The organism is Thalassotalea sp. PS06, from assembly GCF_007197775.1.
Classification (GTDB): domain Bacteria; phylum Pseudomonadota; class Gammaproteobacteria; order Enterobacterales; family Alteromonadaceae; genus Thalassotalea_A.
This window is the reverse complement of sequence record NZ_CP041638.1, coordinates 1,730,142-1,845,484: the sequence shown is the minus strand read 5'-3', so window position 1 is coordinate 1,845,484 and position 115,343 is coordinate 1,730,142. Positions and strand designations below refer to the sequence as shown.

Sequence of the window (115,343 nt, the reverse complement as noted above, 5' to 3'; positions counted from 1 at the left end):
TTAACGGAAGACGCCAACCCCCTGCACCTTCAACCAGGATCACATCATTATTTCTATTTACAATGGGCTTATATGCACATCTAACATCAGCAACAGTTAGTGTTAGACCCTGCTCCGCAGCAGCAATATGCGGTGCTATTGGTGGTTCAAAAGCAATCGGATTAATTTCCGATAAGGGTTGTTCAGTATTTGCCGCAGCTTGTAAACAAAGTGCGTCCTGGTTTTGTAACTCGCCGTGTTGCCACTCACACCCAGCCGACACTGGCTTAAATGCACTTATTTTTAACCCTGATGCCGTTAACAACTGGATCAGTTTTTCACTGACATAGGTTTTGCCGGCGTCGGTATCGGTGGCCGTGATAAAAATAGATGTAACTTTATTATTCATTTACTTAAATTTTCGGTTTTTGAATACACAAGGTGTAAAGTTGGTAGGTTGCATTTATGTGATCGGGTAACAAAACCTTTTCCGTGTTTTGCGCTAAAACCTGTTGGTAGGCAAGCGTCATTTTTTGCCACTTGTCTTTACCCATAAGGCCTTTACACTTTTTGTCTTTTACCAGGCTAGCGCCCAGGTGTTTTAGCTCTCGCGCTAAGTGACTAACATTTTTATAGGGTAATTCGACAGGTTCTGCGTGGGTATCGATCGATTTAAATCCCGCAGATTTCCAAGCTGCATCTACTTCTTCCCTACTAAGATAGTCAATCACATGTTTATCATCATCAACTTTTGCCCATGCCTGTTTGAGCTCGGTTAATGTGCCATCTACCAAGGTTGAAAACACCATATAACCGCCTGGTTTTAATATTCGATACGCTTCCGAGAGAGCCAGGGTCAGAGGCTGTGTCCATTGCAACACAAGGTTTGAATAAATGATGTCATTTGAGTCTTTCAACAGTGGCAGAGCATGAGCATCACCAAGCACCCAGTTTAGTTGACCCTGTTTGTAGTCTCGTTGCTTAGCAAAGCTGATCATCTCTTCAGACAAATCCAACGCGGTGATTTGTTCAAAACCCTGTTCATTTAGGATTTGGGTAAAATATCCCGTGCCACAGCCCAGATCTAACAAGTTAGCTTTGCTGATTTTTCGTTGCTGTGACAGTTGTTGTAAATATTGACACAACAAGGTTCCAGAAAATCGCTGTAACCTGGCGTTATCATCATAACTTTGGCAGGATTGGCCAAACGTTTTAGCAATTTTTTCGCGAGTAAGTGCGCTTAACATACTTGCTGCTCCATAACTGCCACTTCGTTAATGGCATTCGCTAACCCTATGACTTCATTAGGGTTGTGACTAGATGACAAGGTAACGCGTAACCTGCATCGACCCGATTCCACCGTCGGAGGGCGTATTGCCGATACCAGAAAGCCATGCTCTTTAAGCCTTGCTGCAATTGTTAACGTCCTTTCTTCATCGTTGGTGATGACACCAATAATAGGCGTTTCTGACTCGGTTATTTCGAGCTCTGAAGCCAGGTTTTCTTTAAACAAATGCTGTAACTCATTTAATTTTTCGCGACGCCAGTTCTCGTTCTGACAAATCTCGATACTTTTCGACGTTGCCACAGCATTTGCAGCAGACATCGCCGTACTGAAAATATACTCACTACAGTAATTAGTCATAAACTCGATCAACTCTTCACTGCCGATAATCGCCGCGCCTTGTGTGGCCAAAGCTTTGCCAAAGGTAACCATATGGGTTACATCATCCGGCAATTGCTTAAATTGACTCAGTAAACTGCCCTGTCCTTGCTCTCCCAACACACCAATACCATGGGCGTCATCGACATAAAGGGCGGCTTGATGCGCGCTAGCCTGATGATAAATATCGGCTACTGCACCTTTATCGCCATCCATGCTGTACACCCCTTCTATGGCTACAATCGAACTTAGTTCTGAAGGTTTATTCAGGCGTTTAGCCAAATCTGCGCTGTTATTGTGTTTAAACCTAGAACAAAGCTTTGGGTAATGAAACATATTACTCAGCATTGATGCATGGGACAGGCGATCAAAGAGAACCTGGGATTGACCGGTTTTTAATAAGGTATTAAAGAAACCGGAATTGGCACTGTAACCACTGGAAAACAACAGACAACGCTCTCCACCTAACCAATCACAAAGTTGTGATTCAAGATAACGATGCGCAGGCGTATAACCACTAATAAGTGACGCCGAACAACTGCCGGTTCCATATTCCGTTAGCGCCTGTTGAAACGCGCTAACAATTTCTGGGTGGCGGTTAAGCCCCAGATAATCGTTACTGGCAAAGTTAACTAAACCCTCTGCAGGAATAGCAACTTTACGATACTGACCTTTTAACCGTTTTGCCGTCAGTTGTTGTTCGAGAAACTTAAATTTCATTTACGATATATTCGATTCTGTTCAAGCCTTTATTAAAAGAGGCTTGGGGCATTAAGACTGAGTAGCGTCGTAGAACAGATCAGCATTTTCCTGGTTTACAATCGCCGTTTGTAAAGATTGTTGTTGCTGATATTGCTCTTCTTCCGTTTCCGCACGCCCGCGTTCAGTATTGATCCCTAATTTTGCAAACAACTGCATATCAGCATCGGCTTCCGGATTAGCGGTAGTTAACAATTTGCAACCATAGAAAATCGAATTAGCGCCAGCCATAAAACATAACGCCTGCATTTGTTCATTCATGGCTTCACGGCCAGCAGATAAACGCACGTGGGATTTTGGCATCATAATACGTGCAACCGCGATACAACGAATAAATTCGAAAGGGTCCAGATCATCAACATCCCCTAGAGGTGTCCCTTCTATTTTTACCAACATATTGATAGGCACGCTTTCCGGGTGTTGCGGTAAGTTAGCCAATTGCATCAATAAACCAGCTCTGTCATTGGCTTGTTCACCAAGTCCAACGATACCGCCACTACACACTTTCATACCGGCATCACGCACATTAGAAAGTGTATCTAAACGGTCCTGATAGGTTCTGGTAGTAATAATCTGGTTGTAATGCTCTTTTGAGGTATCAAGGTTGTGATTGTAATAATCCAGACCGGCATCTTTAAGCGTTTGCGCTTGATCGGAACTTAACATACCTAAGGTCATACAGGTTTCAAGGCCCATTTCCCTTACACCTTGAACCATTTTCACGATATGCGGCATATCCCTGTCTTTTGGATTACGCCAGCCTGCGCCCATACAAAATCGGGTGGAACCCTGAGACTTGGCAATTTGTGCTGCTTCCAGGACCTTTTCCACTTCCATAAGCTTTTCTTTTTCAACGTCAGTAGAATAACGAGCGCTTTGCGAACAATACTTACAGTCTTCCGGGCAGGCTCCTGTTTTAATCGACAACAAAGTGCTCACCTGCACTTCATTTGCATCGAAGTTCTGGCGATGAATGGTTTGCGCTTGAAACAATAAATCATTAAAAGGCATTTCGAACAAACTGTTTACTTCGTCTAAAGACCAGTTGTGGCGGATGTTTGACTGATTAACTTGTACTTCCATGAAATTCTCAATTGTTTTCGATTGCGTAATTGCATAAGGGAATAATTATCGGTAGTCTAGCCAGCGGCCCTGACCTGTCAACATCTGAAAATCCCATTGGTTTACGAATGATTAAAAAGCATACAGACGATATCCAGTTTGACCAGCAACATATTTGGCACCCGTACACGTCAATGACAACACCACTGCCTGCTTATAAAGTAGTAAAAGCCAAAGGTGTGCACATAGAGCTGGATTCTGGTGAGAAACTGGTCGATGGGATGGCGTCATGGTGGTCTGTCGTTCATGGTTACAACCACCCTGTAATCAATCAGGCTATGCATCAACAAATCGATGACTTTTCCCATGTCATGTTTGGCGGTCTTACCCATCAACCCGCCATCGATTTATGCCGACGATTAATAAAGATGACACCTGAAGGTCTGGATAAAGTATTCCTTGCCGATAGTGGCTCAGTGTCCGTAGAAGTCGCGATCAAAATGGCGATCCAGTACTGGCACAGCAAAAAACAACAGAAAAAGACACGATTGATGACAGTCCTCGGTGGCTATCACGGCGATACTTTCGCCGCTATGTCGGTATGTGACCCGGTTAATGGTATGCACCAATTATTCCAGGGGTTTATGGCTAATGGTGTGTTTGCACCAAGACCCGGTATCAATTTCGATGAAAGCTGGGATGACAGTGCAGTAACCGAGTTGCAGAACCTGTTTGCGGCCCATCATCAGGAACTTGCCGCGTTTATTATTGAACCGATTGTTCAGGGTGCCGGCGGTATGCGCTTTTATCACCCGGAATACTTAAAGCAGGTTCGGGAATTATGTGACCAATATAATGTGTTGCTAATTGCCGATGAAATAGCAACAGGTTTTGGCCGCACCGGTAAATTGTTTGCCTGCGAACACGCGAACATCAGTCCCGATATATTGTGTTTAGGCAAAGCTCTCACCGGGGGCTATTTAACCCTGGCAGCAACCTTGTGTACAACCGAAATTGCCGAAACCATCAGTAGCGGCGAAGCAGGTGTATTTATGCATGGCCCTACTTTTATGGGTAACCCATTAGCATGCAGTGCGGCCAATGCTTCTTTGGCGTTGCTTGAACAGAACCACTGGCAATCTCAAATTGAATCCATTGAAACATCGTTACAGGCTCTTGCGGATCTGCAGTCACACCCTCAAGTTGAGAATGTTCGGGTATTAGGCGGCATCGGCGTTGTTGAAACAGTACGACCGGTTAATACCGCGAAAATTCAGGCTCACTTTATTAAACATGGCGTGTGGATCAGACCATTCGGAAAACTGGTGTATGTTATGCCACCCTATGTCATCAGTAACGACGAATTACAAACACTCATCGAAGCCATCATCAATGTGATTCCTAATGAGGATATTTGGGGCTAGTGCGATTATTGTTGTTACTAAAACCAGTAATTATGAAAATTTGTTAACTTTTACCAAGATTTAGCAAAGTTTTACTTGTGTCTCGATTTCTCACAGGTAACATAGCCCATCCAAGGAATTATCAGCTACACCATAACGGTTGAGCGGGTCAAAACGTTCAATGTTTGAAAAATTCATTTTTTGACCCAATATGTCCTAAAGATAAAAACGTATTTTGTGTTAATTAAGAGGTTAATAATGTCAGTTCCTGCGATTACTGATGTACTAACGGGTAAACACCCAGTTGGTGAACCAATCACAGTTCAAGGTTGGATCAGAACTCGTCGAGATTCCAAAGCCGGTATCTCATTTCTCGCTATTCATGATGGATCTTGTTTCGATCCTATTCAGGCAGTTGTGCCTAATGACCTTGAAAATTACCAGAATGACGTTTTAAAGCTTACCACCGGTAGTTCCGTTAAAGTTACTGGTACCTTGGTAGAATCCCAGGGTAAAGGTCAGTCATTTGAAATTCAGGCTACCGCTGTTGAAGTATTAGGTCTTGTGGAAGATCCGGATACCTATCCAATGGCGGCAAAGCGTCACAGTATCGAATACTTGCGCGAGCAAGCTCACCTTCGTCCTCGTACCAATATTGGTGGCGCGGTAACTCGTGTACGTAACACCCTGGCTCAGGCCATCCATCGCTTTATGCATGAGAAAGGCTATTACTGGATCAGCACCCCGTTAATTACTGGTAGTGACTGTGAAGGTGCCGGTGAGATGTTCCGTGTAAGTACATTGGATTTGGAAAACTTACCACGTGATGACAAAGGTGCCATTGATTACAACCAGGATTTCTTCGGCAAAGAGACATTCCTAACGGTATCCGGTCAGCTAAACGTAGAAACCTATTGTTGTGCCCTTTCTAAGGTATACACCTTTGGTCCGACATTCCGCGCCGAAAATTCAAACACGTCTCGTCACTTGGCAGAGTTTTGGATGGTTGAGCCAGAAATCGCGTTTGCAGATTTAGGTGATGCGGCAACATTAGCCGAAGAGATGCTTCGTTATGTATTCAAAGCGGTTCTTGAAGAGCGGGCCGATGACATGGCGTTTTTCCAACAACGCGTTGATAAAACCGTTATTGAGCGTCTTGAATCTGTAGTTCACAGTGAATTCGTGCGCATGGATTACACTGACGCCATCGAGATCCTACAAAACTGTGGTAAGAAATTCGAAAACCCAGTTTCCTGGGGTGTTGATTTAAACTCTGAACATGAACGTTACCTTGCTGAAGAGCATGTTGGAGGCCCTGTTGTTCTGCAGAATTACCCGAAAGACATTAAGTCTTTCTATATGCGTCTAAACGACGACGGTAAAACTGTAGCGGCTATGGATATCCTGGCACCAGGTATCGGTGAAATAATCGGTGGTAGTCAACGTGAAGAACGACTAGACGTGCTTGATCAACGTCTGGAAGAGATGGGCTTAGAGAAAGAAGATTACAGCTGGTATCGTGATTTACGTCGCTACGGCACGGTTCCTCACTCTGGATTTGGTCTAGGTTTTGAACGTTTAGTTGCATACGCAACGGGTATCGCCAACGTTCGAGATGTAATCCCATTCCCAAGAACACCAAAGAGTGCGGCGTTTTAAGTTAAACACCGCAGGTTTGAAAAAGGCGCTTGAACAGCGCCTTTTTTGTATCTGATAATTTGCTAGTAACACTATTCCCAGTAAGTTACTTTGTGACTGTAATCTTTTCTGCGTTTTTCAGGAATTTCACGGGCACTGCTGCCTACATAAAGAAATCCAACGATTTCATCTTTGTCACTAACGCCTAAAATATCTTTAACAATCTTATTTGCACCGAGATCGCCGGTGCGCCACATTCCCTGATAACCTTGGGCAACGCAGGCCATTTGCATGGCTTGTACCGCGCAACCCGCAGTGATTAGCTGTTCGTGTTCAGGTACTTTAGGGTGATGTTGATAACAGGTCGATACCACAATTATCATCGGCGCGCGAAATGCCTTTTTCGCGGCTTTTTCGATTTTAAAGGTTTCATCAGTAACCGATTTGGTCGCTTCGACAAAAGCCTCAGTTAATTTTTGCAAACCATCGCCACGAATTACTTTAATCTCAAAAGGCTGTAATCCGCCGTGATCAGGCACTGACATGGCCGCACTGAGGATATTTTCAAGAACGAGTCCACTAGGTGCCGGTTCGGTAAGATTAGGATTTGAAAAACGTTTAAGTAGCAGTTCCAGTGCTGTCATTGTCGTTGATTTTGGTTATGAGTCATAGTTGCTAGCTAAGATAGCATAAATCCCATGTAGCGATAACCTGAAAATACAAGGTTAATTACTACAGCAGTCAAATTATTATCGTCTATGCTTATCCTATTGGTTAGATTTCGCATTGCAGTATCAGCGCCTCGCTTTTGCTTTTGGATGCCCGCCGTTAACCACAGGATTGTGAAACTTATTTGCAGGTATGAATTATGATGAGATCAATTTTCATCGGAGCCGCTCTGTTTGTTACCTATTGTTCAGTTGCTTTATCAGCCTCTGAGCATGATCTAAAGCCCTCTAAGTTAGTCATGTTACCTAATGGAGAAGTTAAAGCTTTAGTATCCGGGGATTTGGCGTCTTCAAAAAATGTAGAAAATAAACTTAAGCAACAAGATCAGGTTAAACCCAGTTTGTCCAAAAAAGAAATGGACGACATGATGGATAAACTTGAGAGCGACGTGATCTTATTACTCGAACAGTCAAAACTTTAAGGACAAATCCTGCAAATTTTTATCACAGCGTCAATGTGCCCTGCAAAAATGGCGCTGCGTGCCCTGCCACCTTAACTTTGTCATCAATCACGTTGCAATAAAGCAGACCTTCTCTGCCCGATACCTGTCTTGCGACTAACTGCTCTTTACCCAATCGTTTTGACCAGTATGGCGCCAATGCCGAATGAATCGACCCGGTTACCGGATCTTCGTCGCCCCCATTCGCAGGCCAAAAATATCGGGAAACAAAATCTACATGGTCACCGGGAGCAGTTACACAGACATCATAAGGTGCTAACCGTTTTAATGATTGGCAATCATAGGTTAATGTTCTGACCGTGGACTCTGAATCAAACACAGCGATATATGCCTGGCGATTACGATATACACGTTCAGGCTTTGCAGATAAACCGCATAACAAAGCCTGGGGAACATTCATGACTTCATTTGCTATTTGCTGCTCGAACGTCATCTCAATTAACCCATTGTCTTTTTGGGCGACAATGAATTTTCCTACCGCATCAGCGTAAAAACTAACATCCTGGTTTACGCCGAGGTAGTTAAACAACATAAACGCTGATGCAAGGCTTGCATGGCCGCAAAAATCGATTTCTGTTAAAGGAGAAAACCAACGAATGTGATAATCCTGAGGGCCTGTTTGTTTGACGAACGCAGTTTCCGATAAATTGTTCTGGCTGGCTATCTGTTGCATTTGCGTCTCTTCGAGCCACTCATCAAGTGGAACCACGGCGGCAGGGTTACCGGAAAACGGCTTGTCGGTAAAAGCATTAATAATATAAATAGGCAATTGCATCGTCGTTACTTGGTCCAGTCGGAATTGCAACTTAGGTTATCTCGATATCGGCGAGCGTGCCAGATAAATTGATAGCTTGATCGTTGGTATCTTCTCTGTAGAGTCGATATGCGCTTTTACATGTGCAAACCCTCTCTTGCTACCATCCATGTGCAAACCCTCCCTTGCTACCATCCCTGGTACGAGAGGAAAGATACATGGACGTATTGAATGTCGAGATATCATGGATGACAATATCTCGACTAAGCACGTCCCTGTGCAAACCCTCTCTTGCTACCATCCATGGTACGAGAGGATAAGCACGTCCCTGTGCAAAAAAAATCCCGGCAGAGCCGGGATTGGAAAGTGCCTCAAAGAGGCTGGAGTTACTACATACTTTACGAGCTAATTTTGTTACCTGTTCTGAGGTTCGGCTGCGGGTTTAGGATCGTATATCCAGTAATCCAGACTAAACCACCTGCCCGGTCCAATAAAAAATAGTGCCAGTAACATCAGAAAGTACGTAGCCGCAAATTCAATACCATTATTCAGTATGGCGATATTGCCCTTGCCATATAACCATTGAGTATTTCCATTCTCTTCTAAAATAGATTTCATTCTCTCTAGCCGCACAGCGGCTTCTTTACTGTTTTCCAGACTTTCCTCGGCGTCATCAAAACCAAACCAATCTAAAACTTTCGCGGCACTGGTGTCCGGATTGGTTGGTGTTATCGCAAACCAACCATTTTCAACATGCACCGCAGTTGCAGCAACAAACATAGTGACCATCAAAGGTATTGATATCAGCCTTACGGCAAGGCCTACAATCAGTAACCAGCCTCCAAAAAATTCGGTCCAGGCTGCAAGGTTTGCCAGAAGTTCAGGAAAAGGCAATCCCAGTCCCCATTCGGAATTTCCAAACCAGGCCACCACGTTTGGATCTGCCATAAACTGTTCACCGATAGATAGTTCACTATTACTCAGTTGTAACTTGTTATAACCAGCCATAATGAAGACTGGCGCAAGAAACAAACGAATCAAAACCGATGGAATAAAATCGAGTTTAAGGACAAAGTTGACCAAGGTTTCGTATAATTTAACCATGCTGCTATCCCTACTCTCCGTTAATCATTGAGTTATAAGAACATTTTAGTTCATAAAACCTTTCACAAGTGGTTTAATTAGATAAAATCAAGTGATTATTTACGTTCGGTTAGCCATTGGCGACGATTGGTATTTCCTGCCTTGGCGTCGATTTCGCATTTAAATAAAAAAATTGTAAATTATTTCAATTGTAACCAATCATAAATAGGCTGAGTTGGGTGCAGAATTTTAATTTAAGCCGTTGTATTATTAACTTTGAGTAAACTACAAGACGTGAGGATATATGTCTGACAAACCTGGCATTTTAAAAAGGATATTTTCCAGCCTTTGGAAAATAATAAACACTTCCCGGATTATATTTCTGAATCTGGTATTTTTTATTTTCGTGATCATCTTCTTCTCAGCTGTATTTGATGACTCCGATAAAGTATCAGTTCCAGAAACTGCAGCGCTGGTGCTAAACCTTAAGGGTGATATTGTTGAACAAAAACGCTATGTCGACCCAATGGACAAGTTACTTGCTGAATCTATGGGGCAGGAAGAAGATCGTCCTGAGATTCTGATCACCGATATTATCAACGTAATCGAAACCGCTAAAACGGATGATCGTATCCAGACTTTGGTTATCTATCCGCAAAATCTGATGCGTGCGGGTCTGCATCACCTGCAAATGATTGGCGCTGCGATCACAGACTTTAAAGAGTCAGGAAAAGAAGTTGTTGCTTTTGGTGACTACTATAGCCAGAACCAATACTACCTTGCCGCCAGTGCTGACAAAGTATGGATGAACCCTCAGGGTATGATGGTACTGGAAGGCTTTGGGCGCTATCGTGTCTACTTCAAAGAAGCATTAGATAAACTCAAAATTACCCAACACGTTTTTAAAGTCGGAACCTATAAATCTGCGGTGGAGCCGTACATCCGTGATGATATGTCCGATGAAGCGAAAGAAGCAAACAAAGCATGGTTAGATCAACTTTGGGCTAATTATAAAAGAGACATCGCACAATTTCGTGGATTGAATCCAACGGACTTTGATGAAAAAGCGGAACAGCTACTTGCCAAGCTTCAACAGGCTGATGGCAGCTTCGCTGAATACGCGCTGCGCGCCGGTTTAGTGGATGAATTGCGAACCCGAGAAGAAATTCGTAAAGATATGATTGAAAAAGTAGGCAAGAGTGACGCCCACGCTTCGTTTAGCCAGATCAGCTTTAAAGATTACCTAATCGCTACTAAGAACCCTTTCCCAGTGGAAAATCCGACTTCCGATAAAGTCGCCATTGTTGTCGCTAAAGGCACGATTTTAAACGGCAATCAAAAGCCTGGAAACATTGGTGGAGACAGCACCGCTAAACTGCTTCGTAAAGCCCGTTTGGATAAACAGGTTAAAGCGGTTGTTTTACGTGTCGACAGCCCGGGCGGAAGTGCTTTTGCTTCCGAACTGATTCGTCAGGAAGTTGAACTTCTTAAAGCCGCAGGCAAGCCAGTAGTGGCATCAATGGCAAACTATGCCGCATCAGGTGGTTATTGGATTTCTGCGTCTGCCAATGAAATCTGGGCATCAGAAAACACCATTACCGGCTCTATTGGTATCTTCGGTATGTTCATGACGTTTGAGAAATCCATGGATGAATTGGGGCTAAATACCGATGGTATCGGCACCACAGATTTTGCTGGAATGGGACCTACTCAGGAACTGAACCCGCAAATCGGCGCTATTATTCAAACCAGTATTGAACGTGGATATAAAGACTTCCTGACCCTGGTCGCTGAAAATCGTGATATGACCACGGACGAAGTCGATGCGATAGCTCAGGGCCGTGTATGGACCGGCGCAAAAGCACAAGAGCTTGGTTTGGTTGATAAGTTAGGTGACCTTGATGATGCCGTTGATGCCGCTGCAAAACTTGCCAGCTTAAAGCAGTATGATACTAAGTTAATTGAGCGCGAGTTATCTCCTAAAGATTTATTCTTACAGAATCTGTTGGATAATGCCCAGACGTTCTTACCCGAGGCATCTGAAGATAGCTTTGAAGGCAATAAAACTCTGCAGGATATGATTAGTCAGCTGATGATGGAATTTGAACGGGTCAACCAATTAAATGATCCAAAAGGAATTTACTCATTTTGTTTGACTTGCGAAATTAATTAATTATCTTATGCCCCGGTTATCCGGGGCTTTTTTTTATGATGCAAACAAAACAACAACCTATGAATCGAAAACGCATTTATATCGCATATACTGGCGGTACCATTGGTATGAAGGCCAGTGACAGTGGATATATTCCAGTAAAGAAACATTTGACGGAATCTATCGCTAAAATGCCGGAGTTTTACCGTGATGAGATGCCTTTGTTTACTATCAACGAATATGACCCCTTGATTGACTCTTCCGACATGACCCCAGGGGATTGGCAACGAATTGCCGATGATATACAACGCAATTATGCCGACTATGATGGTTTTGTGGTTTTGCATGGTACCGACACCATGGCCTACACCAGCTCTGCTCTGTCATTTATGTTTGAAGATCTGAGCAAACCTGTCATCGTCACCGGCTCACAAATACCATTAACGGAATTGCGCTCTGATGGTCAGGAAAACCTGTTAAACGCTTTATACATTGCTGCAAATTACCCAATTAATGAAGTAGGTCTGTTCTTTTCAAATCGCCTTTATCGCGGTAATCGCAGCTTTAAAGCATATGCCGACGGTTTCGATGCATTCGATTCTCCCAATATGCCGCCACTGTTAGAGGCTGGTATCAACATCAACGTTATCGCCGGCAAAGTCAGTGACAGCGGGGAAACATCGCTAACGGTTAGTAAAATAACCGAACAGCCAGTAGGTGTCGTCCATCTATATCCAGGGATCTCCGCAAAACTGGTTGAAAATGTGTTGCAGCAACCGGTTAAAGCGTTAATTTTGCTTAGCTATGGTGTTGGCAACGCCCCTCAGGATCCCGACCTGTTGAAACAATTTTCTCAGGCTAAAGAAAAAGGCATTGTGATAGTAAATTGCAGTCAGTGTATTAAAGGCAAGGTTAATATGGGCGGCTATGCAACGGGTAACGCATTAAATCAATGTGGGGTAATTAGTGGTGCTGATATGACCTTGGAAGCGGCACTTACCAAATTGCATTACTTGTTAAGTAAAAATTTACCGGTAGAAGAATTACGCCTGAAAATTACCGAAAACTTACGGGGCGAGTTAACGTCCTGAAAATCAGCAGGTTAAGTCTCCTGTTGATAATAGATGTCCGTTAGACTCTGGGGAACATACTCCCCGGATAATAACCTTTCAATGCGTTTGACTCGTTGTTCATTTTGTTCTGGGTTGGTTTTAATGTTAAAACCATTAGGAGCTACGAGCATAGCAACGAGCGACAGGTACTGCTGTTCTGATAGCTCCGCGAAAGAGCTATCAAAGTAGGCATTTGCAGCATGTTCGAAACCATAAACCGGTTTACCATTAACATGTCCAAGATATGCGGTATTCAGAAATATATTTAACTGCTCTTCCTTAGAAAAGTTCTTATCAAGCACGAAGTACGTAATTAATGACTGCTCAATCTTGGCAAAACCGGGTTCAAAGTTATCAAAATACATGGATTTACAAATGGCTTGACTGATCGTCGTGTAACCCTGCCCGGGTGTTTCTAAGTCTACGCCCTGATGTTCAAAGAACCCAGGATCTTCAACGATTAGCAGCATATTAATCCATTCAGCCGGAAGATCCTGAAATTTTAGGGTAATGAGTGTGCTGTTTAAGTAATGCCGCTTAATATCCTTTGTCTTTTGCACCGCTTTAAAAACCATCGCACCTTCGTAAGCTACGAATAAGACGATAGATAAGGTTAATGTAATAAAAAGATATTTGATCAATTGCATATATTAACGTTTCACTGGTGGTTTACGAACCGGCGTTATTGACCGGGCCTGCAGCTTCCAGCTTCCCTGTTCCCTGATAAAAACACTTAGATACCGAAATGATTTAGGTAAAGGATGGCCCATAATGGTGCCCGTTGGGCTGATAGTGCCGGTTAATATCGCTGTTTCGCCTTTGATTATTACGTTGTCATTATGAAACACGACATCCGTTACATTCAGGTTATTTACGGTTTGTAGGACTTGTTGTTTACTTTCCAACAATCCGATTCCAGCAATTAGAAAATAATCATCCTCGGTACTTTGGTTTAAAGGTTCGACATCGCCTTCAACCATATACGCACGGGTAATATCATCGTGCAGTTTTACCAAACTTAATTCTTCACTATTTGTATCCGCTTGTGTGAATGCCGAATACGACATTAATAAAATATAAGTTAGTAGCTGTTTCATTGGTTTGCCTTATTTTTATTGTTAATTTCCTGTAGCCGGCCATCAATTACGCTTCTCTCTAGCCATTGGCCTCTTGTCATCACGCCGGCAATGGCGCGAGTGTTACCAATATCGGCTAAAGGATCTTTCTCTAATAATACGAAATCAGCACTAAAGCCTTTGCTAATCTGACCAAATTCATTGTCTTTGCCAAAGTATTTTGCCGGGCCTAAACTTGCCGAGTACAAAACCTGCAACGGGGTTAAACCCACTTGTTTCATCAGTTGCATTTCTTCATGCAAAGAATCCCCTGGAACATTGAATACCTGAGGAGCATCAGAGCCAAGCAACATAACGCCATTGTTATTTATGAATTCATTGAGAAACTTGCGCCTGATCATTAGCAGTTTCTGTACGTTTTCAGGCGAGTACCAATCTGCGTTCTGCATTGCTTGACGGCTTCTTTTCCAACCGTCAACAATATCCTGAGGCATTAGCTGAGCGACATTTTTTTGTGCTGAAGCATCGGCGCTTTGCCAGGACAAAAAGCCATACATCAATGTTTCCGTCGGGACAATTGCAACGCCAGAGGCCGCAATTTGCTGCGCTAATGGTGCAATTTGTTTTTCATCGATAGCATTTACCAGAGCCGAACCAAAAAAACCGGTATCTGTTTGAGGTTGTGCCCCCGATCGTTTGGCAAGCTCTTCCAACACACCATCGATATGGTCAATGCTCGCCTGTCCCGCCTCTATCGACTTTATTACTCCCACGCTTGCGGTAACATGACCTGCAAAAGGCAACCTATAGCCATTTGCCTGTGTCGCCATCGCATTGAATGCTTCTGCGCTTAATCCTGGATGAATTTTGATAAAGTCGTAGCCCATTTCAAACTGTTGCTTTACGACCTCTTTAGCCTGCTCTGCTGAAGTAATACTATTGCCGTGAAATGATGGGCCTGAGGTAATTAACCTTGGTCCTTTTGCCTGGTTGGACTGCAATTGTTTGCGCAATATCAGATGAGACGGGTGTCCCAACATTCCCCGTACCGTAGTGATCCCGTAGGCACTGTAAAGAAACAGTAGATCTTCTACATCCGCTGCCTTCACGTTTTGGGGAGGAATATGGGCATGCATCTCGGTAAAACCGGGGACGAGGTATTTGTGGCTGCCATCGATTACCAAAGCAGTTTTGGATTCAATCGTATCCTCTATGGCAACAATTTTACCGTTTGCTACGGCTACATCCATGGGTGGCAGGAATTTTTGTTGGGTAAACGACAGGACCTGAACATTTTTGATAATGTACTCATCGTTTGCCAACACCCCCGGACTAATCACAAATACGATTAAGGTACTTAGTGTGATGACGATGCGGTTAAAGGTAATGGCCATAACATATCATTTTGTGTATTCAGAATTATTACAGAATACGCTAAGTGACGATATTTCGCACAGATTAATCACCAAAACCAATGCCTTACCTGTAATTTTCGACGCTTTTGGTTGAATAATTAGCGGGCTACTTAGTGCTAAAGACCGCTCACACCGGTAATAAAATCATGGTACGTAGACCATTGAGGATCTTTTTGGATCTCAATTTCAATCGGGTAAATCTGGTGTGAGGATAACAGCTGGTTGAATTTCGACATCCATATTGCAGGGTCTTTGACATACCAAACCCATTCTTTCCGGCCATTACCTGTTATCACTAGCATAAGGTGAGAAATGCCCGTGCTATCTAACGATGAGATAGCATCTTCAAAAGCGATTTGCTTATCGTTAGTCTCGCTATCGGGCATACCATTATTTTCGCTATTATCGTATCCCCAATATATGTTGACCAATGTTGGATAATCGGATTCCCGTGCACCCTCGGGTACATCTTGCATGCTGCGATAAATCACCGGCTGACCACCCTGCTCTCCCTGAGCGGTAAAATACAGGTTTTCTGCCAGTGCATTGGACTGTATCGCTATTAAGATAAGGATTATCCTGAACAGGAACATGGTATTATTCGTTGTCCCTAGGCTTTCTTCACAAACTTAGCGGTAACCATCATTTCACCAACGCCATCTACCTTGCAGTCCAGCTCATGATCCTTTTTATCCAAAACCCGTCTGACTAGCGCCTTAGTGCCAATCTTAATCACTTGCGAACTTCCTTTTATTTTCAGATCTTTGACAACCGTAACTTTATCACCATCAGATAATAAGCTGCCATTCGCGTCTTTAACCTTGATGGTTTCTTCTTCAGCTAACTCTTTTGGATTCCATTCATGGCCGCATTCAGGACAAACAAGTTGGTCTTGATCAGGATAAACGAATTCTGATTGACATCGTGGACAGGGAGGAAAGGACATAATTAACTTCTTGCTAACGTTAAATGCCTTATATGTTAATGGCTTTCCCCGCTCTATGCGAGAATAAATACTTAAATGACGGGTTTGTTGTGAATAAATTAATCAGATCACACCTGTTGCAGGTAATTGCGGACACCTTCAATAATGCCGACAATCAACATAATAATGCCAATTACCAGCACCGCAGTATTGGTGTCTTTGCCTTCGGTGCCTTTATTAAAAAGTTTCCCCGATGCGTACAAGAGGATAAGTACCGCACAAATAATTAGGGTGATGCTATCGGTAAAATCACTTAGGTTCATATTCTTCCTCTACACCTCATTCAGAATTACTTTTTATTTTCTTCCAACACTTCTTCACGACGACGCTCGTATTCATCATAAGGCATATTTACATCCTCAAGACATTCTTGAGCTTGTTCATAAGGATACAAATAACAATGATTAACATGGCTTGCCTGTACACCTTTGTAAACTTGTTGAGCACTGCAGCTACTCAGAGTAATGATAAACAAAGTCAGAATCACAATGCATTGAACATCTCTTACATGCAAATTAGTCATAATAGAACACGCTATTTTTGGATTAGTTAACAGCTTTGTCGGCTTTTTGAAGTAACGCAATATATGCTGCTGGCCAAATTAATATCAGTAACATATACACTAATGTACTCCAATTTACAGAATTTGCCGCAAGTGGTTCGAAGAACGTGAATAGGCCATTCAGATCCCAGAGATCGGAACGACGATTTCCTACAAAGTGGATGGCGAATAATATGCTCAGGCCACTAACCAACCATTTTTGTGATCGAGCATATAAAAATGCGCAACTAAACGGGATCAATGCTGCGACAATCACACCAAAAAACAAGTTCCAGGGAATTTCCTGTTGATTCATTTGACCTGCGAACCAATGTTCAACCTGCTTAACTACCGGTAATTCAAAGGCCATAACCAAATTGGCGTAACAATAACCAATACACAAACTCAAGAGCAATATACGAACAATTTTCATTTTATTTTTCTAGATAAATTCAATATTAAAAAGTTTTTAACATAAAAAACCGGGTTACCCAATATTTTATGAATAAGCCGGCAAAATAAATGTCCATTGTTAACGTCACGAACGGATCTTAAGAAGACTAAAACATATGTTGGTAGCCAAGAGTAACCATGTAATCCATCTCCATTTGCACACCATTAACGTCGGTATCTAATGGGATCTCCCATTCCAATGCGAACCTATGGCCGTGCCCAAGCACAGTATTAGCGCCCAGGCCGATATCAATACGTTCAAAGCCATAATTGTTTGGATTTGCCGTGGTAACAGGCGCCATAATCATTGTATCCATACCGTCGATATTTTCCTGGTGGTGGTAAGAAACTCTGATAGACGTGCTTACTTTATCTAAAACACGATAAGCGTACCAGGCTGTCACCCTAAACATGTCGCCATTGCGATAACCTTCATCGTTATCGTCTAATACGCTGTTATAAAGCCCCTGTGCTCCCCAACTCATCCGAGGCGCTTTACCGTTGTACGTCAATCCATATTGCAGTTGATTACTGCCCGTGCCTATTTGCATGCCATAGGGTAATCTCATTGTCATGCGCATGTTCATCGGTGTAAGCACATCATCTTCTTCATCAATGCTACCTATGGGTATGAGCCAGTTTAAATTGGCATGAAGTTTATGGTTGTCGCTGTCATACAGACGGTACATGCCGCCAACGCTACTGTCTGTCAGGCCGCTACTTGCCGTTGAAAATTCACCGAGGCGAGTGTCCCCCATACCTGCAGCAAAGGTTATTAAATCCATCGACTTATCCAGATAGTTCAGCATTGCCATCAAGGTAAGGTTATTGGTTGGTGCGTACATTAACCCGACCATATGCATTTGCGTGGTCATCTCATCAGGAACTACACGTACAGTAGGTGGAGACATTGGTGGATTGGCAAAGGGATTGGCAAAGGGATTGGCAACCTGGGTTGCGATTTCTTCCGGGCTGATACTATCACTACCCTGTAACATGCCAGACATTTCCTTATGCATGAATCGATAGGAAACCATCCACTTCCCCTTTTTATGCATATGCGCCCCCATCACCGCGATTGGCGCTTTACTCTGGGGAGCCATCATTTCTGCCATATTCGCGTGCGCACTGCCATTGGCGAAAAGAGACACAACACAAACCGCCAGTGCGTTATTGTTAATTTTCATCTTACTTCCTTAATAAAACTTAAAAATTTGGTCTGAATTTAAGTGAAGGAAGGTGGCGCCCGACTAAAATATGAGGGAAATTTATTTATTCGACGATGTGCGTCGAGTAACGTTAAAACCGCTGTGTTCGATTCAACAGCTGGTAAAAACAAAGATTGGAGAGCGTCAGTGTCGTCATCAACATTCGAATACGATAGACAGACCGGACAGTGATATTGCTCAGTTTGTTGTTCAGTATCTGCATCAACAAACTCAAGTTCGCCGGTAAGATAGTAGTGTTCCAGATCAATGTAAGTTACGCCTTGCCCCGTACAGATGATCATAACCGCATTACCATCTGCGGTTAATAACAGGTTCTGATTACCGCTAAATGCACTACTCACTCCACTGAGCAAGTGAATGATTAGCAGTAAGATGGACAATGGATAACGTAATTGCTTCATCAAAGGTTTATTGTTGTTATTGATAACATGACACAAGGCACACCGAGCAGTTGTTCAGACAATTTAAACTACTTAGCTGCCACGTAACTAACTGTTCTTCATCATGTTTAAATAATGAATTTCTACCTTAAATCAATATCTGACAAAAATCATCCGTTAATTTTCTTAACAACACTTTATTGATATTGTGGCAGTTGGCAATTGTTGGGAAGCACCCGACTTAACTGGGTTAACTGAAATTGAATCGGATCCACCTGGACAAGTTGCCCTGTGACTTCAACATCCGGTAGCTGAATCGTAAACTGATCTGCGTTTTGGTCAAACTGATGCTTTATATCGACTCGGTAACCAACATCAACGTCACGTATTTCTTGGAAGACCTTTATTGGAATGGTTCGTCCCGGAAGAAGCCCGTCGGCAGTCTGTCGTTCTACATGCTGCGTTCCCATAAACCGAAAAACCTGATCGAATGGGAAGCTTTGAGTCTGGCCGTCCTCTGAAGAATATCTAACCACCTTGTTAGCAAATTTAAGGGTGCTTTCCTGGGGTACATAATATGCGATTTGAACGGTGAAATTGCCCTGTTCGCTTAAGGTATAAAACGCAGTGACTTCTACATAAACCTTATCATCCAGCTTTATTCGGATATGATCCTCGGGCCCTTTACCGCTGCAACTATTAGTAAACGTCTGAGACGCACCATAAGCTGGCTGGTAATAATCTATTTGGCTTTTGCTACACCCACCTAATACGAGTAGCGCCAGAGACGAAAGAATTGCAGATACACGCACATTATCACCTTTTTAATTAATACCAATCACATTAAATTATTGCTCACTCAGTGAGAATTTAAAGGCTTTTAGACAAGGCTTTGATTGCAGAGAATGGTTATTCCGCTCTTAAAATGAGCCAAAATCAGTAACGTAGTCCAAACGCCTTTAAAACTCACCCGTAGGGAGTTAGTGAGAGGCCCATTTACTGCCCTATATTTCATTAATATAGAATGACTATATCAATAAAATCTATGTTGCAACTGAACCTCGGCCCTAACTCTGAGTTGTGCACAAACTTAGTGTGATTGGTATAGCCCATTGATAGTTTTGTACTTTAACGTACAACAACACACAGCTATCTCTCCATTAGGTTAAGTCTAGGCAAAACAACATAAATGTCATCATTGACGAAGGGAAAACGATATTTACTACCTGGAGGGTATTATTTGAGTAAGGCCTGCATTGATGGTGGGGTCTGGCCGGCATCATCGGTTTGCTTGATTAAAATTCCCTGGCTGTTGATTAGCAGCCACGGAGATTGTAATTGCTTGTCCTCGCGAACCAGAATATGACCGTTTTCTACAAAACCGGCCTGATTAAACTTAGCCGGGACAACCCATTCACCAGAGCGGTCGATAACACCATAACGATCGCGCATTTTCACACGGGTAATTTTCGAAGAAAAGCTTTGAATCTCCTCAAATTTTGGAGGTATTACGATGTTAAAACTGGTATCCATGGCCCCATACAAACCATTGCTACTGCGGAATATAATCCGTTCGTTATGGAAACCACCTTTAAAGCCAGTGATGTCTGGCAATGTCTTAACGGTATTAAATCCATTGGTAATCACCTGCCATTCATTATCAGCACCTTGTACCGCAGCTAATCCTATATTAGAAAATCCTGATGTATCTAGGTAACTTGCCTGACTGACCGCCGAACCATCTTTTAAAGAAACGAACTGCATCAGTGGGTTCTTACAATAAGCTGATTCAGATATATCATCAAAAGCTAAAACGTCAGTGTTTTGAACAGCGCAATGTTCGGTTCTTACAAACCCATAATCAGGTACTTTGTTATGGCATTTTTCGACCAGCTTGAACATCGACGTACCGCTGAACCAACTACCAACTACCTGCTGCAAACTTGCTGAACTGGCACAGGTTCGGTTTAGATAACCTTGCCTGTTCTCAAGCTTACTTTCCAGAGGCCCGACAGTGAATTGTTGTTCAATTTTTTCGGTACCTTCATTTACTCGCTTTTGCTCATATAAACTGCGAATAAACAGATCAAACTGGATATCATCAAATCCCGTTTCTTTATCATAAGCAAGGTTCGCGTCACTAGCGTTAAGCAGTTCATAGGAGCCAGATTGCAGTAACTTGTGTTGCGCCTGTTCCGCGAGCCAGATTTTCAGAGCAGACAAATCGAGATCTAAATCAATAATTTGTGGTTTATACTGGGCAATTTTAGCCGTAGTATCTTTGCGTAAAGTACCGACAAAACCATAGACGACGTCTTTCGCTAACGTAGCATTAACGTACTGCTCATCAACACCATTAATGACAAATTTTTCCCAGTCGGCAATAACCGGCATATTGTTGCTTACCGAAGAATTGTTTGACGGTGAAAACTTCCCTAACAGGCAATCCAGGCGATAGTTGTTCTGCTTATCAAGGGCCAATAGAACTTCGGCTTGTTGCAAAGCAAGCTTATCCACCACTTGTGCTGGTAGTTCACTGATTTTTAGCTCTGTTGGTACGCCAGCCAGGCTGGCATCAATTTCGGGAATAGAGACCGTTTGCAGGCGCCAGGTTCCGGAGCAAAGATAAAATGGATCGTTTTTGATAATACCAAGGCTTAGGTTACTACTGATTTCTAAACCCACTTCAAAGCCTGATTCTTCATCTTTGCCTTGCCAGAACGCCTCATCGTAACGAAGTTCTTTTGGCGCTAGGGTTTTCTTCACAAAGGCTAATGCTGGGTTTGCCATAGCAATCATCAGCATGGCGATCAGAGTCAGGAATAGAGTCGTTGAACCACTATACAAATACAAAGCAAGACGATTAATTAAAGTACCAGGGAATTGCATTACAACATCGCCCTCGCCTGATGTTTATACTGTAATACATCGTCCGATAACAGATACTTTTTGGCGTAACTTCGGGCGCTAACCTGATCGCCAGTCATTAAATACATTGATGCTATATGGTAATAAAATGTAGCGGGGAGTCGCATACCACTCTCTTCTATTATTTTCATCTGCGCAATCGCACAATCAATGTCACCGTTTGGCAGGCATTGCTTGAGTTGCAACAGATTTTTTTCGATATCAACTGTAGGTTTAGACCAGATATCGAAAGAGAGTTCCATTAACTTAAACATATAATCATCAAAAACCACTTTATGGCTGTAATTTTGATGTTCATTGGCAAAGTCAATCTTGAGAATCGCCTTTTGAGGAGCAACAGGCGATTGTTCTAGAGCAGTTTTTAGATCGACAAAAATTTTCTCATTGCGAATATCCCAGTTTACAGGGATCGATAAGACCGTTTGTCCTTGTTTGACCTGCAATTTCGCGCTTAGCTGCCCCATTTCACTGTGATAAGGAATAGCGACTTGTTTTATTTTATCGCTATATCCGATGAATTTTTTATTACCAGGCTTTTCCTTCCAGGACACAGTGTCAGCAGAGCATTCGGTATTGCCAAGGGTGCACTGGGTTTTATTAATCAGGGTATTGAGCGTTACAGGCTTGTCAGTACCAAAATATTCAATCTGCTGTTGATAACGCTTTTGCTTAAGTTCTATTACTTGAAACAGGTCTATTACCCAGCGATTTTCAACCAATCGACCATCACGAAAATCAATACCGGATACAGAAGTAGGAGATGTTTCCGACACATCCTGCCAGCTAACGCTTTCTTTTAGCTCAGTTTTGTAATGATCAGGTGCTTCTGTGGATGCACAAGCCCACAAAAGTTGAGACATTATAAAAATGGTAAGTAATTGAAATGGTTTAACCATGCCCTGGCAATGCGTTCGAAATTATTGTTAATCTGACTGCACAGCCTATCACAGCTGAATTTAAGCGCCAGAGTTATCTGCGAAGAAAACGAAAAATCAACGTTTCGTTAACTTTACATATACAAGTGCGATATTTGTGCAAAATCAGGTTAAAGAATAATGTGCCAGTAACCTACGTCATGCCATTTCCCAAACTTCAGGCCAACTTCGGGAAAAACAGCGACTTTTTTCATTCCGAGCTTTTCGTGAAGACGAACACTCGCTTCGTTAGGTAAGGTGATAACCGCCAAAGCACAATGAATGTTTAACTGCTTCAAGCGCAGGAATAATTCATCATATAATTTGCGACCTATCCCCTTTCCGAGCTGCTCGGGCACAAGATAAACCGTAACTTCTACAGAATATCGATAGGCGGAGCGCTCTTTCCACTGGCTTGCATACGCATAGCCAATAATTTGCCCTTCGTCTTCATAAACAATCCAAGGCAAATTCAGCTGATCTACTACCTTGGAAATTCTCGATCCTATAATCTGCGCATCGACTAGTGTTTCTTCAAAGGTAATTGACGTATCACGTATATAACCATTGTAGATATCAGCGATAACCTGAGAGTCGGCGATTGTTGCATTGCGGATCATATTTCGAACGGAGATGAGCTAGTTAATTTGGGCGGCAAACTTACTGTATGCTGCCTTAAATTTCAATGGGAAATTGCTGGAGAATCACTATACCGGGCATTGTGCAAAACTAAAAAATACACTTTCCCAGGCCAGTTCCTGTTCAAACGCCGGAATTTCCGAAGATGGAACGTCAAGGTGGTTTTGTAAGCTGCTTAAAGGATTCTCATATTCCAGCATATATCGAGGTTGGTAGGAAGGCCTGCCAATCTCTCGCATCGTTGAACAAAGCTGTTGTCTTTGGGTTTGATCATGGAATTTTAACACCAAAGATTCATGCAGTGAGTCAAGTTGTAGAGCATCCAATCGGTTCATCGCTTTGATTCTCGACCTCGCAATTGCATGGTGTCTAACTCTGCCGGATACGCGCATAGAATCAAATTTACCAAATGACATAGCCACAAACATAAGTTCCGCAGCGCGATCAAATTCTTCTAAGTCAACGCAACGCACTACGCGATTATAGATAAGGTCAGGATCGTCCTGACTCGTGACGGTCTCGATGCCTGGACACTTATTTTCCACAGTTTCGATAAGTTCGTTGGACTCATTTAAAGAGGAAACAGCAGTTGCCGGTTCACTCGCTTGTTGTGCATGAGCGAAGAACCCGATCATCAACAACAGTACTACTAAGCTTGATTTACCCATTAAAACATCCTGTTATGGTTATTATTTAGCCAGTAATCTAACTATAAGTGAATGCTTCGGGAATTGGAAATTCTAAAAGAGGGAGTTGGAACAACTCCCTTAGTACGTATCGCGAGCGATACTCCGGGTACGTGACGGGAAGCGTCACTTCGGGTACACAATCAAAGATTATTCCGGGTTACCGACATGGACGTTGGTATGCAGAATTTGTCTGGAACCGAAATTCTGTACCCGCGACAAAAAACGTCGCTTCGAGTAATAAGCAAACCCCTTGAGTCATTCCCTGATACTACAGGGAATCTTGGCCAGGACCGAATGTCTCTGATGTGCGAGGAACGGGAGTTGGAACTCCCTGAGTACGTATCGCAAACGATACTCCGGGTACGTGACGGAAAACGTCACTTCGAGTACACAATCAAAGATTGTTCCGGGTTACCGACATGGACGTTGGTATGCAGAATTTGTCTGGAACCGAAATTCTGTACCCGCGACAAAAAAACGTCGCTTCGAGTAAAAAGCAAAAAGCCTTTTGTCATTCCCTGATACTACAGGGAATCTTAGCTAGAGCCGAATGACTCTGAAGTGCCAAAGGCGGGAGTTAAAACTTCCTTAGTACGTATCGTAAACGATACTCCGAGAACGTGACGTAAAACGTCACTTCGAGTAATAAGCAAACCCCTTGCGTCATTCCCTGATACTACAGGGAATCTTGGCTAGAGCCGAATGTCTCTGATTGTGCCAGCGAGCGTCATATGTTACACCGTTTATTTGCGCCGTCATAAATAGAAAATCTTCGTCCATGGAGCTATTTGAATTGGTACGTTCTGTAAGTCATCCCAGTATGCGTAAGGAAATCCCGTATCAAGTGCGGGATTAGAGTGCAACATTAAAGAAATCGGTAGATTCAACAATAATGACAAAAGCTATCGTTGACAGTGGGCTGCTAACAAAAAAGGGAGCTAATTACAGCTCCCCTATTCCGCCATTAACTCAAACCTAGTTTTAAAGGAAGATAGGTTTGACTCGATTTAACAGCTGGATCTGATCCTTATCTACGGGTCCACAAGCCAACCATTGATGCAGTTTGTCACTGATATCAACGTCAGCGCCGTTCAATTTGTCTTTTAACATTGCGACTTGAATCTGCTTACGAAGGTTTGCGTCTTGTGCAGGAGAATCGATTTGACTGATGATTTCCATTTCTATGGTTAATGTCTGTCGTTTTTGCAATTGGCCATCTGATTTTGCTGCTTTCAACAACGCCCGTTGCTGACCTTTGTTTAGCGTTAAAAACTGTGCATCCTGCTGCAATTCGTCAAGGGTAAAGGTTTGGTCGCTCAAAGACTCAATTAACGTAAATACAGATTCAAATTGCGATTTCTTTGCTAATTGACGCTGATTATCACGGGTTTTTGAAATGCTTTTGCCCAATTCGCTAATTAGCTTAAGCAAAGGTTTATCGTCTCGGTCTAGCGTCTTAACCTCATGTAACAATGACTTTACCTGCTCTTCAAGGCGAGAAACCTCTTTACCTGAGGCTTTCTTCAATTGCTCTTTAAGAGCATTAACGGCTGTTAGCCAGTCTTGACGACGCTGGTTATTTTCATCAAGTTTTTGCTGCTTGGCTTCATCTCGCCTCGCAAATACCTGGTCATTTACCAAGCGGAACTGTTTCCATAAGTGATTGTCTTCTTTACCACCAGAGAAGCCAATGCTACGCCATTGCTGTTGTAATTGTTTAAGCTCAGCGGTTGCCTTATTAAAGTCCTGAGTATCCAGGTATTGCTCGGCTTTTTTAATTAAGTCGCGTTTCGCCTCGGCATTACTGTCCTGAATAAAACGAATGGTATTCTTCAGAGGAGTTACTTGCTGGTTGAACTGGTTTTGTAGCCCTTTATATTTGTCTCGATCAACGTCCCCGGCTTCCTTCCAGTTTACTAATAGCTGATTCAAGTGTTTACTTAGCTCGTTTAATTGCATGCTTTCGGCTTTTTCAACCTTTTTATTAAGGTCCTGCAATTGTTTAATAATAAGCTGCTTTTTCTTTAAATTGTCCGCACGCAACGAAGCTTGTTGCGTATAAAACTCCCGGCATGGCGCAAATGCCTGTTCACAAAGTTTATTAAACTTTTGATTAAACTGGCCTTCCATATCCCCTTCGGCTCGTCCCAGAACGAGCCACTGTTTTCGATACTGTTTTACCTTTTCAGCCTGCTTTGGAATTTCTGGCAATGGAGAATCAATAAGCTGTTGCAATTGTTCGATAAGGGCTTGTTTTCGGGGAACGACAACAAAAGATTCCAACGATTTTAATTCGTCAATTTTTAACGTTGCAGACTGAAACTCTTCTTTAATCTTAGTTTGAGCAGTTTCTGACAAGCCTTGATTGGCTTGCTGAATCTTGCGATAAACTGCCATTGCGGCACGGTATTTACCCGAGCGAATCAAGCGTTCTAGCTCGCTAAACTTCTGGTTAAACCAAGCCTGTTGTTCTTTGGCAGATTTACGAAATGGTTTTAACGCTTGTTGCCAATCGTTTTGTAATTGCTGTGCAGCGGTTGCCACGGATTCAGGTAACCAATCCCCTAGCAACTGCTGACACTTACGCCATCGTTCTGACCATGATGAATATTGCACTTCAGCGCTTTCAAATTCCGACTGCTGTTGCGGTAATTTACTATTATCAAGCTCCAATATGAGTCGAGTAGCGTCAACGATATAAATTCTGATCTCTTCCAGATTCAGAACCAATTTCTCAGTTTTACTGACTTCAGCGTTTATCATTTGCGCTAAAGACTTCTCAACGTCACCCTCTGCAAGCATAAGGTTTAATTCTTGAACTGCAGTCTGTAATGACTCGGTATCACTATCCTCGCCAATAACCTGCTGTTGTCTTTTCCGGAGTTCAGTCAGCAACTCCTTTATCTTTTGGGTTTTCTGCGCTTTTTGTAACTCTTGCTGTTGAAGCATTTGCTGGTGGGCATGTTTTTCTTGCATAGTTGCAAGATGCGTATGCAGTTGTTGCTCAACACTAACATATTTTTGACTAAGTTTTTGACTAAGAGCTTGACCTTCGTTGTCTGGCAATGCATTAAAAGAATTGACAACCGCGTGCCACTCTTGTGTGAGCATCTGATACTTTTCAAGTACGCTCGAGGCATTAAAGTCATCTTTTAAAGACAATAACTTTGATAGCACTAACTGTGCCTTTTTGGTTATTTTAGCCGGCAGGGTTTTTCTCTCTTCAATAACCGTAAGTTTTTCAGTTATCGCTTCACCAACGTCAGTTTCCCGTTCGTTCTTCAAGAATTTAGTTAACAGTTTGGTGTCGTTAACTTTATCAACGATGACTAACTTTGCCTGAACACTATTTATTTGCTGAAACAAATTCGCTAAAGCGACGTCAGTATCAAGGACATCGGCATAATCAAGTGCTATCGCGTCATTTTGATCCTTTGATAACCACTGAAGTATGAATTTTTGTTGGTTTTTAAATGGTCGAATGCGCTGATAGAACTCGAGCTTTTGTTGCTCAGTATAAGTATTATCAGACAATAATTGTGCTTCAATTCGTTGTTGCGCAAATAGCGCCAATGACTGGGAGAACTCAGGTTCTTTGATAGAAAGTAAAAGCTCGGGAGATTCGATAGCAAGTAGCACTTTCTTTTGCACTCTTAGCTCTGGGTCTTCTCTTAACAGTTGCAGAAGAACGTATTGCTGATCCTGTTGTTGCACTAATTCATCAATCGCCGCAAGTCTTACGCTGGCATCCTGATGCTGCCACTTGGCTTTACGCCATTTTTTAAAAATCATAAGTCAGTAAATCGGGCGATATTATCGCCTTGTTGTTTTTGTGAGTTTTCAGAATCCTGTTGTTGCTTGAATTCCGCTTTAAGTTCGCGTTTGGTTTTGTGGATCATCTGGCCATCCGATCCAATCGTCATCATTTCTTTGCTATCTAAATGACGTGCCTGATAGGCCATGGATAGTTGGATAGCAGACTGGCGGGTGGCTTCATCGACAGGTGTGCCTTCTGGCCACTTACCGGTTTCCGCAGCCGTCTTCATTCGTTCGTACATTTCTTGCGACATATTGTCGACGATATCAATCAAATTCATTGTTACTTACGTTTCAAAATAATAATTCGTACACGGTTAATCAAATACCAGAAAAAACCGATTGCCGCCGAGCCGCTAGCTAGCATGTATTGAACAGAACCCGGTTCTGGTTCCCCCCAGAACAGCGCGCCAATACCACCACAGAAAAATAACATGGCTAACATAGAGTGGTTCATTAGTTTTTGTGACTGTTCTATTTTTTTCATTCGTTGCAGGTTAATGCGCTGCTCTTCATCCATATCACCAAGAGTGATATGACAGTGTTCACATTCCTTAGCAAGTGAAGAAATCTTCTTAGAACAGTTCGGACAATTAATTAACGCCATAAGTACCTCATAATTAGATACCGAGTGACTCTTATAAAGGTCACTGGTAAGAATGGTAATTCTACAAAAAAAAACACCCGTTGCGGGTGTTTTTTTTAAAGATTGAAAAATTTATTTTTTCAACTTGTCTTGCCACAGTTCGGCATTCTTGATGCCTAATGCTTCTGGGTCGAAAGAATACTCTTTAACTTTCTCTTTTTGCTGACGTTCATAATCTTTAAGCGCTTTGATAGCAGGACGTCCAACCAGGAAGATAATCAGAATACCGACGATATTCAACCAGGCCATCAGACCTACGCCAATATCACCAAGCGTCCAGACAACACCTGCTTCACGTAAACAGCCAAACAATGTTGCGCCCATAATCATGACTTTTAATACAAACGTAAGACCTGGAATATGGAAGTGACGGTTAATGTAAGTCACATTGTTTTCCGCAATAAAGTAGTAAGCAAGAATGGTGGTAAATGCGAAGAAGAACAGCGAGATTGCTACAAACGGTGAACCAGCCCCAGAAAAAACAGAGTCCAATGCTAACTGGGTGAACATTGGGCTGTTTGGATCAACATTGGCAATATTCTGCTGGATCATTGCCGCGCCTTCACCAACAACGTTGTATTGACCCGTGATCAAAATCACGAATGCTGTAGCTGTGCAAACAAACAAAGTATCGACATAAACAGAAAACGCCTGAACCAGACCTTGTTGAGCCGGGTGTTGTACTTCAGCAGCGGCAGCCGCATGAGGGCCAGTACCTTGACCTGCTTCGTTAGAATAAACACCACGTTTAACACCCCAACCAATTGCCGCGCCTACACCAGCCATCGGTGTAAAGGCATCAGTCACGATTAATGAAACAATGCCAGGTAATTCAGTAATATTTAAGGCAATAATCACCATTGCTATGATGATATAAGCCAAAGCCATGAATGGAACGACAAGCTCGGTAAATCGAGCAATACGCTTAACACCACCAAAAATGATAAAGCCAAGAATCAATACAACGGCTGTGGCAGTAAATAGTTTAGTCGCGCTAAACGTACCCATCGCAGTTTCAACCATGTTACCAGCACCAACAGCTTGCTCTACTGCTGCACCAATGGCATTAGATTGAACCGTCGGAAGTAGGAGACCTGTAGCTAGAATCGTAGCGATTGCGAACAGCCAGGCATACCATTTCTGCCCTAGCGCTTTTTCTATGTAATACGCCGGGCCACCACGGTACAAACCTTCATCTTCTTCTTTGTAGATTTGCGCCAATGTCGATTCGATATAAGCTGTTGCCGCGCCGAAAAAGGCGACAACCCACATCCAGAACACCGCACCTGGGCCACCAAAACCAATTGCGGCAGCAACACCCGCGATGTTACCCGTACCTACACGGCCGGAAAGCGAAACCGCAAGTGCCTGAAAGGAAGAAATACCTTTATCTGAGCTTTTACCGGAAAGCAGTAGACGCCACATTTCCCGAAAATGACGAACCTGAGCGAAGCGAGTAAGAATGGAATAGAACAATCCTGCACCCAGGCATAGATAGATTAATGCCGGGCTCCAGATGATCCCGTTTAGCGTGTTTACAAATTCAAGCACAATGACCCCTGAATATATTTTATTATTATAAAGAAGCCAGCTGAGGCTGGCTTAAAACATAGTTTTCGATATCAATAGCGCGCTATTTCGATCTAACGCCCTAAATAATTGAACTTATCTTAAATCATCTACCACATGATAGATAGCGGTTAATGTATCTTTGCCAAGTATTGCAGAACGAGCATCTGACCAGCCAAAAATAGGGTCTGGCAGTAATTCGTTATCTTTAAATGGCATTTCTACCGTGTAAGCAAGACACTTAAAATGGTTGCCAACCCAGTTAGAACCTACGGTCAGGTTCGCTTTACCTGGCTCATCTTTTGGATAGCCTTTTTCATCCTGAAACTCAGGTGTTATTGCGCAAAGCAATTCTTTGAATTTATCTTCCAGAGCTTTATGACGCAGATCATAATTAGGAACGCCCTCGCAACCGGCTACAAAATTAACCGGTAAGGCTTCATCGCCATGAATATCAAGGTGCATATCAACACCAGTTGCCATCATTTTCTCGCGCACAAGAAAAACTTCCGGACTTTTTTCCATGCTGGGCTCTTGCCATTCGCGGTTAAGGTTAATGCCAATGGCATTAGTACGTAAGTGGCCTCGGACGCTGCCATCTGGATTCATATTAGGTACCAGGTGGAACACCGCTTTTTGCAATAAGGCATTAGCGACACCATCGTCTAAATCCAACAAACGTTCGATAAAGCCTTCCATGAACCATTCTGCCATGGTTTCACCGGGATGCTGACGTGCGGTAATCCAGATATTGGCTTTACCCTCACCTGCCTCACCTATTGTTAACAAGCTCATATCGCGGCCATCTAAGGTTTGTCCAAGTACCGACAGTTCACATAGATCAGCTTCCTGCGCTTCATGGATAAGGTCCTGGTGACGCTCATAGCTATAAGGCGCGAAATATGCGAAATAAATCGATGCATGTTCAAGATGGTGTTTAATAATCAGGTTTTGGCCATCAAATTCTGTATCTACCCGAAACCAGGTTTCGCGATCGTAAGACGCTACCGCCTGATAGTCTTTCCAACCTTCCACATAGGCAGATTGTCCAGCATTGGTAATTGTCATCACGTGCTCGCCAAGAGCAGGATTATGAAGTTTAAAGTGAAACCATTGGTAAAAATCTGATTGATTATCTTTTTTGATCTCGAGTTGAATAGCACTGGGTGAAGCTGCGTTCACAACATGAATGTTACCGCTGTCGAAAGCACAGCTGATTTGTATATTTGCAGAAGCATTGTTGGTCATTAGTATCTGTCCGAACAAGAAATGAATCTGTTGAGTTTACACAAAGGATTTCGTTAACTGAAGTTCAATTAACGTAAAATTATTACTCCGTTGTAATCCTGGCGACACAATTTACAAAAATACTTCAGCATTAGCGTCGACAATATTGACTCTGATCCCCATTGCATTTAGATTGCTCTAGCCAATTAATTGAATTTAATGAAGTTTAAAAGGAAGTAAGCAATGTTCAGATCCATATTTAAAAGCAAATTATTAATTATCATCTTATCTGCTTTTTTAGCGGCTTGTTCAAGCACGGTTTCCGTGGATGAGAGTGAATTAGCGACCTATGAGAAGATGAAAGCCAGCCTCAAGGTTGGAGAACATGTAGCTATCACTACGCAAGATGGTGAAGTGCATGAATTTATCGTGCGCTCGATTGGCGAAGAATCGGTAAAAGGCTCTTTAGATGAAATCCGATATGACGATATCACTGCAATTAATAAAGAAAAATTCTCGTTTGGTAAAACGGCTCAGTTTGTTGGCGCTAGTTGGTTGGCATTAAACGCCCTTTTAATCGCAGCTATCCTGATCTAGTAACCGTCATTAAAAGTTAAAAGCTCTCTGTCACCATTTTAGAGAGCTCTTAGCTTGAGTCCCAGCTCTGTAGAATACCCCATCGACCGATGAACCACCTGCTGCTGTCCATCCAGAACATAATAACTTGGATAAGCGGACACCTGATAAGCCTGCTTTAACGACTCATTTCCAAGTAAAACCGGCATGGTTAAATCCAGTCCTTCAACAAAGGTTTCAACCTCATGAACATCGACATAATCTAAGGCAATGGCATAGATTTGTACTTGCTCGCCAGGGTGTTTTTCATATAGGGATTGCAGGTTACCAATGCTGTATTTACAAATTGAACACCAGGGCGCAAAAAAATACAGTACGGTTTTACGGGAGCCCATCGCCTGATTCAAATCGACGATATTAGAATTCAAGGTTGTCAGATGAAAATCCGGTGCCTGCTCCTTGCCCCAGCTAGATAGCATAGCACTTTCCCTAAGGGCGGATACACCATTGAATACGATGACAATAATCACCGCTTGCAAGATAAGACTTTTTATAATTTGGATAAAAGTTGGCATGATTTTATTTAATAAATGGTAATAACAATGATTGAGACCGAAAGAGCCCGAGCACTATTTCATAAAAATATCGGCCGCTCAAGATTAACTTTCGTCAATCGCCTTAAGATCGTATGCCAGAAAAAAAAAGCAAAAAAAAGAGGCATCTGATAGACGCCTCTTGGGTATTATATCGACGAAAAAGCTTGAATCGTTACGCTTTTGGTAAGCTCAACACTTTAACACCAGCCATCTTGTTCATTACTTTAACAACCTGACAGCTATAGCCGAACTCATTGTCATACCATACGTAAAGAACGGCACGCTCTTCATCAACGATGGTAGCCTGAGAATCAACAACCCCAGCGAATCGTGAGCCAACCAGATCAGAAGAAACGATTTCTGTAGAAGCGGTGTAGTCAACCTGTTGACGCAATGGCGAGTCAAGAGATACTGAACGAAGGTAATCGTTTAAGGTATCACGGTCTGTTGCGGTTTTAAGGTTCAGGTTCATAATCGCCATTGAAACGTTAGGCGTAGGAACACGGATAGCGTTACCGGTTAACAGACCTTTAAGTTCTGGTAATGCTTTAGCAACTGCTTTTGCAGCACCGGTAGAGGTGATAACCATGTTCAACGGAGCACTGCGGCCACGACGCTCTGATTTGTGATAGTTATCAATCAGGTTTTGATCATTGGTGTAAGAGTGCACGGTTTCAACGTGACCATTACGGATACCAAACTGATCATTTACTGCTTTCAATACCGGCGTGATGGCGTTAGTCGTACAACTCGCCGCACTAACAATCGTATCTTCTTCCAGGATCATATCTTCGTTTACGCCGTAAACGATATTCTTAATGTCGCCTTTGGCTGGTGCGGTTAGTAGAACTTTTTTCACACCTTTGCTTTCTAAATGCTGACCAAGACCGTCTTCATCGGTCCAGATACCGGTGTTATCAACAACTAGCGCATCGTTAATTCCGTACTCGGTGTAATCAATTTCAGCTGGCGATTTGGCGTAAATCACTTTGATGTAAGCGCCATTTGCTTTAATAACACCCATTTCTTCATCAATTGAAATACTACCGTTAAAAGCACCGTGGATTGAGTCACGACGTAATAAACTTGCGCGTTTTTCTAAATCGCCGTCCTTACCAGGGCGAATCACAATGGCACGTAAACGTAAGTTAGATGATGGACCCGTTTGTTCGATAAGAAGACGGGCTAATAAACGTCCGATACGACCGAAACCGTATAGCACAACGTCTTGAGGACCATTCTGAGTTAACTTTTCCTGCAGCGGATGTAATTCTTTGTTTAGATATTCTTCGATACTTAAACCATTGGCTTCGCCATGGAACATGTAACGGTAAGCCAATTTACCTACATCGATATTACAAGGCTTTAATGGCATTTCACTTAACGCTTTCAAGAAAGGATAGCTTTCTCTTAACCTAAGCTTGGTTGCTTCGTGGATAGCTACTGACTTATGAGCTTTGATGATATCGATAGCGGAAGCATTGACCAGGGGACGACCATAAACGGAAATTTCGACACCGAAATTACGGTACAACTGACCGATCATTGGTAACATTTTTTCAGCAAAATCCTGACGTTCCTGCCAGCTCTTTTGATAAATTTCCTCGTTGTGATGACTCATGTAATAAACCTTTTGGTATTGAAATAAGTAAACAAAGCGCGAGAACAACTCGTTTTAGCAAGAATTTTATTATTGAGTTGTTCGTTATTAGCGGGCGCCATTGTAGTTAATTATGAAAGGTTACACTAGCGTTTTCACTAGTAATTACAAATTAAATTTAAAAAGGACTGTAAAGCTGGGAAAACAGAGGTTTTGTGCTGACTAACCTGACATTTTCTTTGGGTTTCCCTAACGATTTTGAAAGCTTGATGAAAGTTATGAGATTAACTGTCAGAACTAATACCAATCCCATTAAATTATTGCTCACTCAGTGAGAATTTAAAGGCTTTTAGACAAGGCTTTGATTGCAGAGAATGGTTAATCCATTGTCAAAATCAGTAACGCAGGATAAATGCCTTTAAAACTCACCCGAAGGGAGTTAGTGAGAGGCCCATTTACTGCCCTATATTTCATTAATATAGAATGACTATATCAATAAAATCTATGTTGTAACTGAACCTCGGCCCTAACTCTGAGTTGTGCACAAACTTAGTGGGATAAAATCAAGACTTAAAGAATTCACGCAATAGCGTTTATGGGTGGGTGCTGGGCCATCATCGAAAACATGGCCTAAATGGGATTGGCAGTGTTTACACTGTATTTCTGTCCTGGCCATATTGTGTGAATAATCAGGCAGGTATGAAACCTGTTCAGGTATCGAAGCATTGAAGCTAGGCCAGCCACAGCCGGACTCGAATTTAGCTTCTGATGAAAATAAAGGTTGCTGGCAACAGGCACAAACATAACGACCTGGGTGCCAGTGATCACAATATTTGCCGGAGAAAGGCGCTTCGGTAGCGCCTAATCGACAAACCTGATAAGCCTCTGGCGACAATTTTTGTTTGTAATCGTCATTTGAGTCACTCATCAGGTTTTCTCCTTCAATTTGAGATTTTAGTTTAACGCCCTAGTTCAACGCTTTAATAGGACGATCCGATTTCGACCATTCAACATGAAACTTTTTGCCGACTGGTTTATCGACTCGCTCGAAGGTATGGGCGCCAAAGAAGTCACGCTGACCTTGCAACAAGTTTGCAGGAAGGATTTCACAACACATTGAATCGTAATACCCTAATGACGCTGATATCGCTCCAACTGGGATCCCCATCAATGTTGCCTTCGCTACTGCCTGTCGCCAGTTACTCTGATATTTGCTTAGTTGGTCAGAAAAGTAAGAGTCTAGTAACAGGTTTTCTAACTCGCTATCACGTTCAAATGCCTTGGTAATCGACTGCAGGAAAGATGCACGAATGATACAACCAGCACGCCAGATACGAGCGATTGAAGCAAAATTAAGCTTCCAGTTGTGTTCAACAGAAGCGAGTTTCATTAGCTGAAAACCCTGGGCATAAGCACAGATTTTTGCGCAATATAACGCATCATGTAATTCGGTAACTAATGTTGCTTTTTGCTGTGCAGTTAATGCTTCATTTTGTGGACGCGTTAACTTCTTAGCGGTTTGCTGACGCAAATCCTTAAAAGAGGAAATCGAACGCGCATATACTGCCTGAGAAATTGTAGGTGCCGGACAACCTACTTCTAGCGAGCTTACTGCAGTCCACAAGCCCGTGCCCTTTTGACCTGCTTTATCTAAAATCAAATCAACCAACGCAGTTTCAGTTTCTGGATCTTTATGACGTAACACTTCAACAGAGATTTCCATCAGATAACTATTAAGATCGCCCGCATTCCACTCGGCAAACACATCGGCAATCTCATCACAATTCATCCCTAAACCTTCACGTAATACATGATAAGCCTCACAGATAATTTGCATGTCTGCATATTCGATACCGTTGTGTACCATTTTCACATAGTGGCCAGCCCCAGCAGGGCCAATGTAATCGGCACATGCTTCACCATGGGTAATGATCTCACCTGGCTTAGTACGCTCTAACGGTTTACCGGTTTCGGCGTCAACCTTAGCAGCAATCGATTGCCAGATAGGCTTAACGCGTGTCCACGCATAAGCACTGCCACTTGGCATTAATGCTGGACCAAAACGTGCCCCAACTTCACCACCAGAAACGGCTGATGAGAAAAAGATAAAGTTTTCTTTGTAACGCTTTTCACGATCTACAGTGTCAGTCCAAAGCGAGTTACCTGTATCGATGACGATATCATCGGGCTGAATACCTGCCCCAATCAGGTTATGGCAAACCTGATCAACCACTTCACCAGCAGGAACACTTAAAACGATTAGATGAGGCGCTTTAAGCTTAGATAAAAGCTCGGTATAAGAAGAACAACCAATGACACGGGGACTACCCTGTTGATTCTCTTGAGCATCTTGCTCAATGGCTGCGTTAACCTTTTCAAAATCAAGATCAAAAGCAGCTATTTTGTAACCATTATCAGCCAGGTTCAGTACCAGGTTTTTACCCATTACACCTAAGCCAACAAAACCAATGTCACATTTCGTTGAATCGTCAGACATGTATTTTTCCATTCAATTTGGGGAGGTATCGCCAGTAATATCTATAATTAAAGCTTACCGGCCTGAAAATGGGGCGTATTCTGCCATAAAAATCATGGTTTATGTAATTGTTAGCGAATAAATATTTACATATTTAATAAAACAACTACAAAACCACCCTCCAATGTAAAAAACACTTGAATTAAGCTCAAATTGTTGTAATTTTACAACATAATATTTTTATCTAAGGATACCGTAATGAAAAAAATTGCTATTAATGGTTTCGGTCGAATCGGCAGACTAGTATTTCGAGCTGCAATGGAGCGCGAAAACCTGCAGGTTGTGGCGATTAATGACCTGATTGATATCGAGTACATGGCCTACATGTTGAAGTATGATTCAACACACGGTCGTTTCAATGGCACTGTAGAAGTTTCAGGTAATTCATTGGTAGTAAACGGTAAGTCCATCCGTATCACTGCTGAACGCGACCCAGCGAATCTGAAGTGGGATGAAGTTGGCGCTGAGATTGTTGTTGAGTCAACGGGTTTGTTCTTAACTGACGAAACCGCACGCAAGCACATCGAAGCTGGTGCTAAAAATGTGATCATGTCTGCGCCATCTAAAGACAGCACGCCAATGTTCGTTGCTGGCGTAAACTTTAACGATTACAAAGGCGAAGATATTGTTTCTAATGCCTCTTGTACCACCAACTGTCTTGCTCCACTGGTTAAAGTTATCAATGACAAGTACGGTATCGAAACTGGCTTGATGACAACCGTTCACGCAACCACAGCTACTCAAAAAACCGTTGATAGCCCTAGTGCTAAAGACTGGCGTGGTGGCCGCGGTGCAGGTCAGAACATCATTCCTTCTTCTACGGGTGCGGCAAAGGCCGTTGGCCGTGTTATTCCGGAGTTAAACGGCAAGCTTACCGGTATGGCATTCCGTGTACCTACTCCTAATGTTTCTGTAGTTGACGTTACACTGAACCTCAAGACTCCTGCTAGTTACGATGACATCTGTGCAACCGTAAAAGCGGCGTCTGAAAATGAAATGAAGGGCATTTTGGATTACACCGAAGAGCAAGTGGTATCTAACGATTTCATCGGTGAGAAATGTACGTCTGTATTCGATGCAAAAGCAGGCATTGCAATGAGCGACACCTTTGTGAAGCTTGTATCCTGGTACGATAACGAGATGGGTTACTCAAACAAGGTATTAGACCTTGCTGAGCACATCTTTGCTTATCAGGAAGCTACCGCTTAATTATGTGATATTTAAAGGGAGCTCAACGCTCCCTTTTTTATTGTTAAATGAAATTAGCAGGACACTCTATCTCCCACCTTCGACTTCCACCTTCGTAAACACCCCTTGCAACCCCCCTACACCATCAAACACGATTACTGCATATAAGAAAGTTGCAAATGTCCAGGCAGCCAATACCCAAAATGCCCAGTGGTATCCCGGTCAGGAATACCTGTTAGCGCTAAAACAACCTTAACGGGCGTAACGCGTAACCTCTCACATCACCCCAAACTAATAGAAAACCAGCTTCATAGCGCCCGAGCTAAAAACCACGCTATCAACCTAATACGCTATACAAATCAATAATTTACATAGAGACAGAAACAAAAAGAGGACCAAAGGTCCCCTTTAAGAAAGTTTATTTTCGAAAACTAAAGCGCGAAAACTAGCGTTCAAAAACTAAAATTCGAGCATTAGCCATTGAATATCGGATTAACCGATTTTTTCAATACCGCCCATATAAGGTTTCAATGCTTCCGGTACCAATACTGAACCGTCAGCTTGTTGATAGTTTTCTAAAATCGCAACCAAAGTACGACCTACCGCTAAACCAGAACCATTTAAGGTGTGAAGCAATTCAGGCTTGTTGGTTTCGCTGTTACGATAACGAGCGTGCATTCGACGCGCCTGGAAATCTCCCATGTTTGAACAAGACGAGATTTCACGATAGGTATTCTGCGCTGGCAACCAAACTTCTAAGTCGTAGGTTTTGGTCGCGCTAAAGCCCATATCACCAGTACACAGTACCACCTTACGATAAGGCAATTCTAACGCCTGAAGCACTTTTTCCGCATGGGAGGTTAACTCTTCAAGGGCATTGAAAGAATCTTCAGGTTTTACTAACTGTACCAATTCAACTTTATCAAACTGGTGTTGACGAATAAGACCACGAATATCGCGACCAGAAGAACCGGCTTCTGAGCGGAAACACGCAGACAATGCCGTTAATTTAATCGGTAATTCGCTTTCATCAACGATTTCATCACGTACCAGGTTAGTTAATGGAACTTCTGCAGTTGGAATTAGTGAAAATTTCTTACTACCTAAATCGGTGTGGAACAGGTCTTCACCAAACTTAGGTAATTGACCGGTACCGTATAAAGAGTCGTGGTTTACTAATAATGGAACGCTGGTTTCCATATAACCATTTTCGTCAGTGTGCATGTCTAACATGAACTGACCGATAGCACGGTTTAAACGAGCGATTTGGCCACGGATCACAACAAAACGGGTACCAGATAGCTTTGCACCACTTTCAAAATCGAGGCCTTTATCGATGGCAGTTGCAATATCAACGTGATCTTTCACGTCAAAATCAAACTGTTTCGGCTCGCCCCAGGTCAGAACTTCAACGTTATCGTCTTCACTTTCACCGGCGGGAACTGATTCATGCGGCAGGTTTGGTATGGAGCTGGCAATATCATTGATTTGCGCAAGGATAGTATCCTGGGCTTCTTTCGCTGCATCTAAGTCGGCACCTAGTTGCCCTACTTCTGCTAATAATGGCTGAATGTCTTCACCACGGGCTTTCGCCTGACCGATAGATTTGGAGCGAGTGTTGCGCTGACTCTGTAATTCCTGAGTCTTGACCTGAATTTCTTTACGTTGCTGCTCCAACGCATTCAATTGTTCGGTATCTAATTTAAATCCGCGTTTTGCTAACAGCTCGGCGGTATGTTCAAGATCTGTTCTTAACAGTTTTGCATCAAGCATGATTATTCACTTGTTATTTATTTACGACTAAGTACATTCCCAACGCCGCGGCCAAAACACATAAGACGACGTTAAGAAGAACATTTAACATGGCTTTTATTATCTCACCTTGTTGCATTAACAACAAAGTATCTAACGAAAAAGTTGAAAATGTGGTGAATGCGCCTAAAAAGCCAATGCCAATCAGGGTTCGGTATACCACGACTTCAATGATCCCCTGCTGAATCAACCCATACAGGAAACCCATTAATAACGAACCGGTGATATTAACTAGCAATGTCGCAAAAGGGAATCCTTTTCCGAGCCAAATCAATACCATTTGTGAAATAAAATAGCGCAGGCTGGCACCACAGGCACCACCTATGGCGACAAACAGATAAGTTTGCCAGGCACTAATCATAGCGGCGCTTCCCGGATTGCTGATTTAACGCCGTCAAATATTCCTGCTTTTCCTTAAGCTTTTTTTCTAACCCACGTTCACACGGTTCATAAAAACGAGTCCCGGCTAGCGCTTCTGGAAAATAAACTTCACCAGCGGCAAAGGCACCGGCTTCATCATGGGCATAGCGATACTCTTTACCATGACTCAGCTCACGGGTAATACTTGATGTCGCATTTCTAAGGTGCAAAGGTACGGTTAGATCTCCGGTATCTTTAGCCATAAGTCGGGCTTGTTTAAAGGCGCGGTACACGGAATTACTTTTTGGCGCTAACGCCATAAATACCGTCGCTTGCGCAATAGCCCTTTCACCTTCGGCTGGACCTACGCGATGAAACGTATCCCAGGCATTTAAACCAATTTGTAATGCCCGAGGGTCGGCATTACCAATATCTTCACTGGCAATCGCCAACAGACGACGAGCAACATATAAGGGATCGCCACCTCCTTCTAAGATCCGACAATACCAATACAGCGCTGCATCAGGGTCAGAGCCACGTACCGATTTATGAAAGGCGGAAATAAGGTCATAGAAATGGTCGCCTGATTTGTCATATAGCGGCTGTTTATCGCCCGCTACCTGCTGTACCGTCGCAACATCAATAACACGCTTGCTTTCACCTTGGTCGGCTAAATCAACGCATATCTCTAATAAATTCAGCACTCGTCTGGCATCGCCATTGGCTAAAGCAATCAGACTATCTCGTGCATCCGATAACAATTCGATATCCAGCTTGCCGAAACCTTTTTCTTTGTTATTGAGTGCTCGGCCAACTACCTCTTGCAGATGCTCAGGCGTTAATGATTTGAGTACGTAAACCCTGGCTCTAGAAAGCAAGGCCTGATTTAACTCAAAAGATGGGTTTTCTGTAGTTGCACCGATAAAGGTAATGGTGCCATCTTCAATGAAAGGTAAAAACGCATCTTGCTGGCTTTTATTGAATCGATGTACCTCGTCCACAAACAAGATGGTGCGTCGTTGTTTTGCCTGAGCGTTAAGTTTCGCCTGGTCAATGGCCTGACGTATGTCCTTAACTCCTGATGTTACTGCCGACAGGCGCTCGATATCCGCATCCGCATAACGAGCAATAAGTTCAGATAACGTGGTTTTACCGGTGCCAGGTGGTCCCCAGAAGATTAATGAATGAGCCAATCCTTGCTCTATAGCTTGACGAAGCGGTTTATTCGGCGCTAACAGATGCTCCTGACCGATATATTCGTCCAGGTGGATAGGACGCATTCGCGCCGCAAGCGGCGCAAATAAATCTTGAGAATCTAAGTCAAAACTTAAATTACCATTATCGCTGGTCATCAAAGTCCACCCCTTCAGGAAGGGTAAAGTTAAACTGCTCTTTTTCAGGTAATGGGTCGGAGGATACGTCACTCAGGTTAAATTTACTGAATTGTCCAGTCGCATCTTCAATGGTAAAAGACGTCAATTGATCACCATTAAACGAAAGATCTAAGGTTTTCACCTGGGCGTTTTCATCAAGAGATGCAATGGAATAGTAAGAGCCTTCATCAGAGCCGGATTTAGCCGTTACTTTGTAATCCTGCCACAAACTCTCGTCGGTATCGCTTAGTAACAGAATTGGTGTGTTAGCAACGGCGTTAGAGACATTAAACGCCGATACCTGCTCTACAAATGGATTATAAAACCATAACGTTTCGCCATCGCTCACCACTAAGGTTTCATCAGGCTCAAGCGTTTCCCAATAAATTAGATTCGGACGGCGTACTTTCAATACACCGGATTGCTGTTGTAATTCATTGCCATCTGCGTCACTGACAACCTGTGTGAAATTGGCGCTAAAACCACCAACTACTTCCAGCTTGGCCATCAGTTGCTGCTTTACATCTTCAGCCATTGCGCTGAAGCTAACGGCTAGTGAACCGATAAAAAATGTCGATGTTAACAGGGGCAATGTTTTAAATTTGATCAAAATTACAACCTTATCATTGGCTAAATATTTAATGGTTTATGATTCTTTGGAAACTGAAGTTGTTAAAAAGTTTAACTAAAAATTAGTTTTTTACCGGCGGCGGCGCTAATACTTCGCGGTTACCGTTATGTCCTGGAGAACTCACCACACCGCTCATTTCCATTTGCTCGATAATTCGTGCCGCACGGTTATAACCGATACGGAACTTACGTTGAACACCAGAAATAGAGGCTCGGCGGGTTTCGGTAACATGAGCTAGAGCTTCATCGTACAGCGCATCGAGTTCGCTTTCTTCCGTCTCTGCCTGTTCGCCAGGCAATAAGTTGTCGGCGTTGGTTTCGCCGGACAGGATCTCATCAATGTAGTTTGGCGTGCCACGGGATTTCCAGTCATTGACAACCGCGTGGACTTCATGATCATCTACAAATGCACCATGGACACGAGTAGGAACACCGGTACCTGGCGGAAGATACAACATATCACCCTGCCCCAATAACTGTTCCGCACCTTGCTGGTCCAAAATGGTCCTGGAATCTACACGGGATGAAACCTGGAACGCCATCCGGGTAGGAATATTGGCTTTAATCAAACCGGTAATGACATCTACCGATGGGCGTTGCGTTGCCAAAATCAAATGAATACCGGCAGCACGGGCTTTTTGCGCGATACGGGCAATCAGTTCCTCGACTTTCTTACCAACAATCATGATCATGTCGGCAAATTCATCGACAACCACAACGATCGCAGGAAGCTTTTCTAACTGCGGCGCAGTTTCATCCATGCTGTCACCAGGCTTCCAAAGAGGATCGGTCAGCGGATTACCTTCGGCAATAGCCCGCTCTACCTTTTGGTTGAAACCTTTTAAGTTACGAACCCCCATGGCCGACATTAACTTGTAACGACGTTCCATCTCACCGACACACCAACGCAGTGCATTGGCGGCTTCTTTCATATCGGTAACTACTTCTGCCAACAAATGCGGGATCCCTTCATATACAGATAATTCCAACATTTTCGGGTCTATCATAATCAAACGCACATCTTCTGGCGTTGATTTATACAGAAGAGACAGGATCATAGTGTTCACACCAACGGATTTACCGGAACCTGTAGTACCGGCAACCAATAAGTGTGGCATTTTTGCTAAATCAACCACAATGGGGTCACCGGCAATATCTTTACCAAGCACCATAGTTAAAGGTGAGCTTGATTTAGTAAACAAATCACAGCTAATAACTTCAGACAGGCGTACAATTTCGCGGTGCTTATTCGGAAGCTCAAGGCCAATAACCGATTTCCCAGGAATGACCTCAACCACTCGAACGCTGATAGCGGATAACGCACGGGCCAAATCTTTAGATAGATTGCTAATTTTGCTGACCTTAACACCAGGGGCTAAATCCAGTTCAAAACGGGTGATAACCGGACCAGGGAATACATTTACAACTTGTGCCTGTACCGAGAAGTCTAATAACTTTGCTTCAACCAGGCGGCTAACCATATCAAGCTCTTCCTGGTTAATTGGGTTTTCGTTTTTATCCGGGCGATCTAACAACTCTATAGAAGGCATGCCCACATATTTATCAAAACCGGCACTTGCCGCAGGTGCTTTTGCAACAGCAGGCTGTTGTGGCGTTGGTTTGGTATTTGCAACGGCCGGTTGATCATCAAACGGTGCAATCGGTTCTACCGGCGCGAAAGCCGCATCGATTTCATCGTCGGAAATGTTTTGGTCAATATGGCCAACCAACGGTTCATCAAGAATATCATCGATATCAATAAACGGCTCCTCGGCAGTATTTTCCTGCATAGCAGGGTCTGGCGCGAAAAACCTTGCAGCCAGTTGTTCATCGCTTGCCGACAGACCGCTAGATGTTTGCGCAAAATCTTCAATACCTTCAATGTCGTCGACATTATCGATCGCATTGGTTTCTTTTTTACTTGCCTTAGTTTTCTTTTTCTTCGCTGTTGCAACGATTTCATCTAGCTCATCTGATTCAAGCAAACCTTCTGCAGTTTCCAATTCCAGTGGTGATGATGAAAACGAATGTTTTAGTTTCGCCATACCACTAACAAGCGCCATAACGACTGAAATCGCTTGAGCGCCGAGCCAATCAACGATAGTTAAAAAAGAAACACCGGTTAAAAATACAAAGCCTGAGGTTGTCAGTAATACCAGAAATAAACTGGTACCAACAAAATTAAGATAAGGTAATAGCGCATTGGAGATAAGATCGCCGATAAGACCGCCACCAGAAAACTCGTAAATATCGTCGGCATTCATACTCCAGATTGACGTTAAGCCAATATAAAGCATCAAGAAGCCGATAAATTTAAGGCCCAGGGTGAAGAAATCTATCTCCAGTAAATAGCGAATGCGTTGGAACAACAACCATCCAATTAACGCGACAGCAAAAGGTAAAGTGTAAGCGATACGTCCAAAACTGAATAAGATAATGTCTGCTAAGTAAGCGCCAATTGCTCCACCGGCGTTATTAACGGCAGCATGATAGCCCGTTTGTGACCAGCTTGGGTCACGGGGATCAAAGGTTAATAAGGCAACGACCAGAAAAATAGCGAAGACAGTGGTAAAAATTAATCCCACTTCGAGAAGGCGTTGGCCACCACTCAGGGTTTTCTTAGCAGTTTCAGACAAATTCGAATCCATGCAAAATCGTTATTGTTATTAAGGTCTAAAATAGCAAACATTTGAGCCGCTGAAAATAACTATCCTGCAGGCAATATGATTTAGTGAAATATTGGTTATTTACCGAACTACCTAATGGCTAAATGATTGTTTGATTTTACTTCTTCCATTACCACATAGGTGCGGCTTTCGCTTACCGCTGGCAAAGTAAGAAGTGTATCCCCCAACAGGTTTCGATAGGCCTGCATATCCGACACACGGGTCTTTAGCAGAAAATCGAAATTACCAGAAACAAGATGACATTCCTGAATCACATCTAATCGCTGTACCGCTTTAGAGAAGTCTTCAAACACATCCGGGGAGGTCTTGCTTAGCGTAATTTCCACAAATACCAATAATGACGCACCAAGATATTTGGGATTAAGATTAGCGCTGTAACCCGTGATGACATTATCGGCTTCCAGTTTTTTCACCCGCTCCAGACAAGGCGTAGGGCTTAACCCCACCCGTTTAGACAGTTCTACATTAGACAACCTGCCCTGTTTCTGTAATTCATGCAGAATGTTTTTATCAATCCTGTCTAGTTTTCGCTCACTCGCCATAAAATTAGTCTTTTAATCTATCAAAGTTAAATTTTCCCACATATTCCTCTTTCAAAGTGAAAATTTCAATAAATTAATCTTACAAATTACTCTTATAATAGATTAATAGTTTCTTAGTTTAAAAATATAGAGATAAGTTAAATGATTATTGGTGTTCCTAAAGAGATTAAAAACCACGAGTATCGTGTTGGTATGGTTCCTGCGAGCGTACGTGAATTGATTAATCACGGTCATAAAGTGATTGTTGAAAGTCAAGCTGGTATCGGCATTGGTTTTACTGATCAGGATTATGTTGATGCAGGTGCAAGTATCTTAGGCACCGCTGCTGATGTTTTTGCTGAAGCAGAAATGATTGTTAAGGTAAAAGAGCCACAGGCCGTTGAACGTGCAATGTTACGTGAAGGTCAAATCCTGTTCACTTACCTTCACCTGGCACCGGATCTTCCGCAAACTGAAGATCTAATCAAATCAAAAGCGGTTTGCATCGCCTATGAAACAGTAACCGATAACCACGGTGGTCTGCCACTTCTTGCTCCTATGTCTGAAGTTGCTGGCCGTATGTCTATTCAAGCCGGTGCTCAAGCGCTTGAAAAAGCTAATGGCGGTCGAGGTATGTTACTTGGTGGTGTTCCTGGTGTTGCCCCGGCAAAAGTTGTGGTGATCGGTGGTGGTATGGTTGGTAACAACGCTGCGCAAATGGCTGTAGGTATGGGCGCAGAAGTTGTTGTTCTTGACCGTAACATCAATGTACTTCGTCGTCTGGATGCTCAGTTTGGTAACAAGATCAAAGCGATTTACTCAACCGCTGATGCGTTGGAAAAACACGTTCTAGAAGCTGATTTAGTGATCGGTGGTGTGCTAATTCCAGGTGCTGCTGCACCTAAGCTAGTAACCAAAGAACATATCAAAGCGATGAAGCCTGGTGCTGCTATCGTAGACGTTGCCATCGACCAGGGTGGTTGTATCGAAACGTCTAAAGCGACTACACACGCTGAACCAACTTACATTGTTGATGACGTTGTTCACTACTGTGTTGCTAACATGCCTGGCGCGGTTCCACGTACGTCTACATTTGCGCTTAACAATGCAACCTTGCCTTACATCATTCAATTGGCAAACAAAGGCTACAAGCAAGCACTACTTGACGACGCGCACCTGTTAAACGGCTTGAACGTTATCGACGGTAAAGTTACGTGTGAAAGCGTTGCGGTAAACTTAGGTTTCGAATTCGTAGAGCCAAAAGTCGCTCTAGGTTAATTAACCTGTTACATACACTTGCTGCTTGTACCTACAAGTTGACAGGTTAAGTGTTAACAAATTGATAAAAACGCTGTTAAATTAACAGCGTTTTTTTTATCTTATAGCCTTGTTTTTGTATTCGGCTACCCCAATCAACAAAACATAATCTTTTTTAAAGCTTTCACGTAATAACAATCACGTATTAGCATTTTCTCAATTCCATGGAGTATTACATGAGTGATGTAAGGCATTGCCCTCTTTTGATCTTAGGCTCAGGTCCTGCAGGCTATACAGCCGCTGTCTACGCTGCACGCGCTAATTTAAACCCGGTAATGATCACCGGTATGCAGCAAGGTGGTCAATTAACCACAACGACCGACGTTGAAAACTGGCCAGGCGATGCGGACGACCTAACCGGTCCATTGCTTATGGAACGTATGCAAAAGCATGCTGAGAAATTCGATACTGAAATCATCTTTGATCACATCGATGAAGTTGATTTCTCAAACCGCCCTTTCCACCTGAAAGGCAGCAGTGGCGAATACACCTGTGATGCGCTGATCATTTGTACTGGTGCATCTGCACAATACCTGGGCCTTGAGTCAGAAACTGCGTTTATGGGTAAAGGCATCTCAGCCTGTGCGACTTGTGACGGTTTCTTTTATCGCAACCAGAAAGTTGCGGTTGTTGGTGGTGGTAACACCGCTGTTGAAGAAGCACTTTACTTATCGAACATTGCTTCAGAAGTTCACCTGATTCACCGTCGTGATACCTTCCGCAGTGAAAAGATTCTAACTCAGCGCTTAATGGACAAAGTCGAAAACGGTAATATCGTGCTTCATCTAGACCGTACGTTAGATGAAGTGCTAGGTGATGATATGGGTGTAACTGGCTTACGTTTGGCAGACACTAAATCTGACGCGACTGAAGAAATCGATGTAGCAGGTTGTTTTATCGCTATCGGTCACAAACCAAATACTGGTATTTTCGAAGGCCAGTTGGAGATGAAAGACGGTTACCTGACTATTCAATCTGGTACCGAAGGTAACGCAACACAAACTAGCGTTGAAGGTGTTTATGCGGCGGGTGACGTTGCAGACCACATCTACCGCCAGGCAATTACCTCAGCCGGTTCTGGTTGTATGGCAGCGCTTGACGCTGAGCGTTACTTAGATGCTTTAGCATCTAAAAAGTAAGGCGAATTTAATCTATGCAACAGATCCTGCATCGTTTATCGAGCCAGGATCTGTCTTTTCCACCGATTGAACAAGCGTTAGCCGAACCTAACGGTTTACTGGCAGTCGGCGGCGACCTCTCCCCACAACGCATCGTTAATGCTTATAGCCATGGCATCTTCCCCTGGTTTTCAGAAGGCGACCCTATTTTATGGTGGAGCCCAGATCCAAGAGCAATACTTCCTCTTGAAGGCATCCGCATTAATCGCAGTCTGCGAAAATTCCTAAAGAAATCTCCGTACCGGGTAACGCTCAACCAGGCTTTTGAAGAAGTCATCGAGTATTGCGCAGATGCGCCATTTCGTGATGAGGAAACCTGGATACTTCCGTCAATGATGTATGCCTATCAGCAGTTACATCAACAAGGGATCGCCCATTCCGTTGAAGTCTGGAATGGCGAAGAATTAGTTGGTGGCCTTTACGGTATTGCCATCGGCGGTTTCTTTAGTGGAGAATCGATGTTTTATACGGCGGAAAATGCGTCGAAGGTGGCATTAATTGCCCTTACCCAGCATCTACAGCGTCAACAAATCGAATTTATCGACTGTCAGATACAAAACCCTTTCTTAGAATCCATGGGGGCTATTGAGATCAGCCGTCAGCAGTTTAAAGAGCAACAGGCAAATGCGCGTAAACTGCAATTAAACGACGACTGTTGGCAACCTCGTGAACTAAAACTCGACTGACACCCAGATAGACACCCCGATTAACACTAAGTGGAATTGGTACTACAGATTATTTATAGTTAAAGTTGCTACACGGTATTTAGGCAATTGCGCGTGCAGCAATAAACCTAGCTAAGAACGAGTTGATGAGCGAGCAAAAGAAATATTTTCAGTTTGGATTAACCCAGCACTTTCCCTGTAACTACTTGCCAGAGCAAAAAGAACGCTTGATGGTGGTAATGAATCACGAATTGCTAACCAATGAAAATTATCAGCGTTTGTTGGAGGCAGGGTTTCGACGCAGTGGCAATCAAGTTTACCGACCCCATTGCCAATTGTGTGATGCCTGTGAATCACTGCGGGTACCGGTTAAAGAATTCACCCCATCTCGAAGTCAAAAGCGCATTGTTAATAACAACAAAGATATCCACGTCAATATCAGCTCAACTGAAAAGGAAGCTTACTACCCATTGTACGAGCGCTACATAAATACCATTCATACCGATGGGGGTATGTATCCGGCCAATCGTGAGCAATATAACAATTTCATTTTCAGCGAAAATGTCGCGCAGTTATTCATAGAGCTTTATCTTGATGACAGGTTAATCAGTGTCGCCGTAACCGACCATTTACCCAATGCGCTGTCAGCACTTTACACCTTTTATGACCCTGATTTTCCTAAACGTTCTTTGGGAAAACTATCGATACTCTCGCAAATCGACATCGCTAAAACCTTGCAGAAAGAATTTCTGTATTTGGGCTATCAAATCGACGCCTGCTCAAAAATGAACTACAAAAACAAATACTATCCCCACCAACGACTTAAGCAAGAACGCTGGCAACGAATAAATAAATAGCGCATTGACTTTACAAACCGCTCGCTTTTGGGCATGATCTGCGCAGCAATTTTTTATGCAAAATTTTTAGAGGATTAACGCTTAGATGGCGAAAGAAGAAAATATCGAAATGCAGGGTACGGTTTTGGAAACTCTTCCGAACACCATGTTCCGTGTAGAATTAGAAAATGGTCACGTAGTAACTGCACATATCTCAGGTAAAATGCGTAAAAACTACATCCGTATTTTAACTGGTGACAAAGTTACCGTTGAATTAACACCTTACGACTTATCTAAAGGTCGCATCATTTTCCGCGCCAGATAATCCTCAGGCTCAAAGGGCTCCAGACAAATAGCAACGTTTGTCTTGTATAGAAATTAAAAAACCCCGCATTTGCGGGGTTTTTGTTCTTATGGGTTGTGAATACGTTATGAGACCAACTCGGGTTTTTCCTCAAAGCTAAATACCAGCTTCTTGGTTTTCTTGTCAACATCCACTTTGGCTACACCGCCCTGCATTAACTGGCCAAAAAGTAGCTCATTAGCAAGAGGTTTCTTCAACTGCTCCTGGATCAAACGCGCCATCGGACGAGCGCCCATAGCCTTGTCATAGCCATTTTCTGCCAACCAGCTACGAGCCTTCTTGCTGATTTCTAGGGAAACACCTTTGTGATCAAGCTGCGCTTGCAGTTCAACGATGAACTTATCAACAACCTGCTCAATAACATCGGTTTTCAGATGGTTGAACCAAATGATTGAATCAAGGCGGTTCCTGAATTCCGGAGAGAACACGCGATTGATCTCGCTCATCGCATCGAAGCTATGATCCTGTTGTTGGAAACCAATGGATTGTCGCGTGGTTTCACGAACACCGGCGTTAGTGGTAAGCACTAAAATCACATTGCGAAAATCGGCTTTACGCCCGTTATTATCGGTTAATGTACCGTGGTCCATTACTTGCAGCAGAATGTTGTAGATATCGGTGTGCGCTTTTTCAATTTCATCCAACAGCACTACAGAATGAGGATGCTTGATCACAGCGTCGGTTAATAATCCGCCCTGCTCATATCCCACGTAACCTGGAGGTGCACCAATTAGTCGGCTCACCGCGTGTTTCTCCATATACTCGGACATATCGAAACGTAACAGTTCAACACCTAAAATTTTTGCCAGTTGATTGGTTACCTCTGTTTTACCGACACCTGTTGGACCAGAGAATAAGAACGACCCAACCGGTTTTTCTTCATTCCCTAATCCCGCTCGGTTTAATCGAATAACCGAGGTTAAGCCATCTATCGCTTCGTCCTGACCAAACACCACCATTTTCAGGTTACGGTCAATGTTCATCAGGTTGTCTTTCTCAGTTGAAGATACCGACTTTTCTGGGATGCGGGCGATTGATGCGACGATGCTTTCAATATCACCGATATTGATAACCTTTTTGCGCTTGTTGGCAGCAACTAATTGCTGACGTGCGCCCGCCTCATCAATCACATCAATGGCTTTATCCGGTAAGAATCGGTCATTGATGTACTTCGCCGATAATTCTGCAGCAGCTTTTAAGGCTTTGTTGGAGTACTTCACATTGTGATGTTTCTCGTAACGCTCTTTCAGGCCCTGCAGGATCTTAGTGGTTTCGTCAATGGTTGGCTCATTGATGTCAATTTTCTGGAAACGACGAGCAAGCGCCCTGTCCTTCTCAAAAATGGTTTTAAATTCCTGATAGGTAGTAGACCCCATACAACGTAATTTGCCGGCTGATAACAGCGGTTTAATAAGGTTTGAGGCATCCATCATGCCACCAGATGCGGCACCAGCACCGATAATGGTGTGAATTTCGTCAATAAACAGGATTGCGTGGGGATCTTTTTCCAGCTCTTTCAATAGCGCTTTGAAACGTTTTTCAAAATCACCGCGGTATTTAGTACCAGCCAGTAAAGCGCCCATGTCTAAAGAGTAGATAGTGGCGTCCGCCAATACCTCTGGGGCTTTTTCTTCGACAATGAGTTTTGCCAGGCCTTCGGCGATTGCCGTCTTACCTACACCGGCTTCACCAACAAATAATGGGTTATTCTTACGACGACGGCTCAGCACCTGAACAGCACGTTCAAGCTCTGTTGAGCGGCCGATCATCGGATCTATTTGCCCAAGCTGCGCAGCCTTATTCAAGTTTTCAGCATAGTTGTCGACATTTTTGTTGTCTTCTTCAATGCTAATCGCATCGTCGTGCTCAATAGTTGGTTCCGTTGATTGGTTTTTCGAGATCCCGTGGGAAATAAAGTTAACGATATCCAACCGGGTAATGTCAGATTTTTTAAGGAAATAAGCCGCTTGTGATTCCTGTTCACTAAAAATAGCGACCAGTACATTGGCACCGTTTACTTCTGTTTTACCTGACGACTGGACATGGAAAACTGCACGTTGTAATACGCGCTGGAAACCCAAAGTAGGCTGCGTTTCTTTCTCTTCATCACCATCTTGAATAACCGGAGTAGTTTCGGCAATGAACGTATTTAATTCTAATTTAAGCTTATCTAAATCACCGCCACAGGCTTTAATAGCTTCGATGGCTTCTGGATTTTCGAGCAAAGCAAGAAGCAAGTGTTCGACCGTCATAAATTCATGGCGAGAATCTTTAGCTTGACGGAAAGCCAGATTTAAGGAGATTTCTAATTCTTTATTCAACATTAACGTCTTGCTCCATATTGTGGGGGAAAATCACACCTGTTCCATGGTACACATCAGTGGATGTTCATGTTTACGGGCAAACTGACAAACTTGATCAACTTTGGTCTCGGCAACTTCAGCGGTGAAAATGCCACAACTTGCTTTACCCTTATAATGTATTGTTAGCATAATTTGCGTCGCTTGATCAGTATCCATGTTAAAAAATTTGCTTAACACTTCAACTACGAAATCCATCGGGGTGTAATCATCATTTAGTATAATGACCCGATACATCGACGGACGCTTTATTTTTTCTCGATTTTGCTCTTCAACAACATTATCCGTGTCGTTGAATTCTTTGGCTTTGCTCATATAAAAATATTAGCCCTTACTGCTTCTATAATAATAAAGATTTAAAAAATCAAAAAAACCAACAATTTATCTTGACTAATTTTTCGATTAATCTAAATTTTTAAATGTGGCTACTTTTTCGCCACGCCCCCTACCAGTAATTTACTGATAGAAATACTTTAATGATCATGTGAGATCGATTCAAACAAAAATACCAATGTTTAAGAAGGAAGTGGAAGTATGGCTAATGGTACAGTGAAATGGTTCAACAACGCCAAAGGTTTTGGTTTTATTCGACCTGAATCTGGCGGCGAAGACATCTTTGCTCACTATTCAACTATTCAAATGGACGGCTACCGTACCCTGAAAGCTGGTCAAAGCGTTGATTACGAGCTAAACGAAGGTCCAAAAGGACACCACGCAGCAAGTATCCGCCCTCTCGATATGGAAGGCGAGCAGCAATAATCCAGTTTTTTCAGAGATTCAAAGCAAGAGAGTTCGCTCTCTTTGCTGAATCCTGAAATACTCTATCTGCTGTAACGTTACTTAGGACAAGTTTTTATCGTCAAAGTTCGATGACAAGGTCGATAACTTTGCGTAAATGTTTGTCTTAAGTGAAAACACATAAAACGGGATATCATCTTATCTTGTTTTGCGGCTTTAGCAGTGAAAGCCCCTTCAGCTTCTTGACATCAAGTGAGCACAGACATTTGTGCTGCTCACGAAAAATGAAAAGCCCCCACTTTTCTCAACCCCGTTAAATTCTAACAACAAACACTAACCAAACGTTCTTTTCGTTGGTTATTCCAATCCCATTAAATTATTGCTCACTCAGTGAGAATTTAAAGGCGTTTAGACAAGGCTTTGATTGCAGAGAATGGGTTATTCCATTTTAAAAATTAGCCGAAATCGTTAATGCAGCACAAACGCCTTTAAAACTCACCCGTAGGGAGTTTATCTTAAGGCCCATTTACCGCCCTATATTTCATTAATATAGAATGACTATATCAATAAAATCTATGTTGTAAATGAACCTCGGCCCTAACTCTGAGTTGTGCACAAATTTAGTGGGATTGATATAAGTACGGCCGTCAGTAATTAAGCATTTAACATAACTAAGCGGCAAAAGATTCAAATCCGGTGGTTTATTCTGACCAATTAAACATGATCGAGTTCGAATCGAATATTCTCTGCTTCGCAGTTTTAGAACAGATTGGAGATTTTAGTTGCGGTTTTGTCTAGTAATCAGAAATAAAAAAGCCTGCTTCACTGCAGGCTTTTCGATAACAATGGTGGTTATATTAGCTTAAAGAAGCAATAATCTCATTTAGAGCTGTGCTTGGACGCATCGCTTTGCTCGCAAGCTCTGAATCCGGCTGATAGTAACCAGCAACATCTACAGAAACACCTTGTGCAGAGTTTAACTCGTTGACAATGCCGGCTTCGCCTGATGTCATTTTCTCGGCAACTGGCGCAAACGTCGCTTTCAATTCTGCGTCTACGTCTTGTGATGCAAGCTCTTGAGCCCAGTACATCGCCAGGTAGAAGTGACTACCACGGTTATCAATCTGACCAACCTTACGAGCCGGAGATTTATTTTCGGCCAAGAAGGTCGCTGTTGCTGCATCAAGAGTATCAGCAAGAACCTTCGCTTTTGCGTTATCTGCAAAGTTACTTAAATGCTCAAAAGATGCCGCAAGCGCAAGGAACTCACCTAAAGAATCCCAGCGTAGGTAGTTTTCTTTTTCAAACTGTTGAACGTGTTTAGGTGCAGAACCACCAGCACCAGTTTCGAACAGGCCACCACCGTTCATTAGTGGCACGATTGAAAGCATTTTCGCACTGGTACCCAGCTCAAGAATTGGAAATAAATCAGTTAGATAGTCACGCAATACGTTACCAGTAACAGAAATAGTGTCTTTACCTTCTTTGATGCGCTCTAATGAAAAACGAGTCGCTTCTACAGGAGAAAGAATACGAATGTCCAGACCCGCTGTATCGTGCTGAGGCAGATATGCGTTCACTTTCTTGATCAACTGTGCATCGTGAGCACGCTCTGGGTTTAACCAGAACACCGCCGGAGTATCCGATGCACGTGAGCGGTTAACCGCAAGTTTCACCCAATCCTGGATTGGCGCATCTTTCACCTGGCACATACGCCAGATATCACCCGCTTCAACCTGATGCTGCATTAATACATCACCATTGGCATCAACAACACGCATCGTGCCGTTGGCTTTTACTTCAAACGTCTTGTCGTGAGAACCATATTCTTCAGCTTTTTGAGCCATCAAACCAACGTTTGGAACACTACCCATGGTTGTTGGATCAAATGCACCATTCTTCTTACAAAAATCGATAGTTTCCTGATAAACACCTGAGTAACAACGATCTGGAATGACCGCAATAGCGTCTTGAAGCTGGTCGTTTTTGTTCCACATTTGGCCAGAAGAGCGGATCATTGCTGGCATCGAAGCATCAATGATCACGTCACTTGGAACGTGTAGGTTAGTGATGCCCTTATCAGAGTTAACCATCGCTAAGTCTGACGCATCGGTATAAACTGCATCAAGCGCAGCAACGATTTCATCTTTCAGAGCAGGCTCTAGTTGTTCGATTTTCGAGTAAACATCGCCAATACCGTTGTTTACATCGACACCTAGCTTTTCAAAAACGTCCTGATATTTCGCGAACACGTCTTTATAGAAAACGGAAACACAGTGACCAAAGATGATCGGGTCAGAAACCTTCATCATGGTTGCTTTCATGTGTAATGAGAAAAGAACGCCCTGCTCTTTAGCGGCCTGAATCTGCTCAGCTAAGAACGCACGCAGTTTGTTTTTACTCATGAATGATGAATCAATGACTTCACCATCTTGTAAAGCAAGGCCTGATTTTAATACCTCAACCTCTCCCGCTTCAGATACAAACTCAATGTCTACAGATGTGGCGTTTTCGATAGTTACAGATTGCTCGCTACCGAAGAAATCACCGTCGCTCATGCTAGCAACGTGAGATTGAGAGTCTGCAGACCAGGCACCCATAGAGTGTGGGTTGTTTTTCGCATACTGCTTAACAGAACCTGGGGCACGACGGTCTGAATTACCTTCACGAAGCACCGGGTTTACCGCACTTCCCAACACTTTCGCGTATTTTGCGCGAATTTCTTTTTCTTCATCAGTCGCTGGCTCTGCAGGAAAATCAGGTAACGCGTAACCCTTATTCTGCAATTCTTTGATAGCAGCTTGTAGTTGAGGGATAGAAGCACTGATGTTTGGAAGCTTAATAATGTTAGCTTCTGGTGTTTTCGCCAATTCGCCTAATTCAGCAAGCGCATCACCGATACGTTGTGCTTCAGTTAAGTACTCAGGGAAGTTTGCAATAATACGACCTGCTAAAGAAATGTCTTTAGTGGTTACTTCAACGCCAGCGGTGCCAGCGAATGCCTGAACGATAGGTAAGAAAGATTGAGTTGCTAATGCCGGCGCTTCGTCGGTAATAGTGTAGATAATTTTGGAATTCTTGGAGGTCATACCTTGTCCTTTGTTTAAACGCCCAAATCCAGGCGCGTCTTTAAACGAGTTAAACCAATGTTTCAAAACACGAGAAGTTTAGCGAAAATTTATAAACCCGAAAACCATGTATTCGAAAGATGCGAAGTACTGAGGACTCCTCTTACAATCGAATGCACTGTCTGATTTTGAAATTTGCTGAATACCAACTCTTGTCTTGTAATTGGTTAAAGGTCTGTTAATTGTGCGTATCGCTTTGATTGGCTTCAATCAGAGTGAAACAGGATTATCATCACACATACTACTTTTACTTTGAGAGATATCCCTGCCCCAGTCGAAACATGAAACGTTCAACCGCTAAGGCAATAAACTACATCAGCCCTTTTACTGTCTCCTCGCGAATAAACCTTTTCGCCGGTCTTTTTATTTTGGTGATCGGACGCAATTAAACTGCCCCATATACCACAGGGAGCCATTCAAAGGCTTTTCAGCTTGGGTTTATTTGGCGAGCGCGCGATAGTATAGCAGTATGAATTTAATTAACATAGCCTTAACCTTAGGTCTATTCCCCCTATCAGATACAATTTTGTTTAACAATTACTTATAAAGCATAGAAATTAGGAATATGAATAAAAATGAATGTATAAAACATCATCGTTAAATTCTCCGAACAGCGTTTGTTTAGAATCTGAGCTGCGTTTTTTCTATTCAACGTAAAATATTACGCTAAACAGAAAAAGCCTTGCTCAACTCCAAAACAATTCACTGCAAAAATGCCTTGATAGGAGAAAGAGACCTGTAGCGTTAAAACGAAAAAGAAGAAGTTATAACACTTATTACGAAAAATTTTGTTACCATACAGCCTTTATTTATGTGCCCTGAATAACCCATTAATTGAATCATGGATAAGCGAAAAAACAACGCTGGTAAAAAACACAAGCCTTCCCATGGCACTGATAAGTCGAAGAAAGTTGTGAGGAAAAAGTCTGGTAATGTTAACCCTGGGAAAGCTGACACAACCAGAAACCGTAAAAAGCAAACAGACCGGGAACGGTCTAAATCTCGGCCAAGGCCAAAAAAGCCAATCCCAGAAAAGTCCATATTAGTGTTGTTCAATAAACCTTACGATGTGTTGACGCAATTTACCGATGATCAAAAACGCTCAACGTTAAAGGACTACATTGCAATCAAAGATATTTATGCCGCCGGGCGATTAGATAAAGACTCTGAAGGCTTATTGGTGTTAACCAATGATGGCGCTTTACAGCACCAACTCGCGAATCCAAAGTTTAAAAAAGCCAAAACCTATTGGGTACAGGTAGAAGGTGATGTTTCGGCAAATGCTATCAAAGCGTTGCAAAATGGCGTTGAACTCAAAGATGGCTTAACTCGCCCAGCGAAAGTAAAGCGCATCGATAACCCAAAGATTTGGGAGCGCAGCGTCCCTATTCGAGAACGCAAGAACATTCCTACCACCTGGCTGGAAATTACCATTACCGAAGGCAGAAATCGACAAGTACGGCGGATGACTGCGCACGTGGGTAATCCGACATTACGACTGATCCGTATTTCCATGGGTCCATACAAATTAACGGACATCGCACCTCTAAACTCCCTGGAACCTGGCCAATTTAAACAAGTCTCGGTTTCCCCTTAACATTTGCAAGGAATATCCAGCGTGGATGATCACCACTTACAATTTAAACCAAACACCACAGTCGCTGCAGTAATCCACTGTAATGGTAAATTCTTAATGGTCGAAGAATGGCAGGATGAGCAATGGGTTTACAATCAACCAGCTGGGCACCTTGAGCCCGATGAATCTATCGTTGACGGCTTAAAAAGAGAAGTTGAAGAAGAAACGGGCCTCAAGGTTGACCCACAAAGCTTATCGGGAATCTACTACTTTCATTTGCCTCGCTCGAACCTGTTTTATTTGCGATTTTGTTTTGTTGTCGAGCTTGAAAACTGGCTTGAAACCTCTCCTCAGGACGAAGAAATCAACCGTGCAATTTGGATGAGCTATGATGAGTTATGCCGTAAATCTGAACAATTACGCAGCCCTATGGTTTTAGAAGGGATCAAAGATTATCTGGCCGGAAACAAATACCCAATAAGTGTATTAAAATCGTATCTTTAATAGTGTGTTGCCGTCTAATTCATGTTAAAATTCGCGCCATTTTTTAACAGGTCGGGAATTGCAGTCCTTGAGTACATCTACTAACCGTGATTTAAAAGTTATCGTCGGCATGTCCGGCGGCGTTGATTCTTCCGTTTCCGCTTACCTCCTGCAGCAACAAGGCTATCAGGTTGAAGGTTTGTTTATGAAAAACTGGGAAGAAGATGACGATGACGAATATTGTGCAGCAGCGGAAGATCTGAAAGATGCACAAGCGGTTTGTGAAAAATTAGGGATAGAACTTCACACCATCAACTTTGCTGCAGAATACTGGGACAACGTCTTTGAGTATTTCCTTGAGGAATACAAAGCGGGCCGTACGCCAAACCCAGACATCATGTGTAATAAAGAAATTAAATTTAAAGCGTTTCTTGAATTTGCCTGTGAAGATCTTGGTGCCGATTACATTGCTACCGGGCACTATGTGCAGCGTCGTGAGCAGGATGGTAAATTCCAAATGCTACGTGGTCTGGATAACAACAAAGATCAAAGCTACTTTTTATATACGTTGAGCAATCAGCAGGTAGCACAAACTCTTTTTCCTGTGGGCAACCTGGAAAAACCAGAAGTTCGTGCAATTGCCGAACGTGAAGGCTTGATTACTCACGACAAAAAAGATTCGACAGGAATCTGTTTCATCGGTGAGCGCAAGTTTAAAGACTTCCTGGGTCGCTACCTGCCTGCGCAACCAGGCGTTATCGAAGACAGTGATGGTAAAGCTATCGGTGAGCATGATGGTTTGATGTATCACACCCTTGGCCAGCGTAAAGGTTTGCGAATCGGCGGTTTAAAAGACGCTGGTGATGAGCCTTGGTATGTGGTTGAAAAAGACATGAAACGCAACGTCTTGATTGTGGGCCAGGGTCATAACCACCCTCGCCTGTTTTCTAAAGGCTTGGTTGCCGATCAATTACATTGGGTTGATCGCGAAGAACCGGCGTTAAACGAAGCATTTCGCTGTACCGTGAAAACCCGTTATCGCCAGCAAGATGTGGCATGCACCGTGACCCGTATTAACGATAGTGACTATGAAGTCATGTTCGATGAGCAACAAAGCTCAGTAACGCCAGGTCAGTCGGTTGTCTTTTATCAGGACGAAGTTTGTCTTGGTGGTGGAATTATCAATACGTTAATTCGCGATTTTGATTCTTTAAATTAAGGCATCAGCCCCCTGCTTTAACGGTTGTTATTCTAAAATGAAACAAATAAATCATAACAATTAAGCTGTAGGTTATATGAGAGAACAAACCTTAACATTCGCTGCAATTTGCCAGGCCGCTGCCATGGTTCAGGGCATCGCACGTAAAAATCAACTGGACGAATCTTTGTTTGCATTGATGTTGAACTCCATCGTCAACACCAATCCCAAAGATACGTTGGATGTTTATGGCTCCGATGTCGCGCACCTGAAAACTGGTTTACAACTTATTGTTACGCAATTGGGTGACAACACAATTGACAAAGATCCGGAAATTACCCGTTATATCGTTAGCCTACTTAACCTTGAGCGTCGCCTGCAAGGTAAAAAGAAAGATATGGCAGCGCTGGGTAATCGCATTGAACAATGTCAGCGCCAACTTGAGCATTTCGAGCTTACCAGTGACAACATGATCAGCAATTTTGCCAGCGTCTACAGTGATGTTATCAGCCCATTAGCGACCCGCATTCAAATTGCCGGTGAGCCAGGGATTTTAAAGCAGGTTGGTAATCAAAATCGAATCCGTGCCCTACTACTTTCGGGCATTCGTGCTGCTGTTTTATGGCGGCAAATGGGCGGAAAACGCCGCGTTATATTATTTCGTCGACGCCAGGTAGTGGCGCAGGCACAAGAATTATTAAAGTCTATACATTAATTAGGAATCTGATATGGAACTTTCAAGCATCAGTGCTATTTCCCCGGTAGATGGTCGTTATGGCAGTAAGGTTAAAGCCTTGCGCCCGATCTTCAGTGAATTTGGTTTAATCAAATACCGAGTTACCGTAGAAGTACGTTGGTTACAAAAACTTAGCGCTACTGCAGAAATTGCTGAAGTACCAGCATTCTCTGCCGAAGCAAACGCAGTTTTAGATGCCATTGTTGCAAACTTCAATGAAGAAGATGCAGGCCGCGTTAAAACGATTGAAGCGACAACCAACCACGACGTAAAAGCGGTTGAATACTTCTTAAAAGAAAAAGTTGCTGACAACGCTGAGCTAAATGCCGTTTCTGAGTTCATTCACTTCGCGTGTACGTCTGAGGACATCAACAACTTGTCTCACGCCCTAATGCTTAAAGAGTGTCGTGAATTAGTATTGCTGCCTGTTATGGATGAGATCCTTACTGAGATCAAAAACCTTGCAGTAGAGTACAAATCAATTCCTATGATGTGTCGTACCCACGGCCAGCCTGCAAGCCCAAGTACTATGGGTAAAGAAATGGCTAACGTTTACGTGCGCTTAAAGCGTCAGCGTGACCAGATTGCTGCGGTTGAGTTCCTGGGTAAAATCAACGGCGCTGTAGGTAACTACAATGCTCACCTTTCTGCATACCCTGAGCTTAACTGGCACGAGTTTTCAGAAAGCTTCGTGACCTCTTTAGGTATCACCTGGAACGCTTTCACTACCCAAATCGAACCACACGATTACATCGCAGAATTGTTCGATGCCGTTGCACGTTTTAATACCATCCTTATCGATTTTGATCGTGATATCTGGGGTTACATTGCTCTAGGCCATTTCAAGCAAAAAACCATTGCTGGTGAAATCGGTTCTTCTACTATGCCGCACAAAGTTAACCCAATTGATTTCGAAAACTCAGAAGGTAACTTAGGTATTGCTAACGCCTTGTTTGCTCACCTTGCGCAAAAACTTCCAGTATCTCGCTGGCAGCGTGACCTGACCGACTCTACCGTTCTACGTAACTTAGGTGTTGGTTTCGCCCACTCTCTGATTTCTTATCAAGCGACGCTTAAAGGTATCAGCAAGTTACAAGTTAACGAACAAAGCCTACTGGACGAGTTGGATTCAAACTGGGAAGTATTGGCAGAACCTGTACAGACCGTTATGCGTCGTTACGGTATCGAGAAGCCATACGAGAAACTAAAAGAGTTAACTCGTGGTAAACGTGTTGATGGCGAATCCATGCGCGCGTTCATCGAAAACCTTGAACTGCCACAAGCCGCAAAAGATGAACTAATTGCCATGACACCGGCAAGCTACATCGGCCGGGCAGTAAGCTTCATCGACGAACTTTAATCACTGAAAAGTTCTTCTCGAAAAAGCAGGTCTGACGACCTGCTTTTTTTATGGACGTGCTTGGTCGAAATATTGTCATCCATGATATTTCGACATTCAATACGTCCACGTATCTTTTCGAGATATAACCATCCATGATATCTCAACATTCAATAAATCTCTTTATCTTTCCTCCCGTACATGGAGATAGCCAGAGAAGGTTGTTTTCTGCTTTTTGCAAATTAACCCTTAGTAAGGCTAACCACTGTAAATTAAATCTTATTAATTAAGACACCCACGGTAATTCAAACCTATTTAATTAAGACACCCACCGTAACGAACTTAATCGTCACATCTAGAAAATCGGCCTATAATTGCAAAACTTCGAAGGAGAAACTGAGAATTACATTCCCAATTAATTCTGTTGAATCCACTGATTGTCCTTTATAAATCGTTCAATTCACCGATTAGCATGTAACATCCTCCTCCTCCCCAACACCGATTCTTTTGCTTTGTCAGTTACCGAATAAAGACCCAATTAAGGTGGGTGTCTTGATAAGTCAAACACATTAAAGTGGATGTCTTGATAAGTTACTTTCTAGAATTACGACGAAAATGCGCAGTAATTGTGCGCTTAAAAATTGTATTGCTGAAATCCTTTTAAGTTGCCTGATTTTTTTCGGATTGGCGTGTATCCTATAGCCATTAGTTTGTTAATTTTGCTGTAAAACCATGATCATAGATTGGAAAGATCTTTCACCTGAGCTATTCCTCGAACAATACTGGCAGAAAAAGCCGCTATTGATAAAAAACGCATTCCCAGAATTTGAAGACCCTGTCGACCCCGATGAATTAGCCGGGCTCGCTATGGAAGAGATGATTGAATCTCGTATCGTCCAGCGTAAAGGCAATGACTGGAACGTTGATCATGGTCCCATTAACGATTTTGAATCTTATGGTGAAGAACAATGGACGTTACTCGTTCAGGCGGTAAACCACTGGTTCGAAGATGTTGACTCACTGATCACCCCGTTTCGTTTTATTCCAAACTGGCGTATCGACGATGTCATGGTAAGCTTTTCAACGCCAGGAGGCGGCGTAGGCCCCCATCTGGATCAATATGATGTGTTTATCATCCAAGGTAGCGGTAAACGTCATTGGCGCGTAGGTAAACCTGACACCGGCTTACAAAATCTAGTTCCTCACCCTGACCTTAAACAAGTTTCTGCATTTGAGAGTTGTATTGATGTCACTACCGAAGCCGGCGATCTACTCTACATTCCACCACACCACCCGCACGACGGTGTGGCTATTGATAATGCGATGAATTATTCGATTGGTTTCCAGGCTCCTAATCCACAAGAATTATTTGGAGGCCTTGCCGACTACATGCTTGACGAAGACCTATATAGTAAGCGTCTTGATGACAGTCAGCGGGAATACACGGATCAACCGCAAAATCTTTCATCGAAAGATTTCCAGCATCTGAAAAATCAAATGCAACACGTACTGAACAATGACGAAATGCTAGAAGACTTCCTTGGTCAGCAGCTAACGTCGGTTCATCACGCCTTAGACGTGGGCTTGCCAGAAGAACCAATCAGCATAGAAGAACTGCCTGATATTATCGAAGACATCATCGAAGACGACGGTGCATTAGAACCCGTGCTTGGTATCAAAACTCTGGTAATTGAAAACCGAAAACTTTTCATTAATGGCGAACGTTTTACGATTTATGAAGAATCGTTAGATTTAGCTTTGGCCATGGCCAATAAACAACACCTTAACTCTGAATTGCTAAAAAGAGCAATTAGCAATTTGAAAAACCTGGAGCTGTTAACTAGGGTTATAAATATAGGACTTTGGCAGTTAGCTTGAGGTGAGTAGTGCGCTACAAAGTGAATGTTGTTCGTTGGCAGCAGGCCGAGCGACAATTGAAATCCGTCCGCGAGAAAGTATTTTGTTGCGAACGACGAATCCCCTACGACGTAGAATTTGACCACAGAGATCGCAAAGCCCATCACGTTCTGGTGGTGGACGAAGAAACCCAGGAACCCATAGCAACAGGAAGGATCACCAACGATGGTGAAATCTCTCGTATAGCTGTGGTAATTTCGAAGAGAAAAAGTCCGGTAGGCAAAGAGGTGATCCAGGCGCTCGTGAAAATCGCCAGAAAGAACCAGCTTAATGAGGTTTACATCAACTCAGACCTTGACGCTGTTAGTTACTTTGCCAGCCATAATTTCCGCCCCGTGGGGGCGGTCTTTATGGAAGCAGGTATACCCCGCCAAAGAATGGCCTGCCCCATTCGTGAAATCGATTTTAAACGATTTTATCTAAGTCACTAACAGAGCTTAACACCTTTCTCAAAGCCATTGGTTTGAGTTAACCCTCAGGCCACAGGTCTTTGTTTTCAAATAGTTGATATAGCCCTTCTGCACGGCTAACCAATAATTTTGCGAAATCAACTTGCGATTCGTCGCGAGCGCCATCTAAGATGTTTTGCGCTTGCAACTGCCATTTCATCGAGAAGTTACGAATTGCTTCGCGAACATTCTCTGCAGCGGACGCGGCAATATGATCGTTCGGCAAATCACCACTGATCACCCAGACTTTCTGCTTATCTATAGTCTGTAATTTCCATACCGCAACCACAGGGATCAGATAACGACTCTCCATTAAGGTTACGGAGTCAGTTACAAAACCCTTTTCGGCAAGATATTTAATAGATTTCTGATACTGTTCACGCACCCATTCGCTGCGTTGTTCTTCAGTAAATTCGCCAGGATTGCTCATACGAGGCCTCTAATTGAAAATTTTTCGCCCATACTCGCTGATAATAACGATGAACTCAAGTAGAAAATGACGAAAATGCCTGTAGTATTAAATGAACAGTTTAAAAAAAAGAAATTGTTCCTTTGTATGGCCTGTAGTTCGCGATAATGATAATGTTCGCGAAATTTTTACCGCTTAAATTGTCAATAAAATTACTCTGTAATTAACAATAAAATGGAGAACAGTGTGGCTCTTTTTGATCTCGTCGATTTTGATCACCATGAACAGGTTGTTTATTGCTCGGATGAACAAACTGGCTTAAAAGCGATTATTGCCGTACACAATACAAATTTAGGTCCTGCAGCCGGCGGTTGCCGATTCTGGGACTATGCCAATGAAGATGAAGCCTTAAAAGACGTATTACGTTTATCAAAAGGCATGACTTACAAAAATGCCATGGCCGGATTGCATCTGGGCGGTGGTAAAGCCGTTATTATCGGCAATCCGAAAAACTTAAAATCTGAAGCCCTTTTCAAAGCCTTTGGTCGCGCCGTTAACAACTTAGGTGGCCGTTATTACACCGCCGAAGATGTAAACATTACAACTGGCGATATGGCTATCGTTAACCAAGAGACCGAATTTGTTTCTGGTCTTGAAGGAAAAAGTGGTAACCCAGGTCCATTTACAGCGCTAGGCACTTTCTTAGGTATCAAAGCCGCGGTTAAATTTAAGCTTGGCAAAGAAGATTTAACCGGTATCAAGGTAGCCGTGCAAGGTCTGGGTAGTGTTGGCTATTCGCTATGTGAAAAGCTGGTCAAAGCTGGTGCTGAATTAGTAGTAACCGATATCAACCAGGAAGCGTTAGATAAAGCGGTAACAGAGCTAGATGCAAAAGTTGTAGGCCTTGATGAAATCTATGAGCAGGATGTCGATGTTTTCGCACCATGTGCGCTTGGTGCAACCATCAATGACACTACGCTAGAAAAGCTTAAAGCGGTGATTATCGCAGGTTGCGCTAATAACCAGCTTGCCGAAACCCGTCATGACCAAATCGTAAAAGATAAAGGCATTTTGTATGCGCCAGATTATGTAATCAACGCCGGTGGTATCATCAATGTCGCATTAGAAATTGGTGATGAGCCATACTGTGCTAACAAGGCTACAGCTTTAGTAGAAGATATCTATAACACGCTTATGGATGTATTCAGCAAAGCTCAACAAGAAGGCTTACCTACCGGTTTAGTTGCCGATCAAATGGCACGTGAAATTATCGCCAACGGCCACAAATAATTTCTCGATAAAACCAATTAAAAAATCCCGTCCTTGAACGGGATTTTTTAATTCTGGTTCCAGTAGGCAAAGGCAACCGGGTGAGACTTTAAAGAGATGTCCCCGACAATACTTTGATATCGTCTATCATCAAAGGCGAGAAAAACCACCAACCTATATCGAATAAAATTGCTGCAATCGCGGTGATAGTTGCGACCAAGCTAAAATTTAAAACGATTACCTCAATGACTTTTTTTGTTTTTGTCAGAATGACCGAGGGACTTATCTGGCGCAATAACATCTCTTACCGCTTGTTTGAGCTCAGTAATTTCCGGAAATCTGCCCTGCTCTTCTCGCGACCAGATCACTTTATCATTAGCCAAAACCTCAAAGATACCGCCGGTGCCGGGTTTTAACGTCAGTTCAGATATTTCGCCATCAAATGTCGTGAGTAATTCCTGAGCCATCCAGCTAGAACGAAGTAACCATCGGCATTGGCTGCAATATTGAATTTCAATTTTATTCATAACTCTTTGCTATTCCATTCACTCGTCTAAGTAATAATACGATGGATAACTCAGGAAATATGCTTAAGCAAGGCCTGAACCGGGTGCTGAAGTCTCTTATCGGTATAACGTTTAACCTGGCTACGGCATGAAAAGCCGGTGGCTAACATCAGCTCTGTTGGGTTTTGTTTTAACGGCGTTTGCCAGCTTAACTCGAACAATCCTTTCGAGTTCTCCTGATTCTGCGTTTCATGGCCATAAGTACCGGCCATACCGCAACAACCAACGCTCATGGCTTGCAGCTTAAGTCCAAAGATGGCGAAGATTTCCTGCCATTGCCCTTCACTCTTGGCTAATGCGGTTTTCTCGGTGCAGTGGGCGAACAGTTTGAACGTTCCCGGATTGGTACTGGCTGCAATTTCCCCAAGCTTATCTTTAACGTTAAACAGCCATTCGTGACTTAGTAGCACGTTAAAATCGCCTCGGTTATCACCAAGAACCTGATTGTATTCATCGCGATAACAAAGCACTAGCGAGGCATCCATACCTATCATCGGCATATTCAGGCGATGCAATTCATTTAAAAACTCGGCGCTATCAGCGGCAGTTTTCGCAAACTTATCCAGGAACCCTTTCACGTGCTGTGGTTTACCATTCGGTTTAAATGGCAACAACACAGGTCTGAAACCTAGCTTTTTCACCAGACGCATAAAATCAGCAACCACGTTGGCATCATAAAATGAGGTGAACGGGTCCTGAACCACTAACACGGTTCTGGCTTTATCTTCATCATTTAATTGCTGCAGCGCATACAAATCAAACGATTCAAAACCTTCATCGTCTACCTGTTGCTCGAGTGAGGGAACCGATAACATTGGCGTATCTTCGTACCCCAAAAACTTACGTGACACCCAGGAAAATACCGGATTGTTGATGGACATGTTCACGGTACGCGGGAACTTAGCCATTTTCGGGGCAAGGGTTTCAATATGAGCAACAAAGTGATCTTTAACCGGGCGCAAATAACGACCGTAATAATGATCGATAAAGCGAGCGCGAAAATCTGGCACATCAACTTTAACCGGACACTGACTGGCACAGGCTTTACAGGCTAGACAGCCGGACATTGCTTCCATCACTTCATGGGAGTAATCATATTCACCGGCCTTGAAACGTAGGGTGTTGGCGGTCTTTAACGCCATGGCCTTTACAGAAAAGCCCTGCTTACCTTTTTGTAGTTTGTCGAGATCAACGCCCTTCTGAGACAATAAACGTAACCATTCACGCATTAGACCCGCACGGCCCTTAGGTGAATGACGTCGGTCAGAAGTAATTTTGCTGGACGGACACATTGGGCTTTTGCTATCGAAGTTAAAACACAAGCCGTTGCCGTTACAGTTCATCACCGAAGGGAAATCTTCGCGAACCTGAATTGGAATTTGTCTATCAAACCCACCGCGTTTTTTGTCATCAACGCTGACTAATCTGTCTTCGCGCTCAAGCGGTGTACATATTTTACCCGGGTTCATTTTATTTAGCGGATCAAACGCGGTTTTGATTTTGCGAAGTTCTAAAAACAGCTCGTCACCGAAAAACTCAGGGCCATATTCACTGCGATAACCTTTACCGTGCTCACCCCACATCAAACCGCCGTATTTTGCAGTCAGAGCTACAACTTTATCGGAGATATCCCTGAGAATTTCTTCTTGTTTAGGATCGCACATATCAAGTGCCGGACGCACGTGCAAAACACCGGCATCAACATGACCAAACATCCCGTAATCCAAGTTGTTTTCATCAAGTAGATCACGGAACTCCATAATGAAATCCGCAAGGTTTTCCGGTGGTACCGCGGTATCTTCGGCAAATGCCAGCGGTTTAGCCTGACCTTTGGCATTACCCAACAGACCAACGGCTTTTTTACGCATAGCGTATAAACGAGAAATACTGGCTAGATCGTATGTCACCTGATAGCCGATAACGCCTTTATCTTTAGCTGCCTTACCATCAAGGTTCTTTTCCAAAGCGGCAATCTTTTGCTCAACGTCTTCCAGTTCAAACCCGGTATATTCCACCAGGTTCAAACCATCCATTTCCTTGCCCGGCACATCGGTGATCAAGTCCTGAACGCTATGCCAGACAATATCCTGCTTAGCCAGGTTCAATACCCGTGAATCGATGGTTTCAACGCTCAGGGCTTTCGCTTCCACTAGATCAGGAGAATGACGAAGAGCAGACTCGAAGCTATCGTATTTGATATTGACTAAGGCTCTGACCTTAGGGATTTCGGTAATATTTAACTTGGCTTCAGCAACGATCGCCAGGCTACCTTCGGAACCGGTAATCAAGCGACCTAAATCAAACTGGGTGATGCTTGGGTCGAAAACGTTTTCCAGATCGTAACCCGTTAAGAAGCGGTTCAAGCGCGGAAATTTTTCGAGAATTTTATCGCGATTATCACCACAGCTAGCTAACGCCGTTTTATACAAACGCCCTTCAGTGCTGTCCAGCGTTGCCTTTTCTTCCGCCTGTTCAATCGGAATTGCACCGGTTGTTAGCTCAGTGCCGTCGGCAAGTATGCTTTTAAGGCCCAAAACATGATCGGAAGTTTTACCGTAAACTAAAGAGCCCTGGCCCGATGCATCGGTATTGACCATGCCGCCAATAGTGGCGCGATTAGACGTAGACAAGTCCGGAGAAAAGAAAAATCCGTGCGGTTTTAGGAATTCATTTAACTGATCTTTTACCACACCGGCTTGTACACGAACCCAACGCTCTTCAATGTTTAACTCAAGAATGCGATTCATGTAACGGGATAGATCAACAACAATGCCCGGAGTTAATGACTGACCATTGGTACCTGTTCCGCCACCACGCGCACTGAATTGGATTTCATGAAACTTTTCCAAGCCGGCCAGAGACGTCAGAATGGCAATATCATCAACGGTTTTCGGATGCAGAACCGCCTGAGGAATTTGCTGATAAACGCTATTGTCGGTTGCAACCGCCAGACGAGCACTGTATTGACAGGAAATATCACCGCGATAACCACTGGATTTCAGGGTTTGCAGGTATTTTTGGTACAAAGGAGAAACTAAATCGTCAACATCAAGGCGCGGCAGCATAAACAACAGAATATTTTAGCGAGTATATGCGCCTATGATGCAAAAAATGACGTTAAAAAACAATCAATTTAATTTAACCAATCGACATTAATGTCTATTCGCCTTGCAAATATTCACAAGGGTAAAGTTACAACTTAGTTCTTCGAAAATCGAGAATATTAAACGGGGTTAATTGAGTAGCTGGTGTACTGAAATTTCAGAAAGTTCGCTCAAAGAAAAAGCAGCCCGAAAGCTGCTTTTCCAACGAGGGGGAGTCTCGTATTGATCTCGCTGAGTTAGCAAATTCTAGTTTTTCATATAGCCAATTCTAGCTATTCTCTGCAAGGTACATCCAGGTTGATAACACTGAATCTGGGTTTAGCGACACACTGTCAATGCCTTGGTCCATCAACCAGGCTGCGAAGTCAGGGTGATCTGAAGGGCCTTGACCACAAATACCGACGTATTTGTCGCGACGCTTACAGGCCTGAATTGCCATTTCTAGCAAGGACTTAATGGCAGGATCGCGCTCATCAAACAAATGCGCAACCAAACCAGAATCACGGTCCAGACCTAAGGTTAATTGAGTTAAATCGTTGGAGCCAATTGAGAATCCATCGAAGTAATCCAGGAATTGGTCGGCTAATAAGGCATTCGATGGCAATTCGCACATCATAATGACTTTCAGACCATTTTCGCCACGAACCAAGCCATTCTCTGCGAGGATATCAATAACCTGCTCAGCTTCTTTAAGAGTACGCACGAATGGGATCATAATTTCCACATTCTCAAGACCCATTTCATTGCGAACGCGTTTGATGGCTTCACATTCCATGGCGAAACATTCACGGAACTCTTCGCTGATATAGCGAGAAGCGCCACGATAACCAATCATTGGGTTTTCTTCGTCCGGCTCGTATACTTCACCGCCAACTAGGTTCGCATATTCGTTCGATTTGAAATCCGACATACGAACAATAACCCGCTCCGGAGAGAAAGACGCAGCCAGTGTTGCAATACCTTCTGTTAGTTTCGCAATATAGAACTCACACGGAGAGTCATAACCAGCAATGATATCGGTGATCTCTTCCTGCAAACCAGAATCTAGAGAATCAAAGTTCATTAAGGCTTTCGGGTGCACGCCGATCATTTTATTGATAATGAACTCAAGACGCGCCAGACCAATACCACTGTGCGGTAGACGAGCAAAGCTAAATGCTCTGTCCGGGTTACCCACGTTCATCATAATCTTGAACGGAATATCAGGCATATTGTCGATTTCAGAGCGTTTCACTTCAAAATCCAATTCGCCATCGTAGATAAATCCGGTATCACCCTCAGCACAGCTTACGGTTACCTTGCTTTCGTGGGTAAGTAAATCGGTGGCGTTACCACAACCAACAACGGCAGGAATACCCATCTCACGGGCAATAATGGCAGCATGACAAGTACGACCGCCACGGTTAGTAACGATAGCCGATGCACGTTTCATGATTGGTTCCCAATCTGGGTCAGTCATGTCAGTAACCAGAACGTCGCCCGGTAACACCTTGTCCATTTCTTCGATACTTTTCAGTACTTTAACCGTACCTTTGCCAATTTTGTGACCAATAGCGCGGCCTTCAACGAGTACATCTGACTGGCCTTGTAACAAAAATTGTTCCATTACATTGCCACTTTCACGGCTACGCACGGTTTCCGGTCGTGCCTGTACGATATATAGCTTGCCATCAAGGCCATCTTTGGCCCATTCGATGTCCATTGGACGACCGTAGTGCTGTTCAATGATCATTGCCTGTTTTGCTAACGCCTGAACTTCTTCATCGTTAATGGAGAATCTGTCCGATTGAGCCTGTTCAACGTCTACAACTTCAACCTGTTTGCCGTGGCTTAAATCGCTTGTATACACCATCTTCACGGCTTTTGAACCGATGTTACGGCGTAATATTGCTGGTTTTTCAGCAGTTACCGATGGTTTGAAAACATAAAATTCATCAGGGTTTACAGCACCTTGCACAACCATTTCACCCAAGCCATAGCTCGAAGTGATAAATACCACCTGGTCGTAACCAGATTCGGTGTCGATACTGAACATCACACCTGAAGAGGCGATATCGGAGCGAACCATGCGCTGAATACCAGCCGATAAGGAAACGCCCTTGTGGTCGTAACCAGAGTGCACTCGGTACGAGATTGCACGGTCGTTAAATAGAGAAGCAAAAACGTGTTTGATAGCGACCATAACCGCATCAAAGCCACGCACATTCAGGAAAGTTTCCTGCTGGCCAGCAAATGACGCATCTGGCATATCTTCAGCCGTTGCGGATGAGCGAACGGCAAATGAGACTTCATCACCCAGGCCTGCGCATAATTGCCCATAAGCCTTTTCGATAGAAGATTGCATTTCAGGTAAAAACGGGGTGTCGATAATCCACTGACGGATTTTTCCACCAGCTTCAGTAAGAGCCTGAATATTATCTACATCCAGAGTTTCTAACTCTGCATAAATTTTTTCAGTTAATCCGGATTGGTCAAGAAATTCATTGAAAGCGAAAGCGGTAGTGGCAAAGCCCGATGGTACTTGAACACCTAGAGAAGAAAGGTTGCTGATCATCTCGCCCAGTGAGGCATTCTTGCCGCCTACGCGATCAACGTCATTCATATTAAGGTCTTCATACCAAAGTACATGTTCTTGCACGTTATTATTCTCCATGAAGTATGAAACAGGATCGAAGTGACTTATAGTAAATAAAGCTTGTTGAGCTTTTTTAGTCGCCGGTATTCTACACAACCCATAACTTAACTGAAACACATAATGTAAGTTTTTACAAGGAAGCACAAATGCGCGCAGCTTTTTACATTTCCGATGGCACGGCAATCACCTCAGAGGTATTTGGCCATGCTTTATTGTCACTTTTCCCCGTCGAATTTGAGCACTTTACTGTCCCCTTTGTAGAGACAACAGATAAGGCCGAACAGGTAAAGCAACAGATCAACCAGGCATATCGCAAAACCGGTCTAAAACCCTTTGTTTTTCATACTTTTGTAAATCCCGAAACCAGAGAGATTATCGATAGTTGTGATGGCGTTATTTACAATTTTCTCGAGCATTTTATCAGCCCCGTAGAGCAACAATTGGGCATTGGCGCCAAACCAAAAGCCCACCGAACTCACTCGATTCATGAGAACAGCTATGACTACAGAATCGATGCGGTTAACTTCGCACTGGCAAATGATGATGGCACTCGTGTAACGGATTATGAACACGCAGACATAATTCTGGTGGGAGTATCTCGCTCCGGAAAGACGCCGTCGTGCCTTTATCTCGCTCTTCAATACGGGATTAAAGCAGCAAACTATCCATTTACCGAAGATGATATTGACGAATTAGCCCTGCCCGACTTTTTGAAAAAGCACAAACATAAGCTATTTGGCTTAACTATTGATGCCGACCGTCTCACCGATATTCGTAATGAACGTATGGCCAACTCCAAATACTCGTCTTCGCGTCAATGTCGATTAGAAATTCGCGAAGTAGAAAAGCTATATAAACGGGAGAAAATACCCTACTTGAATACTACCAAGTTTTCGGTTGAAGAAATCTCCGCAAAAATTCTTTCCAAAACCGGATTGCAGCGTTACAAGTACTAGGTAAATAAGTTTGCAGGTGCCTGTAAATGCGTCAGTTTTTGGTGGCAATATGCTGTAAAGCAGAAAATACATTGTTGTGGATAACGAAATAACCGAAATATTCTATAAAATTCATAGAAACTATTTCACTTATCCCATTAATTTAGCTATGTTAGCGGCCTTAATTACCCTTGATTAGAAAAGGTAACCTGAACGAATGACCATAAAGACTGACGAGTTTCGCACTTCATTGATCGAACATCTGATATCACCGGCGCAATTAGCCGAAGATATCCCTCTTTCTGAAGAAACCGCCAACTTTATTATCGACTCACGTACTACCGTAGAAAACATTATCTGTGGTAAGGACAAGCGATTGTTGGTGGTCATAGGCCCCTGTTCTATCCACGATCCAGAAGCGGCAATTGATTATGCGAAACAATTAAAAGTGTTGCATGACAAATACCGCGATCAATTACAGATAGTTATGCGGGTCTATTTTGAAAAGCCTCGGACCACCGTAGGCTGGAAAGGTTTGATCAGCGATCCTTGGCTAGATAAGTCATTTGATGTGGAAAAAGGCCTGCACCTGGCACGTAACCTGTTGATGGAAATTAACGAACTGGGCTTACCAGCGGGAACAGAATTCCTGGATATGGTAACCGGTCAGTATATTTCTGACTTGATCAGCTGGGGTGCAATTGGCGCCCGTACCACAGAATCTCAGGTACACCGAGAGCTAGCATCGGCATTATCCTGCCCGGTTGGTTTTAAAAACGGTACCGATGGCAATGTAAAAATTGCCATTGATGCGATAAAAGCTGCCAGCGTCCCTCACGTATTATATTCACCCGATAAAAGCGGACAAATGAGTATTTACCAAACCCATGGTAATCCGTTTTCCCATATCATCCTGCGTGGCGGCAAGCAGCCTAACTATCATGCTGAAGACGTTAACCATGCCCATCAGAAACTTCAGGAATCTGATATTGGCACTAAGATCATGGTGGATTGCTCGCACGGAAATAGTGCTAAAGATCATAATCGCCAGATTGAGGTAGCGAAGAGTCTTGCCGAACAAATCGAAAACGGTAGCGATGCCATTTTCGGGGTGATGATTGAAAGCTTCCTGGTGCCGGGCAACCAGAAAGTTATTGCTGGTAAAGAAGACCAGCTAACCTACGGTCAAAGCATTACCGACGCCTGTATCGATATGGCCGAAAGCGAGAAGATCCTTAATATCCTCGCCAAATCCGTAAGTAACCGATAAATCTACTTAGCCCGCGTCAAAGATGCGGGCTTTTTCGAATGGTGCGAAGTCAGGCTAACTTCCACCTCCCACCTTACCCCTTAATTCTTATCTCTCTGAGCAACCCTTCACTTGCATCTTCAACAAGGTTCAATACATGTTCAAAGCCATGGCTTCCACCATAATACGGGTCTGGAACGCAAATCTCCGCTCTATCCTTCGCATAGGTCAAAAACAGTTTTATTTTATGTTGAAATTCTTTTGGGCATTGGTGTTGCAACTCTTGCAGATTGTCCTGATCCATCGCCACAATTAGGTCGAAGTTCTCAAAATCTTCTTTAACTACCTTACGGGCCCGAATATCGGAAAAGTCATAACCTCTCGCTTCACCAACTTCGCGGGAGCGTTTATCGGGCATTTCTCCCTGATGAAAGGCTATCGTACCTGCAGAATCCACGTCAATATCGACGCCCTGCTCTCTGGCTTTTTGCCTAAACACCGCATCCGCCGTTGGGCTCCTGCATATGTTGCCCATACAGACAAACAGTACCGATTTAACCGTTGAATTATTCGAAACTTGAGTCATTTTGTTTCCTTGTTTAGATGCCATCTGATGATTCAAATTGAAATCCATGCAGTGACTTTTAAAACCATGGCATATACTTGATACATTATCAGTAAAGGCAGTAAAGAGCGCAACCGTGCAGAAGTTTGGTGCAAATCTGTTTATCAACAGTACCTATGTGAAGTTTTACGGCACAACGCTACAAACCCGAATGGCAGTGATTAAAACTGACGATAATCAGCTGCTGATCTACTCTCCTATTTTTATAACAGATGCCATTAAACAGTCCCTTGCAGATATGGGTAAAGTTTCCTGGATTATTGCGCCTAACAAAATTCATAATCAGGCGGTGGCGGATTACATTGCTGAGTATCCGGATGCTTTGATTTATGGCGCCCCGGGTTTGAAAGAACGTTGCCCGGATTTAAAAGTTGATCATGTTCTACAAGGTTATCAAGCGAATTTTCTCGATAAAGATATCGATATGATCACCACCGCAGGTAATTGTTTTTTCTCGGAAATACTGTTGCTGCACAAGCCCTCAAAAACCTTAATTGTCGCTGATTTTATTGAAAACATGACCAAGTCTACATCGTCAATGCTGTGGTTTTTCAAACTATTTGGAGTCAGGGAAAAGCCGATGTCTTCACCAGAATTTCGACTGTACACCAATGATGCGCAAAAAGCGCAGGAAGCTTTAGAAATTGTTGATAGCTGGGATTTTCAGCAAATCTTTTTGTGCCATGGCGAGCTCATTACGGAAAATGCCGGTGGTATCTTTAATCGGGTTTGTGAAAAGTTTCTCGATAAAGTGGAACACCGCAGCAATTTAAGCAAAGGACTATTTACGCAAATCTCTAAACTGCAATAACGATAAGCCAACTATTAACCGCTAGTTAACTGCCAATTAACCTAGGTTGCGTTATCGTACATTCCCTTGTCTACATCATAAATAAGCCTAAAATGCCGCGGGTTTCGGGAGATATCTCCCAATTTTATTCGAGGTATTTATGACCAAGTTTTTACTTGCTGCCGCTCTTACGGCCTCTTTCGCTGCCAATGCAACTACTGCTGGCGAACATCTGATCACGGGTAATATGGCTCCAGAAGCTCGTCTTGCAACGCTTTATAACGTAAAAGTACATGCGGTGAAAAACGCTGAACAACCACAATGCTGGATCAGCGCCACGGGTAACGGTGAAACCGTCACTACCGACCGTGTTGAACCTTCAAAAGCCGCTTTTAAACGCGACGTACTAAAAGCCTGCGTTGATCGCACTGAAATGTTTGAGTTAATCGAACAGGCAAAATAGTCGAAAACAATTGCCTCTGCCCGGCTCTTTTGCCGGGCAAACTCCTCTCCCTCAAAATCCGTTACAACCATTTGCAAACTAAGCATTGCCGACTATGCTCAATGCATTGATATTCATCATTTATTTCTCTGAATCAATGTGGTTGGGAAATGTTTCAATTGTTATTGCCACTTGCCGTAAGCTTGCGCCTGTCAGCTAAAGTGATCCTGACCCGCGTAGCTATATGCCTTCCTCTGTGCTTTCTACTTTTCCCTGCAGCTGCACAAGATTTGCAACAAGGGCTTAACAGCTCGGACGATAAAACCATACAAATTCTGGTGTTTGATGACGATCTGAATCAGCAGGGAAATGATATTTTCATTCGCAGTATTAATAACACCTTAGAGGCTATTCAACTGGATGAAGAGTTTTTCAATACCGGAGAGAACCCCCTCAGCACAGGTAAATCCATCAAAGGCTTTGAAGCCAGTTATCAGTTTGTACGGTTGCCGCTTAAAAGCGTAAATTGCAACGCCACCTTTGAACAAATCAGCAATTGGTCGCAAATCGGTTTGATCCTTGGGCCGCTTACCTCTACCTGCACCGAAAAACTGCTTAACCTGCTGGCAATTGAGTCATCAAACATTCCCATTCTCAACTCTACAGCCACCAAAGCGAATATTAATATCGGCAATGAAGCTAAGCCCATCTATCCCTATTTTTATCGTACCGTTCATGCCGATGATAAACGGGTGATGAACGTGGTAAACAAGCTACAAAGCAACCGCAAATCCAGCGTCAATAATCAAAACTACCGCATCCATATCTTCTTTAACAAAGAGGATGTTTATTCCAAAGGCTTAAACGCCCATTTGCGTAAAATTATATCGGGGAAAGGCATACCCGATGACAACATTCTCAGCTGCCATAAACCCGGCGATAAAATCCGATGCTCTAGTCAACCAGACGGTGGCAATACTGATGTCTGGAATCCACAGAATGAAGAGACTCAACCTAACGCGGTTATCTTTGCTACCTCTACCGATGATGCATCAATGGCGGCGGTAAGGGATTTTTACTGGCAATTGTCAACCCAACATGAGGTTAATTTTGTCGCTTTTGGTACCCCAGAAACTTACCCTTTTTTAAAAGCAAACTCATTGCTGATCTCCATGCCGACGTTAAACCTTTATGAAGGACAATTTAGTAATAAAGTCGCTCAGTTTAACCCTCGCAAAGCTCATTATCTATCGACGGTATTGGCTACCGAATTAAGTTATAAACTAATGCGTGATTTTGATCCTGACGATGAAAATCTGGTGGCCGAATTACTCGGTAAAACCCTTAATGGATTATTAGTGCCGGAAAATTTATCGGAGCAGCGCCAGCAGCAAATGCAGACAAAAGACTGGTGCCCAGACAATCCTATCGATTGCTTTCGCGTTTACGCTGCACAACGCTTAAGTAGTGAAACCTTCCGCACTCAGCTGGCCCATGAAAAGTATCGTTTTAATCACTACGGGGATTTTGTCTCGAATTTGGTTGATGCCACCTTGTTTAAAAAAGAAGCTCAGTACAATCTGAAAAATCGTGAACAAGTAGTGGTAAAACCCGATGATATTATTGCTACCGTCGACAGAAAGTTTGTGCAGTTGTTTTCCGGTTCAATTTTAATTTCCGGAACCGTTAATAAACCAGCGCTTAATAAGAATTATAAAGTTCGAATTCGTCAGCAAAACAATGGCGAAAGTGAACCGAAAATTGTCGATTTAGCCGTCGCTGAAGATGGAACCTTCGTGCTCAAGCACACGCCTATGCATATGGGCGGCTTTGACATTAGCTTTTATCGCGACAAATTTCGCTTGCAGAGCCAACCGTTGTTTTTCCATGTTACCCTGCCCTCCAATCCCATCTGGTCGTTATTAATCGCCTTTGGCGCCACCTTGTTGTATCACCGCGACCACGTGTCTAACCGAGAATTTTCAAAGCTAAAACGACCATTAACTGAAGCTCTGTTAGCAACCATCTTATTTTATGTGTGCTTTGTGATCCTCAAAGAGTTTTTTGGCGATCTAACCCCGCCAGCATTAAATAGTGACCATAGCTTAAATCCAGGCCTGATTGGTTTGATCTGCGCAGTGCTGGGGATGAAGGTACTTGACCCTATCGTTAATGTGATGAAGAACATTAAAAACGGCAATTCTGGTTAATCACCGTAATTTGAATAGACTTAAACCAATCAACTTTAGTTACTGAGTGAGCAGTAATTAATGTTGATTGCTATTAAAACAACTCCCTATAACCGTGCTGAGAGAGGTACCTGTGACATTTAAGCGCTTTTCTTTTGTTATTCTTTTCAGTTATTTGTTGCTCAGCATTCCCGGTTCGTTCGCCAAAGGAACCCCTGAAGGTTTACCCGAGCCTCAGCCATTGGATGTTCAGGTAAATTCCGATGTGCAATTCTCGCTGATAGATAAAGACTATTTAAAGGTTATCACCTTGAACATGGCGCATGGGCGCAAGGATGCATTTAGTCAGATCCTTACCAGCAAGAGCGCCATTGAGAAAAACCTCGATGATATTGCCGCTATGCTAATGCGCGAAGAAGCCGATGTTGTTGCCTTACAGGAGGCAGACGCACCTTCCTGGTGGAGTGGCGATTTTAATCATGTGGAATATCTGGCTAAAAAGGCGGGCTATCATTTTTACATTCAGGCCTCCCACGTGGATAAATTTTTTGGTACTTATGGCACTGCGATCATGAGTCGATTGCCAATCAGAGAATCCTATTCGGTATCTTTTAGACCAACCCCGCCATCGACGCAAAAAGGCTTTGTTATCGGTAAAGTCGGTTGGGATTGTACGCCTCAGGATAAAGAATGCCTGGAAATTGATATTTACTCGGTACATTTGGATTTTCTACGTCAGGCCAAACGTGATCAACAGATCCGTACTCTGGGAATGATGCTTGAAAAAAGGCGACGCAAATCTGTGATAATGGGCGATTTTAACAGTGAATGGTTGGGTTCAGAGAAAGTCATTCGTTTTCTCGCTGACTCGGGAAACTTCAAACTGTACGAGCCAGAATCCAAATACTTAGCGACCTATGGCAAAAAGCGCCTGGATTGGGTAATTATTTCCAAGGAATTGAACTACAAAAGCTACAAGATTGCAGAAGAAGTGTTAAGCGATCATCAGGCTGTTATTGTCGAGATAGAGTTTTAACAGAGCAGTCAGGCATCCGAGTTAAGGTTACCTGGGTTGTTGATTCACCCAAATCAATTCATCGGTATTCACACCGATTTTGGCGACATGTTCCTTAAACAGCTGTTTATCTGCGTCATCTACAGTAGGGGTTCTCGATAACAACCAGACAAAGTCGGATTTATAGCCGATCACATAAGCCATTTGATATTGATCCTCATTACCCGCATCTGATTGCTGCAGATAAGAGATAACATAACTTGAGTAAAACGGTCCAAAGAATGAGACTTTCAAATGGCCTTTGCTGTCGCTATCGACAAACTTAGCCTTACCTTCAGCGCTCGTCCACTCGCCATCGTCAGTATCAAAGCCTTTGTTCAACACGATAACACTGCCATCATCATTTAGGGTGTAAGTGGCGGTGACGTTTTCCAGGCCACGTTCAAAGGAGTGATCCAATCTCGCCACTTCATACCAGGTACCAAGATAACGGGATAATTCGAAATCGTTAACCGGTTTAACGCCTTCAGGTACCGAAGTACAACCGGTGAGGTTAAACAATAAGGTAACAGAAACAAGATACCTGATAATTGTAAGAATTCGATCAAGGCCAGGCATAGTGATGCTCTACATTTGTTTGTCTAAGCGGACAATACCGCCTTGTAAATAAACCATACGAACCAAATCATCCTGATGAAATACCATTGCCGGGTCGAAGTCCTGAACCACCATAAACTGGCCGTCCTGCTCGGTTTCCACCATGATTTCAACTAAACGTATGGTACGACTTTGATATTGCGGATTATGATCTGCTGACACTTTACCGCCAATGATAGAACCAAGAATGGTAGCCGCTACCCGACCACTACCACCACCGAACTGATTGCCGATGGCACCACCAATCAGCGCGCCACCAAACACTTTCCAGCCATGGTTTTGATCTTCAACCAGCTCTTCCCGGGAAATATCACGAACACTTAATACCTGGCCAAACAGCACTTTTTCCACCGGCACCGCTTTATTGCGCTCGTATTGCGCCAGCACCGGCAGACTTAAACACATTGCCATCAGGGCAACAACAGATATTAAGTGTTTCATGTTCAGCTCCTTAAAGCTTACCAGCTCCAGCCTTGTTTCTCTTTGGTCTTGCGAATTTCGGTTTCATCTGCCCATTCAACGATACCAGATTCGAGATCCATCAATCGCATGGTGAATTTGTAGTAAACGTCAGACTTGTCTTTGTTCGATTTAACAATGCTGGATAAGTTGCCATACAACATATATTCCGCACCAGTCTGCTTACCAAACTGCACGGCTTTTGCCGGATCTACCAGACCACCTTCATTTTGAAATTCAAGCTGCTTGGTCACATCCTGTACTCGTGACATATCGACAAAGCGGAATTTGCCAGAGCGCAACAGCTTAGTTGAAATAGAATCGGTGATAGATTCAGTATCAATGTGCTCTGAGGTTTTGTTTTTGATTCGCTCAACGTAAAGTACCGGACGACCGTCTTTCGCCAGCTCATTCACCGCCGGGGACTCAATCAAAGAATCCGTCATTTCGGTGGCAATTTTTTGTAAATCGGTAGAGCCGAAGCTTAAATCCGTGGTTTCCACTTCCTGCGCATCGCCATAACTAACAGTCGCTTTATTCGAACAAGCTCCCAAGGTGACCAATAAGCCGATACTAATCAAACTCAATGCGATTTTTTTCATGATTATTCCTTTTAGTCTTCGAATTTATACACTTCTTTAGGTACTTCACGCACATAAAGACTGAATTTATCAACGTTTTTAACCGGTGCCATGGCTCTTAGGGTCAGGCTTTGTTTGCCATGCAAGGCCACGGCTTTCCAAGGGGTTTTACCCGGTTCAATGACAAAACCATCACTGTCATACCAGTAAAACTGATATTGCAGGTTCTGGGTTTTATCATAGGTACTTAACAGCTCCAGATTAACTTCTAGAAAGTCATTGGTCTTGCGGGATTTTACATCGGCAATTTTCAGGCGTTGGTCCAGTTCCGGATTATTAACCTTGAGATAATCCTGATAGTTGTCTCCCTGAGCCATGGGCTCGGTGCCAATACCTGAGGTATCCGGTTCACTGGCACAGCCAAACAGCAGTAAAAGCGGCAGTGTGAATAAAACGAACTTGCGCATGAACATACTCCTAATTATAGGTTAGAGCTTATATAGCCAATATAATTCCCTGTTACGGTTAATTTGATCAGGGTAATTCGATTTTCTTTTACTTCTACATCAATTACTTGCTGTTGACCATTATAGTCAACCCTAATGGATTGCGGTCCTGTCTGTAAAGGCTGGCGCAATACCTGAATCTGTTGTGGTAGTGTTAACCAGGAACGGGTATCGGCCCGCTCCGACGCTATGTTGTACAAACTCGCCAACACATTGCCTACATCTCCACCAGACCGAGCCGCTTCCTGTCGTATTTCTTCTTTGGCAAAGATTCTTAATACCTGACGCGCGACCATGCCTGGCATTTGATCGTAGAGTTGGAATTTTGCCAGTGGTAATAATTCCAATATTGGTTCGGCGACCAGGCTATTCTCGCTCTGGCTCAACTGCACCTGTGCAGGTACGGTAAAGCGTCCGGCATTGTTATAAGAAGGCAGAGACAGCGAGTAAAAACGCAAATTGCCGCGATGACTGGTGGGAATATTAATACTGGCATCTTGCCTTGGAATAATTTGTCCTAACTCAATCAACACAACGACTTCCCCTTTGCCCTTCATCGATTCGGTTTTCGGCTGGTATGCCCCATAGCGATTATTAAAACGTTCAATATCAACACCCATTTGCAGGCGTTGTGCTAACCGTTGCACATCATTAATAACTACTGGGTTGTCGGGGTAAATCTCAAGTGCTCGCTTGTAATCGATATAAGCATCATTTAACTCATTGCTAGCTTCATACAACAAACCGCTGAGATAAAAAGTGTAGGCGTTTTGAAAGCCGCCTTTAACATCCGATAAGGTTGCTTCCATATCGGGAAAACTCGAATACAAACTAGATTCAGACACATTGGCCTTTTCCAAAGCATCGCTACGGGCTTCATCTAACTTTTTCTGATTTTGCTTTAAAGCATTTTCCTGAACGATGTTGGCACGACGCACTTCAACCAGAGCGCCCTCTCTGTCGCCCTGCATTAGATAATTCAATGCCTGATAAGAGTGCATCATACTCTGCTCATATGCTGGCACAACATAAGGCAACGCATTGTCATTGCTTAATAATGCACTGGCTTGATTTAAAGATTGGCTGATGCGAATTTTCGCCTGTTCGTTGGTGGTTTTGACATAATCATAGGCTTCTTCAAACGCTTTCTGACTGCCGGCCCAATCATTAATGAGAAACGCCAAACGCCCTTTTTCCAACTGGCTTAAGGCATAACTGTTTTCGGTTTTAGCACGGGTAATAATAAGAGATTGGGCTTGTTGAAGCTGCCCTTGTTCGATTTGATTGCGCACTGGCTGCATCTGCTGTGCATAGCCACTGAACATATCTGAGAACTGCATGCCTGCGCAGCCGGTGAGGAATATCACCGATGCCAGGCATCCGGTAAGATATGGGTGAAGTTTTCGAGTTAACGGGGTGAAATCGATTCTCATAAGCTTAATTAATCACAATCACTCCACAATTTCGAATATTTTTACGCGTTAAATTGCTAATACTTATGGGAAAAGTTAACAAAAACCGGAAGTTAATTTTTACGCGAGAGCTTTTCTTGCTTCTTTTTTATCGCCTGGGAAAACTCCCAGGGATGCAGGACCCGACCTTTGAGATCATCTGCCGGGAAGATAATCATTGCCAGATCATCTTCCTCCATACCGGGGATCCACTTTTCCATCAGCTCATCAAAAGACAATACTTTAGGCTTGCAATCGGACCATTCATCACTGGCCCAGAAACTGGCGGTTTCTTCACTTGGCCAAAATGGCACCAAATCTTCATCACCATCGGTTAGCATCACGCAACCGTGTTCATCGGTTAGGATCCAAGCCTGTTTGTCGCTCATCAAGCGATTCATAAACAAGTCAAAACGCTGATCAGAGGACAGTTTCAGCGACTGCAATTCGAGTTCTTTACTCATTAAGAAACCTTATAGCTTTGTACTTACCGCTTTTGCCAGTTTATCAATCAACACCTCGGTATCATCCCAGCCAATGCAGGCATCGGTGATGCTTTGTCCGAATGTCTCAGCCTTATTATTGACCAGATCCTGACGGCCTTCCACCAAATGGCTTTCAACCATGACACCAAAAATTGAGCGGTTGCCATCAACGATTTGCTGACAGACATCATCACAAACCAAAAGTTGGTTTTTAAACTGCTTGCGAGAATTAGCGTGAGAGAAATCAATCATAACTTTTTCTGGTAAATTTGCCGCCGCTAACTGTTTGCTAATTTCGTTAACAAACTCAGCTTCATAGTTCGGCTCTTTACCACCTCGGAGGATAATGTGGCAGTCTTCATTACCTTTGGTTTCAACAATAGCACTGTGGCCAAGCTTAGTAACCGATAAGAAATGATGCGGTGCGCTAGCAGCCCCAATTGCATCGATAGCAATCTTAATGGTGCCATCGGTACCGTTTTTAAAACCAACCGGGCAAGATAAACCGCTAGCCAATTCACGGTGCACTTGTGATTCCGTGGTGCGAGCTCCAATGGCGCCCCAACACATTAGATCCGCCATATATTGTGGCGTGATCATATCTAAGTATTCGCCTGCAGTAGGTAAACCAAGGGCGTTAAGATCGAGCAATAATTTACGTCCTAAACGCAAACCATCGTTAATACGGAAACTACCATCCAGATATGGGTCATTGATTAACCCTTTCCAGCCCACAGTGGTGCGCGGTTTTTCAAAGTAAACTCGCATCACAATTTCAAGTCTGTCGGCGTATTTCTCACGAAGTTTCACCAATCGCTTACCGTATTCAATTGCCGCTTCGGGATCATGAATAGAACAAGGGCCAATTACCACGAGTAAACGGTCGTCTTCGCCCGCGAGAATATTGTGAATTGCTTCACGACCATCAAACACCGTTTGCGATACCTTTTCAGTCGCACGATAACGCTCAAGTAGCGCAACCGGAGGCAACAGGTCTTTGATACCATTAATTCGTACATCGTCGGTTTGATGAAACATGAATACTTCCTTATGTGTCAGAGATCGGAGGTTATTGAACCACCAGCAGTATAATCAGAGTAATTACTCTGGAGCGAATCGCTAAATCTACCAATGTTCAGATATTATGCCAACAAAAAATTAGCAATTTATTTAAAACATTGGCACTTCATTAACAAATACCGTTAGACGATAACCGACTATACTTTGGCACAGTCTTCAACTTGTTGTAGCGGACGTGTAAATGCCAACCCCTATCGACGTTATCCTCGATCCTATTAGTCTCGTATTTATCTTTACGTTTTTCTTGTTGATGCTCATAGAAAGTATTTTTCCAAGAGAAAAAATGCCACATATCGCTTTCTGGCGCGCCAAAGGAATCTTCGCTTTTATCATCTATTTTTTCCTGGCTAGCTATATCCCTTTAGTGATAGATCCCTTCCTTGCCCAATACCAGTTAGTTTCCTTACAGCATCTTGGGGTCGGCTGGGGGCTGCTCGTCAGTTTTGTTGTCTTTGAATTTGGATTGTATTTTTGGCATCGGGCTATGCATGATTCCGATTTTTTATGGCGGGTGTTCCATCAGTTCCACCACAGTGCTGAACGTGTCGATATGGCTGGTGCTTACTATTTTAACCTCACTGATATGATAGGTTTTACCTTATTAGGCAGCGTTTGTTTGACCCTGATTGTCGGTGTATCGCCTGAAGTGATCACCATATTCCTTATCACTTCAAACTTCCTAGCCGTGTTTCAACACGCAAATTTGAAAACCCCTAGATGGCTGGGCTATATCATTCATCGTCCTGAAAATCATACCGTGCACCATAGTAGCACGATCCATTACAAAAACTTTTCCGACTTCCCGGTCATAGATGCTTTATTTGGCACCTTTGAAAATCCTCGGGAAACCAGTGGTAGCTATGGTTTTTATCCTGGCTCTTCAAAAAGAATGCTAGAAATGCTGCTGTTTAAGGATATCAACAAATCCAAATAGACTTATGGTGTTTTAATTAATCTTTATTGGCTAAATAACACACGAAAAATCAGGCCATTACAGTAAAAGCTTAGGAATTCATTGCAGGATTGTTATAATGTCTGGCAAACCTTTCAGGAATAACACGTCGATGCATAACCATATACCGCTTATTGACTTACATCGTCACCTTGACGGTAATATCCGTCCGAAAACTACCTGGGCGTTAGCACAACAGTACGGTATTGAATTACCGGTTAACCGCTTTGAAGAATTCATCCCACACGTAACCATCGAAGATAAAGCTAATGACTTACTCGATTTTTTGGTGAAGTTAGACTGGGGTGTAAAAGTTTTAAAAACTTTGGATGACTGTTATCGCATCGGTTACGAAAATGCTGAAGATTTGAAAATTGCGGGTATTGATTACGCCGAATTGCGATTCTCTCCTTATTACATGGCGATGAATCATAAATTACCCATCGCCGATGTTGTCGAAGCCGTCGTAGCTGGCGTACAGCAAGGTTGCAAAGATTTTAACGTTAAAGCAAACCTGATTGGTATTCTCAGTCGCACATTCGGTACCGAGGCATGCCAACAAGAATTAGACGGTTTGCTTGCCCATCAACAACATTTGGTCGCAGTTGATTTAGCCGGTGATGAGTTAAACCAGCCAGCGACAAAATTTATTGAACATTTCAATCAGGCTCGAGCCACTCATTTACAGGTTACGGTACATGCAGGGGAAGCCGATGGTCCGGAAAGTGTCTGGAACTCAATTAAGCACCTTGGTGCCCAGCGTATTGGTCATGGCGTGAAAAGCATTGAAGACCCAGCATTGATGGATTACCTTGCCAAGGAACAAATCGCCATTGAGTCTTGTCTGACATCCAATTACCAGACAGGTACAGTTGCTGATTTATCAAACCATCCTATCAAACAGTTTTATGATCACGGCTTGCTAGTAACCTTAAACACCGATGATCCAGCGGTTGAAGGCATCGAATTGAAACATGAATATCAGGTAGCTGCAGATATCCTTGGATTCAACAATACTCAATTAGCCAAAATCCAGGAAAATGCCCTAATCGCAGCGTTTTTAAGCGAGTCTGAAAAACAAACCCTGAAGCAGAACAAATTAACCAACTAGTTTACCTATGTATCGCTAACAGATTAATCTGACTACTATTAATCATCAGCGATTGAATTACATACAAGAGAAGCAAACTATGGCAACTCCACATATTGAAGCAAAACCCAATGATTTCGCCAACACGGTATTAATGCCAGGCGACCCACTTCGCGCCCAATTTATCGCTGAAAATTTCCTCGACGATGCCAAGTGCGTAACTGGCGTTCGTAACATGCTGGGTTACACCGGCACTTATAAAGGCAAGCCAATTTCAGTGATGGGTTCCGGAATGGGCATTCCATCCATTTCTATCTATGCAACCGAACTGTACAAAGATTATGGCGTTGAAAACATCATTCGTATCGGTAGCTGTGGTGCGGTTCGTGATGATGTAAAACTTCGTGATGTCATTATCGGTATGGGCGCATGTACCGACTCGAAAGTGAATCGCTCTCGTTTAAACCAGCATGATTTTGCCGCCATCGCCAATTATGAGCTGCTTAACAACGTTGTGAAAGCCGCCGACCGTTTAGGCAAGCCAGTTCACGTGGGTAACGTTTTTACCGCCGATTTGTTCTATACACCTGAACCTGAGTTGTTTGCAAAAATGGAAGCTATGGGTATTTTAGCGGTGGAAATGGAAGCCGCTGGTTTATATGGTGTCGCCGCAGAATACGGTAAAAAAGCGTTAGCGGTATTTACCGTCAGCGATCATATCAAAACCGGAGAGCAAACCACCTCTGAAGAAAGACAAACCACCTTTAAAGATATGATGGAAATTACCCTGGAAAGTATTCTGTAATGGCGATTTTAAAAACGGCTTTAATTGCTTCAGCAATCGCCACAACGTTCACGCTGTCGGGCAATGCGTTAGCGGCAAGTAAAAATACAAGTGGTGAGCATCAAGTATCTGAGGCACCACTAGTATCGATAAAAACCCATGATGCGTTTTTCGACGCTATCAAAAGCCATTGTGGTAAAGCTTATGCAGGCAAGATCACCGTTGATAATTCTGACGGTGGCGGGTTTGCCGGCAAAGAGCTGATCATGCACGTTCGTATATGTGATGATCGTCAGTTGCAGGTACCCTTCCACGTTGGTGATGATGCCTCGAGAACCTGGTTAATTACCAAAACCGGCTCTGGATTACAGCTTAAACACGACCATCGCCATCAGGATGGTAGCAGTGATAAATCAACCATGTATGGTGGTCATACCGTCGATGCGGGCTGGGCGGAGGTGCAATCGTTTCCCGCGGATCAGTATTCAAAGGAATTGTTCGTTGAACTTGGAATCCCGCAATCGAACGGTAATACCTGGCAGATGTTTATCTACCCGGAAACTTTTACCTATCGGTTAATTCGCCAGGGCCGGGAATTTCGGGTTGATTTTGATTTAACCAAACCGGTAACACCGCCTGCAGCGCCCTGGGGTTATAAAGATTAACCCAAACAATGCACGGTTCGTTTGTTAACTGGCAAATTCTATAGGGGAGCAGCGAGTTCCCCTTTTTAGTTTTGTTGAATTGAAATTAATTGCGGAAATGCCCGGGCAATGGTTCGCACATTTTCAGGATCAAACTTAACGGTAGATATATGGCTCATATCAACTGGATGTTTTTGATCAAATAGCTGATTTATATCCACTCGAAAATCGATAACATCGTCTGAGAATAATTCATTAACTTTTAAAGGAAATGACACTCGGGTATAACTCTCATCAAAACCAATATGATAAACCAGAGGTGTCTTGCTGCCGTTAGTATCCAAACTTCCCTCCAACAACAGAAACTTGTAACCGACCTGCCAATTCCACGCCATACGTCCATTCGGGTCCAAATCGCCGGCAAACATAATAGTGCCATTTGCCTCAGGATCCACGCCAATACCAATTTCAATCGTGTCATACTGCTTCAGAGCCAGGCCTTCAATCACTATATCAAAATAGCCCTGCTCATTATCAAAGCGCAACAAATGGTAACTCTCCCCTTCCTCGTATTGATTTTTTTCACCAAGCAATCTGATGTTACTCACAAATAGCTGTAAATCCCTGACCAGATATTGTCCCGAGCCTCCTGGGTTTGCATAGCGAGAATCATTAAACACCAGAGATTCGTCACCGTTGTATGCATGAAAGCGCAAAGTTATCGGTTTATTGGATGTGTACTGCCATAGGGTACAGGCTGTTGCTATCGCTACGATAATAAAAGCGGATATTGATAGAGATTTAGTCATTTTTCTGACTCCTGTCTGAAAGGATCGGAAAAGGCATCATTCGACAAAAATTCTTGGTCAGTCAGGGTGTGAAGGAAGGCAATAATTGCCCTCTTTTCTTTTTCCGTTAAGTGCAAGCTAACTGACTGTTGATCAGTTTTTTCGCGGTTATCGGCTTCGATAATTAACGGACTCAGCGTATTACTCAATTTAATTCCGGAATTATAATGCTCCAAAACCTCTTCAAGAGTATTAAACCGCCCATCATGCATATATGGCCCGGTTACCGCAATATTCCGCAATGTTGGAACCTTAAAAAGTCCTCGATGAGCTTCATTTCCGGTAACTTCATATAAACCATCTTTGAGATCGCTATCTTTGTCCAGACCATTATTGCTAAAGCCATCGTATCCCGTGGCAAAACCAGCTGTCAGAAATTGACTATGACAGTCAATGCAATTGCCCCCACGTAACGAAACTTTCGTATCGGGGTGAGCCATAAATAGTTTTCGTCCCAACTCTTCTTCATCAGTAAGATTTATTTCACCACGCAAGTACTTGTCATATTTGGAGTTCGCTGATATCAAGGAGCGCTGAAAACTAGCGAGAGCTTTGGCAATATTTTCAGCTGAGATATCACCGTAAGCATTAGCAAATAACTCTTGATAGGTTTCGTCGTGCTCAAGTTCTTCGATTAATTCATCTAAATCTTGATCCATTTCATCGACATGCTGTATCGGCATTAGCGCCTGTGACTCAAGAGAAGTAACTCGTCCATTCCAGAAAAAGTGCCTGGGTCCCCACATGAGATTAACTAAACTCATTGAATTAAATGGTAATGGATTACCAGACGCCCCTACAGCTCGACTCAATCCATCAGTAAAAGCCAGTTCCTGTTTATGACAAGTCGCACATGAGATCTGGTTATTGCCTGATAGGATTGGATCATAGAAAAGTCTTCGCCCGAGTTTGACCGACTCATACGTGAAAGGATTATCCTGAGGAATTTTAAAATGACCAAAAACAAACGGGGCGGTAAAATCCACCAGGGTTGTTTTTGGCTTGACCGGCTTAGTGCCCCACACAACAGCGATAGAAATAGTGATAACAATAACTATCGCTGAACCAATGACTTTAATCATAAGATTTAATGGTGGTGGACAAATCCAGAGCCGAACAAACTTTCAATGTTATCAATACCTTTTTGATATTTGTCTTTGAAGTTAACGGTTGCCAGTTTTTCACCAGTTTTTAAATCGTGAACGGTAACTGAATGAGCGTTAATTTTGGCAATAAAGTCTACATCCGTTGGGTCGTTGTCCTCAGCGTTCCCTAAATTCAATAAGTTATTTTGAATTGCCACTAAATCTCGACCTGAAGCAGATTTAAAGAAAATCATGTGATGAGCACCGGCTTCTGCCTGAATATCAGCTCCGGAGGAAACGAGATCTGGTAATTGCTGTAGATCGTAACGTTTTACAACTCCTGGTACTGCATGACTAATAAACAACTCTGTCTCGTTACCATAAAACTCCAGAGGAACACCGGTACCATTTTCGGCACCATCATATAATTTTTCGGGAGTTCCGAAACTTCTATCCGATTCATTGTAAGGAATCTTCCAGGTTTCAAAGCCAAACATAGTATTTACCAAAACTGCTGGCTCTACTCCCTCCACGATGCTGGGTCGAACGAACAACACTTCAACTGGCGAAGAAGGAAAACCAACCGGTTTTGAATCTTCAGTTATGATGTTTTCAATAGGTTCCAGGGTATTCAGATCAATAATGGTTACCGAGTTGCCAACACCATCTTTCAAGTTTGGATGAGAAGTGGATGTTACAACCATACGATCGCCATAAGCTGAGATACCATGTGGATACATGATAAAAGGTTCACCTTCTGCCACTTGCGACTTTCTGGCTTCAATAACTTTGATAACTTCGTTGGTCTGAGGGTCAAAAACGCCAACAGAACCTGCATCTTTTTGATCAACCCCGGTTCCGCCCATAAAGGTGACGAACATAAAGTTCTTGCCGTTCACACTATGCCACATGATATCTTCTCCCACTTGCTGACCTTGAGTATCCAGGCAAGTGACATCCTTTATCTGAGGTTCAGACTGCGCATTCCTGACCAGGCCAATTTCAGCTAAACTGCATTCTGTTCCTAGTCCAGTTGCATAAAGACGGCCATTCGGACTGTAATACAAATGGTGCAACGGTGCGTCATATTTCGGCAAGGGATATTCATATAAAATATTGCCAAAGTTTTCTGATTCAGGATCTAACTCAACAATCGCGATACTGTCTGTTGTATCTAAAGTTGGCAGGCCTGATAGCAAAACCACTGCCTGGCTTTCTTCAATATTCTGATCGCTATCTGCGGGGGCTGGAGCTGCTGGCTTTGCTTGCGAGGCTTCATCACTTTCGCCGGTCGTCCGTGGTTCTTTGTTATTTTCACTGCATCCAGATATAGCGACTAAAGTGATCAAGGCAATAATATGCATCAATTTAATCATAACGAGTTCCTTAACTTTGTCGTGCGTAATTAGGTAACCCAAAAACCTCTGGCTTTGAGGTTACAATTATAGTGCTTTTAGTTAATGTTAATTAATAAAGGAAGTACTGAGATTCAGCGAAATGAAGGCGATTAGAACAGAAGAGTCGCGTAACGAATTTTCTCCCTCGAGTATGAATACCTGTCTACATATCTTCTTGCAAGATGAGATTTTCGTCTAAAATCACAAGTCGGCGATTAAACAGGTATCCAGCTCAGATGCTATTATAACTGCAAATTCTAATATGTGTTATAAATGCACAAAATATCAATAGGTTGTAGTCATCGATGAACAGCGACATGCTGTCCAAGTCTGTATTGAGGAGGGGATAACTCTAGACAGTCCTCTTAAAATACGCATACAAAAAAGCCAACCGCTAGGTTGGCTTTTTTAATGCTAATAAAATTAGTTGTTAGAAAAAGCTAACTTTGAACTCAGCACCAACGAAGCGCTCTTCGTTTACAATTGCCGTGTTGTTAGTGAAGTCAACCGCACCAATGGCTTGTTGCTCGTCGGTTAAGTTTCTTACGAATAAAGAAACGTCATACTCTTGAGCATCAGTTTCCCACGCATAACCGGTACGAACACCGCCTTCTAGCAATGACTTACCATTAAACTCTTCTGATTCATATAAGAAGAAGCTGATGTCATCGCGATATGACCAATCGGTGTAGGCGTATAGCTCACCGCTACCAACTTCAATGGCGTAACGCGCTGTGAACGTGTAAATCCACTCTGGAGCATGAGGAAGGCTGTTGCCATCAACAATCGCCTGACCATTAGCATTTAGCGGATCGGTTACTGTACACAAAGCACACACTGGAACTGACAATGAATCGTCATTTAATTCCGTGTTGTTGTAACTTACGCTTGCAGTGATTGCAAAGTTGTCGGTAAGCATGAATTCAGAATCAACTTCAAAACCGTAACCAACCGTTTCATCAGCGTTAAGTAGACGCGCAGTGTTGCTATCGCCACCAACAGACGTTAATTGCTGGTCATCCATGGTGTAGTAGAAAACAGACGCATTTAAACGACCGCTACCGTCAAGGATGTTAGATTTCACACCAGCTTCGTAAGACAGGATTGACTCAGTTTCAGCAACGGAAATGCCGTCATCAAAAGCAAATAATGAACGACCCTGGATACTTGGGGCGCGGAACGTATCAGCAACTCGTGCATATAGGTTCACATCACCGGTTAGCTTGTGGCTAACACTGATATCCCAGCTTACGTAATCATCAGAAGTATCCACAGAACCAGAGGCTTCATTCGGAGCACCTAAGAACGCAAGAGGAGACATAGTACGTTGGTTTGAATATTCTTTTTCATCGTCAGAATAACGGATACCAAACGTTGCAGACGTTGCATCGGTGAAATCGTAATCAAAAGAACCGAATACCGCCCAGGCAGTAGTTTCCTGTTCCTGAATTACATAACCGGTTTGCGCGCCACCACTAAATAGTGGATCAAATGCGAAACTTTCGATGGTTAGATCTTCGTTGAAGTAGAACAAACCAACCTGGTAGTTGAACTTGCCGTCTAAGTTACTGGCTAGACGTAATTCCTGAGTGATTTGCTCGTGATCTGGAATGCCGTCAGCAGTTTCAGAGTCAAGGGTAATTACACCCGGACCCATAGGTTGTGCGTAAACCGCACCGTAACCACCATCTACGTCAGCACGAGAAAATAGTTCTGCGCTCTCGTAACCGGATACAGATGTTAGGGTGAAGTCACCTAATTCAAACTCAAGTTTTAAGCTACCGCCTTCGGTTTCAACCTGTTGCGTAGCACGAGAAGCAGAATCGTGGAATACGGTATCACGACCTTCCCAACCTGGACCGCCTAAATTGCTAGAACCTGGTTCGAAAGCATTGGCGTAAAAAGTAACTGGCTTACCATCTAAATCACGCATGTGGTAGTTGAATAACGCCGTCCAGTCATCACCTTCATACAAGAACTGAATACGAGCTGCTTGATCGGTGTAACCACCTAGTACATCGTTTTCTTCAAAGCCTGGTGCTTTGTTGTCGATGTAATCATCACGGTCTTGACGTAATACCGAGATACGGGCAGACAAACGATCCGTTAAACCGCCACCAATGGCTGCTCTGAAATCACTTGTAGATTTGCTACCGTAGGAAAGAGAAACGAAACCGTCGAAATCCTGAGATGGTTTTACGGAATCGAATTTCACCAAACCGGCTGGTGTGTTACGGCCGAATAACGTACCTTGCGGTCCGCCCAGAACTTCAACACGCTCAACATCAAATACTGGGAAACCTTTAAGAATTGGGTTTTCTTGCACAACGTCATCAACAACAAGGGAAACTGGTTGAGATGCATTTAGATCGAAATCGCTGTTACCTAAACCACGCATGTAAAAACGCGGGAATGTACGTCCGAACGAGGACTCTACACTTAAGCTAGGTACACGAGCATTTAAAAAGCGAATATCCATAGCAGCAGAAGAGATAGCTTCTAACTGTTCGCCTTGTACCGCGGTTACCGATACCGGTACTTCCTGAACGTTCTCGGTTCTTTTACGAGCCGTTACTTCAATAACTTCCAGCTTAGAAGAATCAAGTTGTTGACCCTCCTCCTCTGCAAGTACTGGGTTTGCTGCCAACGCGGCAACAGATAAAATCGCGCCATTAATACTCATAGCCAGAGTATTTGGTTTGAAGGTTTTCATGTTTGTCTCCCTGTGACGTATATGTAACCCGCTTTTTGTTGTTTATGTCGGGTGATTGACGACTTTACAATCCGTTACAAATGATAACCGATATTCGTAAAAACGTTAACTTTTTAAGACGTTATCAGGGATTTAAACGAAGTTCCATACTTGGGAGACTGTAAAGCAAAAATGTCAGCGACAGTGGCGCCCAAATCTGCAAAGGTTTTTCTTTCACCTAAATCAATACGTTGCATGTTCGGCGCCCATGCCAGAATCGGCACATACTCTCGGGTGTGGTCACTTCCATGCCAGGTGGGATCACAGCCGTGATCAGCAATCAAAAACAGGAAATCGTCATCATTTAAACGTGAAAAAATTTCAGGTAAACGACTGTCAAAATATTCGAGTGCCTGACCGTAGCCTATCGGGTCACGACGATGACCGTAGTCCTGATCAAAATTAACTAAATTGGTGAACACCAAGGTATTGTCTATAGCGCTTTCAAATTCCACCAAAGACGTGTCGACTAACTGATCAAGACCGGTTGCTTTGATTTTTCTGGAAATGCCTTGATGGGCAAAGATATCGGCGATTTTACCAACACTAACCACCGTCCCACCGGCATCATGCAGTTGATCCAATACCGTCGGGCTTGGCGGTAATATCGAATAGTCACGACGATTACCGGTGCGCTGGAAATTACTGGCATCATCACCGATAAATGGACGCGCGATTACCCGGCCGATGTTCAGATCCAAGTCATTTAATAATTCCCGTACCTGCTCACAATAACGATAAAGATTATCTAACCCAAAGGTTTTCTCATGGGCCGCTACCTGCAGCACACTATCGGCTGAGGTATAAAGGATAGGGATCCCGGTTTGCATATGTTGTTCGCCAAGCTCGGCAATAATGGTGGTACCTGAGGCATGACAATTGCCTAAACCGCCTTCAATTCCCGTACGAATAGAAATCTGCTCTAGTAACTCCTTAGAGAAGGAATCGGTTTTATCGCTGAAGTAGCCCCAATCAAATAACACCGGAACCCCCATCATTTCCCAATGACCACTGGGAGTATCCTTTCCCGATGAGACCTCTGCTGCATAACCAAATGCCCCTGAGGTTGCCGCTTGCGATTGTACCGCCAAATCTTCAGCACCCGCTGCCTTAGCGGCTTCAAATAAACCCATACCGCCAAGATTTGGTAAGGCTAATGAACGCCCTTCTTGTTGCAAAAACTCTTTTGCCAGGTTGGCAAATGTATTGGCACCTATGTCTCCAAACGATTCGGCATCTGGCGCAGCGCCAATACCAAAGCCATCAATAACCATAATCAGTGCACGGGCCATAATAATTTCCAGATAAACAACACAATATAGTGAGTATAGTAATGTTAATGGTTGATCATTGTAAGCCTTGGCGCTGGTAAACGATTAGGAAATATACAAACAGCCAGGCAAAGGCGAAAAAATGTTAATTAATCCTTGTCTAACCCTATAATTTATTAACATTTTGCTAGTTTTTAGGGCAAAATAAGCGATACTATTTGCATCAATTTTCAGATTGCTGTCGTATTTTGTCTATTAATCATCTCACAATCATTGCTATTGTCGGAGCCTCTGCATCCGGAAAATCTCTGTTTGCGAAAACTATCTACAACGAGTTGATTGGTGAGCTGGGCGCCGACAGTATGACCATCATCAATGAAGATTCCTATTATCGATGCCAAGATCACCTTCCCTTCGAAGAGCGCATTAAAACCAATTACGACCACCCTGCCGCATTTGAACATGACCTGTTAAGAGAGCACCTAACGCAATTAAGCCAGGGCAATGAAATTCAGGTTCCGGTATACGACTATAAAGAACATACCCGCAACAAAGATGAAACCATTCAAATCAAACCGGCAAAAGTTGTACTTGTTGAAGGGATCATGTTGTTTACCTGCGCTGAATTGCGGCAACGATTCGACATCAATATATATATGGATACGCCGCTAGACATTTGTCTGTTAAGACGTATCAAACGAGATTTACAGGAACGGGGACGGGATTTTTCTTCCGTTCACGATCAATATCACTTAACGGTTCGCCCCATGTATTTTCAATACATTGAACCATCCAGAAACCACGCAGATATCGTCATTACCCGAGGTGGTAGAAACCGCCGGGCGCTTGAGTTAATCAAGGCGAAAATACGTGAACTGGTAAAGGAAAACTAAGAGAAAAGATAAACCATGGACTTTACAACCTTAAGAGCATTAGCAGGCATCCTGATATTACTGGCAATCGCCTATCTGGTCTGCCAGGACAAAAAACACATAAAATGGCGTACCGTGTTGGGTGCTCTGTTTATCCAGATAACTTTAGGTGCCCTGGTACTTTATGTGCCTTGGGGTAAAGATGCCCTGATATCCATTTCCAATACCGTCGATCATGTTATTGGCTATGGTAAAGACGGCATTAACTTTATGTTCGGTGGCCTGGGCACTGACGCCATGTTAGAAAACGGCGTCGGCTTTGTCTTCGCGGTTAGAGTATTACCCATTATTGTCTTCTTCTCGTCGTTAATATCGGTTCTTTATTACCTTGGGATCATGGATAAAGTGGTAAAACTTGTCGGTGGCGCCCTGCAGAAGTTTCTGAAAACGTCTCGTCCAGAGTCCCTTTCCGCCACGGCTAATATTTTTGTCGGCCAAACCGAAGCACCATTGGTCATTAAACCATTTCTACCCACCATGACCCGCTCGGAATTATTTGCGGTTATGGTTGGTGGCCTGGCTTCCGTAGCCGGGGCAACATTAGCGGGCTACGCAGGATTAGGTGTAGAGCTGAAATACCTGATTGCCGCAAGCTTTATGGCGGCGCCGGGTGGATTGTTGATGGCTAAATTAATATTGCCAGAAACCGAAGAGCCGAAAAATGATTTAGACGATCTAACCCACAAAGATCAGCATGATGACAGTGTAAATGTGATTGATGCCGCCGCCAATGGTGCCGCTAAAGGTTTGCAACTAGCGCTTAATGTTGGCGCTATGCTTATCGCATTCGTTGCCCTGATTGCCTTGTTAAATGGTTTACTTGGCTGGGTTGGTAGTTTCTTTGGTTACGATCAACTGTCACTACAACTGATCCTTGGTTATTTGTTCCAGCCAGTCGCGTATATCCTTGGTGTGCCTTGGTCGGAAGCCAATATCGCCGGTAGTTTCCTTGGCCAGAAAATCATCGTTAATGAATTTGTCGCTTATGTGGATTTTATTGCCAACAAAGATAGCTTGTCTGAAGGTACTCAAGCCATCATTACTTTCGCCTTGTGTGGATTTGCCAACCTGTCTTCCATCGCCATCTTACTCGGTGGTATCGGTTCTCTTGCGCCTAATCGACGTCCGGACATCGCCAAGCTTGGTCTAAAAGCGGTACTGGCAGCGAGTTTAGCAAACCTGATGAGCGCAGCCATTGCCGGTGTGTTTATTTCCCTTAACTAAGGACAATTCAATGTTTGAAGATCGTCAATATGCGGCAAAGCTAGCCATTTCATTAATGGATTTGACCAGTCTCAATGATGATGATAACAACTCGGAAATCGAAATGCTTTGCCAACAGGCAACGACATTTGCTGGTAACACCGCTGCGGTTTGTATTTACCCAGAGTTTATTAGTCTGGCAAAGCAACTGCTTGCCAAAGATAACATCGCTGTAGCGACCGTGGTTAACTTCCCTTCAGGTAATGGCCAGATTGATATGGTCGTCAGCCAGACTAATCAGGCTATCGAATACGGCGCCGATGAAATTGATTTGGTATTACCCTACATTGCTTTGACGCAGGGCAATATGGATACACCTAAGGCGATGGTTGAACAGGTAAAAGCCGCCTGTGGTGACGAGGTGTTACTAAAAGTCATTATTGAATCCGGGGTATTAAAAGAAACCGATTTAATTCGCAAAGCCAGTGAAGTCGCCATTAATGGCGGCGCAGATTTTATTAAAACCTCAACGGGTAAAGTAGACATCAACGCGACATTACCAGCAGCGACAACCATGTTGGAGGTGATCTCAGTGTTAAACCCTAAAATAGGGTTTAAAGCCGCCGGTGGGGTTCGCACCTTAGATGATGCCATCAGCTACATGGAACTTGCGGCGAATATGCTGGGCAGTGGCTATCTTAGCAAAGAAACGTTTCGATTCGGCGCTAGCGGCCTGCTGGTAAATCTCCTATCAGAACTCGGATTCAGCGCCCAGGCCAACGAAACCGATTATTAATAGCGGTAACTAATACCAATAACAGAAAATATACATCAGGGAATCTTATGAAAGCTTTTAAACTTGCCGCCCTATCAACTCTGGTACTCAGCGGCATTCTAACAACGTCAGTGCATGCTGCTCAAACAAACAGCGGCGAAAACGATGCCCGGGAACTGCCAAAAAACGTGGTCATGGTTATTGCCGATGGTATGGGCCCGGTGTACCCGGTGTTGTACCGAAACTTTAAAGATGATCCTGAAACCAATATCGTTGAAACCACAGTATTTGACCGCTTACTCGTCGGCAGCTCTGCTACCTACCCTCACAAATCATCCGGCTATGTAACCGATTCAGCCGCCAGCGCCACAGCTTTAGCCACTGGCGTGAAAACCTATAATGGCGCAATAGGTGTTGATATCAATAAAGAGCCATTATTAACGGTTCTGGAGTACGCCAAAATTAAAGGGATGCGCACAGGTTTAGTGTCTACATCACATATCGTCCATGCCACTCCAGCCTCTTACATTGCCAAAAATGAAAGTCGTCGCAACTATGATGAAATAGCCGATGACTTTTACGATAACCGCGCCGAAGGTAAGCTGGTTGCCGATGTCATTATTGGTGGTGGCGTTAAATACTTTAAACGCTCTGACAGAGATTTAGTGAAGCAGTTTCAGGGAGCCGGTTATCAATACATCGATAGTTTCAACGGTTTAAAAACGTTAAAGCCGGGAAGCCAGACCAATGTCATAGGCTTGCTTGCAGACGTTGCCCTGCCGCCGCTATTGGATTCTGAAATAGAAACGCCATTGATGAAAATGAGTAAGTCAGCGATTAAACAGCTTGAAAACGATGATAAGGGTTTCCTGCTGGTCATAGAAGCCAGTCAGGTTGACTGGGCCGGTCACAGTAACGATATCGCATATGCCATGGGTGAGATGGATGATTTAGCCGCAGCCATGACGTTTTTAGAAGCTTACTCGCGGGAAAGCAAAGACACATTGGTGGTATTAACGGCGGATCATAATACTGGTGGTGTCAGCATCGGCAGCAAAGGCGAATATAAATGGGATGGTAGTTGGTTGGAAAATATGAAAAACAGCCCGCAAACTATTGCCACACGCATTCATGAAGAAGATTTGCAGCAGGACGGTATTGAAGAGCTGTTGGGCTTTGAATTAAGTCGCAGTGAGTATTCCCAGTTAAGCAAAGCGTCCGATGCAAAAGAAAGCTACGTTGCATTAAAACAACTACTAGATGCAAAAACATTTACCGGATGGACGACCGGTGGCCACACTGGTGTTGATGTTCCGGTTTATGCAACGGGTCCAGGTGCTAAGAAGTTTATCGGTTATCAGGATAACACCGATATTGGTAAAGAAATTTTTCACTTGTTAAATCGACAAGACTAATACCAATCACACTAAGTTTGTGCACAACTCAGAGTTTGGGCAGGGGTTCAGTTACAACATAGATTTTATTGATATAGTGATTCTATATTAATGAAATATAGGGCAGTAAATGGGCCTCTGATAAACTCCCTACGGGTGAGTTTTAAAGGCGTTTATCCTGCGTTACTGATTTTGACAATGGAATAACCATTCTCTGCAATCAAAGCCTTGTCTAAAAGCCTTTAAATTCTCACTGAGTGAGCAATAATTTAATGTGATTGGTATAAAACAATTCTTAAACATCATAAAAACAAAGGGGCCTTCAATGGGCCCCTTTTTGTGATATTAGCTTTTAGGATTTAGCTCTCGGGCTTTCACTATTGTGATTGCGGCTCTGGTTTTAAAGCCATTCGTAACAACACGAAGCCGACAATACCCGACATCAAAGAACCGGCGATAATACCGATTCGCTCGTCAAACAGTTTATCCATACCGCCCATTTCGAAGGTCAACGAACCGATAAACAAACTCATGGTAAAACCAATACCACACAAAGCGGCGGTACCGTATAACGCGGTATAATTCATCCCGGCAGGTAAACGCGTCCAACCGGCTTTGATCGCCAGATAACACAAGCCAAAGATACCAACCTGCTTGCCGATAAAAAGACCCAGCGCGATACCTACCGGTACGCTATGGAATATTTGCTCTGTTCCAACCCCGGTAAGGTTGATACCTGCATTAGCAAAGGCAAACACCGGTAGCACAAAGAATGCAACAACCGAATGTAAGTCATGCTCCAGACTTTTCAACGGTGAAAAATTCTTGCGAGTTAAAGATTTCATTGGAATAAATAACGCCACCAGTACGCCAGATAACGTAGCGTGCACACCAGATTTTAATAACGCTACCCACATGATGATCCCAACCATCATATATAAGCTTCGCGCTTCGACTTTATTACGGTTAAGCAAATAAAGAATTGGAATACAGCAAGCAACAACTACCAGGCTGACGAAGGATATATCGTCGGTATAGAAGGCAGCAATGATGATAATGGCACCGATATCGTCGAAAATAGCCAGTGAGGTTAAAAACACTTTTACACTGCTTGGCACCCTTGAACCCAACAGGCTAAGTACCCCGAGTGCAAATGCAATATCTGTCGCGGCAGGAATCGCCCAGCCCTGACGTAACATAGGGTCGTCATAGTTGAAATAGACATAGACTAACGCCGGAACCAGCATACCACCGATTGCACCAACGCCAGGAAGAATAATGTTGCGGCGATCGCTTAGTTCGCCCTCGATAAGTTCGCGCTTGAGTTCCAAGCCAACTAAAAAGAAGAATACTGCCATTAGACCATCGTTGATCCAAAGCAGTAGAGGTTTAGCAACTTCCAATGGTCCGACGATAACCGCCACTGGTGTGCTCAAAAGAAGATCGTAATAAACTCTTAGTTCGGTATTGGCAAAAATCATTGCTAATACGGCAGCGAACATCAGGATAATGCCGCCTGCAGATTCGAGCTTAAAAAAGCTCAGTATAAAATTTTCCTGGTCCTGATTATTGGTTTCTGTCGGTGATGTATTCATACCTGACTTGTTAACTCCTTTACTTACTTCTGTTAGTGCAAATTAAATTATTTAGTTTGACATTTGCGAGCTGGAAAGTTCGCCGTTAAGCCCATCAGACTAGCAATTCTGCTTCCGGTTTGCCTTTACCATTTCATCATTGGTGCAGGATTGAGTGGGTGTTTCACAAACCATTTGCCTGCACGTTTGGCAAGCCCCTTGTGAAAATCTTCATTGGGAAAGGTTTCTCTCAATTGTTCAAAATAGGCTTTATCAATACCAAATCGAAATAATCCGAATGAAAAATCCACCAGATCGCCTCTTCGAAATACTTCGACTAATGGCAAAGATTTGTCCGTATATTCCCTGACTTTGTGATGCTCGCTGATCATCAGGCGAATCTCTTCTTGCCAGTCAGACAAATCATTTTCCTCTAGATATTTCATCGCTGGCGGTATCGATGGGGAGATGTAATCTACCGTATCTTCAATCCAGATGCCAATATCATGAAAGGCTGCGGCGATATAGACCTTGCGCTTTTCATCGTCGCTCATATCCTGAAGCGCCAGGCAACAATGTACCATTCGATAAACGTGATTACGATAGCCGGTGTAATCTTCGCCGATCAACTCTTGGTATTCGCTTAAAATAGATTCAATCTGCTCAATATTTGTATCGATATTCATCATTTACTTCTCTAGCGCAAAACGTAATAAACGGATAATTTGATCACATATGATAGTGTATGGAATCGAACCTTGCATCGCGCAGCCCTTTGTAAAACGGGAGGATAGCAAGAGATTATTTAATTGCCGCAATGCACTCTACTTCAACTCGCGCATTCAATGCTAAACCACTGGCTGCAAAAGCACTTCGTGCTGGATAAGGCGGGGTGAAAAACTCTCGATAGACTTCGTTGAATGCTGGCCATTCTTTGATGTCAGCTAACATTACCGTGCATTTAACAAGGTCATTCATGGTTAGGTTTTGCGAGGCCATTAGGTTTTTAATGTTGGTCATGGTTTGCCGGGTTTCAGCACTTATGCCACCTTCAACTACCTTCATCTGCCTGGGAATATTGCCAATTTGTCCCGATAGAAACAGTATATTGTCGACCCGCACGGCTTCTGAAAAAGGCAAGTTCAGACTGTTATCTCGATTGATATGCTCAACCTTTGCACCATTACTGTCTGCCATCTTGGCTTCAGGCGATTTCTCAGCCTGAGCGGAAATCGAAAACAGACTCAATGCAGCAAACAGCAAAGTAGAAATTCTAAAATGATTCATTTGATAGTTCCTGTATTGCAGAATTCAAAGAGTGAAAAACCTTTTATATTATGAATTACGATGGCTTGTTTGCCTTAGGCCCCATAGGTCGATAATTTTCCTGTGCCTCAATGCGGGTGATCCACGCCTGAATCGCCGGATACTTATCTAATTCAAAGCCTCCTTGATGAGCAACATGGGTATAAGCGTAGAGAGAAATATCTGCCAGACTCAGCTGTTCACCGACAAGAAATGGTGTTTTTTGTAGTTGTTGTTCCATGTGCGCAAGGGCCTTATGACCGCCCTCTTGTTTTTGCAGGTACTCAGCCAACTTTTCTTCAGGCAGTCCTAAATAGAAGTTAATAAAGCGGGCAACGGCAATATACGGTTCGTGGGAATATTGTTCGAAAAACTGCCACTGTAAAACCTGACTTTTCGTTTCTACATCCTTACCTGCAATCTCATGACCATCAGCCAGAAAATGCAATATGGCATTGGATTCACTCAGCACAAAGCCATCATCAGTTTGCAGCAAAGGAATTTTCCCTAAAGGGTTTAAGGCAAGAAAATCCGGCTTTTGGGTATCCCCATCTAAGATATTCAATTCCACCCAGTTGATATCGATATCCAACAATGACGCGAGCAACTGAATTTTATAGCAATTTCCAGAAACGCTATCTCCGTATACTGTTAGCATAATATTCCTTATTTAAGATTCTGAGTGATTGAGGGCGTAGGCAAAATTGAATGCCTGGGGTGTGTTACCTTGTTGACGATAAAGCTGCAATTTATTAACAGCTTCTTCCAAAGAAGGCGGTTGACCATCCTCATGAAACCATAACACCAGGCTTGCCTGTTCCAGTGACTCAAACCATTGACCACGATTTTTCACAAAGTTTCGATGCTCAGTGCCGTAGGCGAACTTTTTTAAATCTGAGGCTGATTGCCACAGGGAAAGGTTTGCAATAACAAGGGGGTCTTTGAGGACAGACAGTGTTTGACTGTTATTTTCGTCATCAATAAAGCGCCAGATAAAGCCTGCGCTGTCTTCAGCAAGCTGATTAATGCGGTCGAGATGATCGGTAAAACCACTCATACGCGGGTCGGTTAAAGGCCTTTTTGCCTTAGCGATATTTAATTGCGCGATAGTCATGATACCAATCACATTAAATTATTGCTCACTCAGTGAGAATTTAAAGGCTTTTAGACAAGGCTTTGATTGCAGAGAATGGTCACTCCATTGTCAAAATCAGTAACGCAGGATAAACGCCTTTAAAACTCACCCGTAGGGAGTTTACCAGAGGCCCATTTACGGCCCTATATTTCATTAATATAGAATGACTATATCAATAAAATCTATGTTGTAAATAAACCTCTGCCCTAACTCTGAGTTGTGCACAAACTTAGTGTGATTGGTATTAGCAAACAGAAAGGTTGCTGAAGAAACCTTAATTATCTTCATATCTGCTTGTAAATCAAGATGTTTAAGCCCTGCTGCAGAGCGGTAAGGTTAGGCCTCGTCAGCAATCAGTGCGGGTTGACGACGAGTTCGTACGGCAATGATATGAGAAATCGCAGTGAAAATGATGATGCCTATTGCATCAGCAATAACATCCTGAATATCCATACTACGAGTAGGTAGAAAGCCCTGGCTAAATTCTTCAGCGAGTACAAAAACACTTACCAACAAGGTACCCAGATACGTATTAACGCGGCCCAGTGACACGGTTTTGAATTTAAGTGAAGCGTTGGTGATTAGGGTGAGAAACCCAAAAATGAATAAATGTCCGAGCTTATCGCCGTATGGCGTTTGCGCAACCCATTGGAACACGACGTTGTTGTTCCCGATATTGGCGAGATATATGACCCAAAGTACGAAAGCAAAGAATGCGAGAGCTAAAACAGACACAAACTTATACAAAAGACGCTACCTCTACACCTACATCAACAAAAGAAAATCCATCCATTGACCAACTTCCCTAGGATGGATGCAGCCAACATCAAACTCGAATAAGTGTAACTTAAGGTCATTGCCTCGTCAGCTTTTGTTGCAATAATTTTACAAAATTAAAAAGTAGCGTCTCTTTAAATGGCTAAAGTCTAATTAGCAACTTCCATTAAGGTCAGTTTACTGCCATTACGAACAATAAACTTTGCTTTGGAATCATCCAGATACTTCACTTTCTTCTCCGAAAACAACTGATTGCCCTTGCGCTCATATTTGTGTAACACAAGCGCTTTTCGCTCATCGTCAAACGTTTCGTTCTGAAATTCAAAACGCCAATGGTTTTCATCGGTGATTTGCACTTTGACGATTTGATAATCAAAACAGTCGCCCTGATTATCACGAAAATAAGCTTCGGCCAAACTGCCTTCCTGCTCATTAAGCGTCAGTAATTGGGTGGCAAAAACAAGATTTTCAGGATCGGTAAAGGTTAATTGACGAATAAGCGTCTCCTCATCAGCACTAAGGCTTGCTTCAACCTTCATCGGGATCGCATAACGTTGACCACTTTGGTAATCGAGATAATAAAGCTCTCCACGCCAGGTCCCGGTGGTCTGGTGTAAAACCGATGCTAGCGAACCGGTAGAAGCGGCACTATTGGAAAGACCCGGTGTCATGGCACCGACTGAAAAAGTACAAATTGAAAAAATGATAAGCAGTAGTTTTTTACTCAAACACCGCATGATAGCCTCCTTTTAATCTGGGCTAATGGTGTTCGGTATGAAAAAACAATGAAGAAAGACCAAACACGTTTTCGCCCGTAATTTCCTTGTATGGACTACAAACAGCTTGATTCTCATAACGGATAAACGATACCCGCTGCAGTTGCTATTAGATCACTGCCCAGCACAGGTATTATTGTGCCAGATCCAGCAACGCCTGCCCGGTTAGCCGGTAACCAACCCACTCACTCTGTGGTTCAGCCCCTATGCTTTGGTAAAAATCGATAGCAGGTTTATTCCAATCCAGCACACTCCATTCAAAGCGACCACAGTTATTGTCTAGCGCGATTCTGGCCAACTGCCGTAACAACGCCTTCCCTGCTCCATGGCCCCGATAAACCGGAGTGATGTATAGATCTTCTAAATACAATCCTTGTTTGGCTAACCAGGTTGAGTAATTGAAAAAATAAACCGCAAAGCCAACTGGCTCGTTGTTATACTCACAAATCAAAGCCCGAGTTACAGAGCCGGGGCCAAACAAAGAAGCTTTTATCGTTTCTTCACAGGCCTTTACCTCATGCTCGGCTTTTTCGTAGCGAGCCAACTCAGTAATGTATCTTAAGATCAATCCACTATCTTCAATGCCAGCGTTGCGAATGGTGATAGACGACACAATATCTCCCAACGGACTCAAAACGCGCTTGATAAACGACTTGAAACTAATGGATAACAGTCATTATAGACGACTGGAAAAATAGTAAAGTTAATCAGACAGAAATTCACAGACTCGAAATCGAATAGTGAGGTTAACTGAGAATGATTGAACTAATATGCCTAAGCTAATCGGCTTGATTCTCAGGCCACAAAGCCACAATAGAAAGCTTTGCATCGTAACTTTTAGTCCTTCCACCGTTTAAAAAGTAATTTATCGGTACTTAAGAAATGTGCCAACAGCCGTGTGCCGCCCCGTGAGCGATATCAGCAGCAATGACTATTCGCCCTTTTTCAGTAAGTCGACCATCACACTCTGATTCACCTTAATCAACCCCCTTTTAGGTCGGTCTAAATCGATAATGATAAATACGATTAAAGCTATTAATGTTGACACGAGTACGATAGGGACCAGCATTCGGGTGCCACTTAATCCGGCCGAATACCCCATAATACCGCCGGAAGAAATAAACACGACAAACAATAACAAGACCACGACTTCAGGTACCTGCATCTGCAACAGGGCATTTCGTTTTCCCTGACTGTCGATTAACTCATTCAAAGAGCTAATAAATGCGCCAGTAGTAACAGGTCTTGGATCTTCAGCGGTGGCTTTCACGCCTAACAGCCAAAGTTTTTTTTGTAATTGCCCGATTTCTCGATTGTAAGACAAACGCTCATTTTTTTTCGTTAAGTCTAACTTGCCTATTTCTACTCTTAGTTTGACGTAATCATTGAGTAAAGTTTTTGCGTCTTGCCGATACGTTGATGGTAATAGCTGCACCCGCAAAATCGCCGTACCGATGGCGTTTGCCTCATCAATTAGCGCCATGCTACGACTATCAAATCGCTGCATCGACATGCTAAAAGTAAATCCGAGTAGTAAGGCCAACAGACCAAGGATACTGGCTTGTATCGAACCGGTTAACGATTTCACTTCGCTGTCGGTACGCGATTGCACAAATCGTCCAATCCTGAAACCCACTTCATTCAGAGCGATAATGACGAGGAACAGCACCAACACGATCGCAATGCTGCTGTACCCATACAGAAGTACTTGTTGACTCATTGGAGTTAATAATATGATTTATACCAATCACACTAAGTTTGTGCACTACTCAGAGTTTGAGCAGAGGTTCATTTGCAACATAGATTTTATTGATATAGTCATTCTATATTAATGAAATATAGGGCAGTAAATGGGCCTCTCACAAACTCCCTACGGGTGAGTTTTAAAGGCGTTTATCCTGCGTTACTGATTTTGATAATGGAGCGACCATTGTCTGCAATCAAAGCCTTGTCTAAAAGCCTTTAAATTCTCACTGAGTGAGCAATAATTTAATGTAATTGGTATTATATAAGGTTATCTTAACTATAATACGAGTGAGACAAATCGGCGATGAAACGTTTGCAGTTAATCTAGATTGGCTATGTCGATTTTGAAATATTCGTTGTCAGAGCTACCTGCTCTTGAGTGATTTACGCCAACGTCCGCATTCACTGGCGCATTAATCGTCGATAGGGGAAAGTAGCTCTGGATTAACCACCAAATTGCGTACCCCGTGAGCATGGTCTTCCAAAAACACCTTATCCTCGCACCAAGTTGCAACGGATGAAATATCCAGTTTGCTAACTTTTGGACGAACACTCCACGACACCAGCATAGGTGAGCCTTTCTCTTTATAATCGGATCCGGTTGTTGAACCCTCATAGGTTATGGTAGAGCTGGCATCATCGAGCATTCACATAAGTGATTTAACACCCTGTTCAAGGTATCAGGGTCAATTCAATGTACACTTACTTAAGAAACATCAAACCATTCTTTGAGCAAAAGTGACTCAGCCTCCATGGATTAATAAACACAGTTTACGGTTTTCATTTCACTTACGTCGATAGTGACTGGGTTAGTTAACACCAGTTCAGGTATTGGATGCGGCCAGGTTTCGAATCCTGAGCCACGGGGCAAAATCGGACAGCTACTGGTTTCATGGGGCGTACCGGTAAAATCAATCATATCCATATTAAACTTCAGCGCGACGTTTTCAAACGGATTGGATACAGACAACATCATATGCACGCTGTCATCCATTTGCTGAAAATCTATTGCGATAGTTTTGGCTGGATTACTGTTCTCTTTTACCTCTTTCAAGTTAACGAGTTTGCCGTCGACAAGTTCTGCTTCGACCAAAAACGACTCACCAGGTAAAATAGAAATGGTATCGTTGAATACCCTAGGCCAATATAGCGCTAGCTGTTGTTCAAAAGTACCATCCTCGGTTTTGAATTTAATGACGATATTTTCCCGGCAAGAAAATTCATGACAGACATCCTCTAAAGTCACTTCAGACACTGGCTCAGGTTCGTTTTCTAATGCACCTATCGTGGTTTGAGTGGTTACCTGGCAGCCCAATAAAAACAAAGCAAAAGCAAAAGCAAAAGCAAAAAGATATATATGCTTCATGTTACTAATTCTATGAGTAGACCTTCGATACAAATTCTTCAAAACATTCATTTCCGAATACTTACATTACCACCCCAATATATTTTTGGAGTCAACTCTAATTTTGCTGGATTGTCTCGGTTTCGATATCAACCGGGCGATGCTTATCAGCAGATTTGCGCCAGAATGACGCGAGAATGGAACCATTGATGTTCATCATCGGGCCAAATACCGCTGGTGCTATTCCCATAGTCGCAACCCGTCCCATTTCAACGGCAATACCAGAGGCTAAGCCAGAATTTTGCATGCCCACTTCAAAGGCAATCGCTCGAGCAGACGCTTCGTCCATGCGAATTAACTTGGCGACCAGGTAGCCAAGAGCCAAGCCGAGTATGTTTTGCAAGGCGACAATGCCGATTAAGGCAAAACCTAGAGTGATCAGGTTATCACGACCAGCGGCAGTGATAATGGCAATGATCACGATAATGCCGACCATAGAAACCATTGGCATGGCTTTATCGATTATCGGGAATTTACCGTGAAGAAAATGATTAAATAGCAAGCCTGCAACAACCGGTAGAATAACAATCTTAGTGATGCTCCAGAACATGGCTACCGCGTCAATTGGAATGTGTTCGCCCGCTAACCAGGACATCAGAAGTGGTGTCGCAAACGGTGCTAGCAGCGTTGAGAACGCCGTTAGAGACAATGAAAGCGCTAAATTTGCACCTGAGATATATGCCATTACGTTAGATGCGAGACCACCTGGCGCACAACCCACTAAAATAATACCCGCAGCAATTTCCGGCGGCATACCTGAAAGAGTTGCCAGCGACATGCCAATAAACGGCATGATGGAATACTGACAAATTAACCCAACGCCAATGCTTTTTGGCATTTTTGCAACTCGAACAAAATCCGCAACACCAACTGAGGTACCCATGCCAAACATGATGATCATCAACAGGGGTACTATGAGACCCGTCAGTTTGTAGTCTCCTACCTGCTGAAACGCTCCGGGAAACGCCAGGGCAATAGCAACAATGATGAAAATGGATAAAGTAAATGCGGTATTTTTTAACATCTTATTGTCCAGTAATGGTCATTTTAAGGGGGTCAGAGTGATGCCTGAATAAGAGATAATATATTGTTTTTCTGAGGCTTTGTCTTTTGGTAATTGACTCTGTCCCCATCAATTATTGCGTTTTTTTGGCAATGCCCATCAGGACTGTCATGGTGCCTTTAGCCGTTGTTAGCGAAAAACCTTCACCAACCCGCTCCACCTCAAGACCGGCCTGCACATAGCCGCGCTCCATATCTTGGGCTGAAAACCCAAAATCATCCTTTGGGTTTATGCGTTGCCAATCCCATTGAATAAAAGTACCACCTTCCTTTAGCAGGGCTTTGAACGCCGATAACGTTTGCAGGTAATCAGGCACGAATGCGCAGACAGAAGAAGCGACAATCAAGTCGAATTTTCGCTGTAGCAAGGGCTGGCTATCAATGGATTCTTGTGCAAGGTCACAAACCAGAGCATTAACCCTAGGTATTTTTTTGGCTTCTAAGACCTGGATCATTTTTTTGGAAGAATCGAGCGCTACAACAGTTGCAGCCTTACCTGACAATTTTTCGGTTAATGATCCCGTACCACAGCCAAAATCTAAAACCGCTAAATCTGCAATATCCATATACTTGCAGAGTGAATCAAACGCCAAATTGGCATAGTGAATTACATCAGGGTTGGTGTCCCATTCTGCCGCGTAATCGTCCCAGGAATCACTCATAGAAAACCTTTAATTTGTGAGAGCTCAAATCAACCCCTGCAAGTACATCTTACGAACCTCAGGTTCGTGCTTTTCTATCGCGTAGCGCAGCATGGTTCTTGGCATTTGCTGGTAATGAGCTTTTAAGTAAGTATCCAGTACTTGTCTGTCCTGTCGAAAGATCTCTCTAAGCATCCACCCACAGGCTTTGTGCATCAAATCTTCCTTATCATTGATGAGCATAGTTGCAAGCTTTAAGGTGGGTTCGAATTGATTGTGTTTGATAAATCGGTAGGTGGTGATCATCGCAACCCGGCGAGTCCATAAATCCTTTGATTCGGCAAATTCATAAAGCATAGATTTGTCGCGTTCTAACAGGTAGTTACCAAGGATATGATGGGCGGAGCTGTCAACCAGATCCCAGTTATTGACCCAGGCAAGATGGTTTAGATAGTAATCCACCAAACGCTTTTGATCGTTTTCGGTTTTGGCTAATTGATATTTCTTAACCAAAATAAACAAGGCGAGCAAACGGAGCTCATGATATTGGCTTTGCTGCAATTTACCTAACTCGTCCAGCTCTATTCCTTTGTACTGAGGAACAAGTTTTCTCAAATTTGGAACGCGAATGCCAACAAAGATATCCCCTTCCCCATACTCGCCTTCGCCAGTTTTAAAAAACCGCTGCGAGTGTTGGGCGATGTCTGGATCGCCCATGGCAAGTACGCCCGATTCAATCTGTTTCGCTGTCAGCATAATTTAACTCGCAAGAGGTCTTTCTGCATTCTGCCGTCTGCAGTCTGCAGTCTGAAATTACTATAGACGCTCATTCAGGCGACTAAAGCCCTTTTCCAAATCGCTAATCAAATCTTCAACGTCTTCCAGGCCAATATGCAAACGGATCAGTGGTTTATCAAATGGCCAAGGTGTGGCGCTGCGCATTTTACCAATGTTGGAATTGGCCAAAATCAGACTCTCATAGCCGCCCCAGGAAAATCCCATTTTAAAATGTTCCATGCCATCAAGCATCGCATTTAACGCCTCTGGATTAGAATCCTTTAACACAAATGAGAACAAACCATTGCTGCCAAGAAAGTCGCGTTTGAAATACTCATGGCCTGGATGGTTTTCAAATGCCGGATGCAAAATGCAGTCGACTTCATCACGTTCAGAAAGCCATTTTGCAACTTCAAGTGCATTGCTTTGATGCTGCTTTAACCGAACCCCTAGGGTTCTGATGCCACGCATCGCCAGATAGATATCGTCAGGTGACGCACATTGCCCTAGCAAGTATGAGTTCTCTCTTAGTGTCGGCCAGCATTTTTCATTGGCCGTTGCGGTACCAAGCATTGCATCACTGTGACCAACAATATATTTTGTCGCTGCCTGAACAGAAACATCAACGCCATGTTCAAAGGGTTGAAACAGCACTGGCGACGCCCAGGTGTTATCGAGAATCACGGTAATATCCTGAGATTGGGAATGGGCGACATCGCAAATACCCGGTACGTCCTGCACTTCCATGGTCAATGAACCCGGCGATTCTAAAAATATTACTGTGGTGTTTGGCTTGATTAACTGTTGGATATCTCGGCCGATCATAGGATCGTAGAAGGTGACTTCAACGCCTAAATTAGCCAGCGTTTTCTCACAAAAATCGCGAGTCGGCTCATAAGCGGTATCAACCATAAGCAGGTGTTCGCCGGTTTTTACGAAAGATAAAATGGCGCTGGTAATTGCCGCAGTGCCACAGGGGTATACATAACAACCTTCCCCGCCTTCGAGTTCGGTCATGGCATCGGCAAAAGCAAAGGTCGTCGGTGTGCCACGACGACCGTAGAACATGGCTTGCTCGCCACGTTTAGCCGTCGCTTTCTTCATATCCAATACGCTGTCAAAAACGATGGTTGAAGCACGAAAAACCGGAGGATTAATGATCCCCTGAGTCCATTTTTTCTGACGCCCGGCGTTGACGATTGCGGTATTTTTCTTCATTGCGACACTGTATCCGTTAATTACTACTGACTGTAAGATAGTTAAAGAGTCTCTCGCTTTTAGCTATCTAGCCATCTAAACATAGTTTTAGAATACGGCAACTCCACAGAAATTACACGAAGTTTTTCAGAAAAACTCAGAACGCGATTAGAAAATCGCTCGCAGACTGATCAGACTAGAGACAACAGATGGCTGATTAAAGCACTTTGGCTTCGATATCCTGTCATAACAGGATATGACAGCAATCTTGGTTGCTTTTCCAAAATTCCGAATTCATTAGCCCGTCTTTCCGGACTTGATCCGGAATCTAAGAACAAAGAACGAGATACCGGCCGACGCCGGTATGACGTATTAAGGTGAAAGATACCGGCCGACGCCGGTGTGACGTATTAAGGTGAAAGATAGAGCCCGACGCCGGTGTGACGCATTGAAGTAACACAAAGGCATCCTGACTAGCTTAATCCCAAGCCGTCAATACTGACTTAACCAAACCCGTCATTCCGGACTTGATCCGGAATCTAAGAACAAAGAACAAGATACCGGCCGACGCCGGTATGACGTATTAAGGTGAAAGATACCGGCCGACGCCGGTGTGACGCATTGAAGTAACACAAAGGCATCCTGACTAGCTTAATCCCAGCCGTCATTACTGACTTAACCAAACCCCGTCATTCCGGACTTGATCCGGAATCTAAGAACAAAGAACAAGATACCGGCCGACGCCGGTATGACGTATTAAGGTGAAAGATAGAGCCCGACGCCGGTGTGACGCATTAAGGTGAAAGATAGAGCCCGTCGTCGGTATGACGTATTAAGGTGAAAGATACCGGCCGACGCCGGTATGACGATGTGGGCAATGTTGCTCATGCCGAGACTAAAGCCGCTTCCACCTTCCACCTTCCACCTTAATTTCGAAGAGAAATAGAGAAATCAAGCTTTAGAACAACTGCATCTGCTGATCACAGATGGAGTTAAAATCTTTATCGATAAACGGCAAAATGCCGTCAGCAATAGCCGCTAGCTGACGGTCGATATATAACTGATAATCGATAGGTGCTTGCTGATGCTCAAGCGTTTGCGGACCCGCAACCGTCATCACATATTCAATCCAGCCTTTATTTTGATATCGCAGCGGTTGGTTGTTTGCTTGATGAATATCATCGGCATGACGAGCCGCTTTCACATGGGGCGGGACATTTTTCTGGTAATCATCGAGTTTGCGACGCAGGCGTTTGCGATAAGTGAGCATATGATCAAACTTACCGTCCATGGTGTCATTCACCATCTCCCGGATATATGCTTCTACCGGCTCATTATGAAATACCTTCAGATATAAATTTTGCTGAAAACATTTGGCAAGTTCGGTCCAGTCGGTACGCACACTCTCAAGGCCCTTAAACACCAGCTGCTCTTGCTCATCTCGGCCAACAAGTCCAGCGTAGCGTTTCTTAGTTCCGATATCCGTGCCTCGCACCGTTGGCATTAAAAACGTATGAAAATGGGTTTCAAATTCTATCTCTAAGGCACTTTCAATCTGATAATCATCGATGAGCTTTTGTTGCCAGCGTGCATTAATCAAATCCATCAACTCTTCGCCGATTTTCTGGGCCTTGGTATCATCATGCTCTTCCCCAATGCTAACAAAAATCGAATCCGTATCTCCGTAAATCACCCGGTATCCCAAATCATCTATCCATTGTTGCGTGGTTTTTAACAAATCGTGAGAACGTTTGGTGATTGAGCCCGATAACCTGGGATCGAAAAAGCGACAGCCATTGGAGCCAAGCACCCCGTAAAACGAGTTCATGATAATTTTAATCGCCTGAGATAAGGGCGCATTTTTCAGAGCTTTGGCTTTATCACGTTCAGCCCACAAAGACTCGATAATCTCCGGCAAGAAGTGCTGCTCACGACTAAAACTGGCGCCATCATAACCCGGAATAACTTTCTCAGGCTCTGTCTCCGCCTGTTCCATGCCAATTACCATGCCCATGGGATCAATTTTGAAGGTGCGGATAATGCTTGGATACAGACTCTTAAAATCGAGCACCAAAACGTTCTTGTACAAGCCAGGAATTGAGTCCATCACATAGCCGCCGGGCGATACCAGATCCCGTTCACCATCGCCAAGATTCGGGGCAATAAAGCCCGCACGGTGTAACTTCGGCAAATACAAATTGGTAAAAGCGGCAACACTTCCACCAATTCGATCTAGTTCCAGGCCGGTTAAGGTAGAGCGCAGAATCGCGAATTCGAGCAACTGGGTTTTAATGAAAATATCCCAGACCAGCTTACAGTCCATCAGGTTATATTTGGCTAATGCTTGCTTATCGTGTCGAAATTTACGGGTGATTTCTTCACCACGGCTATCCACATCGTCAATCTCTTTGCCCACGCCAAGCAAGGTTTGAGAGACATTTTCTAAAGAAAAGCTGGGGAAGTTATAGGTCGCCGTTTTCAGTAAATCGATGCCATCTAAGGTGACGCGACCCGGGATCATCACAAAATGTTGTTCCGGTGACATACGATTTTGTCGCCATTGCAATACCGAACCGTCTCGGCCAATGGCAAATGGAATATTGTGTAAATCGCAGCGCTTTTGTAAAAGCCGCATATCAAAACCAACCACATTCCAGCCGATAATGGTATCCGGATCCCAGTTGTTAATAAGATTAATTGTTGCATGCAGCAGTGCTTTTTCATCATCAACCCAGACAATATAATCTTCTGCATCGGGCTCTGGCTGACCAATCATGATCACAACCTGACGGTTGTCCTGATAAAAGCCGATGGAATACAGCTCACCAGCAAACGAGCACTCCACATCCAAAGATAACATGGAAAGTTTTGGCGTATATTTTCCCGCTTTCGCACGGCCGCTTTGAATATGCTGGTAGGTGGCATTAGCGCTTTGAGGGTTCGAAATAGGCGGCAGATTTGCACTATTCGCGCCGGTGTAGATCAATGAGCCATAGATAAATCGCTCCATCAAAAAGCGATCGTCTGGGCGCACATCATCCTCGTAAACCTTGATGCCCTGCTCTTTTAGGCGATCGCGGGCAACGTAGAATTGACTCAAGCGCTGAAAGTAAAAGCCAGTCACCTTATTGCTATTGTAAGCAGTAAGTTCTAGTTCGCGGTTGTTGTGATTGATATTGTGTTGTTTAAGGGTTTGCGCTGCACTGTTAGCATATTTTGTTTCCACAAAAAACACCGGTTGTTCACCGTCAATTTCCAGCTTTACCGGCCCGGAATCGGTCTGCAACCAGAATATCAATTGAATACCGTTAACGGTTTCCTGAATTTGCCTGGTTAATACAAAGCCAGGCATGGGCTCAGAATTTTGCCGATTTTCGGGATTTAAACCTGGATCCGTCGCTTTTACGTTAACCGAATCGCTACCACTCATAGACACACGAAGAAATGACCTGTTATTATATACAGCATATTCGAAGCGCGAGTTAATGGGAACCCATAAGAGCAATTATGTTAGGTGAAAAAACCAAGGAAGTAATCCGTCAGGCCTACAAACAGATAGGTGAAAACCTCGAAAATTTTACGCCGCGCAAGCAACAAACATTTTTGATTGCTGAAATTGCCAAAACCTTAGGTGGCGAATACGACAAGCTGCGCAAGCATATCGCCATTGAAGCCGGCACGGGTACCGGAAAATCTCTCGCCTACTGCTTAGGGGCCATCCCCCTGGCCATGGCAAAGAACAAAAAAGTCATCATCTCTACCGCCACCGTTGCTCTGCAAGAGCAGTTAGTGGACAAAGACTTACCCTTCCTGCAAAAAACGTCCGGGTTAGATTTTGATTACTGCCTGGTAAAAGGCCGCCAGCGCTATGTCTGCGCACAAAAACTTGCTGCTATGACCCAGGAAAACG

The 115,343-nt window shown here is 43.3% G+C and carries 108 protein-coding genes and 1 pseudogene (2 of these 109 cut by a window edge); 36 read left to right on the top strand and 73 right to left on the bottom strand.

Translation table 11 applies throughout. The features are described from left to right. The 4 genes in view from bioD to bioB are tightly spaced (at most 51 nt apart) and all read right to left on the bottom strand, a layout consistent with a single transcriptional unit that may run on beyond the window. Positions 1-388 carry the 5' portion of a dethiobiotin synthase gene (gene bioD, locus FNC98_RS08170; RefSeq protein WP_143580771.1) on the bottom strand. It extends 302 nt beyond the left edge of the window, so the window shows 388 of its 690 coding nt (coding positions 1-388); it begins with the start codon at positions 386-388; the stop codon falls past the left edge of the window. A gap of 4 nt (positions 389-392) precedes the next feature. Beyond that, entirely contained in the window at positions 393-1,226 is an 834-nt protein-coding gene (gene bioC, locus FNC98_RS08165) for a malonyl-ACP O-methyltransferase BioC (protein ID WP_143580770.1), read from the bottom strand. Further along, the gene (locus FNC98_RS08160; protein WP_143580769.1) at positions 1,220-2,362 is read right to left on the bottom strand and encodes an aminotransferase class I/II-fold pyridoxal phosphate-dependent enzyme; all 1,143 of its coding nucleotides are present in this window, start codon (positions 2,360-2,362) and stop codon (positions 1,220-1,222) included. Before FNC98_RS08160 ends, bioC begins: the two co-directional genes overlap by 7 nt. A 51-nt stretch (positions 2,363-2,413) precedes the next feature. Further along, entirely contained in the window at positions 2,414-3,484 is a 1,071-nt protein-coding gene (gene bioB / locus FNC98_RS08155; RefSeq protein WP_143580768.1) for a biotin synthase BioB, read from the bottom strand. Positions 3,485-3,591: 107 nt separating this feature from the next. Between bioB and bioA the strand changes: the two genes are divergently transcribed. Beyond that, positions 3,592-4,887, top strand: coding sequence for an adenosylmethionine--8-amino-7-oxononanoate transaminase (gene bioA / locus FNC98_RS08150; RefSeq protein ID WP_143580767.1), 1,296 nt, complete (start codon positions 3,592-3,594; stop codon positions 4,885-4,887). Between the two features lie 237 nt (positions 4,888-5,124). After that, complete coding sequence (gene asnS / locus FNC98_RS08145) at positions 5,125-6,525, top strand: asparagine--tRNA ligase (protein WP_143580766.1); 1,401 nt, start codon at positions 5,125-5,127, stop codon at positions 6,523-6,525. A 71-nt stretch (positions 6,526-6,596) separates the two neighbouring features. On the opposite strand, the gene FNC98_RS08140 is transcribed toward asnS, so the two are convergent. Continuing rightward, positions 6,597-7,148, bottom strand: a complete 552-nt coding sequence (locus FNC98_RS08140; protein WP_143580765.1) for an NAD(P)H nitroreductase — start codon at positions 7,146-7,148, stop codon at positions 6,597-6,599. Positions 7,149-7,372: 224 nt separating this feature from the next. Between FNC98_RS08140 and FNC98_RS08135 the strand changes: the two genes are divergently transcribed. After that, on the top strand, positions 7,373-7,654 hold the full coding sequence (locus tag FNC98_RS08135) for a hypothetical protein (RefSeq protein WP_143580764.1): 282 nt from the start codon (positions 7,373-7,375) through the stop codon (positions 7,652-7,654). 22 nt (positions 7,655-7,676) lie between these two features. Here the strand turns inward: FNC98_RS08135 and FNC98_RS08130 are convergent, their stop codons facing one another. Then, positions 7,677-8,468 carry a PhzF family phenazine biosynthesis protein gene (locus FNC98_RS08130; protein ID WP_143580763.1) on the bottom strand — a complete coding sequence of 264 codons (792 nt, stop codon included), beginning with the start codon at positions 8,466-8,468 and terminating at the stop codon, positions 7,677-7,679. Positions 8,469-8,861: 393 nt separating this feature from the next. After that, entirely contained in the window at positions 8,862-9,551 is a 690-nt protein-coding gene (locus FNC98_RS08125; protein ID WP_143580762.1) for a DoxX family protein, read from the bottom strand. A gap of 283 nt (positions 9,552-9,834) precedes the next feature. On the opposite strand from FNC98_RS08125, the gene sppA reads away from it, so the two are divergent. Both sppA and ansA read left to right on the top strand, forming a co-directional pair. Next, the gene (sppA, locus tag FNC98_RS08120; protein ID WP_143580761.1) at positions 9,835-11,703 is read left to right on the top strand and encodes a signal peptide peptidase SppA; all 1,869 of its coding nucleotides are present in this window, start codon (positions 9,835-9,837) and stop codon (positions 11,701-11,703) included. Positions 11,704-11,762: 59 nt separating this feature from the next. Further along, positions 11,763-12,773 carry an asparaginase gene (gene ansA / locus FNC98_RS08115; protein ID WP_144035511.1) on the top strand — a complete coding sequence of 337 codons (1,011 nt, stop codon included), beginning with the start codon at positions 11,763-11,765 and terminating at the stop codon, positions 12,771-12,773. Between the two features lie 11 nt (positions 12,774-12,784). Here ansA and FNC98_RS08110 read toward each other — a convergent pair whose 3' ends face one another. From FNC98_RS08110 to FNC98_RS08015, 20 genes are all read right to left on the bottom strand, one after another. After that, positions 12,785-13,441: a biosynthetic peptidoglycan transglycosylase gene (locus FNC98_RS08110; RefSeq protein WP_143580760.1), complete on the bottom strand. Its 657-nt coding sequence runs from the start codon at positions 13,439-13,441 to the stop codon at positions 12,785-12,787. Positions 13,442-13,444: 3 nt separating this feature from the next. Continuing rightward, positions 13,445-13,891: a nuclear transport factor 2 family protein gene (locus FNC98_RS08105; protein WP_143580759.1), complete on the bottom strand. Its 447-nt coding sequence runs from the start codon at positions 13,889-13,891 to the stop codon at positions 13,445-13,447. Continuing rightward, positions 13,888-15,264, bottom strand: coding sequence for an amidohydrolase family protein (locus FNC98_RS08100; RefSeq protein WP_143580758.1), 1,377 nt, complete (start codon positions 15,262-15,264; stop codon positions 13,888-13,890). Before FNC98_RS08100 ends, FNC98_RS08105 begins: the two co-directional genes overlap by 4 nt. Positions 15,265-15,401: 137 nt before the next feature. Then, positions 15,402-15,878, bottom strand: coding sequence for a DUF695 domain-containing protein (locus tag FNC98_RS08095; RefSeq protein WP_143580757.1), 477 nt, complete (start codon positions 15,876-15,878; stop codon positions 15,402-15,404). Between the two features lie 17 nt (positions 15,879-15,895). Continuing rightward, positions 15,896-16,231 carry a zinc ribbon domain-containing protein YjdM gene (locus FNC98_RS08090; RefSeq protein WP_143580756.1) on the bottom strand — a complete coding sequence of 112 codons (336 nt, stop codon included), beginning with the start codon at positions 16,229-16,231 and terminating at the stop codon, positions 15,896-15,898. Between the two features lie 107 nt (positions 16,232-16,338). Next, on the bottom strand, positions 16,339-16,533 hold the full coding sequence (locus tag FNC98_RS08085; RefSeq protein ID WP_143580755.1) for a hypothetical protein: 195 nt from the start codon (positions 16,531-16,533) through the stop codon (positions 16,339-16,341). Between the two features lie 26 nt (positions 16,534-16,559). Then, on the bottom strand, positions 16,560-16,757 hold the full coding sequence (locus FNC98_RS08080; protein ID WP_185968093.1) for a hypothetical protein: 198 nt from the start codon (positions 16,755-16,757) through the stop codon (positions 16,560-16,562). Positions 16,758-16,815: 58 nt separating this feature from the next. Further along, the gene (locus FNC98_RS08075) at positions 16,816-17,244 is read right to left on the bottom strand and encodes a hypothetical protein (RefSeq protein WP_143580753.1); all 429 of its coding nucleotides are present in this window, start codon (positions 17,242-17,244) and stop codon (positions 16,816-16,818) included. 127 nt (positions 17,245-17,371) lie between these two features. Continuing rightward, entirely contained in the window at positions 17,372-18,451 is a 1,080-nt protein-coding gene (locus FNC98_RS08070; RefSeq protein ID WP_221932932.1) for a transporter, read from the bottom strand. 38 nt (positions 18,452-18,489) lie between these two features. Beyond that, entirely contained in the window at positions 18,490-18,894 is a 405-nt protein-coding gene (locus tag FNC98_RS08065) for a DUF2946 family protein (protein WP_143580752.1), read from the bottom strand. 176 nt (positions 18,895-19,070) lie between these two features. Further along, positions 19,071-19,685, bottom strand: coding sequence for a hypothetical protein (locus FNC98_RS08060; protein WP_143580751.1), 615 nt, complete (start codon positions 19,683-19,685; stop codon positions 19,071-19,073). 424 nt (positions 19,686-20,109) lie between these two features. After that, the gene (locus FNC98_RS08055; RefSeq protein WP_143580750.1) at positions 20,110-21,762 is read right to left on the bottom strand and encodes a WG repeat-containing protein; all 1,653 of its coding nucleotides are present in this window, start codon (positions 21,760-21,762) and stop codon (positions 20,110-20,112) included. Then, entirely contained in the window at positions 21,762-22,661 is a 900-nt protein-coding gene (locus FNC98_RS08050; protein ID WP_143580749.1) for a hypothetical protein, read from the bottom strand. Before FNC98_RS08050 ends, FNC98_RS08055 begins: the two co-directional genes overlap by 1 nt. A gap of 185 nt (positions 22,662-22,846) precedes the next feature. After that, positions 22,847-23,335: a GNAT family N-acetyltransferase gene (locus FNC98_RS08045; RefSeq protein WP_143580748.1), complete on the bottom strand. Its 489-nt coding sequence runs from the start codon at positions 23,333-23,335 to the stop codon at positions 22,847-22,849. A gap of 87 nt (positions 23,336-23,422) precedes the next feature. Continuing rightward, positions 23,423-24,022, bottom strand: a complete 600-nt coding sequence (locus FNC98_RS08040) for a hypothetical protein (protein WP_143580747.1) — start codon at positions 24,020-24,022, stop codon at positions 23,423-23,425. 1,002 nt (positions 24,023-25,024) lie between these two features. Then, on the bottom strand, positions 25,025-27,835 hold the full coding sequence (locus tag FNC98_RS08035) for a DUF349 domain-containing protein (RefSeq protein WP_143580746.1): 2,811 nt from the start codon (positions 27,833-27,835) through the stop codon (positions 25,025-25,027). Next, on the bottom strand, positions 27,832-28,140 hold the full coding sequence (locus tag FNC98_RS08030; RefSeq protein ID WP_143580745.1) for a YeaC family protein: 309 nt from the start codon (positions 28,138-28,140) through the stop codon (positions 27,832-27,834). The genes FNC98_RS08035 and FNC98_RS08030 overlap by 4 nt, the downstream gene beginning before the upstream one ends. 2 nt (positions 28,141-28,142) lie before the next feature. After that, positions 28,143-28,466: a hypothetical protein gene (locus FNC98_RS08025; protein ID WP_143580744.1), complete on the bottom strand. Its 324-nt coding sequence runs from the start codon at positions 28,464-28,466 to the stop codon at positions 28,143-28,145. Between the two features lie 111 nt (positions 28,467-28,577). After that, entirely contained in the window at positions 28,578-30,056 is a 1,479-nt protein-coding gene (locus FNC98_RS08020; protein ID WP_143580743.1) for an alanine/glycine:cation symporter family protein, read from the bottom strand. A 114-nt stretch (positions 30,057-30,170) separates the two neighbouring features. Then, entirely contained in the window at positions 30,171-31,298 is a 1,128-nt protein-coding gene (locus tag FNC98_RS08015) for a carboxypeptidase family protein (protein WP_144035509.1), read from the bottom strand. A 246-nt stretch (positions 31,299-31,544) separates the two neighbouring features. Between FNC98_RS08015 and FNC98_RS08010 the strand changes: the two genes are divergently transcribed. After that, a complete protein-coding gene (locus FNC98_RS08010) occupies positions 31,545-31,898 on the top strand; it encodes a hypothetical protein (RefSeq protein ID WP_143580742.1) in 354 nt (117 codons plus the stop codon). 38 nt (positions 31,899-31,936) lie between these two features. On the opposite strand, the gene FNC98_RS08005 is transcribed toward FNC98_RS08010, so the two are convergent. From FNC98_RS08005 to gndA, 4 genes are all read right to left on the bottom strand, one after another. Continuing rightward, on the bottom strand, positions 31,937-32,356 hold the full coding sequence (locus tag FNC98_RS08005) for a peroxiredoxin family protein (protein ID WP_221932931.1): 420 nt from the start codon (positions 32,354-32,356) through the stop codon (positions 31,937-31,939). Positions 32,357-32,645: 289 nt separating this feature from the next. Further along, positions 32,646-34,094, bottom strand: a complete 1,449-nt coding sequence (locus FNC98_RS08000) for a glyceraldehyde-3-phosphate dehydrogenase (RefSeq protein ID WP_143580740.1) — start codon at positions 34,092-34,094, stop codon at positions 32,646-32,648. 505 nt (positions 34,095-34,599) lie between these two features. Continuing rightward, positions 34,600-35,001: a peptide-methionine (R)-S-oxide reductase MsrB gene (gene msrB / locus FNC98_RS07995; protein ID WP_143580739.1), complete on the bottom strand. Its 402-nt coding sequence runs from the start codon at positions 34,999-35,001 to the stop codon at positions 34,600-34,602. A 39-nt stretch (positions 35,002-35,040) separates the two neighbouring features. Then, positions 35,041-36,570, bottom strand: coding sequence for an NADP-dependent phosphogluconate dehydrogenase (gene gndA, locus FNC98_RS07990; RefSeq protein WP_143580738.1), 1,530 nt, complete (start codon positions 36,568-36,570; stop codon positions 35,041-35,043). Positions 36,571-36,807: 237 nt separating this feature from the next. Here gndA and gap point away from each other — a divergent pair, with 237 nt between their 5' ends. Then, complete coding sequence (gene gap / locus FNC98_RS07985; RefSeq protein WP_143580737.1) at positions 36,808-37,818, top strand: type I glyceraldehyde-3-phosphate dehydrogenase; 1,011 nt, start codon at positions 36,808-36,810, stop codon at positions 37,816-37,818. Between the two features lie 471 nt (positions 37,819-38,289). On the opposite strand, the gene serS is transcribed toward gap, so the two are convergent. The 6 genes from serS to lrp all read right to left on the bottom strand — a co-directional run bounded on the left by serS (position 38,290) and on the right by lrp (position 45,201). Next, positions 38,290-39,570 carry a serine--tRNA ligase gene (gene serS / locus FNC98_RS07980; protein ID WP_143580736.1) on the bottom strand — a complete coding sequence of 427 codons (1,281 nt, stop codon included), beginning with the start codon at positions 39,568-39,570 and terminating at the stop codon, positions 38,290-38,292. Positions 39,571-39,583: 13 nt separating this feature from the next. Then, entirely contained in the window at positions 39,584-39,970 is a 387-nt protein-coding gene (gene crcB, locus FNC98_RS07975) for a fluoride efflux transporter CrcB (RefSeq protein ID WP_143580735.1), read from the bottom strand. After that, a complete protein-coding gene (locus FNC98_RS07970) occupies positions 39,963-41,321 on the bottom strand; it encodes a replication-associated recombination protein A (protein ID WP_143580734.1) in 1,359 nt (452 codons plus the stop codon). Before FNC98_RS07970 ends, crcB begins: the two co-directional genes overlap by 8 nt. After that, positions 41,308-41,952 (bottom strand): outer membrane lipoprotein chaperone LolA, encoded by a 645-nt coding sequence (lolA, locus tag FNC98_RS07965; RefSeq protein WP_143580733.1) that lies wholly within the window; start codon positions 41,950-41,952, stop codon positions 41,308-41,310. The genes FNC98_RS07970 and lolA overlap by 14 nt, the downstream gene beginning before the upstream one ends. Before the next feature lie 82 nt (positions 41,953-42,034). Then, positions 42,035-44,608 carry a DNA translocase FtsK gene (locus FNC98_RS07960; protein WP_260680602.1) on the bottom strand — a complete coding sequence of 858 codons (2,574 nt, stop codon included), beginning with the start codon at positions 44,606-44,608 and terminating at the stop codon, positions 42,035-42,037. 119 nt (positions 44,609-44,727) lie between these two features. After that, positions 44,728-45,201 carry a leucine-responsive transcriptional regulator Lrp gene (lrp, locus tag FNC98_RS07955; protein ID WP_143580731.1) on the bottom strand — a complete coding sequence of 158 codons (474 nt, stop codon included), beginning with the start codon at positions 45,199-45,201 and terminating at the stop codon, positions 44,728-44,730. 141 nt (positions 45,202-45,342) lie between these two features. On the opposite strand from lrp, the gene ald reads away from it, so the two are divergent. From ald to infA, 5 genes are all read left to right on the top strand, one after another. Further along, entirely contained in the window at positions 45,343-46,458 is a 1,116-nt protein-coding gene (ald, locus tag FNC98_RS07950; protein ID WP_143580730.1) for an alanine dehydrogenase, read from the top strand. A 215-nt stretch (positions 46,459-46,673) separates the two neighbouring features. Continuing rightward, entirely contained in the window at positions 46,674-47,636 is a 963-nt protein-coding gene (gene trxB / locus FNC98_RS07945; protein WP_143580729.1) for a thioredoxin-disulfide reductase, read from the top strand. Positions 47,637-47,650: 14 nt separating this feature from the next. After that, complete coding sequence (aat, locus tag FNC98_RS07940; protein ID WP_143580728.1) at positions 47,651-48,361, top strand: leucyl/phenylalanyl-tRNA--protein transferase; 711 nt, start codon at positions 47,651-47,653, stop codon at positions 48,359-48,361. Between the two features lie 125 nt (positions 48,362-48,486). Further along, on the top strand, positions 48,487-49,197 hold the full coding sequence (locus FNC98_RS07935) for an arginyltransferase (RefSeq protein WP_143580727.1): 711 nt from the start codon (positions 48,487-48,489) through the stop codon (positions 49,195-49,197). An 85-nt stretch (positions 49,198-49,282) separates the two neighbouring features. Beyond that, on the top strand, positions 49,283-49,501 hold the full coding sequence (gene infA / locus FNC98_RS07930; RefSeq protein WP_093328826.1) for a translation initiation factor IF-1: 219 nt from the start codon (positions 49,283-49,285) through the stop codon (positions 49,499-49,501). A 104-nt stretch (positions 49,502-49,605) separates the two neighbouring features. On the opposite strand, the gene clpA is transcribed toward infA, so the two are convergent. Both clpA and clpS read right to left on the bottom strand, forming a co-directional pair. Beyond that, a complete protein-coding gene (gene clpA, locus FNC98_RS07925) occupies positions 49,606-51,864 on the bottom strand; it encodes an ATP-dependent Clp protease ATP-binding subunit ClpA (RefSeq protein ID WP_143580726.1) in 2,259 nt (752 codons plus the stop codon). Between the two features lie 30 nt (positions 51,865-51,894). After that, positions 51,895-52,215 carry an ATP-dependent Clp protease adapter ClpS gene (gene clpS / locus FNC98_RS07920; RefSeq protein ID WP_143580725.1) on the bottom strand — a complete coding sequence of 107 codons (321 nt, stop codon included), beginning with the start codon at positions 52,213-52,215 and terminating at the stop codon, positions 51,895-51,897. Between the two features lie 219 nt (positions 52,216-52,434). Here clpS and cspD point away from each other — a divergent pair, with 219 nt between their 5' ends. Further along, positions 52,435-52,659: a cold shock domain-containing protein CspD gene (gene cspD, locus FNC98_RS07915; RefSeq protein ID WP_143580724.1), complete on the top strand. Its 225-nt coding sequence runs from the start codon at positions 52,435-52,437 to the stop codon at positions 52,657-52,659. An 836-nt stretch (positions 52,660-53,495) separates the two neighbouring features. Here the strand turns inward: cspD and FNC98_RS07910 are convergent. Then, positions 53,496-55,727 carry an NADP-dependent isocitrate dehydrogenase gene (locus tag FNC98_RS07910; RefSeq protein ID WP_143580723.1) on the bottom strand — a complete coding sequence of 744 codons (2,232 nt, stop codon included), beginning with the start codon at positions 55,725-55,727 and terminating at the stop codon, positions 53,496-53,498. A gap of 880 nt (positions 55,728-56,607) precedes the next feature. Between FNC98_RS07910 and FNC98_RS07905 the strand changes: the two genes are divergently transcribed. The 7 genes from FNC98_RS07905 (at position 56,608) to FNC98_RS07875 (ending at position 63,446) form a co-directional block, all read left to right on the top strand. Then, positions 56,608-57,363 (top strand): pseudouridine synthase, encoded by a 756-nt coding sequence (locus FNC98_RS07905; RefSeq protein WP_143580722.1) that lies wholly within the window; start codon positions 56,608-56,610, stop codon positions 57,361-57,363. Positions 57,364-57,384: 21 nt separating this feature from the next. Beyond that, the gene (locus FNC98_RS07900) at positions 57,385-57,846 is read left to right on the top strand and encodes an NUDIX hydrolase (protein WP_260680595.1); all 462 of its coding nucleotides are present in this window, start codon (positions 57,385-57,387) and stop codon (positions 57,844-57,846) included. A gap of 67 nt (positions 57,847-57,913) precedes the next feature. Beyond that, entirely contained in the window at positions 57,914-59,044 is a 1,131-nt protein-coding gene (gene mnmA, locus FNC98_RS07895) for a tRNA 2-thiouridine(34) synthase MnmA (RefSeq protein ID WP_409574568.1), read from the top strand. A 76-nt stretch (positions 59,045-59,120) separates the two neighbouring features. After that, positions 59,121-59,738, top strand: a complete 618-nt coding sequence (hflD, locus tag FNC98_RS07890; RefSeq protein WP_143580721.1) for a high frequency lysogenization protein HflD — start codon at positions 59,121-59,123, stop codon at positions 59,736-59,738. A gap of 13 nt (positions 59,739-59,751) precedes the next feature. Then, complete coding sequence (gene purB / locus FNC98_RS07885; protein WP_143580720.1) at positions 59,752-61,119, top strand: adenylosuccinate lyase; 1,368 nt, start codon at positions 59,752-59,754, stop codon at positions 61,117-61,119. 711 nt (positions 61,120-61,830) lie between these two features. After that, positions 61,831-62,976, top strand: a complete 1,146-nt coding sequence (locus FNC98_RS07880) for a cupin domain-containing protein (RefSeq protein ID WP_143580719.1) — start codon at positions 61,831-61,833, stop codon at positions 62,974-62,976. A gap of 8 nt (positions 62,977-62,984) precedes the next feature. Next, positions 62,985-63,446 carry a GNAT family N-acetyltransferase gene (locus FNC98_RS07875; protein ID WP_143580718.1) on the top strand — a complete coding sequence of 154 codons (462 nt, stop codon included), beginning with the start codon at positions 62,985-62,987 and terminating at the stop codon, positions 63,444-63,446. Between the two features lie 37 nt (positions 63,447-63,483). Here the strand turns inward: FNC98_RS07875 and FNC98_RS07870 are convergent, their stop codons facing one another. Next, on the bottom strand, positions 63,484-63,894 hold the full coding sequence (locus FNC98_RS07870; RefSeq protein WP_143580717.1) for a DUF4826 family protein: 411 nt from the start codon (positions 63,892-63,894) through the stop codon (positions 63,484-63,486). A 225-nt stretch (positions 63,895-64,119) separates the two neighbouring features. Here FNC98_RS07870 and FNC98_RS07865 point away from each other — a divergent pair, with 225 nt between their 5' ends. Then, a complete protein-coding gene (locus tag FNC98_RS07865) occupies positions 64,120-65,163 on the top strand; it encodes a Glu/Leu/Phe/Val family dehydrogenase (RefSeq protein ID WP_143580716.1) in 1,044 nt (347 codons plus the stop codon). Between the two features lie 221 nt (positions 65,164-65,384). Here the strand turns inward: FNC98_RS07865 and FNC98_RS07860 are convergent, their stop codons facing one another. The 3 genes from FNC98_RS07860 to ppsA all read right to left on the bottom strand — a co-directional run bounded on the left by FNC98_RS07860 (position 65,385) and on the right by ppsA (position 71,450). Next, positions 65,385-65,669 (bottom strand): SelT/SelW/SelH family protein, encoded by a 285-nt coding sequence (locus FNC98_RS07860; RefSeq protein WP_143580715.1) that lies wholly within the window; start codon positions 65,667-65,669, stop codon positions 65,385-65,387. Positions 65,670-65,719: 50 nt separating this feature from the next. Continuing rightward, positions 65,720-68,773, bottom strand: a complete 3,054-nt coding sequence (locus FNC98_RS07855) for an FAD-binding and (Fe-S)-binding domain-containing protein (protein WP_143580714.1) — start codon at positions 68,771-68,773, stop codon at positions 65,720-65,722. A 307-nt stretch (positions 68,774-69,080) separates the two neighbouring features. Next, positions 69,081-71,450 carry a phosphoenolpyruvate synthase gene (gene ppsA / locus FNC98_RS07850; RefSeq protein ID WP_143580713.1) on the bottom strand — a complete coding sequence of 790 codons (2,370 nt, stop codon included), beginning with the start codon at positions 71,448-71,450 and terminating at the stop codon, positions 69,081-69,083. Positions 71,451-71,593: 143 nt separating this feature from the next. On the opposite strand from ppsA, the gene FNC98_RS07845 reads away from it, so the two are divergent. Both FNC98_RS07845 and FNC98_RS07840 read left to right on the top strand, forming a co-directional pair. Beyond that, entirely contained in the window at positions 71,594-72,403 is an 810-nt protein-coding gene (locus FNC98_RS07845; RefSeq protein ID WP_143580712.1) for a pyruvate, water dikinase regulatory protein, read from the top strand. 196 nt (positions 72,404-72,599) lie between these two features. Further along, entirely contained in the window at positions 72,600-73,652 is a 1,053-nt protein-coding gene (locus FNC98_RS07840) for a 3-deoxy-7-phosphoheptulonate synthase (RefSeq protein ID WP_143580711.1), read from the top strand. A gap of 73 nt (positions 73,653-73,725) precedes the next feature. On the opposite strand, the gene FNC98_RS07835 is transcribed toward FNC98_RS07840, so the two are convergent. Beyond that, entirely contained in the window at positions 73,726-74,217 is a 492-nt protein-coding gene (locus tag FNC98_RS07835) for a low molecular weight protein-tyrosine-phosphatase (protein WP_143580710.1), read from the bottom strand. A gap of 115 nt (positions 74,218-74,332) precedes the next feature. Here FNC98_RS07835 and FNC98_RS07830 point away from each other — a divergent pair, with 115 nt between their 5' ends. The 4 genes from FNC98_RS07830 to FNC98_RS07815 all read left to right on the top strand — a co-directional run bounded on the left by FNC98_RS07830 (position 74,333) and on the right by FNC98_RS07815 (position 78,713). Continuing rightward, on the top strand, positions 74,333-75,067 hold the full coding sequence (locus FNC98_RS07830) for a DUF4336 domain-containing protein (protein ID WP_143580709.1): 735 nt from the start codon (positions 74,333-74,335) through the stop codon (positions 75,065-75,067). 139 nt (positions 75,068-75,206) lie between these two features. Then, on the top strand, positions 75,207-75,509 hold the full coding sequence (locus tag FNC98_RS07825) for a hypothetical protein (RefSeq protein ID WP_143580708.1): 303 nt from the start codon (positions 75,207-75,209) through the stop codon (positions 75,507-75,509). A 149-nt stretch (positions 75,510-75,658) separates the two neighbouring features. After that, positions 75,659-77,698 (top strand): hypothetical protein, encoded by a 2,040-nt coding sequence (locus FNC98_RS07820; RefSeq protein ID WP_143580707.1) that lies wholly within the window; start codon positions 75,659-75,661, stop codon positions 77,696-77,698. A gap of 112 nt (positions 77,699-77,810) precedes the next feature. Next, positions 77,811-78,713 carry an endonuclease/exonuclease/phosphatase family protein gene (locus tag FNC98_RS07815; protein WP_143580706.1) on the top strand — a complete coding sequence of 301 codons (903 nt, stop codon included), beginning with the start codon at positions 77,811-77,813 and terminating at the stop codon, positions 78,711-78,713. Positions 78,714-78,740: 27 nt separating this feature from the next. Here FNC98_RS07815 and FNC98_RS07810 read toward each other — a convergent pair whose 3' ends face one another. The 7 genes from FNC98_RS07810 to aroG form a co-directional block, all read right to left on the bottom strand. Further along, the gene (locus FNC98_RS07810; protein ID WP_143580705.1) at positions 78,741-79,310 is read right to left on the bottom strand and encodes a lipocalin family protein; all 570 of its coding nucleotides are present in this window, start codon (positions 79,308-79,310) and stop codon (positions 78,741-78,743) included. A gap of 9 nt (positions 79,311-79,319) precedes the next feature. After that, a complete protein-coding gene (locus FNC98_RS07805; protein ID WP_143580704.1) occupies positions 79,320-79,790 on the bottom strand; it encodes a hypothetical protein in 471 nt (156 codons plus the stop codon). A 17-nt stretch (positions 79,791-79,807) separates the two neighbouring features. Then, a complete protein-coding gene (gene lpoB / locus FNC98_RS07800) occupies positions 79,808-80,410 on the bottom strand; it encodes a penicillin-binding protein activator LpoB (protein WP_143580703.1) in 603 nt (200 codons plus the stop codon). Between the two features lie 11 nt (positions 80,411-80,421). Then, complete coding sequence (locus FNC98_RS07795; RefSeq protein WP_143580702.1) at positions 80,422-80,856, bottom strand: YcfL family protein; 435 nt, start codon at positions 80,854-80,856, stop codon at positions 80,422-80,424. Between the two features lie 14 nt (positions 80,857-80,870). After that, positions 80,871-82,328 carry a COG3014 family protein gene (locus FNC98_RS07790; protein ID WP_260680591.1) on the bottom strand — a complete coding sequence of 486 codons (1,458 nt, stop codon included), beginning with the start codon at positions 82,326-82,328 and terminating at the stop codon, positions 80,871-80,873. Between the two features lie 92 nt (positions 82,329-82,420). Next, positions 82,421-82,810 (bottom strand): DUF2750 domain-containing protein, encoded by a 390-nt coding sequence (locus FNC98_RS07785; protein WP_143580701.1) that lies wholly within the window; start codon positions 82,808-82,810, stop codon positions 82,421-82,423. A 9-nt stretch (positions 82,811-82,819) separates the two neighbouring features. Beyond that, positions 82,820-83,869, bottom strand: a complete 1,050-nt coding sequence (gene aroG / locus FNC98_RS07780) for a 3-deoxy-7-phosphoheptulonate synthase AroG (RefSeq protein ID WP_143580700.1) — start codon at positions 83,867-83,869, stop codon at positions 82,820-82,822. Positions 83,870-84,092: 223 nt separating this feature from the next. Between aroG and FNC98_RS07775 the strand changes: the two genes are divergently transcribed. The 4 genes from FNC98_RS07775 to FNC98_RS07760 all read left to right on the top strand — a co-directional run bounded on the left by FNC98_RS07775 (position 84,093) and on the right by FNC98_RS07760 (position 87,402). Continuing rightward, positions 84,093-84,845, top strand: coding sequence for a sterol desaturase family protein (locus FNC98_RS07775; RefSeq protein ID WP_143580699.1), 753 nt, complete (start codon positions 84,093-84,095; stop codon positions 84,843-84,845). Between the two features lie 97 nt (positions 84,846-84,942). Further along, the gene (gene add / locus FNC98_RS07770) at positions 84,943-85,974 is read left to right on the top strand and encodes an adenosine deaminase (RefSeq protein WP_260680589.1); all 1,032 of its coding nucleotides are present in this window, start codon (positions 84,943-84,945) and stop codon (positions 85,972-85,974) included. A 79-nt stretch (positions 85,975-86,053) separates the two neighbouring features. After that, positions 86,054-86,758 (top strand): purine-nucleoside phosphorylase, encoded by a 705-nt coding sequence (gene deoD / locus FNC98_RS07765; protein WP_143580698.1) that lies wholly within the window; start codon positions 86,054-86,056, stop codon positions 86,756-86,758. Further along, complete coding sequence (locus FNC98_RS07760) at positions 86,758-87,402, top strand: hypothetical protein (RefSeq protein ID WP_260680583.1); 645 nt, start codon at positions 86,758-86,760, stop codon at positions 87,400-87,402. The genes deoD and FNC98_RS07760 overlap by 1 nt, the downstream gene beginning before the upstream one ends. Positions 87,403-87,467: 65 nt before the next feature. On the opposite strand, the gene FNC98_RS07755 is transcribed toward FNC98_RS07760, so the two are convergent. The 5 genes from FNC98_RS07755 to FNC98_RS07735 form a co-directional block, all read right to left on the bottom strand. Then, positions 87,468-88,190 (bottom strand): MbnP family protein, encoded by a 723-nt coding sequence (locus tag FNC98_RS07755; protein ID WP_143580697.1) that lies wholly within the window; start codon positions 88,188-88,190, stop codon positions 87,468-87,470. Next, positions 88,187-89,311: a cytochrome-c peroxidase gene (locus tag FNC98_RS07750; protein ID WP_143580696.1), complete on the bottom strand. Its 1,125-nt coding sequence runs from the start codon at positions 89,309-89,311 to the stop codon at positions 88,187-88,189. Before FNC98_RS07750 ends, FNC98_RS07755 begins: the two co-directional genes overlap by 4 nt. Before the next feature lie 5 nt (positions 89,312-89,316). After that, the gene (locus tag FNC98_RS07745) at positions 89,317-90,690 is read right to left on the bottom strand and encodes a hypothetical protein (protein WP_185968092.1); all 1,374 of its coding nucleotides are present in this window, start codon (positions 90,688-90,690) and stop codon (positions 89,317-89,319) included. Positions 90,691-91,141: 451 nt separating this feature from the next. Continuing rightward, a complete protein-coding gene (locus FNC98_RS07740; protein ID WP_143580695.1) occupies positions 91,142-93,424 on the bottom strand; it encodes a TonB-dependent receptor in 2,283 nt (760 codons plus the stop codon). 113 nt (positions 93,425-93,537) lie between these two features. Continuing rightward, positions 93,538-94,755, bottom strand: coding sequence for a phosphopentomutase (locus tag FNC98_RS07735; RefSeq protein WP_143580694.1), 1,218 nt, complete (start codon positions 94,753-94,755; stop codon positions 93,538-93,540). Positions 94,756-94,988: 233 nt separating this feature from the next. Between FNC98_RS07735 and udk the strand changes: the two genes are divergently transcribed. Genes udk through FNC98_RS07715 form a run of 4 tightly spaced genes read left to right on the top strand, consistent with a single transcriptional unit; the run spans position 94,989 to position 99,059 of the window. Beyond that, on the top strand, positions 94,989-95,627 hold the full coding sequence (udk, locus tag FNC98_RS07730) for a uridine kinase (RefSeq protein ID WP_144035503.1): 639 nt from the start codon (positions 94,989-94,991) through the stop codon (positions 95,625-95,627). Positions 95,628-95,642: 15 nt separating this feature from the next. Next, the gene (locus tag FNC98_RS07725) at positions 95,643-96,890 is read left to right on the top strand and encodes a NupC/NupG family nucleoside CNT transporter (RefSeq protein WP_143580693.1); all 1,248 of its coding nucleotides are present in this window, start codon (positions 95,643-95,645) and stop codon (positions 96,888-96,890) included. 10 nt (positions 96,891-96,900) lie between these two features. Then, on the top strand, positions 96,901-97,665 hold the full coding sequence (gene deoC, locus FNC98_RS07720; RefSeq protein ID WP_143580692.1) for a deoxyribose-phosphate aldolase: 765 nt from the start codon (positions 96,901-96,903) through the stop codon (positions 97,663-97,665). A gap of 47 nt (positions 97,666-97,712) precedes the next feature. Further along, positions 97,713-99,059 (top strand): alkaline phosphatase, encoded by a 1,347-nt coding sequence (locus FNC98_RS07715; RefSeq protein ID WP_143580691.1) that lies wholly within the window; start codon positions 97,713-97,715, stop codon positions 99,057-99,059. A gap of 356 nt (positions 99,060-99,415) precedes the next feature. On the opposite strand, the gene nhaA is transcribed toward FNC98_RS07715, so the two are convergent. The 16 genes and pseudogenes from nhaA to FNC98_RS07635 all read right to left on the bottom strand — a co-directional run bounded on the left by nhaA (position 99,416) and on the right by FNC98_RS07635 (position 114,863). Beyond that, positions 99,416-100,633 (bottom strand): Na+/H+ antiporter NhaA, encoded by a 1,218-nt coding sequence (nhaA, locus tag FNC98_RS07710; RefSeq protein WP_143580690.1) that lies wholly within the window; start codon positions 100,631-100,633, stop codon positions 99,416-99,418. A 125-nt stretch (positions 100,634-100,758) separates the two neighbouring features. Beyond that, the gene (locus tag FNC98_RS07705) at positions 100,759-101,301 is read right to left on the bottom strand and encodes a hypothetical protein (RefSeq protein WP_221932930.1); all 543 of its coding nucleotides are present in this window, start codon (positions 101,299-101,301) and stop codon (positions 100,759-100,761) included. 112 nt (positions 101,302-101,413) lie between these two features. Beyond that, positions 101,414-101,899, bottom strand: coding sequence for a RidA family protein (locus tag FNC98_RS07700; RefSeq protein WP_260680579.1), 486 nt, complete (start codon positions 101,897-101,899; stop codon positions 101,414-101,416). 55 nt (positions 101,900-101,954) lie between these two features. Continuing rightward, the gene (locus tag FNC98_RS07695) at positions 101,955-102,575 is read right to left on the bottom strand and encodes a glutathione S-transferase family protein (protein ID WP_143580689.1); all 621 of its coding nucleotides are present in this window, start codon (positions 102,573-102,575) and stop codon (positions 101,955-101,957) included. Between the two features lie 12 nt (positions 102,576-102,587). Next, positions 102,588-103,031 (bottom strand): DUF3291 domain-containing protein, encoded by a 444-nt coding sequence (locus FNC98_RS07690; RefSeq protein ID WP_143580688.1) that lies wholly within the window; start codon positions 103,029-103,031, stop codon positions 102,588-102,590. Positions 103,032-103,388: 357 nt separating this feature from the next. Next, positions 103,389-103,787, bottom strand: a complete 399-nt coding sequence (locus tag FNC98_RS07685) for a VanZ family protein (RefSeq protein ID WP_260680576.1) — start codon at positions 103,785-103,787, stop codon at positions 103,389-103,391. 191 nt (positions 103,788-103,978) lie between these two features. Then, complete coding sequence (locus FNC98_RS07680) at positions 103,979-104,557, bottom strand: hypothetical protein (protein WP_143580686.1); 579 nt, start codon at positions 104,555-104,557, stop codon at positions 103,979-103,981. 181 nt (positions 104,558-104,738) lie between these two features. Beyond that, a complete protein-coding gene (locus FNC98_RS07675) occupies positions 104,739-105,221 on the bottom strand; it encodes a GNAT family N-acetyltransferase (protein WP_221932951.1) in 483 nt (160 codons plus the stop codon). Between the two features lie 315 nt (positions 105,222-105,536). Further along, complete coding sequence (locus FNC98_RS07670; protein WP_143580684.1) at positions 105,537-106,325, bottom strand: hypothetical protein; 789 nt, start codon at positions 106,323-106,325, stop codon at positions 105,537-105,539. 439 nt (positions 106,326-106,764) lie between these two features. Further along, a pseudogene (locus FNC98_RS07665) lies at positions 106,765-106,989 on the bottom strand (delta-class carbonic anhydrase); the annotation flags it as partial. A gap of 119 nt (positions 106,990-107,108) precedes the next feature. Next, positions 107,109-107,717, bottom strand: a complete 609-nt coding sequence (locus tag FNC98_RS07660) for a hypothetical protein (RefSeq protein WP_143580683.1) — start codon at positions 107,715-107,717, stop codon at positions 107,109-107,111. A 97-nt stretch (positions 107,718-107,814) separates the two neighbouring features. Continuing rightward, positions 107,815-108,780 (bottom strand): bile acid:sodium symporter family protein, encoded by a 966-nt coding sequence (locus FNC98_RS07655; protein ID WP_143580682.1) that lies wholly within the window; start codon positions 108,778-108,780, stop codon positions 107,815-107,817. 112 nt (positions 108,781-108,892) lie between these two features. Further along, positions 108,893-109,480 (bottom strand): class I SAM-dependent DNA methyltransferase, encoded by a 588-nt coding sequence (locus FNC98_RS07650; RefSeq protein WP_143580681.1) that lies wholly within the window; start codon positions 109,478-109,480, stop codon positions 108,893-108,895. Positions 109,481-109,504: 24 nt separating this feature from the next. After that, positions 109,505-110,215 carry a DNA alkylation repair protein gene (locus tag FNC98_RS07645; RefSeq protein WP_143580680.1) on the bottom strand — a complete coding sequence of 237 codons (711 nt, stop codon included), beginning with the start codon at positions 110,213-110,215 and terminating at the stop codon, positions 109,505-109,507. A gap of 60 nt (positions 110,216-110,275) precedes the next feature. Continuing rightward, positions 110,276-111,454, bottom strand: coding sequence for a cystathionine beta-lyase (locus FNC98_RS07640; RefSeq protein ID WP_143580679.1), 1,179 nt, complete (start codon positions 111,452-111,454; stop codon positions 110,276-110,278). Positions 111,455-112,391: 937 nt separating this feature from the next. After that, complete coding sequence (locus tag FNC98_RS07635) at positions 112,392-114,863, bottom strand: DNA polymerase II (protein WP_260680572.1); 2,472 nt, start codon at positions 114,861-114,863, stop codon at positions 112,392-112,394. Between the two features lie 77 nt (positions 114,864-114,940). Here FNC98_RS07635 and dinG point away from each other — a divergent pair, with 77 nt between their 5' ends. Continuing rightward, a protein-coding gene (gene dinG, locus FNC98_RS07630) for an ATP-dependent DNA helicase DinG (protein WP_143580678.1) crosses the window boundary here: on the top strand, positions 114,941-115,343 show its beginning. The gene runs 1,697 nt beyond the window's last position; 403 of the gene's 2,100 nt are visible here — the first part of the coding sequence; the start codon lies at positions 114,941-114,943; the stop codon falls past the right edge of the window.

Coding starts and splice junctions, on each gene's coding strand:
- bioC (WP_143580770.1), bottom strand. CDS start 1,226: ATGTTAAGCGCACTTACTCGCGAAAAAATTGCTAAAACGTTTGGCCAA.
- FNC98_RS08160 (WP_143580769.1), bottom strand. CDS start 2,362: ATGAAATTTAAGTTTCTCGAACAACAACTGACGGCAAAACGGTTAAAA.
- bioB (WP_143580768.1), bottom strand. CDS start 3,484: ATGGAAGTACAAGTTAATCAGTCAAACATCCGCCACAACTGGTCTTTA.
- bioA (WP_143580767.1), top strand. CDS start 3,592: ATGATTAAAAAGCATACAGACGATATCCAGTTTGACCAGCAACATATT.
- asnS (WP_143580766.1), top strand. CDS start 5,125: ATGTCAGTTCCTGCGATTACTGATGTACTAACGGGTAAACACCCAGTT.
- FNC98_RS08140 (WP_143580765.1), bottom strand. CDS start 7,148: ATGACAGCACTGGAACTGCTACTTAAACGTTTTTCAAATCCTAATCTT.
- FNC98_RS08135 (WP_143580764.1), top strand. CDS start 7,373: ATGATGAGATCAATTTTCATCGGAGCCGCTCTGTTTGTTACCTATTGT.
- FNC98_RS08130 (WP_143580763.1), bottom strand. CDS start 8,468: ATGCAATTGCCTATTTATATTATTAATGCTTTTACCGACAAGCCGTTT.
- FNC98_RS08125 (WP_143580762.1), bottom strand. CDS start 9,551: ATGGTTAAATTATACGAAACCTTGGTCAACTTTGTCCTTAAACTCGAT.
- sppA (WP_143580761.1), top strand. CDS start 9,835: ATGTCTGACAAACCTGGCATTTTAAAAAGGATATTTTCCAGCCTTTGG.
- ansA (WP_144035511.1), top strand. CDS start 11,763: ATGAATCGAAAACGCATTTATATCGCATATACTGGCGGTACCATTGGT.
- FNC98_RS08110 (WP_143580760.1), bottom strand. CDS start 13,441: ATGCAATTGATCAAATATCTTTTTATTACATTAACCTTATCTATCGTC.
- FNC98_RS08105 (WP_143580759.1), bottom strand. CDS start 13,891: ATGAAACAGCTACTAACTTATATTTTATTAATGTCGTATTCGGCATTC.
- FNC98_RS08100 (WP_143580758.1), bottom strand. CDS start 15,264: ATGGCCATTACCTTTAACCGCATCGTCATCACACTAAGTACCTTAATC.
- FNC98_RS08095 (WP_143580757.1), bottom strand. CDS start 15,878: ATGTTCCTGTTCAGGATAATCCTTATCTTAATAGCGATACAGTCCAAT.
- FNC98_RS08090 (WP_143580756.1), bottom strand. CDS start 16,231: ATGTCCTTTCCTCCCTGTCCACGATGTCAATCAGAATTCGTTTATCCT.
- FNC98_RS08085 (WP_143580755.1), bottom strand. CDS start 16,533: ATGAACCTAAGTGATTTTACCGATAGCATCACCCTAATTATTTGTGCG.
- FNC98_RS08075 (WP_143580753.1), bottom strand. CDS start 17,244: ATGAAAATTGTTCGTATATTGCTCTTGAGTTTGTGTATTGGTTATTGT.
- FNC98_RS08070 (WP_221932932.1), bottom strand. CDS start 18,451: ATGAAAATTAACAATAACGCACTGGCGGTTTGTGTTGTGTCTCTTTTC.
- FNC98_RS08065 (WP_143580752.1), bottom strand. CDS start 18,894: ATGAAGCAATTACGTTATCCATTGTCCATCTTACTGCTAATCATTCAC.
- FNC98_RS08055 (WP_143580750.1), bottom strand. CDS start 21,762: ATGCAATTCCCTGGTACTTTAATTAATCGTCTTGCTTTGTATTTGTAT.
- FNC98_RS08050 (WP_143580749.1), bottom strand. CDS start 22,661: ATGTCTCAACTTTTGTGGGCTTGTGCATCCACAGAAGCACCTGATCAT.
- FNC98_RS08045 (WP_143580748.1), bottom strand. CDS start 23,335: ATGATCCGCAATGCAACAATCGCCGACTCTCAGGTTATCGCTGATATC.
- FNC98_RS08040 (WP_143580747.1), bottom strand. CDS start 24,022: ATGGGTAAATCAAGCTTAGTAGTACTGTTGTTGATGATCGGGTTCTTC.
- FNC98_RS08035 (WP_143580746.1), bottom strand. CDS start 27,835: ATGATTTTTAAAAAATGGCGTAAAGCCAAGTGGCAGCATCAGGATGCC.
- FNC98_RS08030 (WP_143580745.1), bottom strand. CDS start 28,140: ATGAATTTGATTGATATCGTCGACAATATGTCGCAAGAAATGTACGAA.
- FNC98_RS08025 (WP_143580744.1), bottom strand. CDS start 28,466: ATGGCGTTAATTAATTGTCCGAACTGTTCTAAGAAGATTTCTTCACTT.
- FNC98_RS08010 (WP_143580742.1), top strand. CDS start 31,545: ATGTTCAGATCCATATTTAAAAGCAAATTATTAATTATCATCTTATCT.
- FNC98_RS08005 (WP_221932931.1), bottom strand. CDS start 32,356: ATGCTATCTAGCTGGGGCAAGGAGCAGGCACCGGATTTTCATCTGACA.
- FNC98_RS08000 (WP_143580740.1), bottom strand. CDS start 34,094: ATGAGTCATCACAACGAGGAAATTTATCAAAAGAGCTGGCAGGAACGT.
- msrB (WP_143580739.1), bottom strand. CDS start 35,001: ATGAGTGACTCAAATGACGATTACAAACAAAAATTGTCGCCAGAGGCT.
- gndA (WP_143580738.1), bottom strand. CDS start 36,570: ATGTCTGACGATTCAACGAAATGTGACATTGGTTTTGTTGGCTTAGGT.
- gap (WP_143580737.1), top strand. CDS start 36,808: ATGAAAAAAATTGCTATTAATGGTTTCGGTCGAATCGGCAGACTAGTA.
- serS (WP_143580736.1), bottom strand. CDS start 39,570: ATGCTTGATGCAAAACTGTTAAGAACAGATCTTGAACATACCGCCGAG.
- crcB (WP_143580735.1), bottom strand. CDS start 39,970: ATGATTAGTGCCTGGCAAACTTATCTGTTTGTCGCCATAGGTGGTGCC.
- FNC98_RS07970 (WP_143580734.1), bottom strand. CDS start 41,321: ATGACCAGCGATAATGGTAATTTAAGTTTTGACTTAGATTCTCAAGAT.
- lrp (WP_143580731.1), bottom strand. CDS start 45,201: ATGGCGAGTGAGCGAAAACTAGACAGGATTGATAAAAACATTCTGCAT.
- ald (WP_143580730.1), top strand. CDS start 45,343: ATGATTATTGGTGTTCCTAAAGAGATTAAAAACCACGAGTATCGTGTT.
- trxB (WP_143580729.1), top strand. CDS start 46,674: ATGAGTGATGTAAGGCATTGCCCTCTTTTGATCTTAGGCTCAGGTCCT.
- aat (WP_143580728.1), top strand. CDS start 47,651: ATGCAACAGATCCTGCATCGTTTATCGAGCCAGGATCTGTCTTTTCCA.
- FNC98_RS07935 (WP_143580727.1), top strand. CDS start 48,487: ATGAGCGAGCAAAAGAAATATTTTCAGTTTGGATTAACCCAGCACTTT.
- infA (WP_093328826.1), top strand. CDS start 49,283: ATGGCGAAAGAAGAAAATATCGAAATGCAGGGTACGGTTTTGGAAACT.
- clpA (WP_143580726.1), bottom strand. CDS start 51,864: ATGTTGAATAAAGAATTAGAAATCTCCTTAAATCTGGCTTTCCGTCAA.
- clpS (WP_143580725.1), bottom strand. CDS start 52,215: ATGAGCAAAGCCAAAGAATTCAACGACACGGATAATGTTGTTGAAGAG.
- cspD (WP_143580724.1), top strand. CDS start 52,435: ATGGCTAATGGTACAGTGAAATGGTTCAACAACGCCAAAGGTTTTGGT.
- FNC98_RS07910 (WP_143580723.1), bottom strand. CDS start 55,727: ATGACCTCCAAGAATTCCAAAATTATCTACACTATTACCGACGAAGCG.
- FNC98_RS07905 (WP_143580722.1), top strand. CDS start 56,608: ATGGATAAGCGAAAAAACAACGCTGGTAAAAAACACAAGCCTTCCCAT.
- hflD (WP_143580721.1), top strand. CDS start 59,121: ATGAGAGAACAAACCTTAACATTCGCTGCAATTTGCCAGGCCGCTGCC.
- purB (WP_143580720.1), top strand. CDS start 59,752: ATGGAACTTTCAAGCATCAGTGCTATTTCCCCGGTAGATGGTCGTTAT.
- FNC98_RS07880 (WP_143580719.1), top strand. CDS start 61,831: ATGATCATAGATTGGAAAGATCTTTCACCTGAGCTATTCCTCGAACAA.
- FNC98_RS07870 (WP_143580717.1), bottom strand. CDS start 63,894: ATGAGCAATCCTGGCGAATTTACTGAAGAACAACGCAGCGAATGGGTG.
- FNC98_RS07860 (WP_143580715.1), bottom strand. CDS start 65,669: ATGAATAAAATTGAAATTCAATATTGCAGCCAATGCCGATGGTTACTT.
- FNC98_RS07855 (WP_143580714.1), bottom strand. CDS start 68,773: ATGCTGCCGCGCCTTGATGTTGACGATTTAGTTTCTCCTTTGTACCAA.
- FNC98_RS07845 (WP_143580712.1), top strand. CDS start 71,594: ATGCGCGCAGCTTTTTACATTTCCGATGGCACGGCAATCACCTCAGAG.
- FNC98_RS07840 (WP_143580711.1), top strand. CDS start 72,600: ATGACCATAAAGACTGACGAGTTTCGCACTTCATTGATCGAACATCTG.
- FNC98_RS07835 (WP_143580710.1), bottom strand. CDS start 74,217: ATGACTCAAGTTTCGAATAATTCAACGGTTAAATCGGTACTGTTTGTC.
- FNC98_RS07825 (WP_143580708.1), top strand. CDS start 75,207: ATGACCAAGTTTTTACTTGCTGCCGCTCTTACGGCCTCTTTCGCTGCC.
- FNC98_RS07820 (WP_143580707.1), top strand. CDS start 75,659: ATGTTTCAATTGTTATTGCCACTTGCCGTAAGCTTGCGCCTGTCAGCT.
- FNC98_RS07810 (WP_143580705.1), bottom strand. CDS start 79,310: ATGCCTGGCCTTGATCGAATTCTTACAATTATCAGGTATCTTGTTTCT.
- FNC98_RS07805 (WP_143580704.1), bottom strand. CDS start 79,790: ATGAAACACTTAATATCTGTTGTTGCCCTGATGGCAATGTGTTTAAGT.
- lpoB (WP_143580703.1), bottom strand. CDS start 80,410: ATGAAAAAAATCGCATTGAGTTTGATTAGTATCGGCTTATTGGTCACC.
- FNC98_RS07795 (WP_143580702.1), bottom strand. CDS start 80,856: ATGCGCAAGTTCGTTTTATTCACACTGCCGCTTTTACTGCTGTTTGGC.
- FNC98_RS07790 (WP_260680591.1), bottom strand. CDS start 82,328: ATGAGAATCGATTTCACCCCGTTAACTCGAAAACTTCACCCATATCTT.
- FNC98_RS07785 (WP_143580701.1), bottom strand. CDS start 82,810: ATGAGTAAAGAACTCGAATTGCAGTCGCTGAAACTGTCCTCTGATCAG.
- aroG (WP_143580700.1), bottom strand. CDS start 83,869: ATGTTTCATCAAACCGACGATGTACGAATTAATGGTATCAAAGACCTG.
- FNC98_RS07775 (WP_143580699.1), top strand. CDS start 84,093: ATGCCAACCCCTATCGACGTTATCCTCGATCCTATTAGTCTCGTATTT.
- add (WP_260680589.1), top strand. CDS start 84,943: ATGTCTGGCAAACCTTTCAGGAATAACACGTCGATGCATAACCATATA.
- deoD (WP_143580698.1), top strand. CDS start 86,054: ATGGCAACTCCACATATTGAAGCAAAACCCAATGATTTCGCCAACACG.
- FNC98_RS07760 (WP_260680583.1), top strand. CDS start 86,758: ATGGCGATTTTAAAAACGGCTTTAATTGCTTCAGCAATCGCCACAACG.
- FNC98_RS07755 (WP_143580697.1), bottom strand. CDS start 88,190: ATGACTAAATCTCTATCAATATCCGCTTTTATTATCGTAGCGATAGCA.
- FNC98_RS07750 (WP_143580696.1), bottom strand. CDS start 89,311: ATGATTAAAGTCATTGGTTCAGCGATAGTTATTGTTATCACTATTTCT.
- FNC98_RS07745 (WP_185968092.1), bottom strand. CDS start 90,690: ATGATTAAATTGATGCATATTATTGCCTTGATCACTTTAGTCGCTATA.
- FNC98_RS07740 (WP_143580695.1), bottom strand. CDS start 93,424: ATGAAAACCTTCAAACCAAATACTCTGGCTATGAGTATTAATGGCGCG.
- FNC98_RS07735 (WP_143580694.1), bottom strand. CDS start 94,755: ATGGCCCGTGCACTGATTATGGTTATTGATGGCTTTGGTATTGGCGCT.
- FNC98_RS07725 (WP_143580693.1), top strand. CDS start 95,643: ATGGACTTTACAACCTTAAGAGCATTAGCAGGCATCCTGATATTACTG.
- deoC (WP_143580692.1), top strand. CDS start 96,901: ATGTTTGAAGATCGTCAATATGCGGCAAAGCTAGCCATTTCATTAATG.
- FNC98_RS07715 (WP_143580691.1), top strand. CDS start 97,713: ATGAAAGCTTTTAAACTTGCCGCCCTATCAACTCTGGTACTCAGCGGC.
- nhaA (WP_143580690.1), bottom strand. CDS start 100,633: ATGAATACATCACCGACAGAAACCAATAATCAGGACCAGGAAAATTTT.
- FNC98_RS07705 (WP_221932930.1), bottom strand. CDS start 101,301: ATGATGAATATCGATACAAATATTGAGCAGATTGAATCTATTTTAAGC.
- FNC98_RS07700 (WP_260680579.1), bottom strand. CDS start 101,899: ATGAATCATTTTAGAATTTCTACTTTGCTGTTTGCTGCATTGAGTCTG.
- FNC98_RS07695 (WP_143580689.1), bottom strand. CDS start 102,575: ATGCTAACAGTATACGGAGATAGCGTTTCTGGAAATTGCTATAAAATT.
- FNC98_RS07690 (WP_143580688.1), bottom strand. CDS start 103,031: ATGACTATCGCGCAATTAAATATCGCTAAGGCAAAAAGGCCTTTAACC.
- FNC98_RS07670 (WP_143580684.1), bottom strand. CDS start 106,325: ATGAGTCAACAAGTACTTCTGTATGGGTACAGCAGCATTGCGATCGTG.
- FNC98_RS07660 (WP_143580683.1), bottom strand. CDS start 107,717: ATGAAGCATATATATCTTTTTGCTTTTGCTTTTGCTTTTGCTTTGTTT.
- FNC98_RS07655 (WP_143580682.1), bottom strand. CDS start 108,780: ATGTTAAAAAATACCGCATTTACTTTATCCATTTTCATCATTGTTGCT.
- FNC98_RS07650 (WP_143580681.1), bottom strand. CDS start 109,480: ATGAGTGATTCCTGGGACGATTACGCGGCAGAATGGGACACCAACCCT.
- FNC98_RS07645 (WP_143580680.1), bottom strand. CDS start 110,215: ATGCTGACAGCGAAACAGATTGAATCGGGCGTACTTGCCATGGGCGAT.
- FNC98_RS07640 (WP_143580679.1), bottom strand. CDS start 111,454: ATGAAGAAAAATACCGCAATCGTCAACGCCGGGCGTCAGAAAAAATGG.
- FNC98_RS07635 (WP_260680572.1), bottom strand. CDS start 114,863: ATGAGTGGTAGCGATTCGGTTAACGTAAAAGCGACGGATCCAGGTTTA.